106 protein-coding genes, 2 tRNA genes, 3 other RNA genes, 4 pseudogenes, 1 riboswitch and 1 other annotated feature (1 of these 117 running past the window's edge) are annotated in these 115,343 nt (G+C 49.9%); of the genes and pseudogenes, 53 read left to right on the forward strand and 62 right to left on the reverse strand.

Features of this window, described 5'->3' with window-relative positions:
* The first annotated feature begins 82 nt into the window (after positions 1–82).
* On the forward strand, positions 83–331 hold the full coding sequence (locus ACLJXE_RS10940; RefSeq protein ID WP_410750859.1) for a hypothetical protein: 249 nt from the start codon (positions 83–85) through the stop codon (positions 329–331).
* Between the two features lie 85 nt (positions 332–416).
* Here the strand turns inward: ACLJXE_RS10940 and ACLJXE_RS10945 are convergent, their stop codons facing one another.
* On the reverse strand, positions 417–2,258 hold the full coding sequence (locus ACLJXE_RS10945) for a TIGR04141 family sporadically distributed protein (RefSeq protein WP_410750860.1): 1,842 nt from the start codon (positions 2,256–2,258) through the stop codon (positions 417–419).
* Between the two features lie 267 nt (positions 2,259–2,525).
* Positions 2,526–2,858, reverse strand: a complete 333-nt coding sequence (locus tag ACLJXE_RS10950) for an NIPSNAP family protein (RefSeq protein WP_410750861.1) — start codon at positions 2,856–2,858, stop codon at positions 2,526–2,528.
* 1,167 nt (positions 2,859–4,025) lie between these two features.
* Here ACLJXE_RS10950 and ACLJXE_RS10955 point away from each other — a divergent pair.
* Positions 4,026–5,681, forward strand: a complete 1,656-nt coding sequence (locus tag ACLJXE_RS10955) for a P-loop NTPase fold protein (protein ID WP_410750862.1) — start codon at positions 4,026–4,028, stop codon at positions 5,679–5,681.
* A 328-nt stretch (positions 5,682–6,009) separates the two neighbouring features.
* Positions 6,010–6,203: pseudogene (locus ACLJXE_RS10960) on the forward strand (recombinase family protein); the annotation flags it as partial.
* An 11-nt stretch (positions 6,204–6,214) separates the two neighbouring features.
* Here ACLJXE_RS10960 and ACLJXE_RS10965 read toward each other — a convergent pair.
* The 3 genes and pseudogenes from ACLJXE_RS10965 to pth form a co-directional block, all read right to left on the reverse strand.
* Positions 6,215–6,583, reverse strand: a pseudogene (locus tag ACLJXE_RS10965) (Arm DNA-binding domain-containing protein); the annotation flags it as partial.
* Positions 6,584–6,797: 214 nt separating this feature from the next.
* Complete coding sequence (gene ychF, locus ACLJXE_RS10970; RefSeq protein ID WP_005122324.1) at positions 6,798–7,892, reverse strand: redox-regulated ATPase YchF; 1,095 nt, start codon at positions 7,890–7,892, stop codon at positions 6,798–6,800.
* A gap of 115 nt (positions 7,893–8,007) precedes the next feature.
* The gene (pth, locus tag ACLJXE_RS10975) at positions 8,008–8,592 is read right to left on the reverse strand and encodes an aminoacyl-tRNA hydrolase (RefSeq protein ID WP_003020814.1); all 585 of its coding nucleotides are present in this window, start codon (positions 8,590–8,592) and stop codon (positions 8,008–8,010) included.
* A 274-nt stretch (positions 8,593–8,866) separates the two neighbouring features.
* Between pth and ychH the strand changes: the two genes are divergently transcribed.
* Positions 8,867–9,145 carry a stress-induced protein YchH gene (ychH, locus tag ACLJXE_RS10980; protein ID WP_048211449.1) on the forward strand — a complete coding sequence of 93 codons (279 nt, stop codon included), beginning with the start codon at positions 8,867–8,869 and terminating at the stop codon, positions 9,143–9,145.
* Between the two features lie 46 nt (positions 9,146–9,191).
* Here the strand turns inward: ychH and ACLJXE_RS10985 are convergent, their stop codons facing one another.
* The 12 genes from ACLJXE_RS10985 to lolB form a co-directional block, all read right to left on the reverse strand.
* Positions 9,192–10,001 (reverse strand): cytochrome c1, encoded by an 810-nt coding sequence (locus tag ACLJXE_RS10985; protein ID WP_286630922.1) that lies wholly within the window; start codon positions 9,999–10,001, stop codon positions 9,192–9,194.
* A 4-nt stretch (positions 10,002–10,005) separates the two neighbouring features.
* The gene (locus ACLJXE_RS10990) at positions 10,006–11,178 is read right to left on the reverse strand and encodes a cytochrome b (RefSeq protein WP_410750863.1); all 1,173 of its coding nucleotides are present in this window, start codon (positions 11,176–11,178) and stop codon (positions 10,006–10,008) included.
* Position 11,179: 1 nt separating this feature from the next.
* The gene (petA, locus tag ACLJXE_RS10995; RefSeq protein ID WP_410750864.1) at positions 11,180–11,731 is read right to left on the reverse strand and encodes a ubiquinol-cytochrome c reductase iron-sulfur subunit; all 552 of its coding nucleotides are present in this window, start codon (positions 11,729–11,731) and stop codon (positions 11,180–11,182) included.
* Between the two features lie 24 nt (positions 11,732–11,755).
* Positions 11,756–12,196, reverse strand: a complete 441-nt coding sequence (locus tag ACLJXE_RS11000) for a pseudoazurin (protein ID WP_286630927.1) — start codon at positions 12,194–12,196, stop codon at positions 11,756–11,758.
* A gap of 18 nt (positions 12,197–12,214) precedes the next feature.
* A complete protein-coding gene (locus tag ACLJXE_RS11005) occupies positions 12,215–12,994 on the reverse strand; it encodes an ABC transporter ATP-binding protein (protein ID WP_410750865.1) in 780 nt (259 codons plus the stop codon).
* The gene (locus ACLJXE_RS11010) at positions 12,991–14,055 is read right to left on the reverse strand and encodes a FecCD family ABC transporter permease (RefSeq protein ID WP_410750866.1); all 1,065 of its coding nucleotides are present in this window, start codon (positions 14,053–14,055) and stop codon (positions 12,991–12,993) included. Before ACLJXE_RS11010 ends, ACLJXE_RS11005 begins: the two co-directional genes overlap by 4 nt.
* A gap of 65 nt (positions 14,056–14,120) precedes the next feature.
* A complete protein-coding gene (locus ACLJXE_RS11015) occupies positions 14,121–15,173 on the reverse strand; it encodes an ABC transporter substrate-binding protein (protein WP_410751031.1) in 1,053 nt (350 codons plus the stop codon).
* 210 nt (positions 15,174–15,383) lie between these two features.
* Positions 15,384–15,614, reverse strand: a riboswitch (cobalamin riboswitch).
* Positions 15,615–15,856: 242 nt separating this feature from the next.
* Positions 15,857–16,372 (reverse strand): GNAT family N-acetyltransferase, encoded by a 516-nt coding sequence (locus ACLJXE_RS11020; protein ID WP_410750867.1) that lies wholly within the window; start codon positions 16,370–16,372, stop codon positions 15,857–15,859.
* A gap of 108 nt (positions 16,373–16,480) precedes the next feature.
* Positions 16,481–18,160, reverse strand: coding sequence for a C4-dicarboxylic acid transporter DauA (dauA, locus tag ACLJXE_RS11025; protein ID WP_286630933.1), 1,680 nt, complete (start codon positions 18,158–18,160; stop codon positions 16,481–16,483).
* Positions 18,161–18,284: 124 nt separating this feature from the next.
* The gene (gene prs / locus ACLJXE_RS11030) at positions 18,285–19,232 is read right to left on the reverse strand and encodes a ribose-phosphate diphosphokinase (RefSeq protein ID WP_001518537.1); all 948 of its coding nucleotides are present in this window, start codon (positions 19,230–19,232) and stop codon (positions 18,285–18,287) included.
* Positions 19,233–19,498: 266 nt separating this feature from the next.
* Positions 19,499–20,350, reverse strand: coding sequence for a 4-(cytidine 5'-diphospho)-2-C-methyl-D-erythritol kinase (gene ispE, locus ACLJXE_RS11035; protein ID WP_410750868.1), 852 nt, complete (start codon positions 20,348–20,350; stop codon positions 19,499–19,501).
* Positions 20,347–20,970, reverse strand: a complete 624-nt coding sequence (gene lolB / locus ACLJXE_RS11040) for a lipoprotein insertase outer membrane protein LolB (protein ID WP_286630935.1) — start codon at positions 20,968–20,970, stop codon at positions 20,347–20,349. Before lolB ends, ispE begins: the two co-directional genes overlap by 4 nt.
* Positions 20,971–21,272: 302 nt before the next feature.
* Between lolB and hemA the strand changes: the two genes are divergently transcribed.
* Genes hemA through kdsA form a run of 6 tightly spaced genes read left to right on the forward strand, consistent with a single transcriptional unit; the run spans position 21,273 to position 26,578 of the window.
* The gene (gene hemA, locus ACLJXE_RS11045; RefSeq protein ID WP_040233235.1) at positions 21,273–22,529 is read left to right on the forward strand and encodes a glutamyl-tRNA reductase; all 1,257 of its coding nucleotides are present in this window, start codon (positions 21,273–21,275) and stop codon (positions 22,527–22,529) included.
* A gap of 41 nt (positions 22,530–22,570) precedes the next feature.
* Positions 22,571–23,653: a peptide chain release factor 1 gene (gene prfA / locus ACLJXE_RS11050; RefSeq protein ID WP_271440914.1), complete on the forward strand. Its 1,083-nt coding sequence runs from the start codon at positions 22,571–22,573 to the stop codon at positions 23,651–23,653.
* A complete protein-coding gene (gene prmC, locus ACLJXE_RS11055; RefSeq protein WP_410750869.1) occupies positions 23,653–24,486 on the forward strand; it encodes a peptide chain release factor N(5)-glutamine methyltransferase in 834 nt (277 codons plus the stop codon). The genes prfA and prmC overlap by 1 nt, the downstream gene beginning before the upstream one ends.
* A complete protein-coding gene (gene sirB2, locus ACLJXE_RS11060) occupies positions 24,483–24,875 on the forward strand; it encodes an invasion regulator SirB2 (RefSeq protein ID WP_410750870.1) in 393 nt (130 codons plus the stop codon). The genes prmC and sirB2 overlap by 4 nt, the downstream gene beginning before the upstream one ends.
* Before the next feature lie 3 nt (positions 24,876–24,878).
* Positions 24,879–25,688, forward strand: a complete 810-nt coding sequence (gene sirB1, locus ACLJXE_RS11065; protein ID WP_286630938.1) for an invasion regulator SirB1 — start codon at positions 24,879–24,881, stop codon at positions 25,686–25,688.
* A gap of 35 nt (positions 25,689–25,723) precedes the next feature.
* On the forward strand, positions 25,724–26,578 hold the full coding sequence (gene kdsA, locus ACLJXE_RS11070; protein WP_048211463.1) for a 3-deoxy-8-phosphooctulonate synthase: 855 nt from the start codon (positions 25,724–25,726) through the stop codon (positions 26,576–26,578).
* Between the two features lie 116 nt (positions 26,579–26,694).
* On the opposite strand, the gene chaA is transcribed toward kdsA, so the two are convergent.
* The gene (gene chaA, locus ACLJXE_RS11075; RefSeq protein ID WP_271454997.1) at positions 26,695–27,795 is read right to left on the reverse strand and encodes a sodium-potassium/proton antiporter ChaA; all 1,101 of its coding nucleotides are present in this window, start codon (positions 27,793–27,795) and stop codon (positions 26,695–26,697) included.
* A gap of 403 nt (positions 27,796–28,198) precedes the next feature.
* Here chaA and ACLJXE_RS11080 point away from each other — a divergent pair, with 403 nt between their 5' ends.
* Positions 28,199–28,894 carry a gamma-glutamylcyclotransferase gene (locus ACLJXE_RS11080; protein WP_410750871.1) on the forward strand — a complete coding sequence of 232 codons (696 nt, stop codon included), beginning with the start codon at positions 28,199–28,201 and terminating at the stop codon, positions 28,892–28,894.
* 60 nt (positions 28,895–28,954) lie between these two features.
* Here ACLJXE_RS11080 and ACLJXE_RS11085 read toward each other — a convergent pair whose 3' ends face one another.
* Both ACLJXE_RS11085 and ACLJXE_RS11090 read right to left on the reverse strand, forming a co-directional pair.
* A complete protein-coding gene (locus ACLJXE_RS11085) occupies positions 28,955–29,200 on the reverse strand; it encodes a DUF1883 domain-containing protein (RefSeq protein WP_042318612.1) in 246 nt (81 codons plus the stop codon).
* Between the two features lie 263 nt (positions 29,201–29,463).
* Positions 29,464–29,817 carry a DsrE/DsrF/TusD sulfur relay family protein gene (locus ACLJXE_RS11090; protein ID WP_286630942.1) on the reverse strand — a complete coding sequence of 118 codons (354 nt, stop codon included), beginning with the start codon at positions 29,815–29,817 and terminating at the stop codon, positions 29,464–29,466.
* A gap of 222 nt (positions 29,818–30,039) precedes the next feature.
* On the opposite strand from ACLJXE_RS11090, the gene ACLJXE_RS11095 reads away from it, so the two are divergent.
* A complete protein-coding gene (locus ACLJXE_RS11095) occupies positions 30,040–31,425 on the forward strand; it encodes a YchO/YchP family invasin (protein ID WP_410750872.1) in 1,386 nt (461 codons plus the stop codon).
* A gap of 11 nt (positions 31,426–31,436) precedes the next feature.
* Here the strand turns inward: ACLJXE_RS11095 and narL are convergent, their stop codons facing one another.
* Together narL and narX are read right to left on the reverse strand one after the other, a co-directional pair.
* Complete coding sequence (gene narL, locus ACLJXE_RS11100; RefSeq protein ID WP_061068018.1) at positions 31,437–32,087, reverse strand: two-component system response regulator NarL; 651 nt, start codon at positions 32,085–32,087, stop codon at positions 31,437–31,439.
* A complete protein-coding gene (narX, locus tag ACLJXE_RS11105) occupies positions 32,080–33,876 on the reverse strand; it encodes a nitrate/nitrite two-component system sensor histidine kinase NarX (RefSeq protein ID WP_410750873.1) in 1,797 nt (598 codons plus the stop codon). The genes narL and narX overlap by 8 nt, the downstream gene beginning before the upstream one ends.
* Positions 33,877–34,215: 339 nt before the next feature.
* Between narX and ACLJXE_RS11110 the strand changes: the two genes are divergently transcribed.
* The 5 genes from ACLJXE_RS11110 (at position 34,216) to narI (ending at position 42,785) form a co-directional block, all read left to right on the forward strand.
* A complete protein-coding gene (locus tag ACLJXE_RS11110; RefSeq protein ID WP_410750874.1) occupies positions 34,216–35,607 on the forward strand; it encodes a NarK family nitrate/nitrite MFS transporter in 1,392 nt (463 codons plus the stop codon).
* Between the two features lie 515 nt (positions 35,608–36,122).
* Positions 36,123–39,866 carry a nitrate reductase subunit alpha gene (locus ACLJXE_RS11115; protein WP_410750875.1) on the forward strand — a complete coding sequence of 1,248 codons (3,744 nt, stop codon included), beginning with the start codon at positions 36,123–36,125 and terminating at the stop codon, positions 39,864–39,866.
* Positions 39,863–41,401, forward strand: coding sequence for a nitrate reductase subunit beta (gene narH, locus ACLJXE_RS11120; RefSeq protein ID WP_410750876.1), 1,539 nt, complete (start codon positions 39,863–39,865; stop codon positions 41,399–41,401). The genes ACLJXE_RS11115 and narH overlap by 4 nt, the downstream gene beginning before the upstream one ends.
* Positions 41,398–42,108: a nitrate reductase molybdenum cofactor assembly chaperone gene (gene narJ / locus ACLJXE_RS11125; protein WP_410750877.1), complete on the forward strand. Its 711-nt coding sequence runs from the start codon at positions 41,398–41,400 to the stop codon at positions 42,106–42,108. Before narH ends, narJ begins: the two co-directional genes overlap by 4 nt.
* Positions 42,108–42,785: a respiratory nitrate reductase subunit gamma gene (gene narI / locus ACLJXE_RS11130; RefSeq protein WP_286630947.1), complete on the forward strand. Its 678-nt coding sequence runs from the start codon at positions 42,108–42,110 to the stop codon at positions 42,783–42,785. Before narJ ends, narI begins: the two co-directional genes overlap by 1 nt.
* A 107-nt stretch (positions 42,786–42,892) precedes the next feature.
* Here the strand turns inward: narI and ACLJXE_RS11135 are convergent.
* From ACLJXE_RS11135 to ACLJXE_RS11165, 7 genes are all read right to left on the reverse strand, one after another.
* Positions 42,893–43,023: non-coding RNA, RtT sRNA (locus tag ACLJXE_RS11135), on the reverse strand.
* A 44-nt stretch (positions 43,024–43,067) separates the two neighbouring features.
* Positions 43,068–43,198, reverse strand: a non-coding RNA gene (locus ACLJXE_RS11140) — RtT sRNA.
* Between the two features lie 44 nt (positions 43,199–43,242).
* A tRNA-Tyr gene (locus ACLJXE_RS11145) sits at positions 43,243–43,327 on the reverse strand.
* A gap of 36 nt (positions 43,328–43,363) precedes the next feature.
* Positions 43,364–43,495: non-coding RNA, RtT sRNA (locus ACLJXE_RS11150), on the reverse strand.
* A gap of 44 nt (positions 43,496–43,539) precedes the next feature.
* Positions 43,540–43,624: transfer RNA gene (locus tag ACLJXE_RS11155), tRNA-Tyr, on the reverse strand.
* Between the two features lie 155 nt (positions 43,625–43,779).
* Positions 43,780–44,622 carry a formyltetrahydrofolate deformylase gene (gene purU / locus ACLJXE_RS11160; RefSeq protein WP_005126391.1) on the reverse strand — a complete coding sequence of 281 codons (843 nt, stop codon included), beginning with the start codon at positions 44,620–44,622 and terminating at the stop codon, positions 43,780–43,782.
* Between the two features lie 55 nt (positions 44,623–44,677).
* Complete coding sequence (locus ACLJXE_RS11165; protein ID WP_410750878.1) at positions 44,678–45,133, reverse strand: YchJ family protein; 456 nt, start codon at positions 45,131–45,133, stop codon at positions 44,678–44,680.
* A 111-nt stretch (positions 45,134–45,244) separates the two neighbouring features.
* Between ACLJXE_RS11165 and rssA the strand changes: the two genes are divergently transcribed.
* The 3 genes from rssA (at position 45,245) to galU (ending at position 48,370) form a co-directional block, all read left to right on the forward strand.
* On the forward strand, positions 45,245–46,153 hold the full coding sequence (gene rssA, locus ACLJXE_RS11170) for a patatin-like phospholipase RssA (RefSeq protein WP_410750879.1): 909 nt from the start codon (positions 45,245–45,247) through the stop codon (positions 46,151–46,153).
* Between the two features lie 90 nt (positions 46,154–46,243).
* Complete coding sequence (gene rssB, locus ACLJXE_RS11175; protein ID WP_410750880.1) at positions 46,244–47,257, forward strand: two-component system response regulator RssB; 1,014 nt, start codon at positions 46,244–46,246, stop codon at positions 47,255–47,257.
* Between the two features lie 204 nt (positions 47,258–47,461).
* Positions 47,462–48,370 (forward strand): UTP--glucose-1-phosphate uridylyltransferase GalU, encoded by a 909-nt coding sequence (galU, locus tag ACLJXE_RS11180; protein WP_045443617.1) that lies wholly within the window; start codon positions 47,462–47,464, stop codon positions 48,368–48,370.
* Positions 48,371–48,508: 138 nt separating this feature from the next.
* Here galU and hns read toward each other — a convergent pair whose 3' ends face one another.
* The gene (hns, locus tag ACLJXE_RS11185; RefSeq protein ID WP_003020723.1) at positions 48,509–48,922 is read right to left on the reverse strand and encodes a histone-like nucleoid-structuring protein H-NS; all 414 of its coding nucleotides are present in this window, start codon (positions 48,920–48,922) and stop codon (positions 48,509–48,511) included.
* Between the two features lie 645 nt (positions 48,923–49,567).
* Between hns and tdk the strand changes: the two genes are divergently transcribed.
* The gene (tdk, locus tag ACLJXE_RS11190; protein ID WP_410750881.1) at positions 49,568–50,185 is read left to right on the forward strand and encodes a thymidine kinase; all 618 of its coding nucleotides are present in this window, start codon (positions 49,568–49,570) and stop codon (positions 50,183–50,185) included.
* Positions 50,186–50,415: 230 nt separating this feature from the next.
* Here the strand turns inward: tdk and adhE are convergent, their stop codons facing one another.
* Complete coding sequence (gene adhE, locus ACLJXE_RS11195; RefSeq protein WP_286630952.1) at positions 50,416–53,094, reverse strand: bifunctional acetaldehyde-CoA/alcohol dehydrogenase; 2,679 nt, start codon at positions 53,092–53,094, stop codon at positions 50,416–50,418.
* Positions 53,095–53,581: 487 nt separating this feature from the next.
* Here adhE and ychE point away from each other — a divergent pair, with 487 nt between their 5' ends.
* The 7 genes from ychE to ACLJXE_RS11230 all read left to right on the forward strand — a co-directional run bounded on the left by ychE (position 53,582) and on the right by ACLJXE_RS11230 (position 61,509).
* Positions 53,582–54,229 (forward strand): NAAT family transporter YchE, encoded by a 648-nt coding sequence (gene ychE / locus ACLJXE_RS11200; RefSeq protein ID WP_003020714.1) that lies wholly within the window; start codon positions 53,582–53,584, stop codon positions 54,227–54,229.
* Between the two features lie 773 nt (positions 54,230–55,002).
* Entirely contained in the window at positions 55,003–56,634 is a 1,632-nt protein-coding gene (gene oppA, locus ACLJXE_RS11205) for an oligopeptide ABC transporter substrate-binding protein OppA (RefSeq protein WP_286630953.1), read from the forward strand.
* 121 nt (positions 56,635–56,755) lie between these two features.
* On the forward strand, positions 56,756–57,676 hold the full coding sequence (oppB, locus tag ACLJXE_RS11210; protein ID WP_286630954.1) for an oligopeptide ABC transporter permease OppB: 921 nt from the start codon (positions 56,756–56,758) through the stop codon (positions 57,674–57,676).
* Between the two features lie 14 nt (positions 57,677–57,690).
* A complete protein-coding gene (gene oppC, locus ACLJXE_RS11215) occupies positions 57,691–58,599 on the forward strand; it encodes an oligopeptide ABC transporter permease OppC (protein WP_286630955.1) in 909 nt (302 codons plus the stop codon).
* Positions 58,600–58,610: 11 nt separating this feature from the next.
* The gene (oppD, locus tag ACLJXE_RS11220) at positions 58,611–59,624 is read left to right on the forward strand and encodes a murein tripeptide/oligopeptide ABC transporter ATP-binding protein OppD (protein ID WP_005126407.1); all 1,014 of its coding nucleotides are present in this window, start codon (positions 58,611–58,613) and stop codon (positions 59,622–59,624) included.
* Positions 59,621–60,625 (forward strand): murein tripeptide/oligopeptide ABC transporter ATP-binding protein OppF, encoded by a 1,005-nt coding sequence (oppF, locus tag ACLJXE_RS11225; RefSeq protein WP_048211482.1) that lies wholly within the window; start codon positions 59,621–59,623, stop codon positions 60,623–60,625. Before oppD ends, oppF begins: the two co-directional genes overlap by 4 nt.
* A gap of 47 nt (positions 60,626–60,672) precedes the next feature.
* Complete coding sequence (locus tag ACLJXE_RS11230) at positions 60,673–61,509, forward strand: ion transporter (RefSeq protein WP_410750882.1); 837 nt, start codon at positions 60,673–60,675, stop codon at positions 61,507–61,509.
* A gap of 37 nt (positions 61,510–61,546) precedes the next feature.
* On the opposite strand, the gene ACLJXE_RS11235 is transcribed toward ACLJXE_RS11230, so the two are convergent.
* The gene (locus tag ACLJXE_RS11235; RefSeq protein WP_213132587.1) at positions 61,547–61,876 is read right to left on the reverse strand and encodes an HI1450 family dsDNA-mimic protein; all 330 of its coding nucleotides are present in this window, start codon (positions 61,874–61,876) and stop codon (positions 61,547–61,549) included.
* A 34-nt stretch (positions 61,877–61,910) separates the two neighbouring features.
* Positions 61,911–63,371 (reverse strand): cardiolipin synthase, encoded by a 1,461-nt coding sequence (cls, locus tag ACLJXE_RS11240; RefSeq protein WP_048211484.1) that lies wholly within the window; start codon positions 63,369–63,371, stop codon positions 61,911–61,913.
* Between the two features lie 142 nt (positions 63,372–63,513).
* Between cls and ACLJXE_RS11245 the strand changes: the two genes are divergently transcribed.
* Positions 63,514–63,687, forward strand: coding sequence for a YciY family protein (locus tag ACLJXE_RS11245; protein WP_005126414.1), 174 nt, complete (start codon positions 63,514–63,516; stop codon positions 63,685–63,687).
* Between the two features lie 53 nt (positions 63,688–63,740).
* Here ACLJXE_RS11245 and ACLJXE_RS11250 read toward each other — a convergent pair whose 3' ends face one another.
* Entirely contained in the window at positions 63,741–64,037 is a 297-nt protein-coding gene (locus tag ACLJXE_RS11250) for a YciI family protein (protein WP_048211485.1), read from the reverse strand.
* A gap of 223 nt (positions 64,038–64,260) precedes the next feature.
* Here ACLJXE_RS11250 and tonB point away from each other — a divergent pair, with 223 nt between their 5' ends.
* Complete coding sequence (gene tonB / locus ACLJXE_RS11255) at positions 64,261–64,980, forward strand: TonB system transport protein TonB (protein ID WP_410751032.1); 720 nt, start codon at positions 64,261–64,263, stop codon at positions 64,978–64,980.
* A 68-nt stretch (positions 64,981–65,048) separates the two neighbouring features.
* On the opposite strand, the gene yciA is transcribed toward tonB, so the two are convergent.
* From yciA to ACLJXE_RS11275, 4 genes and pseudogenes are all read right to left on the reverse strand, one after another.
* Complete coding sequence (yciA, locus tag ACLJXE_RS11260; protein ID WP_286630957.1) at positions 65,049–65,450, reverse strand: acyl-CoA thioester hydrolase YciA; 402 nt, start codon at positions 65,448–65,450, stop codon at positions 65,049–65,051.
* A 165-nt stretch (positions 65,451–65,615) separates the two neighbouring features.
* Positions 65,616–66,155, reverse strand: a complete 540-nt coding sequence (locus ACLJXE_RS11265) for a septation protein A (protein WP_003020667.1) — start codon at positions 66,153–66,155, stop codon at positions 65,616–65,618.
* A gap of 56 nt (positions 66,156–66,211) precedes the next feature.
* Positions 66,212–66,955 (reverse strand): YciC family protein, encoded by a 744-nt coding sequence (locus tag ACLJXE_RS11270; RefSeq protein ID WP_040233207.1) that lies wholly within the window; start codon positions 66,953–66,955, stop codon positions 66,212–66,214.
* A 28-nt stretch (positions 66,956–66,983) separates the two neighbouring features.
* A pseudogene (locus ACLJXE_RS11275) lies at positions 66,984–67,070 on the reverse strand (YkgJ family cysteine cluster protein); the annotation flags it as partial.
* 281 nt (positions 67,071–67,351) lie between these two features.
* Between ACLJXE_RS11275 and ompW the strand changes: the two are divergent.
* The 3 genes from ompW to ACLJXE_RS11290 all read left to right on the forward strand — a co-directional run bounded on the left by ompW (position 67,352) and on the right by ACLJXE_RS11290 (position 70,060).
* A complete protein-coding gene (ompW, locus tag ACLJXE_RS11280; protein WP_286630958.1) occupies positions 67,352–67,990 on the forward strand; it encodes an outer membrane protein OmpW in 639 nt (212 codons plus the stop codon).
* Positions 67,991–68,120: 130 nt separating this feature from the next.
* A complete protein-coding gene (locus ACLJXE_RS11285) occupies positions 68,121–68,396 on the forward strand; it encodes a hypothetical protein (protein ID WP_410750883.1) in 276 nt (91 codons plus the stop codon).
* Positions 68,397–68,587: 191 nt separating this feature from the next.
* The gene (locus tag ACLJXE_RS11290; protein ID WP_410750884.1) at positions 68,588–70,060 is read left to right on the forward strand and encodes a GGDEF domain-containing protein; all 1,473 of its coding nucleotides are present in this window, start codon (positions 68,588–68,590) and stop codon (positions 70,058–70,060) included.
* Between the two features lie 32 nt (positions 70,061–70,092).
* Here ACLJXE_RS11290 and trpA read toward each other — a convergent pair whose 3' ends face one another.
* From trpA to trpL, 6 genes are all read right to left on the reverse strand, one after another.
* Entirely contained in the window at positions 70,093–70,899 is an 807-nt protein-coding gene (trpA, locus tag ACLJXE_RS11295; RefSeq protein WP_410750885.1) for a tryptophan synthase subunit alpha, read from the reverse strand.
* Positions 70,899–72,092: a tryptophan synthase subunit beta gene (trpB, locus tag ACLJXE_RS11300; protein ID WP_005126427.1), complete on the reverse strand. Its 1,194-nt coding sequence runs from the start codon at positions 72,090–72,092 to the stop codon at positions 70,899–70,901. The genes trpA and trpB overlap by 1 nt, the downstream gene beginning before the upstream one ends.
* A gap of 10 nt (positions 72,093–72,102) precedes the next feature.
* Positions 72,103–73,461 (reverse strand): bifunctional indole-3-glycerol-phosphate synthase TrpC/phosphoribosylanthranilate isomerase TrpF, encoded by a 1,359-nt coding sequence (trpCF, locus tag ACLJXE_RS11305; protein ID WP_410751033.1) that lies wholly within the window; start codon positions 73,459–73,461, stop codon positions 72,103–72,105.
* Positions 73,462–73,464: 3 nt separating this feature from the next.
* A complete protein-coding gene (gene trpD / locus ACLJXE_RS11310) occupies positions 73,465–75,060 on the reverse strand; it encodes a bifunctional anthranilate synthase glutamate amidotransferase component TrpG/anthranilate phosphoribosyltransferase TrpD (RefSeq protein ID WP_410750886.1) in 1,596 nt (531 codons plus the stop codon).
* Complete coding sequence (locus ACLJXE_RS11315) at positions 75,060–76,622, reverse strand: anthranilate synthase component 1 (protein ID WP_410750887.1); 1,563 nt, start codon at positions 76,620–76,622, stop codon at positions 75,060–75,062. Before ACLJXE_RS11315 ends, trpD begins: the two co-directional genes overlap by 1 nt.
* A gap of 23 nt (positions 76,623–76,645) precedes the next feature.
* Positions 76,646–76,740: a sequence feature (Trp leader region), on the reverse strand.
* Positions 76,717–76,761 carry a trp operon leader peptide gene (gene trpL / locus ACLJXE_RS11320; protein ID WP_212734703.1) on the reverse strand — a complete coding sequence of 15 codons (45 nt, stop codon included), beginning with the start codon at positions 76,759–76,761 and terminating at the stop codon, positions 76,717–76,719. (Overlaps the previous feature by 24 nt.)
* 135 nt (positions 76,762–76,896) lie before the next feature.
* On the opposite strand from trpL, the gene rnm reads away from it, so the two are divergent.
* From rnm to ACLJXE_RS11340, 4 genes and pseudogenes are all read left to right on the forward strand, one after another.
* Positions 76,897–77,775, forward strand: coding sequence for an RNase RNM (gene rnm / locus ACLJXE_RS11325; RefSeq protein WP_410750888.1), 879 nt, complete (start codon positions 76,897–76,899; stop codon positions 77,773–77,775).
* The gene (locus tag ACLJXE_RS11330; protein ID WP_096756817.1) at positions 77,772–78,392 is read left to right on the forward strand and encodes an L-threonylcarbamoyladenylate synthase; all 621 of its coding nucleotides are present in this window, start codon (positions 77,772–77,774) and stop codon (positions 78,390–78,392) included. The genes rnm and ACLJXE_RS11330 overlap by 4 nt, the downstream gene beginning before the upstream one ends.
* A 777-nt stretch (positions 78,393–79,169) precedes the next feature.
* A complete protein-coding gene (locus ACLJXE_RS11335) occupies positions 79,170–79,613 on the forward strand; it encodes a hypothetical protein (protein WP_410750889.1) in 444 nt (147 codons plus the stop codon).
* Positions 79,614–79,744: 131 nt separating this feature from the next.
* Positions 79,745–79,972 (forward strand): annotated as a pseudogene (locus tag ACLJXE_RS11340) (integrase); the annotation flags it as partial.
* A 59-nt stretch (positions 79,973–80,031) separates the two neighbouring features.
* Here the strand turns inward: ACLJXE_RS11340 and ACLJXE_RS11345 are convergent.
* From ACLJXE_RS11345 to ACLJXE_RS11355, 3 genes are all read right to left on the reverse strand, one after another.
* Positions 80,032–80,607, reverse strand: a complete 576-nt coding sequence (locus tag ACLJXE_RS11345; protein WP_410750890.1) for a recombinase family protein — start codon at positions 80,605–80,607, stop codon at positions 80,032–80,034.
* 215 nt (positions 80,608–80,822) lie between these two features.
* On the reverse strand, positions 80,823–81,137 hold the full coding sequence (locus ACLJXE_RS11350) for a hypothetical protein (RefSeq protein ID WP_063159757.1): 315 nt from the start codon (positions 81,135–81,137) through the stop codon (positions 80,823–80,825).
* A gap of 9 nt (positions 81,138–81,146) precedes the next feature.
* On the reverse strand, positions 81,147–81,494 hold the full coding sequence (locus tag ACLJXE_RS11355) for a hypothetical protein (RefSeq protein ID WP_088731940.1): 348 nt from the start codon (positions 81,492–81,494) through the stop codon (positions 81,147–81,149).
* Between the two features lie 189 nt (positions 81,495–81,683).
* Here ACLJXE_RS11355 and ACLJXE_RS11360 point away from each other — a divergent pair, with 189 nt between their 5' ends.
* Positions 81,684–81,890, forward strand: a complete 207-nt coding sequence (locus ACLJXE_RS11360) for a hypothetical protein (RefSeq protein WP_410751039.1) — start codon at positions 81,684–81,686, stop codon at positions 81,888–81,890.
* A gap of 1,375 nt (positions 81,891–83,265) precedes the next feature.
* On the forward strand, positions 83,266–84,183 hold the full coding sequence (locus ACLJXE_RS11365) for a hypothetical protein (RefSeq protein WP_410750891.1): 918 nt from the start codon (positions 83,266–83,268) through the stop codon (positions 84,181–84,183).
* Positions 84,184–84,388: 205 nt separating this feature from the next.
* On the opposite strand, the gene ACLJXE_RS11370 is transcribed toward ACLJXE_RS11365, so the two are convergent.
* Positions 84,389–86,062: a tyrosine-type recombinase/integrase gene (locus ACLJXE_RS11370; protein WP_410750892.1), complete on the reverse strand. Its 1,674-nt coding sequence runs from the start codon at positions 86,060–86,062 to the stop codon at positions 84,389–84,391.
* 113 nt (positions 86,063–86,175) lie between these two features.
* On the opposite strand from ACLJXE_RS11370, the gene rluB reads away from it, so the two are divergent.
* Positions 86,176–87,051 (forward strand): 23S rRNA pseudouridine(2605) synthase RluB, encoded by an 876-nt coding sequence (gene rluB / locus ACLJXE_RS11375; RefSeq protein WP_003020625.1) that lies wholly within the window; start codon positions 86,176–86,178, stop codon positions 87,049–87,051.
* 83 nt (positions 87,052–87,134) lie between these two features.
* On the opposite strand, the gene cobO is transcribed toward rluB, so the two are convergent.
* A complete protein-coding gene (gene cobO / locus ACLJXE_RS11380; protein WP_286630964.1) occupies positions 87,135–87,725 on the reverse strand; it encodes a cob(I)yrinic acid a,c-diamide adenosyltransferase in 591 nt (196 codons plus the stop codon).
* Entirely contained in the window at positions 87,722–88,483 is a 762-nt protein-coding gene (locus tag ACLJXE_RS11385; RefSeq protein WP_286630965.1) for a YciK family oxidoreductase, read from the reverse strand. The genes cobO and ACLJXE_RS11385 overlap by 4 nt, the downstream gene beginning before the upstream one ends.
* 221 nt (positions 88,484–88,704) lie before the next feature.
* On the opposite strand from ACLJXE_RS11385, the gene sohB reads away from it, so the two are divergent.
* On the forward strand, positions 88,705–89,751 hold the full coding sequence (sohB, locus tag ACLJXE_RS11390) for a protease SohB (protein WP_410750893.1): 1,047 nt from the start codon (positions 88,705–88,707) through the stop codon (positions 89,749–89,751).
* 51 nt (positions 89,752–89,802) lie between these two features.
* On the opposite strand, the gene ACLJXE_RS11395 is transcribed toward sohB, so the two are convergent.
* Entirely contained in the window at positions 89,803–90,054 is a 252-nt protein-coding gene (locus tag ACLJXE_RS11395; RefSeq protein WP_003020616.1) for a YciN family protein, read from the reverse strand.
* A 398-nt stretch (positions 90,055–90,452) separates the two neighbouring features.
* On the opposite strand from ACLJXE_RS11395, the gene topA reads away from it, so the two are divergent.
* The 5 genes from topA to acnA all read left to right on the forward strand — a co-directional run bounded on the left by topA (position 90,453) and on the right by acnA (position 97,836).
* Positions 90,453–93,050, forward strand: coding sequence for a type I DNA topoisomerase (gene topA, locus ACLJXE_RS11400; RefSeq protein ID WP_410750894.1), 2,598 nt, complete (start codon positions 90,453–90,455; stop codon positions 93,048–93,050).
* A 208-nt stretch (positions 93,051–93,258) separates the two neighbouring features.
* Positions 93,259–94,233 (forward strand): HTH-type transcriptional regulator CysB, encoded by a 975-nt coding sequence (gene cysB / locus ACLJXE_RS11405; RefSeq protein ID WP_005126442.1) that lies wholly within the window; start codon positions 93,259–93,261, stop codon positions 94,231–94,233.
* A gap of 311 nt (positions 94,234–94,544) precedes the next feature.
* Positions 94,545–94,685 (forward strand): YmiA family putative membrane protein, encoded by a 141-nt coding sequence (locus ACLJXE_RS11410; RefSeq protein WP_249357519.1) that lies wholly within the window; start codon positions 94,545–94,547, stop codon positions 94,683–94,685.
* Between the two features lie 3 nt (positions 94,686–94,688).
* Positions 94,689–94,859 (forward strand): hypothetical protein, encoded by a 171-nt coding sequence (locus tag ACLJXE_RS11415; RefSeq protein WP_410750895.1) that lies wholly within the window; start codon positions 94,689–94,691, stop codon positions 94,857–94,859.
* 301 nt (positions 94,860–95,160) lie between these two features.
* Positions 95,161–97,836: an aconitate hydratase AcnA gene (gene acnA, locus ACLJXE_RS11420; protein WP_410750896.1), complete on the forward strand. Its 2,676-nt coding sequence runs from the start codon at positions 95,161–95,163 to the stop codon at positions 97,834–97,836.
* Between the two features lie 54 nt (positions 97,837–97,890).
* Here the strand turns inward: acnA and ribA are convergent, their stop codons facing one another.
* Complete coding sequence (gene ribA, locus ACLJXE_RS11425) at positions 97,891–98,481, reverse strand: GTP cyclohydrolase II (RefSeq protein WP_005126450.1); 591 nt, start codon at positions 98,479–98,481, stop codon at positions 97,891–97,893.
* A gap of 196 nt (positions 98,482–98,677) precedes the next feature.
* On the opposite strand from ribA, the gene pgpB reads away from it, so the two are divergent.
* From pgpB to yciH, 5 genes are all read left to right on the forward strand, one after another.
* Positions 98,678–99,436: a phosphatidylglycerophosphatase B gene (gene pgpB, locus ACLJXE_RS11430; protein ID WP_410750897.1), complete on the forward strand. Its 759-nt coding sequence runs from the start codon at positions 98,678–98,680 to the stop codon at positions 99,434–99,436.
* Positions 99,437–99,591: 155 nt separating this feature from the next.
* On the forward strand, positions 99,592–99,900 hold the full coding sequence (locus ACLJXE_RS11435) for a LapA family protein (RefSeq protein ID WP_005126452.1): 309 nt from the start codon (positions 99,592–99,594) through the stop codon (positions 99,898–99,900).
* Positions 99,901–99,906: 6 nt separating this feature from the next.
* Entirely contained in the window at positions 99,907–101,076 is a 1,170-nt protein-coding gene (gene lapB / locus ACLJXE_RS11440) for a lipopolysaccharide assembly protein LapB (protein ID WP_005126454.1), read from the forward strand.
* 188 nt (positions 101,077–101,264) lie between these two features.
* Complete coding sequence (gene pyrF / locus ACLJXE_RS11445; protein WP_410750898.1) at positions 101,265–102,002, forward strand: orotidine-5'-phosphate decarboxylase; 738 nt, start codon at positions 101,265–101,267, stop codon at positions 102,000–102,002.
* Positions 102,003–102,329, forward strand: a complete 327-nt coding sequence (yciH, locus tag ACLJXE_RS11450; RefSeq protein ID WP_048211503.1) for a stress response translation initiation inhibitor YciH — start codon at positions 102,003–102,005, stop codon at positions 102,327–102,329. It begins immediately after the preceding gene.
* A 92-nt stretch (positions 102,330–102,421) separates the two neighbouring features.
* Here the strand turns inward: yciH and osmB are convergent, their stop codons facing one another.
* The 7 genes from osmB to fabI all read right to left on the reverse strand — a co-directional run bounded on the left by osmB (position 102,422) and on the right by fabI (position 110,560).
* On the reverse strand, positions 102,422–102,640 hold the full coding sequence (gene osmB / locus ACLJXE_RS11455) for an osmotically-inducible lipoprotein OsmB (RefSeq protein ID WP_003020583.1): 219 nt from the start codon (positions 102,638–102,640) through the stop codon (positions 102,422–102,424).
* Positions 102,641–102,906: 266 nt separating this feature from the next.
* Positions 102,907–103,659 carry a DNA-binding transcriptional regulator YciT gene (locus tag ACLJXE_RS11460; protein WP_286630972.1) on the reverse strand — a complete coding sequence of 251 codons (753 nt, stop codon included), beginning with the start codon at positions 103,657–103,659 and terminating at the stop codon, positions 102,907–102,909.
* A 96-nt stretch (positions 103,660–103,755) separates the two neighbouring features.
* On the reverse strand, positions 103,756–103,938 hold the full coding sequence (locus tag ACLJXE_RS11465) for a hypothetical protein (protein WP_202038524.1): 183 nt from the start codon (positions 103,936–103,938) through the stop codon (positions 103,756–103,758).
* A gap of 194 nt (positions 103,939–104,132) precedes the next feature.
* Positions 104,133–106,124 carry a cyclic di-GMP phosphodiesterase gene (pdeR, locus tag ACLJXE_RS11470; protein ID WP_410750899.1) on the reverse strand — a complete coding sequence of 664 codons (1,992 nt, stop codon included), beginning with the start codon at positions 106,122–106,124 and terminating at the stop codon, positions 104,133–104,135.
* Between the two features lie 261 nt (positions 106,125–106,385).
* Complete coding sequence (locus tag ACLJXE_RS11475; RefSeq protein WP_410750900.1) at positions 106,386–108,320, reverse strand: exoribonuclease II; 1,935 nt, start codon at positions 108,318–108,320, stop codon at positions 106,386–106,388.
* Positions 108,321–108,409: 89 nt separating this feature from the next.
* Positions 108,410–109,555 carry a CMD domain-containing protein gene (locus ACLJXE_RS11480; RefSeq protein WP_410750901.1) on the reverse strand — a complete coding sequence of 382 codons (1,146 nt, stop codon included), beginning with the start codon at positions 109,553–109,555 and terminating at the stop codon, positions 108,410–108,412.
* A 216-nt stretch (positions 109,556–109,771) separates the two neighbouring features.
* Positions 109,772–110,560, reverse strand: a complete 789-nt coding sequence (gene fabI, locus ACLJXE_RS11485; protein ID WP_005126472.1) for an enoyl-ACP reductase FabI — start codon at positions 110,558–110,560, stop codon at positions 109,772–109,774.
* Positions 110,561–111,071: 511 nt separating this feature from the next.
* On the opposite strand from fabI, the gene ACLJXE_RS11490 reads away from it, so the two are divergent.
* Complete coding sequence (locus tag ACLJXE_RS11490; protein WP_410750902.1) at positions 111,072–111,761, forward strand: EAL domain-containing protein; 690 nt, start codon at positions 111,072–111,074, stop codon at positions 111,759–111,761.
* Positions 111,762–111,805: 44 nt separating this feature from the next.
* Here the strand turns inward: ACLJXE_RS11490 and sapF are convergent, their stop codons facing one another.
* From sapF to sapC, 3 genes are read right to left on the reverse strand one after another with little or no spacing between them, the layout of a single operon-like run.
* Entirely contained in the window at positions 111,806–112,612 is an 807-nt protein-coding gene (gene sapF / locus ACLJXE_RS11495) for a peptide ABC transporter ATP-binding protein SapF (protein ID WP_005126478.1), read from the reverse strand.
* A gap of 1 nt (position 112,613) precedes the next feature.
* Positions 112,614–113,606 carry a peptide ABC transporter ATP-binding protein SapD gene (gene sapD, locus ACLJXE_RS11500; RefSeq protein WP_003020556.1) on the reverse strand — a complete coding sequence of 331 codons (993 nt, stop codon included), beginning with the start codon at positions 113,604–113,606 and terminating at the stop codon, positions 112,614–112,616.
* A complete protein-coding gene (gene sapC, locus ACLJXE_RS11505; protein WP_005126480.1) occupies positions 113,606–114,496 on the reverse strand; it encodes a peptide ABC transporter permease SapC in 891 nt (296 codons plus the stop codon). Before sapC ends, sapD begins: the two co-directional genes overlap by 1 nt.
* A 134-nt stretch (positions 114,497–114,630) precedes the next feature.
* Between sapC and ACLJXE_RS11510 the strand changes: the two genes are divergently transcribed.
* A protein-coding gene (locus tag ACLJXE_RS11510) for a tyrosine-type recombinase/integrase (protein WP_052463782.1) crosses the window boundary here: on the forward strand, positions 114,631–115,343 show its 5' portion. The gene runs 517 nt beyond the window's last position; only the first 713 of its 1,230 coding nucleotides appear in the window; its start codon is at positions 114,631–114,633; the stop codon falls past the right edge of the window.

Below are 115,343 nucleotides of genomic sequence, written 5' to 3' on the forward strand. Positions count from 1 at the left end.
AACTGATTTGGCGATATCAATACCAACAACTCTGATCGTGCTCATGTGATTTACTCCCGTAGCAAACGCAGACAGTAAAAGTATGGCACTGGCTGCTTCAGGAAAGGGCGTCCATCACATCACTACACAGTTTGTTGGACATATCCGTGGTTCTGGCGAGACAGAGAACCGATATAGCAAAGATCATCCACCAGCAGCTCTCTATGCTGTTCTTGAGAGCGTTACGCTAGGGCTACCGGAAGTCGCTCCTTTTGTTTGCGAAGATGGTGTAGATGCGGTAGCTGATGTTCTCAGAATAAAACGATTTAATAAGCAATGTAGACAAAAGTAACTCTTAATTATTAATTTTAAATACCAAAAAAGCCCCGAATAAATTACGGGACTATGATAGGTGATATTTATATAAATAAACTTATTTATAGACGTTCGCTTTCCCAGGCATGGCTTGTGCTGAGATCCCCGTTTTCACTGGCTTTGACATGAACAATATATCTTGTGCCGACAGGACTATTAGTAATCTCTTGAGAACACCTCGTGACTTTTTTTCCTTGAGGAAAAGGCTGATTGTGATCAACAAGGGCTTCATTTTTACCATTTGCACCAAGGGAAACAACAACTGTAATGCGTGGGTATTTACTATAACTTTCCTTAGAGGGACTAATGTCGTCTATAAAACTTACCGTACCTTCCGTGCGATGAAGAGCAAGAGTTCTTAAAGTTCGCATTAAACTTATTTTAGAAAAAAGAGGGAGGTTCTCAGACTTCAATCTCGCTGGTTTTTTTGTAATTATACCAAACTCAACTTTATAATTTCCATTATCTATTACACGGTTAAAACTATCCAGATCTTTATCTTGAATATTTTCTTCAATTAGTTCCTTGAGTTTTTGTTTGCTCCTGCTTTCCAAAATCAACAATTCTATTGAGTTGACCCCTTGATTGAAAAGATGACTTAGTTGAGATGATCTGGAAGATATTTTTATATGATGAAAGATACACTTATTATCATGATAACTAATTATGTCACACGGTTCTATTTGTGTGTGTCCATCAGGGCTGATATCTTTCTGATCTAAACATATATGGTTGAGTGAGTTGTTTGCAACATCTTCGTTATAGTTCTCTTCACTATAGTTTCTTATGTTGTCCCTAATGTTATCATGATTATATGGCGGAAGTAGAGTATCTTCGCACCTTGCATCTATATAATCCTTTAAACTCTGTAAGTAATCTTGGTCAACCTTATACCATTCACCTTCGCAGAGATGATAAACAATCTCCTCATTGTCAAAGTGAATATCATAGATAAAACTTCTGTAGATATTATATGCCTTGGTAATAACGCCTTCTTCATTGCAGAGATTAAGCGAGAAGCTTTTAACCTTGTCTATATCGAACGTGTTTAAGTCAATTTCTCCTAAATAGTCATAAAACTCATCAAGACTAATGTCAGTATATATAGGGGATATCCCTTTTCTTCCTTTAAAGGAGCAGTAAATGTTATCGCTGTAATCCACGATCTCAGGGATTGATAAAGATAAATCAGGATTTTTATTAATAAATGCGTCTAAAAGCGAATCATCTAGCCGCTCAATTTTTAGAGGGTCTTTCTCTGGCACTATTTTTTGTATGTTAGGGAAGGACTGCAAATATTCATCACTGGAGTATAAATCTAAAAGTTGCTCGCACAATGCTATTAACCCATCAGGTTCAATTTTCAATCCTACTTTTAAGCTTGTGGAGCCGGTCGCATTTTTAAATAGGTCGATATATTGTGCTTTAACTTTTCCTGTCAGGCTTTTTAAAACCTCGCTATTACTATCAAAATCTAAATAGGTTAAGTCAGACATAACCGGGACTTGCATTCTTTTCCTTCTTGATGCGCCGGGATCTACTATGTCAGCGCTTTTTAACTCTTTAGGTTCAAGGCTGTTTAATGTTACTTTAAGACCAAAGTCATACTCATAGGAAACATCGAGTAGATTATGATAAATGTGGCCAAAAGTTAGAGCGAAATATCGATCTCGTACTGGAAGAAAAATTAACGCTCCCTTACTTTCTTGTTCTAAATTCCCGTCAATAGAGAAGTAATTCACCCACCAAGGAGTTGTCTTAAATCTGTCTGAAATAAATAAACTTGCACCCTGTGGGAGATTTTGAGCCTGAAAGTCATCGAGAAGTTGATGATCTGGCTTAAGGGAGTTCTGTGCGTTGTAGCCTGCTTTTAGCAAAAAAATAGAAAAAGACCTTGTTTTCATATCATTTTAGCCCTTTAAGAGGTAAGCACTTATGAAATTACTTGAATTTGAGGAAAGTTTACATTTTTACTCATACTAATCGTGATATAGGTCAAACATACAGCCGACTGACGAATTCACTAACACACTGAGTCATAGAGGGGGTTACTAGACTGGAGTAATATTTCAAGCGCGCCAAGAGGCTTTCTGCGCCGTTTTTCTTTAAAAGTAGTGCATTTAGTGCGAAATTTGGGGGCGCTCAAAACGCGTCTGGTGAAGCCAGATAATCTAAGATTGCAACCGCAGCCCTTCCACGCTTTCCAATGGCAGGTTTATCACTGTTTTAATGCTGGTCTCGATGCTGCGAATAATGTCTTCGCGTGGGCCGCTGCGCCAGTCAGGGCTTGTATAGAAAGCATCGAGAACCGTAGCCATGCTTTCAGCACTGTCGAAGGAGCGAATCAGGTAGTAGCAATCCGGGTCATGCAGTGAGTTGCCAAATGAAGCAACATCGATTCCGTGGCGTTGGTGAAGGGGAACACTAATTTCCTGCATGATGGCGTGGAAAGCAGTTCCGGTGCCTTTGCGTAAGATGTATTGCAGTATCTCGATGGTTCTCAAGCGTTATCTCCCAATCGCTTCTGAGCGGCTCTTTGTTGATAGCAATAAAGTAAACCGGACTGACCCATGAAGCCACAACTAATCAAACGACCATCCATAAGCAAAGCTGCAATATGCGAGTCAAACACGTTTTACAGTCCTCTGCCGCGTTTTTTATAATAGGGTGTGAATTTCACTGTGCAAAAGTTGTGGCATTCTCTCAGCGTAGCTGGTTAAACAGGCTTAATCTTTTAACAAACCGCCACTTTCGGTATATGCGATATCTGGCGGAAAAATTATCAACCAGAGCAGCATGGACGTTTATGGCGACTTACCGACAAATTGCCGATGATGTTAAATCCCGAACGGGTAGAACAGTAAAGACATGCTGGATAGCGCATGTAAAGTCATTATATGGGCTAACCCGTGGCGTATCACCGAACCGGATCAGCACTGAAAGTCGGGTTTACCCTTGTCCTGGTAAATGGATTACGGAGATCGAGCAATCAATGAGAAATCTGGGCGAGCTTTAGCTTTACCGCGCCACTTAACTTTGGAGGTTGTTTGCCTCTATAAGGAGAAAACTACCGCCGTGGAAATTTTCGGACGCCATGCTTGAGAGGAACACTTCCAAACCTAAGACATCCAATTTCCTGCGAACACATTGCTAGCTAACAGTTAAGGTTTGCATATTGCGAAGGTGAGAGGACGGCAGGTTTACTTTTGACGGGAACGGTTTGATACAGCGAGAAAGAGAAAAGGAAAAGCGTAATTGTTAAAAATGTTAAAACATAAATTGTTCTTAAAGATGTAACCCTTCCTCGGGGTGAAGCCGGAAATGGTGGCGCTAGAGGTAAAGGCGGGATGGCGGAGGCAGTTCAGATAATACACCGGGTCGGGCAGGATGTCTGGGAGGGACTAATCCTGATGAGAACGGCAATTTTTATCTCGAAGGAACAAAAGAAGAATGCAACCCAGGTCCGTAGGGTGCAGCGAAAAACACCAGTTTTCGCTAAGGTATAAGGATCTGCAAGCGGTGATAGGGTAATTGTCTGTCGCCAAGTTATGTTATTTTTGTAATTTTGTAAAGCATGTCTTTCGCATGCTGCACACATCGATTATAACTAAACCTATCGATAATCAAATATTTGAGGTCATATGTCATTATACTCTACTCAGTCTCAGTTGATGCAGTTACTTGGTGAAGGCGATAATAAAGTCATCGCCCTATCGGGGAAATGGGGTACAGGCAAAAGTTTCATGTGGGAACAGGTAAAAAAGACTTCTTCTGACGAGGTTGTTAAAGCTGCGTTATATGTTTCATTGTTTGGTTTGTCGAATCTTGAACAAGTAAAAATGAAGTTAATTCAAAGCGCCGTGCCTTCGATTGAAACCTATCCTGGGATATGGGATGGCACAAAGAAAGCATTAGCTTCAGGAATAAAGGTATTGGAGGGATTTCATAAAGGATTTAGCGCCTTAAATGATATCGGAATTGTTTTTTCTCCTACTATATTAAGAAACAAGTTGATTGTTCTTGATGATATTGAGCGGAAACATGAAAAACTGAATATTGATGAAGTGCTCGGTTTTATCGATGAGTTTACGCAGCAACATGGCTGTCGCTTTATACTTATCCTTAACAGTGATCAGCTGGCTAAACGTGACATATGGGATTTATTCAGAGAGAAGGTTATTGATCAGGAAATTAAACTAATAACCTCTCCGTCTGAAGCTTTTGATATCGCGGTTAATCTAACCGCTTCACGCTTCGAGGAACAAATTCGAAAAGCGATAGTTGTTTGCGGATTAACTAATATAAGAATTATTAGAAAGGTAATTAAAGTAGTAAATAGTATTCTTGAAGGGAAGAATGACATGACTGAAGCGGTATTGTGGCGTGTGATCCCCTCTACCGTTTTACTCGCTTCTATTCACTATAAAGGCATAGATGATGGCCCTGATTTTGACTTTGTTCTCAATAGAGATGTTGGGTATATTTCAAGTTTAATTGATTCAGGTAACACCCCTTCAAAAGAAGAAAATAAGCATGCTTCTAAATGGAGGCAGCTAATTAAGGATTTAAGTATTCCGCAATGCGACGAATTCGAGCTGCTAGTTGTGGAGTATTTAGGGTCTGGTTTATTCGAAAGTTCGAAAGTGTCATCAATTATTGATCGGTATATTAATGAGGATGAAGCGACAAATTCATTGCAAGCGGTTTGGATTTTTTTTGAGAAATATACTTGGGATCACAATTTAACAGAATGTTTTTTATTATCTGAAGCTGCTGTTATATCAAAAAAAGCTGAATTTCTTGATGCGCAAACAGTAAGTTCTTTATATGAGGTTGTATCAAGTTTATCTGGTGGAGGACAACTTGCAGATAAATTGATTGATGACTGGATTAACACATTCAAATTTAAAAATCATGACGATCTTAATTTCTTTAATTTATCATATGGAAATTTCCATCCAAAAATTAAATCTGAATTCGACAAGATTAAAGCAACAAAACAAGCAAATTTATCTTTTTATGATGCATGCCGTTATGTCGTAGAAAATAGGGCGTGGGGATCTCGTCAAATTATTGCATTGAATTCAGCTACAGTTCAGGATATTGAGCTTTTCATTAGAAATGGTGACATTTCTTCTATGCGTTTTTTCATGACAGCTATGTTGGATTTTTGGTTGCACAAAGAAAACTATGAATCGAGCTTTAAAGCGGCAATGGATAATTTTGTTCAGGCTTGTAAAATTATTTCTTCAGACAAAAATAAACCACGCCTCTCTCAACTTATAAGAAACTTATTTTTGGAGGCTAAGCTTGATAGTTTTCTATAGTGTGTTTGAGAAATTTAAGTGAATGAACGTCTTACTAATCTCTATAATTACTGAGATTAGGGAAGATAAGTGAAGTAAAACGATCGTTTGTTATAAATGGCTTTGCATAATTAGCTTTATACTTTCGTTGGCCGTCTTTATCAGTTCTAGTCTTAAAGATAATGAGTGAAGCACTAATATGCGAAGTCATTTATATAATGCCAAAAAACGACCATTTCCGGCACCCTGCCGCGTGTCGCTTTTAACTGTTGAAAAATTAGCCTTGGCAATTATTGGCAGGCATCCTATTGTTGAACCGTTTTCTGACAGGCATACCGAGGTGTTGATAATGGCGAATTTTGGCTATGGGCGCGTTTCTACCGCGCAACAGGATACCGAAAACCAGCGGCTAGAGCTTGAGCAAGAAGGGGGACGTTTGACTATTGGTTTTCGGATGTCGTTAGCTGGAAAGCCCCTGCTATGCAGCGCAAAGCATTCTCAGCGTTGCTGGGCAAGATCAGGGATGATGAAACGCTGGTTGTGTAAGTATCCCGCATATCCAGTCGCCGCGTTTTGGTAATTTCGGCCCAGTCATTCATCTGCAACCACTCTTTAGCGATCAGCTCAAAGGTGTTGGATGCGTCGTTGACCTTGCGGATCTTATCTAACTGGCGAGCCTGTGTTGGGCTAACTCCATCTGCGACTTGCTTACGCGCTTGCTCGCATTTCTCGCGGGCTTCGGCAAGTTTGACCGTCGGGTAATCACCTAGCGCAAACATGCTGGATTTACCGTTGAGTTTAAACCGATAGCGCCAGGCCTTTTTGCCGTTGGGTTTCACTTCGAGGTAGAGACCGTTGAAATCATTTAGTCGATAGAGCTTTTCTTTCGGCTTGGCAGTGCGGCATTGCGTATCGTTGAGCATAACGGGGCCTTGTTTATTTATTATACCGTTATTGTACTCACTTAAAATGAAGATGAAAATTGATTGTACTTATGTCTGTACTCATTTTTGACAGCGTTGTTACGAGATGAGTTGAGACATTATGAAATGAAAAATCCACGCAATTGCGTGGATTTTATAGAGTTTTACCGTTGTTCTGAGATTTAGTGAAACCTCATGAGACGACAAATTTTATTTAGACGTTAAACAGGAAGTTCATCACATCACCATCTTTAACGATGTAATCTTTACCTTCTGCACGCATCTTGCCGGCTTCCTTCGCGCCTTGCTCACCTTTATAGGTGATAAAGTCTTCAAATGCGATGGTTTGTGCGCGGATAAAGCCTTTCTCGAAGTCGGTGTGGATCTTACCGGCTGCCTGCGGGGCGGTTGCGCCGACAGGGATGGTCCACGCACGGACTTCTTTAACGCCAGCGGTGAAGTAGGTCTGCAGGTTCAGCAGTTCGTAGCCTGCGCGGATAACGCGGTTCAGGCCTGGCTCTTCCAGACCCAGTTCAGCCATAAATTCGTCGCGGTCAGCATCGTCGAGTTCAGCAATGTCAGCTTCAACAGCGGCACAAACGGCAACCACGACGGAGCCTTCAGCGTCGGCGATTTCGCGAACTTTATCGAGGTACGGGTTGTTTTCAAAACCGTCTTCGTTCACGTTGGCGATATACATGGTTGGTTTCAGCGTCAGGAAGCTCAGGTATTTGATGGCTGCCTTGTCTTCGTCAGTCAGGTTTTTCAGTGCACGCAGCATACCGGCGTTTTCCAACTGCGGCAGGCATTTTTCCAGTGCAGCCAGTTCAGCTTTAGCGTCTTTATCGCCGCCTTTGGCTTTCTTCTGTACGCGGTGGATAGCACGCTCGCAGGTGTCGAGGTCGGACAGCGCCAGTTCGGTGTTGATAACGTCGATATCGTCAGCGGGATCCACTTTGTTGTTAACGTGGATAATGTTGTCGTTTTCGAAGCAGCGAACAACGTGACCGATAGCTTCGGTTTCACGGATGTTGGTCAGAAACTGGTTACCCAGGCCTTCACCTTTGGATGCGCCTTTTACCAGGCCCGCGATATCCACAAATTCCATTGTGGTTGGCAGGATACGCTGTGGTTTGACGATTTCGGCCAGTTGATCCAGACGAGGATCGGGCATCGGGACAACACCCGTGTTCGGCTCGATAGTACAGAACGGGAAGTTTGCCGCTTCAATACCCGCTTTTGTGAGCGCGTTGAACAGGGTGGATTTGCCTACGTTTGGCAAACCGACGATACCGCATTTGAATCCCATGTTTAAATCACCTTAATCTTTTGATATTCAACCTGTTATGGAAAACAGATTGTAGAAATGTAAATAACTCTGCCTATTATACACAGCACGCGAGAAAAATGCCGCACATCGCTGCTTATTGCGCTTTAAAGGTGTGTAACCGGCTCGTTGCTTTGGTGAGTCCATCTTTGAATAAAATCTCGGTACAACGTGCCGCTTCGTCAATGGCTTCATCAATTAACTTCTGTTCTGAAACAGGCGGTTTGCCTAAAACAAAACCGACAACTTTATTTTTATCGCCCGGATGACCGATTCCAACGCGTAAACGATGAAAGTTAGGGTTATTACCTAACTTGCTGATGATGTCTTTCAGGCCATTATGTCCGCCATGACCCCCGCCCAGCTTAAATTTGGCGACGCCAGGTGGCAGATCTAACTCATCGTGGGCGACCAGAATTTCATCAGGGTTAATGCGATAAAAGCTGGCCATCGCGCCAACGGCTTTGCCGCTCAGATTCATAAATGTGGTCGGTACCAGCAGGCGAACATCTTCACCTTCAAGCGTGACTCTGGAGGTGTAACCGAAGAACTTCGGCTCATCGCGCAGGGGGGCACGGAGTCTCTCTGCCAGTAAATCGACGTACCATGCGCCTGCATTATGTCGCGTTGCCGCATACTCTGCGCCGGGATTCGCCAGGCCGACAATCAATTTAATCGCCACGTAATTTGTCCTGAGTGTGTCTATAACCGGCGTGTAGTTTACTGTTTGCCGACGCGCTTGACAAAAAACGGCGTGCGCCGCCTCGAAAACTGAATAATTGCAGGAATGGACTATTGGAAATTGAGGGTGTTCAGTAGCTTATTTGTAAAGTTTTGTTGCATTGGTGTTTGTAATTGTGATCACAGGCGCACTTGCGAACGGCAGTGTTGTCTATACTTTACACATAAGGATTAGGGATATTCCCTGTAACAACCCAAAGTTCCGGAGGTGACACATGAAACGCAAAAACGCTTCGTTACTCGGTAACGTGCTCATGGCTTTAGGGTTGGTGGTGATGGTTGGTGGTGTTGGTTATTCTATTTTAAACCAGTTGCCGCAATTTAATCTGCCACAGTTTTTCGCACATGGTGCCGTGCTCAGTATTTTTGTTGGCGGTGTCCTTTGGCTGGCGGGTGCCCGCGTCGGGGGACATGAACAAATCAGCGACCGTTATTGGTGGGTTCGTCATTACGACAAACGCTGCCGTCGTAATGATAGCCAACGCCACAGCTAAGTGCTGACATAATCTGCAGACCAGCCAGCGTTTCGCTGACTGGTCGTTAGTTTTTCTCGTTGCTGCGCGAGCGGGATCGCATGCGCTGTAACAGTGCTAATAGCGTCAGCATAATCACCAGATATCCCATAACGACCGTTCCCTGATGTTTTCTGCTCTCAAGCTGCGGGTCAGCGGCCCACGCCAGAAACGCGGTGACATCTCGTGCGTACTGTTCTTCCGTTTGGGGAGCATGCGTTTGCATAGCCCAGGTGATGTCATTGTCAGCCAGCGGTTTGGGCATATTAATCATCCTGCCAGGGAAAAAACGGTTGGTTTTCATCTCCGGGTCATCGGTTGCATACCCGGTCAGCAGCGCATAAACGTAATCAGCGCCTTGCTCGGTGTAGGGGGTGAACGCATCCAGTAAAAATCGCGGAAACCCACGGTCGTAAGTTCGCGCTCGAACGATATAGCTCAGGTCAACCGGTAGCGCGCCATTATTCAGGTATTTTGCTTCCTGTTCATTCAGATAAGGTGACGCGAAAATATCGTTCAGATTGCCTTCCCGTTCGCCGGGTTGGCCGTCGTCTTCAATTGTCGCGAAGACGTAGCCGCTGGCCAGTGTTTTGGCTTCCGCCTCACTGAGTTGCGGCCCTCCTGCTTTAGTCAACGTTTTGAAAGTGAGATATTTCATACCGTGACAGGCCCGGCATTTCTCTTCATATACCTGCAGCCCGCGTCGCAGTTGTTCGCTATCGTGTTTACCGTTCACGCCGCTAAACGACCATGTCTGCGCGGTGGGGCGCTGTGCGTAAATCGCGTTGCTAAAGAAAAGAGCCAGAGTCAGAGTTACAGTGGTTAAAAATCGCGCCATGATGTCAGTCCTGTCGCTCCAGTAAACGTCGGCACGGCAGCACAAGCAGAAACCATGCAAAATAAATAAATGTTGAAAGCTGAGACGCCGCGCGTGTCCAGCCATCGTCATCGCTAAAACCATCAACTAAGTCCGGTCCGACCAATGCTTTTGAGCCCAACCAGCCCAGAAAGAGCGCATTGGCGACCCAAAGCCAAAAAATGGCTTTAACCAGCCGACTGTTATTGCGAAACCGTGCGTGTGACGTATCCAGCCAGGGAAGAAAATAGAAAATTAGTACCGCAGCGCACATCGCAGTGATGCCTGCCAGTTCATTGGGGAAGCAGCGCAGAATGGAGAAGAAAGGCAGGAAGTACCATTCAGGCGCGACAATTGCCGGTGTGAGTGTTGGGTCTGCCGGGATAAAGTTATCGGCGCTGCTGAGATAGTGCGGCGCGAAAAACAGAAACCAGGCAAACAGCATTAAAAAGAGGGTGAGTTTGATAGTATCGTTTTCGGTGATGCGAAAATCGAACAACAAACGCCGGGACTCTTTGGGCGAAAATGTTTTCTTCCGTGCGTGGGCAAAAGCCGACTGGACGGTACGGATGTGCCATATCGTGACCACGACAATGGCGAAGGGGATGATAAAGTGAAGGACATAAAAACGGCCTAATGTCGGCGTGCCGGGCATATAGCCACCGACCAAAAAGGTATATAGCGTATCGCCAATAAACGGTACTGCCCGGGCGAAACTGGTGATGACCGTAGCGGCCCAGTAGCTTTTTTGCCCCCAAATCAGGCTATAGCCGAGAAACGCGGTAATCATCAACAGCACATACAGCGTCACGCTGATTGCCCACATCTTCAGATAGGGTTTGCGGTAGACGTTGTAATACATTGCCCGGAAAATATGCAGATAACAGGCGAAGAAAAAAAGCGATGCGCCAATAGCATGCAGATTGCGCACCAACTCACCGTGTCTGACTGCACGCAGAATATGAACAATAGAGTCAAAAGCGGAGCCCGCTGTAGGCACATAGAACATAGCCAGCACAACACCGGAGAGCATTTGCACGCCCAGCATGACCAGCAATATGAGACCGACAGCAAAGATCCACACGCCAGCGACTGAGCGGGGGACTGGAAGACGAAACTGCAGGTGATACCAGGGGGGGGACGGATAAGCGGATTTCATCTCAGGCATCCTTCGTACCAATATGCAGACTCAGGCCGTCAGCCGACACGCTAAAGTCAGGGATGGCCAGATTCGCTGTGGCCGGGCCTCGCGTTACACGCCCGGAGGTATCAAACTCGGAACCATGACACGGGCAGACCCAGCCCTGTCCGTTGGGGTTGGCATAGGGGACACAACCAGCATGTGGGCAGTAACCTTGTACGACCAGCCACTGTGGATGTGCCGCTGCCACCCGCTCGCTATCCGCTTGTGGATCGGCCAGTAAACGCAGATCAGCTTGCCGCGCCGCGGCGATCTCCTCCGCCGTGCGGTGGCGAATCAGGATCAGTTTTCCCTGCCAGATACGTTTCACCGTCTGGCCTGCCGTTACGCCAGCGAGGGAGACATCAACAGGTTCATTTTCCGCCACAGTTTTATCATCCGGACCCAGCGCGGAAATAAGTGGCCAGACGGCGGCGGTCACGCCCGCTGCGCCGACAAATGTCGTCAGCTTGCACAGGCAATCGCGTCGCTGAGTTTGGATTGTTTCGCTAAGCGTTTTTTTATCCACCACCGTTATTCTCCCTTTATGACGGCGTTACTGTTTATCGATGCGGGTATAAATTTCCTGAAAACGCTTATCGGCAAGACCAGGGGCTTTGAACGCGCGGTAGCTGTCGGGTAAAACGGCGTCGCCGACTTTAATCAGCATGATCATGCCCTGCGCGTAGTGCGGTGAACATTTGATACCGTAGAAACCTGCATTGTCGTATTTCACTTCAATTTCTTCATCGATTTTGCCGATAAAACCGGGGTATCCGGCGGGAGAGAGTTCGGCAATTGATGCGGCATTGTGGCTCTTATGTTTGCGGATAAACTTCACGCTATCACCTGGCTGGATCGCCAGATAGTCCGGCTCATAAACCATCGGGCCGCCTGTACCGCGGTTTTTCATCAGCACTTCGTAGGTTTGTGCAAAAGCTGTCGAGGTGAAGGCTAACAGGCATAAGATTTGCAAAATTTGCTTAACACGTTTCATTGCGGTTCCTTTCGGTGTTTACGCGGGGCGTTGGTAACGGATAAAACAGTTCGCTTCGTCGGGGGCGTGTTCGACAATCGCGTCGATCCCAAACCAGCTATTAAGATTTTCACGGGTAAAAATGGCGGCAGGACGTCCCTGCATCGCCAGCTGTCCGGCCTTCATCACCATGATGCGATCGCAGAACATCGCCGCATGATTCAGGTCGTGTAGGGCGGCGATGACGGTGAGTTTTTCACGTTTAACCAGATTGAGCAGGCCAATCTGATGCTGGATATCAAGATGGTTTGTCGGCTCATCCATCAGCAGTACCTGCGGCTGTTGTGCCAGCGCTCTGGCGATGTGCAGACGTTGACGCTCTCCGCCGGAGAAGGTATGCCAGCAGCGATGCTGCATGTTTTGTAGGGAGACTTTCTCCAGCATCGTCTGCACAATGTCGTCGTCTTTCCTCGACCACGGCGACAGCAGGCTCAGCCATGGCGTGCGACCAAGCGAAACCGCCTGAATGGCGGTGAGACGCTCGCTGGTTTCAGCCTGTTGTTCAACCAGTGCCACCTTTTGCGCCAGATGGCGGCGTGAATAGCGACGAATATCCTGATGATTTAGCGTGACGTGCCCGGAAGAGGGTTTCAGTAAACCTGCCAGGAGCGAAATCAGCGACGTTTTCCCGGAACCATTGGGGCCGATAATGCCGACAAACTCGCCGCGCGATACCTGAAAAGAGACATCATTGACGATGGCTTTGCCTTTGACCTCCCAGTAGAGATGCTGGGCGTTTATCACAGGATTAGCGGTCATTTCCCCGGATTCCCTCGTATCAAAATGATGGCAAATGCCGGTGCGCCGACCAGTGCGGTAATCACGCCGATCGGCAGGACCTGTCCTGGAAGTAAGGTGCGTGAAATAACATCCGCGACGATAAGGAAAATGGCGCCAATAAGTGCGCTGACGGGCAGTAGGCGATGGTGCTGATTTCCCACCAGTAATCGCGCAGCATGGGGAATGACCAGTCCGACAAAGCCAATGGCGCCGACGATTGACACCATGATGGCCGTCATCCCTGTCACGGTGGCAATCAGTACGCCACGGGTGCGTTTAACGGGAATGCCCAGCGATGCCGCCGATTCCGCGCCAAACGAGAAAGCATCCAGATGGCGGGCGTAGCAAAAGCAAACGACAATGCCAATCAGCGCAGTAGGGATTGCCAGCACGACATCCGGCCAGCGTACCCCGCTGAGATTGCCCAGCAGCCAGAACATGATGCCCCGAGCCTGTTCGGCATTGGCTGAACGCGTAATGATGAGTGAGGTAATGGCATTGAACAACTGCGAACTGGCAATCCCGGCGAGAATGATTTGCGTGGTGGCCGAGCCGCTTTTGCCCCTTGCCGCCATCGCCAATAGCGCGACAAACAGAAATGCCGTCAGCGCGCCAATAAACGCGCCAAGCGACATGGAAATGATCCCTGCGCCAAGTCCGGTCAGGGCGATGAGCACCGCACCCGTTGAGGCTCCGGCAGAAATACCCAGCAGGTAAGGTTCGGCCAGCGCATTGCGCAGCAGCGACTGGAGAACCACGCCTGAAATCGCCAGACAGGCTCCGCAGCAGGCGGAAACCAGCGCACGGGTCAGGCGGTAGTTCCAGATAATCCCGGCATCAAGCGCATCTACCGCATACTGTGTATCAAACAAGCGGTTTGCCAGCGTATGGCTGACATGTTGCCACGGGATAACCGTCTCACCGATTGAAATGCCCGCCAGAAGGACGCCGCACATCACCATGCTGACCCACAGCGTGTGGAATAGCGTCCGGCTGGCAAGCTGGCTCATGGCATGACGCGTCCTGCGTAATTCGCTCATTGTTTACGACTTCCCGGAGTACGAAAAGGCGCTATGCCCGCATAAGGCATAACGCGCGACGAGAGTTAGTGAGTCGTCTGAGGGTGCGCCAGGCCATATTGCACCAGCGCATCGGCGAGTTTTTCCAGCCCGTCAATGGTTCTGATACCCGCGTTCATGGTCTGCACGTCGATTACCGGCAGGTGGTTTTCTTTCACTGCCGGGATCAGCCGGGTAACAGGATCGGACGTGAGGTATTCCATTTTGACTTTCCAGTCATCGGCCGGGAAGCGGCGACGGCCCATCTCGCCGAGGACGATGACCGATGGGTTGGCTTTGGCAATGGTTTCCCAACCTACTGTTGGCCACTCCTCGGCAGAATCAATGACATTTTTCACCCCAAGAGATTGCGCTATCCACGCCGCGGGGCCAAATTTCCCGGCGACATAGGGATCAAGCTGCAGGTCAGCGCTGGAGAACCAAAAGACGGCAGATACCGGGTTGTCCATACCGGCAATTTTAGCTTTCGCGGCGGCTTCACGTGCTTTCAGGCTGGCAATCAGTTCATCGCCTTTGTCCTGTACATCAAAAATTTTCGCCAGGTCAGCAATTTCCTGATAGACCATGGCAATATCAAACATGCTCTTACGCACGCCGTCACCGCCGTCTTCGTTGTCTTTGGCGCAATCGGCCGGGGCGGTATAAACCGGAACGTGTAATTCGCTAAATTGTTCGTAAGAGGCAACTGTGCCCGCAGGGCCAATCTGCCATTCAAACTGACTGGCCACCAGATCCGGTTTTTTCGCAATAATCCCTTCGAAACTCGGGATGTTTTGCGCAATGACCGCAATCTTGTCATTCGCCGCTTTGTACTGTTCAGATACCGGGCTAAACCACAGTGATGTCCCAACAACACGATCGGCCAGACCCAGGGAATAGAGAATTTCAGTACTGTTTTGTCCAACGGTAGTCACGCGTTTTGGCGCATGATTAAAGGTAATATCCCTGCCACAGTTTTTGATCGTTAGTGGATATTCTGTTTTAGCCGCAGAAGCCATATTGCTGGTCAGGAAGAGTGCTGCGCCAGTCAGTGCCAGAAGTGAAAGTTTGCAATAAGCAGAAGTTATTTTTGCGTGCATTAGCGTTGTCCCGTTCATGCCAGAATCTGAACGTCTGGTCATGGTTCATTTCGTTCCATAAATTCGGGACAGGCACATGACGATAGATGACATCTAATCGTGAACGGCGGGCAAGATAATATGAATATAAAACATATTGTTGCCAATTTGTTCAGAAATTATATTATTCATTCGTCAAATAAATCACCCCATGGACCATCCCGTCCACTCAATGTATACAACCTTGACAGCAGGTCTCCTGGCTCGCGGCAATCTGAATATCGGCCTTCCCATAAATGCGTTCTTTACAGTGACCTGTCGTGGATAATCCACGACACAGTGATATTCAGTTTCCGCTTACAGTTGCGGGGGCAGCTATGGCATAAGATTAAAATAATCCGCACCATATTCCGTTTCAAAATGATAAATAGATTCTGAAATACTGTCGGTGGGGACTCTATCGGTATCGAATAGCCCCGTCAACCGCTTGAATAAGTAGGGGTGATGCCACTTTCAGTTTTTAATTCAATGAAATCAATCTGTTGCTTTTGTACTTATGACATTAATTATGTGAAAAGCACAAATGTCGATAAACTAAATGAGAATTGTTTGATGTTGATCAATTAATGTTTTCTTTGCCGAACTGAGCACGATTAATAACGAATTTTATCGTGATATTTAATTATTTGCGCGATGTCACATTTTTATTGATATTTTTCCATGTGCACGATTTGCTGTTCGCCACCTTCATCAAAATAGACGGTAAAGTGATTTCGCAACCAAAATTGATAGCCACCAGGTAAAAAATGGTGGGTGTGCAGATAGCGTGTTTTATATTGTTGTCGGTCACAAAATTGTTCCGCCAGCAGGACAAGTTGGCTGCCTATGCCTTGCCGACGATATTCCTGTGCGACATAGCAGCGACAAATTTCTGCGGTTGAGGATAATTGATAGCGTCCACGCAGTGCCGGTATTCGGTCATCGTACTGGCAGACCGCCAGCGTAGCGATAAGTTGCTGTCGGTTATTCCATGCGCCGAGCAACAGATTTCGCGGCTGATGGAGGTAGTGTGAGCGCAGATTTAATACATCTGCATGCGGTTCAGGTTCCGGTCGGTTAGCGTTAAAATAGAGATTTAAATGGTGGATAATAAACGACTGAACGGCCGAAATATCAGCCTCAGTTATTTCACGGAATATAAATGCAGTATCAGCGTTCATCGTTGCAGATATCATCAGAACCAGGGAAACTGGATAATAGCAACTCAGACACGTTTACAGAAGAGAAGTGTTACCGGCAAGCCTTCGCAAGCCGGTAACATAGTATGATTAAATATCTGCCAGTGCGGCATCGCGGTTCGGGAAGAACGTCAGACGACCAGGGATGGGTTGGATACCCGCGCGCGCCATGGTGCGTAGCGGCTGGAACTCCAGGTTACTGATACGCAACTCACAACCTTCCGGCAGGCGTTTAACAAAACGCTGGAAGGCGTCCAGACCGCCTGCATCCAGTACCGGTACTGCGTCCCATTTCAGTACCACAATGCGTTTTCCTTCGAGGCGAGATTCGAGATCGGTAAAGAGTCCCTCTGCTGCGGCAAAGAAAAGTGGGCCAATAACGCGCAGTACCAGTACATCGTCTGGTACGTCTACGTTGACCGGTGCCAGACGCGTCATGCGCGCAATACGGCGCATAAACAGCAGGGAGGCAAGTACGATACCGACACTGATAGCGATAACCATATCGAACAGCACCGTCAAAGACATACACATCAGCATGACGATGATGTCGTCTTTCGGCGCGTGGCGCAGCAGATCCACAACTTTATGTGCTTCACTCATGTTCCACGCCACCATCAACAGCAGGGCAGCCATTGCCGAAAGGGGTAGCCAGGAGAGCAACGGGGCCAGCACCAGCAGTGCAAGGATCACCAGAATCGCGTGAATGACCGCAGAAATTGGCGACGTTGCGCCGGCACGAACGTTAGCCGCTGAACGGGCAATCGCGGCGGTGGCGGTAATACCACCAAAGAACGGGGCGACAATATTACCCAGGCCCTGACCAATCAGTTCACTATTGGCTTTATGCTTCGTCCCTGTCATTCCATCGAGCACGACGGCACACAGCAGGGATTCAATCGCCCCCAGCATCGCCATCGAGAAGGCGGCAGGTAGCAGCGCCTGTAATGAGCTCCAGCTTAGCGTAAAGTTTGATTCTGGCATATTCCACGGTAATACCAGTTGGGGTAGCAACTGCGGAATACCGTTACCTTGCGAACCATCGGCCAGTATGTAGTGAAACTGGGAACCGATAGTAGCGACATGCCCACCGCTCAGGTTAACAATACCCATTACCGCACAGCCTGCCAGCAGCGCCGGAAGGTGGCCAGGCAGACGGATCCCCAGCCGTGGCCAGAAAATCAGGATCCCCAGCGTGACTACGCCAATGGCGGCGTCGCCGAAGTTGATGGTTGGCAATGCCATAAACAGTGCACCGACCTTCTGCAGGTAGTGCTCCGGGACATGGGCCATCTGTAAACCAAGAAAATCTTTAATCTGCATGGTACCGATGGTAATACCAATACCCGATGTAAAGCCTAACGTGACTGACACGGGAATATATTCGATCAGGCGGCCAAAGCGAGCGAGGCCGAAAAGGATCAGGAATATCCCGGACATTAGCGTGGCGACCAGCAGGCCTGCCAGCCCAAACTGTTGCGATACCGGATACAAAATCACCACGAAGGCGGCGGTAGGGCCTGATACGCTAAAGCGTGAGCCCCCGGTGAGGGCGATAACAATCCCAGCCACGGCCGAGGTGTACAGGCCGTACTGTGGTGCAACGCCACTACCGATTGCCAGTGCCATTGCCAGCGGAATCGCAATGATCCCAACGGTTATCCCGGCGATCAGATCACGTGTAAAACGTGAGGCGGTATACTTTTCTTTCCAACAAGCGTCGATGAGGGCGCGGAAAGGCATCACATGTGAGGAAAATAATTTATTCACAATAATGTTTCATCCATGAGCGCATCATCTGTCAACTAAATGGCAGGTGAAGGAGGCATAAGTCATACAAATAAGTGTTACAGATAAAAAAACCCGCCGCAGCGGGTTTTTGAGCCGGGCTCGATTAATGCTCGAACATGGCAGAGATGGATTCTTCGTTGCTGATACGACGAATCGCTTCGGCCAGCATACCCGACAGGGTCAACGTACGCACGTTCGGCAGTGCTTTGATTTCGTCGGTCAGTGGAATGGTGTCACAGACAACGACTTCATCAATTACTGAGTTGCGCAGGTTGTTTGCCGCATTACCTGAGAAGATCGGGTGAGTTGCATAAGCAAATACGCGTTTGGCACCACGTTCTTTCAGCGCTTCAGCTGCTTTACACAGCGTACCGCCAGTATCGATCATGTCATCAACCAGCACGCAGTCACGACCTGCAACGTCACCAATGATGTGCATCACCTGAGAAACGTTCGCACGTGGGCGACGTTTATCGATGATAGCCATATCGGTATCGTTCAGCAGCTTAGCGATAGCGCGGGCACGCACGACGCCACCGATGTCCGGAGAAACCACAATCGGGTTGTCCAGATTCAGCTGCAGCATGTCTTCTAACAGAATCGGGCTACCGAATACGTTATCAACCGGCACATCAAAGAATCCCTGGATCTGTTCAGCATGCAGGTCAACGGTGAGGACGCGGTCAACGCCAACGCTGGACAGGAAGTCCGCGACGACTTTAGCGGTAATCGGTACACGAGCAGAACGTACGCGACGATCCTGACGTGCATAGCCGAAGTAAGGGATAACGGCGGTGATACGGCCTGCGGAAGCACGGCGCAGCGCATCAACCATAACGACCAATTCCATCAGGTTGTCGTTAGTAGGGGCACAAGTGGACTGGATGATGAAAATATCACCACCGCGTACATTTTCATTAATTTGTACGCTGACTTCGCCGTCGCTAAAGCGACCTACAGCGGCGTCGCCGAGTGAAGTGTACAGGCGGTTGGCAATACGTTGTGCTAGTTCCGGGGTGGCGTTACCAGCAAAAAGCTTCATATCAGGCACGAGAAGAACCTCAGGCATGCGTCCATTGGTGGAAAGAATCTGCCGAAAACTGTGCGGGCCAGGCAGTATCCTCTCCAGGCGGTGTATTAAAGAGCGCGATGCAACGTCTGGAACGGGGTGACGTTGTCACCGCAACTCAGCTTGCCCGGCTTACTCGTCATCATTCACGTTTCATGTGCGCTGGCATCAATTTCTCACACCAGTCACATACTTTTGTACGTGTCTGGCGATTCGTCATCTCGCCATCTTCCTGAAACCCAAATGATTTAGAGTAGCGCTCTGTGCAATGGGGAGAGGTTGACACCTTTCGCCACAAAGCCTTTGAGCCAATCCGGGGCTTGCTCAAGCACCTGGCGAGCACGGGACTCAGTGTCAAATTCAGCAAAGACACAAGCCCCTGTACCAGTCAGGCGCGACGGCGCGTATTCTAACAGCCAGGAAAGCGCCGCATCAACCTCGCGAAAACGTTTTCTTGCGATAACCTCGCAATCATTGCCGAATTCACATTTTAGTAACGTTTCTATTGACCTTTTTGGCGTGTTACGGGGGAGGTCAGGATCTTTAAAAATCACCGGCGTTGGAATGCTGACTCCTGGATGAGCGATCAGGTACCACTTTTCTGCTGGATTGACCGGCGTCAGGACTTCTCCTACGCCTTCAGCAAAGGCTGCGTGACCGCGTACGAATACCGGTACGTCGGCACCCAGCGTTAAGCCCATTACCGCCAGTTCATCTACAGACAACCCACACTGCCATAGATGATTCAGTGCCACTAAAACGGTGGCGGCATTCGATGAGCCACCGCCCAGACCACCGCCCATCGGCAGACGTTTGTGAATGCTGATGTCTGCGCCACTGCCGGTTGGCAGGCGACCGCGTTCCGCGGCGGTTTTCATGAGCAAGCGTGCGGCGCGCACAATCAGGTTGTCTTCATGCTCAACGCCATCCACTGGCGTTAACAGGCGAATTTGACCGTCGCTGCGTACGTTGATACTAATCTCATCGCCATAATCGAGAAACTGGAACAGTGTTTGTAGCGTGTGATAACCATCCGCACGTTGTCCGGTGATGTATAAAAACAGATTCAGTTTCGCCGGGGAGGGCCAGTGGGTCATCATTTCACAATCCAGTTATCCATTTTCAGCTTAATGCGCTGGTCGCCGTCGGACAGCTCCATATTTGCAGGCATCGCCGGCTGTGTTTTGCTGTCGTAGGCGCTGTACACGACTTTCCAGTTTTTACCGTCTTTACTGTAATTCACTTCGCTCAGGCGGTATTGATCGTCGAGTTTGTAATCTGTTGCATCGCCAGGCAAGCCAAGGATCCACTGGCGCAGGCTGTTCAGCGGGATGGGCATCCCGGTCAGTTTGCCGATCATTTCTTCAGCGTCGTCAGCGGTGTAGTGCTTCCCTTTGTTGTCGACGAGTTCCACGTTGCCCGGTTGCGCGTTCAGTTCCAGTTCAGTACTACCCAACGGATTGGTCAGCAGAAGACGGTAGCGATCCTGGCCAGTTTGCTGCCAGAAAAAGCGGGCATACACTTTTTGCTGGTCAGAAATATAGGCAAACGCACCGCGTGTCTGATATTGGTTCAGGGCGCGCACTTCCTGCTGGTGCTGGCGCCACTGTGGAGAGTCGGGGCTTTTGCCGGGGCCTTTCGGCGCGTTGAGCGCACAAGCGGTGAGAACCAGGCTTGCCAGTGGCAACAGACGGATCAGGCGAAAATCAGGCAGAGTCATAATGATGACAAATCCTTGTAATACGGTGCATTAATTGCCTGATGGCGCGGCGCTTATCAGGCCTACAAACTGAATCCGCAGGTCGGAAAAGACGCGTTTTGCCATCCGGCAAAATCATGCCAGCGGTTGCAGTTATAACCCTTAATGCTAGCGCCGACCGTGAATATCGTCTACGGTCACGTTATCTTAATTTAAACCGTAAGCTATTACTCCAAAAGGGGGCAGTCTCTTTTATTGGCCGCACGCATCCTGTATGATGCACGCAGTCTAACCTTATCAACGCTGGTACTATTCCCGCACACATGACCCTTTTAGCGCTTGGTATTAACCATAAAACGGCACCTGTATCGCTGCGAGAACGCGTAACGTTTTCGCCGGACACGCTCGATCAGGCGCTGGACAGCCTGCTTGCGCAGCCAATGGTGCAGGGCGGGGTAGTGCTGTCGACGTGTAACCGCACAGAGCTGTATCTCAGCGTAGAAGAGCAGGATAACCTGCAGGAAGCGCTGATTCGCTGGCTGTGTGAGTACCACAATCTGAACGAAGAAGACCTGCGCAGTAGCCTCTACTGGCATCAGGACAACGATGCTGTCAGCCATCTGATGCGCGTTGCCAGTGGTCTGGATTCACTGGTGCTCGGCGAGCCACAAATTTTGGGGCAGGTGAAAAAAGCGTTTGCGGACTCGCAAAAAGGCCACCTGAACGCCAGTGCGCTGGAACGTATGTTCCAGAAATCATTCTCCGTTGCGAAACGTGTACGCACAGAAACGGATATCGGCGCCAGCGCGGTGTCAGTTGCCTTTGCTGCCTGTACGCTGGCGCGTCAGATCTTTGAATCCCTTTCCACGGTAACCGTGTTGTTAGTGGGTGCCGGCGAGACCATCGAGCTGGTGGCGAGACATCTGCGTGAGCACAAAGTGAAGAAGATGATCATCGCTAACCGCACACGTGAGCGTGCGCAGGTGCTGGCCGATGAAGTCGGCGCCGAGGTGATTTCTCTGAGCGATATTGATGCCCGCTTACAGGATGCCGATATTATTATCAGTTCTACCGCCAGCCCGCTGCCGATAATCGGCAAGGGGATGGTTGAACGTGCGCTAAAAAATCGCCGTAATCAGCCTATGCTGTTGGTTGATATTGCGGTACCGCGCGACGTTGAACCGGAAGTGGGCAAACTGTCCAACGCCTATCTGTATAGTGTTGACGACCTGCAAAGCATCATTTCGCATAACCTGGCGCAGCGCAAAGCGGCCGCCGTGGAAGCGGAAACCATCGTTGCGCAGGAAACCAGCGAGTTTATGGCCTGGCTGCGAGCACAAAGCGCAAGCGAGACCATCCGCGATTATCGCAGTCAGTCTGAACAAATCCGTGATGAACTGACCGCCAAAGCGTTGGCTGCTCTGGAACAGGGCGGTGATGCGCAAGCCATTATGCAGGACCTGGCGTGGAAGCTGACTAACCGCCTGATCCACGCACCAACTAAATCACTTCAACAGGCCGCCCGTGACGGGGACAGTGAACGCCTGAATATTCTGCGCGACAGCCTCGGGCTGGAGTAGCAGTACACCAATCTCATTTTTTACAGGGTGCATTTACGCCTATGAAGCCTTCTATCGTTGCCAAACTGGAAGCCCTGCATGAACGCCATGAAGAAGTTCAGGCGCTGCTCGGTGATGCGGGAACCATCGCAGACCAGGAACGTTTTCGTGCATTGTCGCGCGAATATGCGCAATTAAGTGATGTTTCCCGTTGTTTTACGGACTGGCAACAGGTTCAGGAAGATATCGAAACGGCACAGATGATGCTCGACGATCCTGAAATGCGTGAAATGGCGCAGGATGAACTGCGCGAAGCAAAAGAAAAATGTGAACAACTGGAACAGCATCTGCAGGTTCTGCTGCTGCCAACCGATCCTGATGATGAACGTAACGCCTTCCTTGAAGTGCGTGCGGGAACCGGTGGTGATGAAGCGGCACTGTTTGCGGGTGATTTGTTCCGCATGTACAGCCGTTATGCTGAATCGCGTCGCTGGCGGGTAGAGATCATGAGCGCCAACGAAGGCGAACATGGTGGCTACAAAGAAATTATTGCTAAAGTCAGCGGTGATGGTGTCTATGGTCGACTGAAATTTGAGTCCGGTGGTCACCGCGTACAGCGCGTTCCGGCGACCGAATCTCAGGGGCGTATCCATACTTCTGCCTGTACGGTAGCGGTGATGCCGGAACTGCCGGACGCAGAATTGCCGGATATCAACCCAGCCGATCTGCGTATTGATACTTTCCGGTCATCGGGGGCGGGTGGTCAGCACGTTAACACCACCGACTCAGCAATCCGTATTACCCACTTGCCAACCGGTATCGTGGTGGAGTGTCAGGACGAACGTTCGCAGCATAAAAACAAAGCGAAAGCGATGTCGGTGTTGGGGGCGCGTATTCGTGCCGCTGAAGTGGCCAGACGTCAACAGGCGGAAGCCTCTGAGCGTCGCAACCTGTTGGGCAGCGGCGATCGTAGCGATCGCAATCGTACCTATAACTTCCCGCAGGGACGTGTGACCGATCACCGCATCAACCTGACGCTTTACCGTCTGGATGAAGCGATGGAAGGTAAACTGGATATGCTTATTGAGCCGATTGTCCAGGAATACCAGGCCGATCAGCTGGCGGCGTTGTCCGAGCAAGATTAATGGACTATCAGCAATGGCTGCGTGAGGCAATCAGCCAGTTACAGACCAGTGAAAGTCCGCGCCGTGATGCCGAGATCATACTTGAGTTCGTCACCGGCAAGGCGCGTACCTTTATTTTGGCGTTTGGTGAAACGGAATTAACCGCAGCGCAGCATGAACAGCTGAACGCGCTGGTGGCGCGCCGTCAGCGGGGGGAGCCCGTCGCACACTTAACCGGGGTTCGCGAGTTCTGGTCACTGCCGCTGTTTGTGTCACCGGCAACGCTTATCCCACGCCCGGACACCGAATGTCTGGTCGAGCAGGCGCTGGCGCGTCTGCCAGCCTCACCGTGCCGTATTGTCGATCTGGGGACTGGCACGGGCGCTATTGCGCTGGCGCTGGCCTCCGAGCGCCCGGATTGCGAAGTCATTGCGGTTGACCGGATGCCGGATGCTGTGGCCCTGGCGACCCGCAATACTGAGCATCTTGGCATCAAGAATGTGCGCGTGTTGCAAAGCAACTGGTTCAGCGCTTTGCAGGGGCAGCAGTTTGACATGATCGTCAGTAACCCGCCGTACATTGATGAACAGGACCCGCATCTGGCGCAGGGCGATGTGCGCTTTGAGCCACTGTCGGCGCTGGTCGCAGGCGCAAGTGGTCTGGCGGATATCGTGCATATCATCGACCAGTCTCAGCACGTATTAACCCCCGGTGGCTATCTGCTGCTGGAACATGGCTGGCAGCAGGGCGAGGCGGTACGCGACGCGTTTACCCGCGCGGGTTACCAGGCGATTGAAACCTGCCGTGACTATGGCGGCAACGAGCGGATTACGCTCGGGCGCATCCCATCATGAATACGTTCAGCACGCTACTCACTATTCATCTCGTTAGCATCGTGCTTTCTGTCGGGTTACTCACGTTGCGTTTTTGGTGGCGTTCTGCCAATACACGCCTTGCAACAGCGCGCTGGACGCGTATTCTGCCACCGATCATTGATACTGTTTTACTTCTCAGCGGCGTGGCGTTGATCGCTAAAACGCACATACTGCCATTCACCGAACAGGGGACATGGCTGACTGAAAAGCTGTTTGGGGTTATCATTTACATCGTTTTGGGTTTTATTGCGCTTGATTACCGTCGGGCGCGCAGCCAGCAGGCGCGATTAATCGCATTTCCGCTGGCGCTGGTGGTGCTGTACATCATCATTAAACTCGCCACCACAAAAATACCGTTACTGGGGTAAGTCATGAGGTCGTTAGCTGATTTCGAATTTAATAAAGCGCCGTTGTGTGATGGGATGATCCTGGCGTCGGAGTCAATCCGTCTGGATTTTCCAACACAAACTGTCTACGACGAACTGGAACGTCTGGTTAGTCAGGCGCAAGAAGAAATTAGCCAGCTCCTGTCTCAGGATGAGCAACTGGATAAACTGCTGGCACTTTTTTATGGCGAATGGGGGTTTACGGACACCCACGGCGTCTACCGTCTTTCTGATGCACTATGGCTCGACCAGGTCCTGAAAAATCGTCAGGGCAGTGCGGTTTCACTCGGTGCCATCTTATTGTGGATTGCTAACCGACTGGATCTGCCGTTGGTTCCGGTGATCTTCCCGACGCAGCTGATCCTGCGTATTGAATCGCTGGAAGGTGAAATGTGGTTGATCAACCCGTTCAATGGCGAAACGTTAAATGAGCACACGTTAGAAGTGTGGCTGAAGGGTAACATTAGCCCGGTTGCCGAACTGTTCAACGAGGATCTTGATGAAGCGGATAACGCGGAAGTGATCCGTAAGCTGCTCGACACGCTGAAATCTTCGCTAATGGAAGAGCGGCAAATGGAACTGGCGCTGCGAGCCAGCGAAGCATTACTGCAGTTTAATCCTGAGGATCCGTATGAAATACGCGATCGCGGATTGATTTACGCGCAACTGGAATGTGAACATGTTGCGCTGACAGATTTAAGTTATTTCGTTGAGCAGTGTCCGGAAGACCCCATCAGCGAAATGATCCGTGCGCAGATTAATACTATTTCGCACAAACAAATTGTATTGCATTGATTAATAACACTTTACCTACCGTTTAAGGCGATCCTATGAAACAAAAAGTGGTTAGCATTGGCGACATCAACGTGGCAAATGACCTGCCGTTCGTGCTGTTTGGCGGCATGAACGTGCTGGAATCCCGCGATCTGGCGATGCGCATTTGTGAGCACTACGTAACCGTTACTCAAAAACTGGGTATCCCTTACGTGTTCAAAGCCTCCTTTGATAAAGCCAACCGTTCTTCCATCCACTCTTACCGTGGGCCAGGCCTTGAAGAAGGGATGAAAATCTTCCAGGAACTGAAGCAGACGTTTGGCGTTAAAGTGATCACCGACGTTCATGAAGCCAGCCAGGCACAGCCTGTTGCCGATGTGGTGGATGTGATTCAGCTTCCGGCATTCCTTGCTCGTCAGACCGATCTGGTAGAAGCGATGGCGAAAACGGGCGCTGTTATTAACGTGAAAAAACCGCAATTCGTGAGCCCGGGTCAGATGGGCAATATCGTGGATAAATTCCATGAAGGCGGTAACGACAAGGTTATCCTGTGCGACCGTGGTGCGAACTTTGGTTATGACAACCTGGTTGTAGATATGCTGGGCTTTAGCGTGATGAAGAAAGTTTCCGGTAACTCTCCGGTGATTTTTGACGTCACCCACGCGCTGCAGTGCCGCGATCCGTTTGGCGCTGCAAGCGGCGGCCGTCGTGCACAGGTTACCGAGCTGGCTCGCGCCGGTATGGCGGTAGGCCTGGCGGGTCTGTTCATTGAAGCGCACCCGGATCCAGCCCATGCCAAATGTGACGGTCCGTCCGCGCTGCCGTTAGCGAAACTGGAACAGTTTCTCACTCAGATTAAAGCAATCGATGATCTGGTGAAAAGCTTCGATGAGCTGGACACTGAGAACTAAGTCTGGCTGGACCGCCCGGTAGCACCAACGCTTATCGGGCTGACAAAACCGCAAGATGTGAAGTGAAATATACTCAAGGCCGGATAAGACGTATTGCGTCGTATCCGGCTTTTTTTTCAGGCGAATATCGTCATCAGGTAGGCGATAAACAGTGCCAGATGCGCTGCACCGTTGAGCACATTGGTGCGTCCGGTGGAAAAGGAGATATGGCACAGCACCAGCGAAGAAACCATGACAATCATCTCTGGGGCGCCCAGCGCGAACACCAGGTCATTCCCCGTTGCCCAGGCGATCAGTGTGACGACGGGTACGGTCAGTGAGATGGTGGCAAGTACAGAGCCGAAGAATAAATTCATCGCTCGCTGCACCTGGTTGTTCAGCACCGCTTTCAGCGCACCTAAACCCTCAGGGGAGAGAATAAGCAACGCCACCAGGAAACCGGTAAATGCCACTGGTGCATTCAGCTCAGTGAGTAATGTTTCCAGCGGATTGGCATTCATTTTGGTAACGGCAATGACGGCAATCAAATGGATGACCAGCCAGGCGGCGTGCCATAGATTGCTGTGCGCTGAAGGTTTACCGTGATGCGGGTCGTCGTCGTCGCCCTCATCTTCATGCTCGTAAATAAACAGGCTCTGGTGTGTTTTGGTCTGGATCAACAAAAATACGCCGTACATTGCTGCTGAAATTAACGCCACCAGCAGTGCCTGTGCAGTGGTGAAATTCGCTCCCGGTAATGCCATCGGGAATACCAGCACGATAATGGCCAGCGGGAATAAAGCGATTAAATACTGCTTAATACCGAACAGGTTCATATACTGGGTAGCAAATTTGCGGCCGCCCAACAGTAATGAAAACCCGACCAGCCCACCGGTTACGATCATAATGATTGAATAGAGCGTATCGCGCATTAGCGTGGGGGCGGCATCTCCGGTTGCCATTAATGCGGAAATTAAACTGACTTCGAGAATAACAACCGAAAGGCTGAGAATCAGCGAGCCATAGGGCTCACCAAGTCGGTGAGCTAATACGTCTGCATGACGGACAACGCTGAATGCGCTACTTAATATACCAATAAGGGCTAGCGCGTTAATGCCGATGACCACTGGTAGTGACTGACTGCTCCCCCAAAAGAACAGCACCACCAGCGCCAAAATCGGAAAGGCGAGCGAGGTCTCCTTGTGGCGGGTTTTTACCGCCTCATGTGCATGTGTCATGTAATTAATTCTCCATCTCTGCAGGTGCTTATAATTATAAATGTATTAAAGAATGTAAAAAATAACAGATTTTTCGGTATTTTCGATCTGATTTTACGTAATTTTACGGCATGGACCATTTTTTGCATCAAAGCGAGCAAAATGCTGTGTCTTGTTTATAGAGTATTTAAATAACAAGATGTTAGGTTCGTGAATCAATCAAAATATCGCACGATGATATGCGAACGGTCGCGCCAGACCGGGACATATAAAGAGGATATAAAGTGCCGTTGAGCCTTTGTTGCCTTGCATGCAGTCGGTGAATTGCCTATTGTCCTGGTATTGGTTTCAAAATGAGCAGTAAAAAAGCCTGGAAGGCGTCAAAAAAGTTGTCGCAGGGAAGTCGCAGTGGCGGAGGTGTAAGGTGTTAACGCGTGATTTTTTATTGAATGCTGACTGTAAGACGGCATTTGGTGCTATTGAAGAATCACTACTCTGGTCAGCGGAACAACGGGCAGCCTCACTGGCCGCCACGCTTGCCTGCCGTCCAGATGATGGACCGGTGTGGATCTTTGGTTATGGATCGTTGATGTGGAATCCGGCGTTAGAGTTTGAAGAGTCCTGTACAGGGACGTTAGTCGGTTGGCATCGCGCATTTTGTTTGCGCCTGACGGCAGGGCGGGGAACGGCATGTCAGCCGGGACGGATGTTGGCCCTGAAAGAGGGAGGGCGCACTACGGGTGTGGCTTACCGTTTACCGGATGCCTCGCTGGAGCAAGAGCTGTCTCTGCTGTGGAAGCGTGAAATGATCACCGGATGTTACCTTCCAACCTGGTGTCAGCTCACGCTGGATGATGGCCGAACGGTGAGCGCGCTGGTCTTTATTATGGATCCGCGGCATCCATTGTTTGAGTCCGATACCCGTGCTCAGGTCATCGCACCGCTTATTGCTTCTGCCAGTGGACCATTGGGAACCAACGCGCAATATCTGTTCTCGCTGGAACAGGAATTGGTGAAGTTGGGGATGCAGGATGACTGTCTTAACGATCTGGTGGTTACGGTCAAGAGATTGTTGGGAGATAACTTGCCGGAAGGCGTCATGCGGCCCGGATTTGCCTAGGTGTTGCCGGGTTATCTGTTGTGTGCCCGATAAGCGTAGAGGCTTTCGGGCATTACATCATCAGGCTGCAATATAACTGATTGAATGCTCCAGAGACTGGCTGTGGCTGTCGATCAGCACGTTCCAGACGCCGGTATACGGTACGGTCAGCCATGCGTTATCACGATTCTGCACGCTTAAAATGTCGGTCTGCGTGTCTTTGACGTGATTTTTCTCGCTCATCAGGTGGATGTGACAACGCTCTGAACAGCGTACAACCACCGTATCTCCACCAAATAATTTCAAACTTGCCTTCACTAATGCCATTTTTCACCCCGTTCTTGAAAACAACGTACTTTCTGTCGAAAGTGCTGCGTGATGTTGTTCACATTTCACTCATTGCATAACACCAAAGGGGAGGGCGCGGGATGCTGATTTTGATCAAAAAATGGCATAACGGTTAAACAAAAATGACAAAATTCCTTAAAAGGGTTGAAAGGGCGAGCTTACGTTTAACGAAACCGCGCCCATCTGAGATTAAATCGGGAAATTTCCGGCACGTTCAGTACGCTTGCCTGAACGTGTTGCCATCAGAAGGTCAAAACCTTATCTGCTGCCAGCGTCCACTGAGCCAGTTCCACCAGCGTACCGACTTCGACGCCATCAATTAACGGCAGTGCGGTGATCCCGCGGCCATCGGTACAGGTTTTACAGAGTTTTACCGGAACGTTTTGTGCTGTCAGGATTTCCAGCATTTGCTGAATATTATAACCCTCCGTGGGTTTCTGCCCGCGTAACCCTGCAGTGACGGCATCCGACATTAAAAACAGACGCAGGTCGAGGTTGCCCTCCTGCTCGCGCAGAGCAATGGCCAGACGCAGACTGTTGAATAACGACTCGCTTCCATAGGCTGCACCGTTTGCGATGATCACTATCTTTTGCATTTTGACTCCTGTTGTCGAATGGGAGGGATAATTACCAGCGGCTATGTTACTCCGTGTTGTCTGCTGTGGAAAATGACGAAGGGGCAAATCAGTAAGAGCCCCTTTTTTCCGGGTCAGAAAAGCCTGAAAACGGGGATAAGAGCTGTAAATCATGGCTGAAGGCGTTATGGTTTAGGTTAAGTACTACGCCATAATTTATTGATGTAAGAAACAACTGACGATTTGAGCCGTTATTATCACGCTTTTTGTGCTGTATTCACACTCTTGCTGCTGACAGGAGGTACTACCAGTGCACACTCTTCCTTCATGCAGCGCGCTGAAAATCCTTTCGATAACAACAATGATGGCTTGCCAGACCTCGGTATGACACCAGAGTCCCGCGCGGGCGAAAAACATTTTGCTGAAGTAGTCAAAGCTTTTGGTGAAGCCAGCATGATAGATAACGGGCTTGATACTGGCGAACAAGCAAAACAGTTTGCATTTGGTCAGGTTCGCGACACGGTCAGTGAGCAGGTAAATCAACAAGTTAAATCCTGGCTTTCTCCGTGGGGTAATGCCAACGTTGGGCTGCAGGTGGATAATGAAGGCAACTTTACCGGCAGTCGGGGAAGCTGGTTTATTCCGTGGCAGGATAATCAACGCTTTCTGACCTGGAGTCAGTTGGGGCTTACGCAACGTGACGAAGGGCTGGTGAGTAATGCGGGGATTGGACAACGCTGGGTACGCGACGGGTGGTTGCTGGGCTATAACACCTTTTACGATAACCTGCTGGATGAGAATCTGCCGCGCGGTGGGTTCGGTGCTGAGGCGTGGGGAGAGTACCTGCGGCTATCTGCCAACTACTACCAGCCGTTTTCCTCGTGGCAGAATCGTTCTTCAACACAGGAACAAAGGATGGCGCGGGGTTACGACCTTACTGCATTGATGCGGCTACCCTTTTATGAGCATCTCAATACCAGCGTCAGCGTTGAGCAATATTTTGGCGATCGGGTTGACCTTTTCCACTCCGGAACGGGCTATCACAACCCGGTGGCGGTAAATCTGGGTCTGAGTTATACGCCAGTGCCGTTGATTACGGTGACCGCGCAGCATAAACAGGGTGAAAGCGGGATAAGCCAAAATAATCTGGGATTGACCCTCAATTATCGTTTTGGCGTTCCGCTAAAAAAACAGTTAATGGTAAGTGAAGTCGCAAGCAGCCGATCGCTGCGCGGGAGTCGTTATGACGATCCTCAGCGTGACAACGTGCCCACGCTGGAGTATCGCCAGCGAAAAACCTTATCTGTATTTTTGACAACCCCGCCGTGGGATCTGAAACCTGGCGAGACGGTAGCGCTGAAATTACAGGTGCGTAGTCGGTATGGCATCCGCCATCTGACATGGCAGGGAGAGACGCAAGCATTGAGTTTAACGGCCGGAAGTCATCCTCGCAGTGCGCAAGGCTGGACGATTATTATGCCGAAGTGGGATAGCAGTGAAGGAGCAACTAACCGCTGGCGACTGTCCGTTGTCGTGGAAGATGAGCAGGGCCAGCGTGTCTCTTCCAATGAGATCACGCTATCACTGACCGAACCGTTTAATACCGTTTCGGGAAATGATCCTCGTTAATACTCGCGTTATCAGAAGATGCGTTCCTGATGCACCCATACTGCTGCTTCAACGCGTGATTTAAGCTTCATTTTCTTCAGCATATGCTTCACATGCACTTTTACCGTGCTTTCGGTGATGTCGAGGCGGCGAGCAATCATCTTGTTAGGCAGACCCTGGGCGATTAACTTCAGAATATCGCGTTCACGCGGCGTCAACTGAGTCACGTCACGATCGGAGGTCGCACGGTTAGCGCGCAGGCTGGCGGCCAGAACCGGGGTTAAGGCTTCACTCAGTACCATTTCGCCGGCGGCAGCCTGTTGCAACGCCTTCAGTAGATCTTCTGGCTCCATGTCTTTCAACAGATAACCGTCAGCACCGCGTTTCAGGGCGGTCACTACGTCTTCTTCATGGTTGGAAACACTGAAAACGACAATGCGTCCGGAGAGAGATTTCTCTCGTAGCTTATCAAGCGTTTCCAGACCGTTCATGCCGGGCATGTTGAGATCTAACAGGATCAGATCGGGATCAAGGGATTCAGCCAGCTCGATACCCTGCTCGCCATTACTGGCTTCGCCGACTACGGTGATATCGGACGCCATGCTGACAAGCTGTTTTACACCAGTGCGCAGCATCGGGTGATCGTCGATCAACAGGATGGTTGCCGGTTCCAGATTACTCATGGGTATCTCCTTGGACTTCTGTGAAGTTTGTTTCGGGAATAAAAGTGACAGCAACTTCAGTACCGCCTGTCTCTCGACGGCGTACACGGCAATCGCCGCGCAAGCTCTGCGCACGGTCGCGCATTATAATCATGCCGTAGTGGTTACTGCGTTCGGCGTTTTCCGGTACGCCGCAGCCGTTATCTTGAACTGTCAGTTTGACCTGTTTGCCATTTTGCACCACCGTCACGATGACTTCATCGGCCTGAGAGTGTTTAAGTGCATTACTCAGGCCCTCACGGGCAATCTGCAGCAGGTGGATCGCCTGATGGGATGGAACCAGGCGCGGCGGTAGCTGATAATCCAGCTTCACCGTAAAACCAAAGCGAGCGCTGTATTCCTGGCAGCTGGCTTCCAGCGCAGGCCGCAAGCCAGGCTCAGTCAACTGCAAACGGAAGGTGGTCAACAATTCACGTAGCTGTGCCCAGGAGGCGTTCAGCTCGTTACGAATCTGACTTAGCAACTCACGGCTGTTTTCCGGGAGCGCGTCGCCCTGCATCTGTAAACAGCTGACCTGCATTTTCATACAGGAGAGCGATTGTGCAATAGAATCATGGAGTTCACGAGCAATGGTGGCACGCTCTTCCATGACGATCAACTGCTGCTGACGTTCCTGATGTCTGTCCAGCGCCAGCGTTGCGGTGAGTTGTTCAACCAGAGTGTCGACCAGTTGCTGCTGATCGTGACTGAGATGACGCCCGTACGGCAAGGTGGCGAGCAGAATACCGTACTGGGAATGTGCATCGGTCAGCCGCCATTTCAGCGTAGCGCCACCTTCAATGGCGGGTAGTGTGCCTCGGGGACACAGATGACAACCTTTTTCATCGCAACTGGCACTCGACTGGCAGGTAAATTCCTGATGATTATCTTCATCTTCCAGGTCATATACCCGCAACTCAATATCGTGCAGCAGCGTTAAATTTTGCAACCCGTTGAGTACCGGTGAAAGCCGCTCACACAACGGTATCTGTGAGTGCAGACGGCGGTTGGCTTGCCACAGGAAAGAGAGGATCTGGTTTTTATGTTCCAGACCTGCGGTTTTTTCCTGCACCCGCTGTTCCAGTACGGCATAACTTTCGGCCAGTTCTTCTGACATGTTGTTCAGTGCCGAACCCAGTGCCGCCATCTCATTACGCCCGCTGATATGCGCACGTTGCGTAAAATCACGCTGGCTGACGGCGCGCGCCATCGCCAACAGTTGTTTCCACGGCTGCAACAGGCGTACGCGCAGCCAGATAATCGTAAAGACCAGTAGCAGAGCCATAAACACCGCCATCAGGCGATGCAGCATAACGACGCGTTCAATACGCAACTCCGTGGTATGGTCAAAGGCGGTAACCAGCCGATCCAGCCCGGTCACGAAGCGTGAAACGTCGTCGGCGACCGCATCACCTGTTTGGGCATGTTTAAGCCCAGGTGCCAGTTCGGTGTGCCAGTAATCCTGCAATGCCTTTAACTGGGCCTGCTGGCCGTCGCGCTGTGCGGCACGAGTCAGTTCAGGGCTAAACGCGGTTTGTTCCATTTCATCCAGTAGCGGTTGATCGTTGGCCTCCAGCGGTACGGCAGCCAGCAAACGGTAGCTCTGCATACGTAGCGAGCCGGCTTTATTGATTGCGTGAGCGCTACCCTGAATGCCTTGTATCAGCCAACCGGAGACAGCCATACCCGCCACGCCAAGCGCGGTAGACAGTAAAACAATCAGCGCCACCTGGTTAACCAGCGTAAGCGGGGAAAGACAACGTTTAAACATGTGACTTCTTCCTTCGGGTTTTCCGTGAGCAGAAAACCTTATTGAATGACGATTCTGCTGCAGGCAGTGCCGCTATTCTCAGCGATACACTGGAGTATACCCATACCTCAAACGGGCTACCCCTTAATTGCCGACGGAGGGAGAGATCCCGGACGTCGGGGAGTAGGGCGCGACAGAAGCGTGAAAAACCACATCTTTTTTACCGAAGTTATGTACTCATTTAGGGTAATGATAAATTTCAGGCGTTAATAACGACACCTTTTCCTTTGATTTATATCAACTTACCCCCGGCTGTAAACCCTAATGTTGCAGGCATCGAAACAAGTATCAGAGGTGTCTATGAGTCACTCATCTGCCCCGGAAAGGGCATCTGGAGCTGTAATCACAGAATGGCGGCCGGAAGATCCCGCCTTCTGGGAACAGCGTGGTCAACGAGTTGCCAGCCGTAACCTGTGGATTTCAGTCCCTTGCCTGCTGCTGGCGTTTTGCGTATGGATGTTATTTAGCGCAGTGGCGGTAAACTTACCGAAAGTGGGATTCGATTTCACCACTGAGCAGCTGTTTATGCTGACGGCATTGCCTTCAGTTTCCGGCGCGCTGCTGCGCGTACCGTACTCCTTTATGGTTCCTCTGTTCGGTGGTCGTCGCTGGACTGCATTCAGCACAGGGATCCTGATCATCCCCTGTGTGTGGTTAGGTTTTGCTGTGCAGGATACCACCACGCCGTTCAGTACCTTTATTATTATCTCCCTGCTGTGCGGCTTTGCCGGTGCAAACTTTGCTTCCAGCATGGCAAACATCAGCTTCTTCTTTCCAAAACAGAAGCAGGGTGGTGCGTTGGGGCTGAACGGCGGTCTGGGCAACATGGGCGTCAGTGTGATGCAACTGGTTGCGCCGCTGGTGGTCTCACTGTCCATCTTCGCCGCTTTTGGCAGCCACGGCGTTGAACAGCCGGACGGCACACAATTGTATCTGGCCAACGCCGCCTGGATTTGGGTACCGTTCCTCGCGATTTTCACGCTGGCGGCCTGGTTTGGCATGAACGAACTGGCAACGTCAAAAGCGTCGTTAAAAGAGCAATTGCCGGTGCTGAAACGCGGGCATCTGTGGATTATGAGCCTGCTGTATCTGGCAACCTTCGGCTCTTTCATCGGCTTCTCCGCAGGTTTCGCGATGTTGTCAAAAACGCAGTTCCCGGAAGTACAGATCCTGCATTACGCCTTCTTCGGCCCGCTGATTGGTGCACTGGCGCGTTCTGCCGGGGGAGCAATCTCCGACCGTCTGGGCGGGACACGTGTGACATTGGTTAACTTCGTGTTGATGGCCGTCTTCAGTGCCTTACTGTTCCTGACACTGCCAACCGATGGGGTAGGTGGTAACTTTATTGCCTTCTTCGCGGTTTTCCTGGCGCTGTTCCTGACGGCTGGTCTGGGTAGTGGTTCAACCTTCCAGATGATCTCTGTCATCTTCCGTAAGCTGACAATGGACAGGGTGAAAGCGGAAGGCGGCTCTGAAGAGAAAGCGATGCGTGAGGCAGCGACTGACACAGCAGCGGCGTTAGGCTTTATCTCAGCCATTGGCGCGATTGGCGGTTTCTTTATCCCGAAAGCCTTTGGTACGTCTTTGGCATTAACGGGTTCGCCGGTTGATGCCATGAAAGTGTTTCTGATTTTCTATGTCGCCTGCGTGGTCATCACCTGGGCGGTATACGGACGTCATTCTAAAAAGTAAAAAAGTTGTATACACAAAATCAATTGAAGTGCATCAAGGCGGCAAGTGAGAAATCCCCAGGATCTTACTGAAGTAAGTGGCTGGGGAGGACGAGCACAGCCAACGCAGAAGCAGTTTGAAAGATGAAGTGTAGGTTGATTATCCATTGCGCGGTGTTAGACCGCGCTTTTTTTTGCCTTTAATTAGTTACAACATACTCTAATCCTTTTCAATACCAACAGGCTGTCAGAACGGTACGCGTAATATGCCAGGCAGGGAGGATACCCCTTAATACCCACTTGTAAAGAATTTAACATTTGCACGAGAAGTTGCTTTTGGAATCCACTTATAAATCAATTAATTATCTTTAATATCAATATCCTACTTAAGGGGTACATGAAAATTAACCACCTATTTTCATCCCTGTCTGCATTGATCGTTATCAATTATCACGCCCTTTCAGAGCGTTACCTTCACTCCCAATCAAGCAATGTCGATTTATCAGAGAGCCGTCAGGCTCCTACAGGAGAAAACCGATGAGTAAATTCCTGGACCGGTTTCGTTACTTCAAGCAGAAGGGCGAAACCTTTGCCGATGGGCACGGCCAGCTTCTCAACACCAACAGGGACTGGGAGGATGGATACCGCCAGCGTTGGCAGCATGACAAAGTCGTGCGTTCAACCCACGGCGTAAACTGCACCGGCTCATGCAGCTGGAAAATCTACGTGAAAAATGGTCTGGTAACCTGGGAAACCCAGCAAACTGACTACCCGCGTACTCGTCCTGATCTGCCAAACCACGAACCTCGCGGCTGCCCGCGTGGTGCGAGCTATTCCTGGTATCTCTACAGCGCTAACCGCCTCAAATATCCGCTGATGCGCAAACGTCTGATGAAGATGTGGCGTGAAGCGAAAAGACTGCACAGCGATCCCGTTGACGCCTGGGCCTCCATCATCGAAGACGCCGATAAAGCAAAAAGCTTCAAACAAGCGCGTGGTCGTGGCGGGTTTGTCCGTTCTTCCTGGCAGGAAGTAAACGAACTGATTGCGGCATCTAACGTCTATACCGTGAAAACCTATGGTCCTGACCGCGTGGCGGGCTTCTCGCCGATCCCGGCGATGTCGATGGTTTCTTATGCTTCCGGCGCTCGTTACTTGTCACTGATTGGCGGTACCTGCCTGAGCTTCTACGATTGGTACTGCGACCTGCCGCCTGCCTCTCCGCAGACCTGGGGCGAGCAGACTGACGTGCCGGAATCTGCTGACTGGTACAACTCCAGCTATATCATCGCCTGGGGTTCTAACGTACCGCAGACCCGTACCCCGGATGCGCACTTCTTCACAGAAGTTCGCTACAAAGGTACCAAAACTGTCGCGATCACGCCGGACTACGCTGAAATTGCCAAGCTTTGCGACCTGTGGCTGGCACCGAAGCAGGGGACTGATGCCGCAATGGCGCTGGCAATGGGCCACGTTATGCTGCGTGAGTTCCATCTCGACAACCCAAGCCAGTATTTCACCGATTATGTGCGCCGTTATACCGACATGCCAATGTTGGTGATGCTTGAAGAGCGTGACGGTTACTATGCGGCGGGTCGTATGCTGCGTGCGGCGGATTTGGTCGATTCTCTGGGCCAGGAAAACAACCCGGAATGGAAAACGGTCGCGATTAACAGCAACGGTGAGATGGTTGCGCCGAACGGCTCAATCGGTTTCCGCTGGGGCGAAAAAGGTAAATGGAACCTGGAGCAGCGCGACGGCACGTCCGGTGCCGAAACCGAACTGCAACTCAGTCTGCTGGGTAGCCAGGATGATATCGCTGAAGTCGGTTTCCCGTACTTTGGCGGCGAAGGAACTGAACACTTCAGTAAAGTCGAACTGGAAAACGTTCTGCTGCATAAACTACCGGTGAAACGCCTGCAGTTGGCCGATGGTTCTACGGCGCTGGTGACCACCGTTTACGATCTGACCATGGCTAACTACGGTCTTGAGCGTGGTCTGAATGATGAAAACTGCGCAACCAGTTACGATGATATCAAAGCGTATACCCCTGCGTGGGCAGAAAAAATCACCGGTGTTTCCCGCTCACAGATCGTCCGTATCGCCCGTGAATTCGCGGATAACGCAGATAAAACGCACGGTCGTTCGATGATTATCGTCGGTGCGGGTCTGAACCACTGGTATCACCTCGATATGAACTATCGCGGTCTGATCAACATGCTGGTGTTCTGCGGCTGTGTCGGTCAGAGCGGTGGCGGTTGGGCACACTATGTGGGCCAGGAAAAACTGCGTCCACAGACTGGCTGGCAGCCACTGGCGTTTGCTCTTGACTGGCAGCGTCCCGCGCGTCACATGAACAGTACGTCCTACTTCTATAACCACTCCAGCCAGTGGCGCTATGAGACGGTGACTGCGCAGGAATTGTTGTCACCGATGGCTGACAAATCCCGCTATAGCGGTCATCTGATCGACTTTAACGTGCGCGCTGAACGTATGGGCTGGTTACCGTCCGCGCCACAGTTGGGTACTAACCCGCTCTATATCGCTCGTGAGGCGGAAAAAGCCGGGATGACGCCGGTGGATTACACCGTAAAATCCCTGAAAGACGGCTCAATTCGCTTTGCGGCAGAACAACCTGAAAACGGTAAAAACCATCCGCGTAACCTGTTCATCTGGCGTTCTAACCTGCTGGGATCCTCCGGTAAAGGTCATGAATACATGCTGAAGTATCTGCTGGGTACTGAGCACGGTATTCAGGGGCTGGACCTGGGTAAACAGGGCGGCGTGAAACCGGAAGAGGTGGAATGGCAGGACAATGGTCTTGATGGCAAACTGGATCTGGTGGTCACGCTGGACTTCCGCCTGTCGAGCACCTGCCTGTATTCCGACATCGTGCTGCCAACCGCAACCTGGTATGAAAAAGACGACATGAATACCTCGGATATGCATCCGTTTATTCATCCATTGTCTGCCGCCGTTGATCCGGCCTGGGAATCGAAGAGCGACTGGGAAATCTACAAAGCCATCGCCAGGAAATTCTCTGAAGTTTGTGTCGGCCATCTCGGTAAAGAAACCGACGTGGTGACGCTGCCTATCCAGCACGACTCCGCTGCCGAACTGGCGCAGCCGCTGGATGTGAAAGACTGGAAAAAAGGGGAATGTGACCTGATCCCAGGCGTTACCGCACCGCACATCATGACCGTTGAGCGTGATTATCCGGCTACCTACGAGCGCTTCACTTCCATTGGCCCGCTGATGGATAAAATCGGTAATGGCGGTAAAGGGATTGCCTGGAACACCCAGAGTGAAATGGACCTGCTGCGCAAGCTTAACTACACCAAGGCAGAAGGCCCGGCGAAAGGTCAGCCGATGCTGAATACGGCCATTGATGCTGCAGAGATGATCCTCACCCTGGCGCCGGAAACGAACGGACAGGTGGCGGTAAAAGCCTGGGCTGCGCTGAGTGAATTTACTGGCCGTGACCATACGCATCTGGCGCTGAATAAAGAAGATGAAAAAATTCGCTTCCGTGATATTCAGGCGCAGCCGCGCAAAATCATCTCCAGCCCGACCTGGTCTGGCCTGGAAGATGAACATGTTTCTTACAACGCCGGTTACACCAACGTTCACGAACTGATCCCATGGCGTACGCTGACCGGTCGTCAGCAGTTGTATCAGGATCATCAGTGGATGCGCGACTTCGGTGAAAGCCTGCTGGTCTATCGTCCGCCAATCGATACCCGTTCGGTGCAAGAAGTGATGGGCGAGAAATCCAACGGTAACCCGGAAAAAGCGCTCAACTTCCTGACGCCACACCAGAAATGGGGCATTCACTCCACCTACAGCGACAATCTGCTGATGCTGACCTTAGGTCGCGGTGGTCCAGTGGTGTGGATGAGCGAAGAAGACGCCAAAGAGATCGGTATTGAAGACAACGACTGGATCGAAGTCTTTAACAGCAACGGTGCCTTAACTGCCCGTGCCGTTGTCAGCCAGCGTGTACCGGCCGGGATGACCATGATGTACCACGCACAGGAACGTATTGTGAACCTGCCAGGTTCAGAAATTACCCAGCAGCGTGGCGGGATCCATAACTCGGTAACGCGTATTACGCCGAAACCGACCCACATGATCGGCGGTTATGCACATCTGGCCTACGGCTTTAACTACTACGGCACCGTAGGGTCAAACCGTGATGAGTTCGTGGTGGTACGTAAGATGAAGAACATTGACTGGTTGGATGGTGAAGGCAATGACCAGGTACAGGAGAGCGTAAAATGAAAATTCGTTCACAAGTCGGCATGGTGCTGAATCTCGATAAGTGCATCGGTTGCCACACCTGTTCAGTAACCTGTAAAAACGTCTGGACCAGCCGTGAAGGTGCCGAATATGCCTGGTTCAACAACGTTGAAACCAAGCCGGGTACCGGTTTCCCGACCGACTGGGAAAACCAGGAAAAATGGAAGGGCGGTTGGATCCGTAAGATCAACGGCAAGCTGGTGCCGCGCATGGGTAACAAAGCGCTGCTGCTGGGTAAAATCTTCGCGAACCCGCATCTGCCGGGCATTGATGACTACTACGAGCCGTTTGATTTTGATTACCAGGCGCTGCACAACGCACCGGCTGACAGCAAAGCGCAGCCGATTGCCCGTCCACGTTCGCTGATCACCGGTGAGCGTATGGCTAAGATCACCAAGGGTCCGAACTGGGAAGATGATCTGGGCGGCGAGTTCGAGAAGCTGGCGAAAGACAAAAACTTCGAGAACATGCAGAAGGCGATGTATGGGCAGTTCGAAAACACCTTCATGATGTATCTGCCCCGTCTGTGCGAGCACTGTCTGAACCCGGCGTGTGTGGCGACTTGCCCAAGTGGTGCCATCTACAAACGTGAAGAAGATGGCATCGTGCTGATTGACCAGGACAAGTGCCGCGGCTGGCGTATGTGCATCACCGGTTGCCCGTACAAGAAAATCTACTTCAACTGGAAGAGCGGTAAATCTGAGAAGTGCATTTTCTGCTATCCGCGTATTGAGGCCGGCCAACCGACGGTATGCTCTGAAACCTGTGTGGGGCGTATTCGTTACCTCGGCGTGTTGTTGTATGACGCCGATGCTATCGAAAGCGCAGCAAGCACCGAGAACGAGAAGGATCTGTATCAGAGTCAGTTGGACGTATTCCTCGATCCAAACGATCCGGCGGTGATTGAACAGGCACTGAAAGATGGCATTCCGCTGAGTGTAATCGACGCGGCCCAGCAGTCGCCGGTATACAAAATGGCGATGGACTGGAAGCTGGCGCTGCCGCTGCATCCGGAATACCGCACGTTGCCGATGGTCTGGTATGTGCCACCATTGTCTCCGATCCAGTCCGCTGCTGATGCGGGTGAACTGGGGAGCAACGGTATTCTGCCGGACGTGGACAGCCTGCGTATCCCGGTTCAGTATCTGGCTAACCTGCTGACTGCGGGTGATACCCAGCCGGTACTGCGGGCGCTGAAACGTATGCTGGCGATGCGTCACTACAAACGCGCAGAAACCGTAGACGGTAAAGTTGATACCCGCGCGCTGGAAGAGGTCGGTCTGACTGAAGCCCAGGCACAAGAGATGTATCGTTACCTGGCGATTGCTAACTACGAAGATCGTTTTGTGATCCCGAGCAGCCATCGCGAACTGGCGCGTGACGCGTTCCCGGAGAAAAGCGGTTGTGGTTTCACCTTCGGTGATGGTTGCCACGGTTCTGACACGAAATTCAATCTGTTCAACAGTCGCCGCATCGATGCTGTCGATGTGACCAGCAAAACGGAGCCGCACCAATGATTGAGCTCGTCATTGTTTCGCGTCTGCTCGAGTACCCGGATGCTGCCTTGTGGCAGCATCAGCAGGAACTTTTCGATGCACTCGCGACATCTGAAAACCTGGACCAGGAGGATGCCCAGACGCTGGGCGTTTTCCTGCGCGATTTAACCGCGCAGGACATGCTGGATGCGCAGGCAAGCTATAGTGAACTGTTCGACCGTGGTCGTGCGACGTCGCTATTGCTGTTTGAACATGTGCATGGCGAATCTCGCGATCGCGGGCAGGCGATGGTTGACCTGCTGGCCCAGTATGAGCAGCACGGATTACAACTCGACAGTCGCGAATTACCGGACCATCTGCCGCTGTATCTGGAGTATTTAGCGCAGTTGCCGAAGGATGAAGCGCTGGGTGGTTTGCAGGATATTGCACCGATTCTGGCCTTGCTCAGCGCGCGTTTGCAGCAGCGTGAAAGCCGCTACGCGGTGCTGTTCGATCTGCTGTTAAAACTGGCGAATACCGCTATCGACAGCGACAAAGTGGCCGAAAAAATTGCGGATGAAGTTCGTGACGACACGCCGCAGGCACTGGATGCTGTTTGGGAAGAAGAGCAGGTGAAATTCTTTGCCGACCAGGGATGTGGCGAGTCTGAAATTTCTGCTCATCAACGTCGTTTTGCCGGGGCCGTTGCGCCGCAGTACCTGAACATCACCACCGGAGGACAGAACTAATGCACTTCCTGAATACGTTCTTCTTTGACATCTATCCGTATATTGCGGGTTCTGTCTTTCTGATCGGCAGCTGGCTGCGTTATGACTACGGACAGTACACCTGGCGTGCGGCGTCCAGCCAGATGCTGGATCGCAAAGGGATGAACCTTGCGTCAAACCTGTTTCACCTTGGGATCCTCGGTATCTTCGCGGGTCATTTCCTGGGGATGCTGACGCCACACTGGATGTACGAGGCGTGGTTACCGCTTGAAGTGAAACAAAAGATGGCGATGTTTGCCGGTGGGGCCAGTGGTGTGATGTGCCTGGTGGGGGGCGTACTGCTGCTGAAACGTCGTCTGTTCAGTCCACGCGTGCGTGCAACGACCACGGGTGCCGACATTCTGGTGTTGTCTGTTCTGGTTATCCAGTGTGCGCTGGGTCTGCTGACTATTCCGTTCTCTGCCCAGCATATGGACGGAAGTGAGATGATGAAGCTGGTGAACTGGGCGCAATCAGTGGTGACCTTCCACGGCGGGGCGTCTCAATATCTGGACGGCGTGGCGTTTATCTTCCGTATGCACCTGGTATTAGGTATGACGCTGTTCCTGTTGTTCCCGTTCTCGCGTCTGGTGCACATCTGGAGCGTGCCAGTCGAGTATTTGACCCGCAAATACCAGATTGTGCGTGCGCGTCACTAATCGGTTATCTGCGTAAGACAAAACCCTGCTTCGGCGGGGTTTTTTTATAACTGTTTGCAGGATGGTGGCATTACAGATAGATGTGGTGTTAGTGCTATATAAAGTGATGGTGGTGGGGGAAGGATGACTCAGCGCTGCGCGCTTCGCCCTTCGGGTCGTTGCCTGCGGCAACGCTTTCTCGCTATGCTCGAATCGAACCTTAGTCGAAGCTTCTCATCCTTCCCGCATGGGCAGAATATAGGGCATTACAGATGGATGTGTTATTGGTGCTATATGAAGTGATGGTGGTGGGGGAAGGATGACTCAGCGCTGCGCGCTTCGCCCTTCGGGTCGTTGCCTGCGGCAACGCTTTCTCGCAACGCTCGAATCGAACCTTAGTCGAAGCTTCTCATCCTTCCCGCATGGGCAGAATATAGAGCATTACAGATAGATGTGGTGTTGGTGCTATATGAAGTGATGGTGGTGGGGGAAGGATTCGAACCTTCGAAGTCGATGACGGCAGATTTACAGTCTGCTCCCTTTGGCCGCTCGGGAACCCCACCAGGGGTAATTCACATTGTAGAGATAAAGCTTGGAGATGGTGGTGGGGGAAGGAGTATTCGTCGCTTCGCTCCTCACCCTTCGGGCCGTTGCCGTTGGCAACGTTCTCTCGCTTTCGCTCGAGTCGAACCTTAATCGAAGGTTCTCACCCTTCCCCGACAAGTGCAAACTTCTGCATTGCTCACCGGGATAACTACATCGCTGTAGTGAATAATGGTGGTGGGGGAAGGATTCGAACCTTCGAAGTCGATGACGGCAGATTTACAGTCTGCTCCCTTTGGCCGCTCGGGAACCCCACCACGGGGTAATGCTTTTACTGGCCTGCTTCCTCAGGAAGCGGGGCGCATCATATCAAATGACGCGCCGCTGTAAAGCATTCCTTTGCTTAACATGAACCGATTGCGTACTTTTCAGCCGTAACGCAGCAAAGCTAATCAATTCATATTATTAGTGATTACAGAATAATCGTTCGATTACCGTAAACAAAGACACGCTGGGCCAGAACCTGATACAGCGCCCGGCTTAACACGTTTTTCTCAACGTCACGACCGGCACGCATCATATCCTCTGCGGTATAGGTATGGTCCACATGAATCACGTCCTGCATGATGATCGGACCTTCGTCGAGATTGTCATTCACATAGTGGGCTGTCGCGCCGATGATCTTCACGCCGCGTTCATACGCCTGATGGTACGGGCGCGCGCCAATAAAGGCGGGCAGGAATGAGTGGTGAATATTGATAATCTTATTTGGGAAGCGAGAAACAAATGTTGGCGTCAGAACACGCATATATTTTGCCAGCACGACATAATCCGGTTGATGGGCGTCGATAGCGTCTGCCATTTTTTGGTCATGCTCGTCACGCGTTAATCCTTCGTGGCTGACCAGCTCAAAAGGAATATCAAAACGCTCAACCAGGGAGCGTAACGTGTCGTGGTTGCCGATCACCGCAGCGATTTCAACATCCAGCCCGCCATAATTGGCCTTCATTAGTAGATCGCCCAGACAGTGGGCTTCTTTGGTGACTAAAATGACAATGCGACGGCGTCCTGCTGGCGTAAGTTCACGAATGGAACCTTCTGGTAGCGCGCTGTCCAGATCGGTCAGCAGCGTGACATCGTTAAAAATGCCTTCCAGTTCGGTACGCATGAAAAAGCGCCCGGTACGGTGATCCACAAACTCATTATTCTGCACGATGTTCAGTTCGTGCTTGTAACAGATGTTAGTAATGCGCGCGATCAGACCTTTTTGGTCCGGGCAAATAGTGCGCAGCACTTTTCGTTGTAATGAATGCATTTGCAGCGGAGATCCTGTTGAGAATGTTTGCATAATTGATACTGTCGGGCGTTGATTAGCCGCAGCACTTTTTAAATTTTTTACCGGAGCCACAAGGGCAGGTATCGTTTCGTCCAATTTGCGGGCGTGTACCATCGATATAGTACCACCGACCGTTTTCTTTTAAAAAACGAGAGCGTTCGATAATTGCGCCTGTTTTTCCCTGTTCAGAAAACCGGGCGACAAAACTGACATAGCCGATATTGTCGGTTTCTGCCGTCTGCTGTTCAAAAACGGTCAGTCCCAGCCATTCGGTATGGGAAAATCCTGCAATAATGTCATCCCGGAAATCGGCGGCATGGCAATCTGGATGCCAGGTTTTGATGAGATAATCTGCGTCTTTCATCACAAAAGCACAGTAACGAGAACGCATGAGATGTGACGGCGTAGGTGCTGCTTGTGCACCGGACACATAACGGTAGCAACATAGGCTATACTCGACAGCGCTACCACAGGGACAAAGCTGAGACACAAAGTACTCTCTGGAATAAAAAAACGGCGTAAAAACGCCAGGGTGGCACTATGTTAACTGAGCCGTGGCGATGTTGCTACGTCTGTAAGCCAGGGGAAGTCTGTAGGTATAATGAGAAAAATAAAAATTGGGCTGGCGCTAGGTTCCGGCGCAGCACGCGGCTGGTCGCATATTGGTGTGATCAAAGCCCTGAAACACATGGGCATTGATATTGATATTGTGGCAGGGTGTTCCATTGGTTCACTGGTCGGCGCCGCCTACGCATGTAACAAACTCCCTGCTCTTGAACAGTGGGTTTGCTCCTTCAGTTACTGGGATGTTTTACGCCTGATGGACCTCTCGTGGCGCAGGGGGGGATTATTGCGCGGCGAACGGGTATTCAACCAGTATCGTAGTGTCATGCCGGTAGAATCGATCGAGCAATGCTCACGCCGTTTTGCCACTGTCGCAACCAATCTAAGTACGGGCCGTGAACTCTGGTTTACTGAAGGTGATTTGCACCTTGCCGTTCGGGCCTCCTGCAGCATCCCTGGCCTAATGTCACCTGTGGCGCATAATGGTTATTGGCTGGTTGATGGTGCGGTGGTGAACCCTGTACCTGTCTCTCTGACGCGTGCGTTGGGGGCCGATATTGTTATTGCGGTCGACCTGCAACATGATGCGCACCTGATGCAACAGGACCTGCTCTCCTTCAACGTCAATAGTGAAAACGAATCGAACGATGATGATGAACTGTCATGGCATGCCCGCCTGAAAGAGCGCCTGAGCAACATTACGGCCCGGCGTGTAGTCACGGCACCTACGGCGATGGAGATCATGACGACCTCGATTCAGGTTCTGGAAAACCGTCTCAAGCGCAACCGTATGGCTGGAGACCCACCTGATATTCTGATTCAGCCGTTTTGTCCGCAAATATCCACGCTGGATTTCCATCGCGCCGGTGCTGCAATTGCTGCCGGGCAGTTAGCGGTCGAGAAGAAAATGGATGAGCTTCTGCCCCTGGTAAAAACCAACGTTTAACGCATTTTTTATCAACACTTAAGCAAATTCTGACAGGCGTGAGTTGCAATAGCATGCCACTATTTACTAAAGCCAGTCAGGGGGGAGAATATGACGCAGCCATTGGTCGGAAAACAGATTCTTATCGTTGAAGATGAGCCAGTATTTCGCTCGCTTCTGGATTCATGGTTTTCCTCTTTGGGAGCGACAACAGCAGTAGCGGGAGACGGGCTTGATGCGCTGGAGTTACTGGGACGCTTCACCCCCGACCTGATGATTTGCGATCTCGCTATGCCGAGAATGAACGGCCTTAAACTGGTCGAGTATCTGCGTAATCGTGGCGATCAGACGCCTGTTCTGGTGATCTCCGCAACGGAAAATATGGCCGATATTGCCAAAGCATTACGACTCGGTGTGGATGATGTTCTTTTAAAGCCCGTGAAGGACCTTAACCGCCTGCGAGAAACCGTTTTTGCGTGTCTTTATCCCAATATGTTTAATTCTCGTGTGGAAGAGGAAGAACGCCTGTTTCGTGACTGGGATGCGATGGTGGGCGATCCCGCAGCGGCTGCAAAACTGTTGCAAGAATTGCAGCCCCCAGTGTCGCAGGTCATCTCACATTGTCGGGTTAACTACCGCCAGTTGGTCGCTGCTGATCAACCTGGACTGGTACTGGATATTGCCCCATTGTCGGACCACGATCTCGCCTTCTATTGTCTGGATGTTACTCGAGCAGGGGATAATGGTGTTCTGGCTGCATTATTACTGCGTGCGCTGTTTAATGGTTTGCTGCAAGAACAACTCACCCATCAGAATCAACGTTTGCCTGAGCTCGGTGCGCTATTGAAACAGGTGAATCATTTACTGCGTCAGGCTAATTTACCTGGGCAGTTTCCATTGCTGGTGGGGTATTACCACAGCGAATTAAAAAATCTGATTCTGGTATCGGCTGGGCTGAATGCGACATTAAATACCGGTTCACATCACGTACAAATCAGTAATGGTGTTCCGCTGGGCACGTTAGGTAATACGTATTTGAATCAGCTAAGTCATCGCTGTGAATCCTGGCAGTGCCAAATCTGGGGGGCCGGCGGTCGCCTGCGCCTGATGTTGTCTGCGGAATGAACAACCGAGAGGGGAGTGAATGAAATTGATTTACCTCCCTTACGCTGTGAGTGCTACTATCAGCGCCAGATTTATTCGTATTTATCTTAATTATACCGACGCGCGTCCTTTTCAGACCTGAAGCTTACTGCGGTACTGATATACTCAGATGCGAAACAGATTGATGAACACGTTCAATACATGAACAGTCCAGGAGAGTTTTAAATGGCTGCCCTTAATTCAAAAGTCAAAAAGGCCGTTATCCCGGTTGCGGGATTAGGAACCAGGATGTTACCGGCTACGAAGGCAATCCCGAAAGAGATGCTACCGTTGGTTGATAAGCCATTAATTCAGTACGTCGTAAACGAATGTATTGCTGCGGGCATCACTGAAATTGTACTCGTGACTCACTCGTCTAAAAATTCAATTGAAAACCACTTTGATACCAGCTTTGAACTTGAAGCGATGCTGGAAAAACGTGTAAAACGTCAGCTTCTGGAAGAAGTGCAATCTATTTGCCCTCCGCATGTCACTATTATGCAGGTGCGTCAGGGGCTGGCAAAAGGTCTGGGGCATGCGGTATTGTGTGCCCATCCGGTTGTGGGCGATGAACCCGTTGCGGTCATCCTGCCGGACGTTATTCTTGACGAATACGAATCTGATTTATCCCGTGACAACCTTGCTGAAATGATCCACCGTTTTGATGAAACAGGCAGTAGCCAGATTATGGTGGAGCCTGTAGCAGACGTAACGGCTTATGGTGTTGTTGATTGCAAGGGGGTTGAATTAACACCTGGTGAAAGCGTACCGATGGTTGGCGTAGTAGAAAAACCAAAGGCAGACGTTGCGCCATCTAATCTGGCCGTTGTGGGGCGCTATGTTCTCAGTGCGGATATCTGGCCTCTGCTGGCAAAAACACCTCCGGGAGCCGGTGATGAAATTCAGCTGACCGACGCTATCGATATGCTGATCGAAAAAGAAACGGTAGAAGCCTATCACATGAAGGGTAAAAGCCATGACTGTGGTAATAAGCTGGGCTATATGCAGGCGTTTGTTGAATATGGTATTCGCCATAATACGCTTGGCGCTGAATTTAAAGCATGGCTTGAAGATGAGATGGGTATTAAGAAGTAACCTCGCGGTATTATAAGGACAGAACGGTGCTGCTAATCCAGCGCCGTTTTTTTATACCTAATTTGGGTAGGGTGATGTGCGAAGTACAGGTAAAAAAAATCCCGCCAGTGGCGGGATTTTAAGCAAACTGTTTCTGAATTATTCCTTGATCAGGAAATCGTCCAGTTGTTTACCTTGTTCTTCCATCGCTTTTTTGATCACAGCCGGTGTACGACCCTGGCCAGTCCAGGTTTTAGTTTCACCGTTTTCGTCAACGTAGCTATATTTAGCCGGACGCGCTGCGCGTTTAGCTTTGGTACCGGACTTAACTGCAGCCATACTATTCAGCAGTTCGTTCGGATCAATACCATCAGCAATCAGCATTTCACGATATTGTTGCAGTTTACGAGTACGCTCTTCAACTTCAGCAGCGGCAGCGCTTTCTTCTTCGCGACGCTCGCTAACTACAACTTCTAATTTTTCCAGCATTTCTTCAAGCGTTTCCAGAGTACATTCTCTCGCCTGCGCACGAAGAGTACGGATGTTGTTCAGAATTTTAAGTGCTTCGCTCATTGTAGTAATCTCAAACTTATATTGGGGGTGGTTTGTTGAGCTAATAATAGAGCGATAAATTCAGTTGTGCAATAGCCAGGAATGTAAGGAATTCAAAATTGCTCTTTATTTAGTGTCTGTATTAATTGTTCTGTCTTAATTTTATGATGCTGTCGGGCATAAAAAAGGCTTATTGGTATGCGGGCTTCCCGGCAGCAGAGAGTAAAAATTCAAGATTCAGGTCACATTTCATGGTGTACAAATAGTATCTCTTTGCAGTGATTTCAACCTTTTGTATTAGTTTTGCTTACGGGAATCCTCTATTACAAGGTGGCTATCGTTAGATGTAATAACAATAAGGGCAGGGTTTCTTTATTGCACGGTGATGATAAGTGACGTTGATGAATTTCAGGAGCACAATTTGTGAAAGAATGTGTATATACACATCATACTTCAGGCTGTTTGTGCTTTGGCAGTGTACTTTCACTCTATTGCACACTTCAGAAAGTACCCAAGGGCACTTCTGTGTTGCGGGGTATTTAGACGAAACAGGGCGGTGTTCGCACGTTCTTTTATACATTCCGAATGTCGCGCTGCACCGACATGTTTGTGAAATATGATACAATCCTGCCCATATTTATTCTCCCCGGTGAGGGCCGACACACAATGGCACAGCTTTATTTTTACTATTCTGCAATGAATGCAGGCAAGTCGACGGCATTGCTGCAATCTTCATACAATTATCAGGAACGTGGGATGCGTGCCGTTGTATATACAGCGGAAATTGATGACCGTTTTGGCGCGGGAAAAGTAAGTTCACGTATAGGCCTGTCGTCACCTGCAAAATTGTTTAACCAAAATTCATCTTTGTTCGAGGAGATTCGTGAGGAGAACGCGCAACAACGAATTCACTGTGTGCTGGTCGATGAGTCTCAGTTTCTGACGCGACAGCAGGTTTATGAATTATCAGAGGTTGTTGATCAGCTGGATATTCCAGTTTTGTGTTATGGCTTACGCACTGATTTCCGTGGTGAATTATTTGGTGGCAGCGAATATCTGCTTGCCTGGTCTGATAAGTTGGTTGAATTAAAGACCATTTGCTTCTGTGGCCGTAAGGCCAGCATGGTATTACGTCTTGATCAGGCTGGAAGACCTTATAACGAAGGTGAGCAGGTCGTTATAGGAGGAAATGAACGCTATGTATCGGTGTGCCGCAAGCATTATAAGGAAGCACAGTCTGAAGGCTCTCTGACGGCCATCCAGGAACGTCACAGCCACGATTAACCCTCTTGCTCTCCTGCTGAGTTAAAATCGCAGGGTAGGCCTCTGCTTTAGCCAGAAGCGTCACCCTGCGGTATTGCCTTCTGGCTCACACATCTCTTCTTTGCGCCTCTTTCTCTTACGCCTTTTCACCTCGATGGTGGCGTCTGCCGGGCCTGATTTTGGCTGAGTACGGCAAAAAAAAACGGCCCCAAAGGGCCGTTTATGAAGATACTAAAACTTATGTGAGTGCATTAAGCGGATTTTTTCGCTTTTTTCTCAGCTTTAGGCGCTGCTGCAGGCTCAGATTTAGCAGCAGTTTCACCTTCGCTATACTCACGACCGTAGTATGTATCCAGCAGGATCTGTTTCAGTTCAGAAATCAGCGGGTAACGCGGGTTAGCACCGGTGCACTGGTCGTCAAACGCATCTTCGGACAGTTTGTCGACGTGTGCCAGGAAGTCAGCTTCCTGAACGCCAGCTTCACGGATAGATTTAGGAATACCCAGTTCAGCTTTGATTTCTTCCAGCCATGCCAGCAGTTTCTGGATTTTAGCCGCAGTACGGTCGCCCGGTGCGCTTAAACCCAGATGGTCTGCGATTTCGGCGTAGCGACGACGAGCCTGCGGACGATCGTACTGGCTGAATGCAGTCTGTTTAGTCGGGTTGTCGTTCGCGTTATAACGAATGACGTTGCTGATCAGCAGGGCGTTCGCCAGACCGTGAGGAATGTGGAACTGAGAACCCAGCTTGTGCGCCATTGAGTGACATACACCCAGGAAGGCGTTAGCAAACGCGATACCCGCGATGGTTGCTGCACTGTGAACACGCTCACGCGCTACCGGGTTCTTAGAACCTTCATGGTAGGACGCAGGCAGGTTTTCTTTCAGCAGTTTCAGCGCTTGCAGAGCCTGACCGTCAGAGAATTCAGAAGCCAGTACGGAAACGTAAGCTTCCAGGGCGTGAGTCACAGCGTCCAGACCACCGAATGCACACAGTGATTTCGGCATATCCATCACCAGGTTGGCATCGACAATTGCCATATCTGGGGTCAGCGCGTAGTCAGCCAGTGGATATTTCTGACCCGTTGCATCGTCGGTAACAACCGCAAACGGCGTTACTTCAGAACCGGTACCGGAAGTGGTGGTGACGGCGATCATTTTCGCTTTCACGCCCATTTTCGGGAACTTATAGATACGTTTACGGATGTCCATAAAGCGCAGTGCCAGTTCTTCGAAATGGGTTTCCGGATGCTCGTACATCACCCACATGATTTTCGCGGCGTCCATCGGGGAACCACCGCCCAGTGCGATGATAACGTCAGGTTTGAAGGAGTTAGCCAGCTCAGCACCTTTACGAACAACGCTAAGAGTCGGGTCAGCTTCAACTTCAAAGAACACTTCGGTTTCAACGCCGGCTGCTTTCAGAACGGAGGTGATCTGGTCTGCATAACCGTTGTTGAACAGGAAGCGGTCGGTCACGATCAGAGCACGTTTGTGACCATCGGTAATCACTTCATCCAGCGCGATTGGCAGTGAGCCACGACGGAAGTAGATAGATTTCGGAAGTTTGTGCCACAACATGTTTTCAGCTCGCTTAGCAACGGTTTTCTTGTTGATCAGGTGCTTAGGACCAACGTTTTCAGAGATGGAGTTACCACCCCAGGAACCACAACCCAGAGTCAGGGAAGGTGCGAGTTTAAAGTTGTACAGGTCGCCGATACCACCCTGCGAAGCCGGGGTGTTAATCAGGATACGCGCGGTTTTCATCATCTGACCGAAGTAAGCAACGCGTTCTGGTTGGTTGTCCTGGTCAGTGTACAGGCAAGAAGTGTGGCCGATACCACCCATCGCAACCAGTTTCTCTGCTTTGTCTACCGCATCTTCGAAATCTTTCGCACGGTACATCGCCAGCGTCGGAGACAGTTTTTCGTGAGCAAACGGCTCGCTTTCATCAACAACTTTCACTTCACCGATCAGGATCTTAGTTGTTTCCGGAACCGAGAAGCCTGCCAGTTCAGCAATTTTATATGCCGGCTGACCAACGATAGCGGCGTTCAGTGCGCCATTTTTCAGGATAACGTCCTGAACAGCTTTCAGCTCTTTGCCCTGCAGCATGTAGCCGCCGTGGCTAGCGAAACGTTCACGAACGGCATCGTATACAGAGTCAACAACAACAACGGACTGTTCAGAAGCACAGATTACGCCGTTATCGAAGGTTTTAGACATCAGAACAGAAGCGACCGCGCGCTTAATATCCGCAGTTTCGTCAATAACAACAGGGGTGTTACCTGCACCTACACCGATTGCTGGTTTACCGGAGCTATATGCTGCTTTAACCATGCCTGGACCGCCGGTCGCAAGGATCAGGTTGATGTCCGGGTGGTGCATCAGAGCATTAGACAGTTCAACGGAAGGTTGATCGATCCAGCCGATCAGATCTTTCGGTGCACCAGCAGCGATAGCAGCCTGCAGAACGATGTCAGCCGCTTTGTTAGTGGCATCTTTAGCACGCGGATGTGGAGAGAAGATGATTGCGTTACGCGTCTTCAGGCTGATCAGCGATTTGAAGATAGCAGTAGATGTCGGGTTAGTGGTCGGAACGATACCGCAGATGATACCAATCGGTTCAGCGATGGTGATAGTACCGAACGTGTCGTCTTCAGACAGAACACCACAGGTCTTTTCATCTTTATAAGCGTTGTAAATGTATTCGGAAGCAAAGTGGTTTTTGATCACTTTGTCTTCGACGATGCCCATGCCGGATTCGGCAACGGCCATTTTCGCGAGAGGGATTCGAGCGTCTGCGGCTGCCAGAGCGGCGGCGCGGAAGATTTTGTCAACCTGTTCTTGAGTGAAACTGGCATATTCACGCTGGGCTTTTTTTACGCGCTCTACAAGTGCGTTAAGTTCAGCGACATTAGTAACAGCCATAATGCTCTCCTGATAATGTTAAACTTTTTTAGTAAATCATCTGCTCGATACGAGAGTATAGACAGACCGACGAAAAATTGTATAACGTTTTGAAAATCAAACGGTTAATTAACGTCCACTTTACTTTGATTTACTAAAAGAGCTTATGCGTTAGCGTCATTTAACTCTAACGCGTTACCTCCAGGTGGCGTAAGCAAGATTACTCACTTCTGAGTAGTAATTGCGTGATCTGGATCAAATTTCCGCAAAGCTGACACCTTTCAGCAGGCCCTTTTAGCGTTTCCCGGTAAGTGTTAAAAAAATGATGTGATGAATGAGGTTAACATTAGCATATTTAATACATATTAATAACACCGAGTAATGGTAGCGTATTTACGCAGATATACGCAGATAGCAGGTGAAGTATGCTGACAAAAGGCGTATCTTCAGCGCGGATTTCATCAATTTTTATGACTCATTTTATCCGGCTAACGCTTCGGAGCTAACCGTGATCCAAACGCTATTCGATTTTCCTGTCTATTTTAAATTTTTCATTGGGTTATTTGCATTGGTCAACCCGGTAGGGATTATCCCTGTCTTTATCAGCATGACCAGCTACCAGACCGCTGCCGCACGCAATAAAACCAATCTTACGGCAAACCTGTCGGTTGCTATCATTCTGTGGACCTCTCTGTTTCTGGGGGATGGAATTCTGCAATTGTTTGGTATCTCAATTGATTCGTTCAGGATTGCCGGTGGTATCCTGGTCGTGACTATCGCGATGTCGATGATCAGCGGAAAACTTGGGGAAGATAAGCAAAACAAGCAGGAAAAGTCGGAGACGGCAATACGCGAGAGCATTGGCGTTGTCCCGTTAGCGCTGCCGTTAATGGCGGGGCCAGGGGCAATAAGCTCAACGATCGTCTGGGGCACGCGTTATCATAGTGCCATTAATCTGTTCGGTTTTTTCGTGGCAATTGCGCTGTTTGCTCTGTGCTGTTGGGGATTGTTTCGAATGGCGCCATGGCTGGTTCGCCTGTTGGGACAAACCGGCATCAACGTCATCACGCGTATTATGGGGCTGTTACTCATGGCGTTGGGCATTGAGTTCATTGTGACCGGTATCAAGTCCATTTTCCCGGGTTTACTTGCCTGAATACACCCATTCAATATAAACGGAGCTGCTTTCAGGCTCCGTTTCCCTCCATTGTCAGTAAAACTTCTCACGAAAGTTGAAAAGCGGCATAGCAATAATAAAAGATGATGATAGCCAGCTGCATTTTTATGTATTGATTTTAAACACAATTATCTTTTCAGCAGAACAGATGAACCAGGACAGCATTGTTATTTTATTAACATCATACACTGGGGCTTGCTGAAGGATTATTGAAATGTTATTAGTTATTTCTGCATCTAATTTAGATGAATGTGCTAATTAATAACCATTTGTTAAATTTATGTGCATTTTGACGTCTGTTCGATGCCGGACAGGGCGGTGAACCAGGTGTCTTACGCAAACGATTGAAAATGTTGATTTTATTGTTAAAAAATTGCTTTTTTTAATCTTTTGCTGTGCAGTTTTTTTTCGATAAAAGAGAATTGGTTAACAAATCTGTAAAATGTATTGGCGGTGAAGAAACGCATTTGATACTTTCCGGCCAGGTATTTAGCAGAAGATTTCACGTTGATGAGAATCATTTTCAGTTAGTTTCTCTCAACAGGATAATAGCGGGCTTCCGGCAGGGGAGGCACGTAGATAATCGACGCAAGGTGATCAAACGAATCGCCAGAATAAATAAAGTCGGTGATAGCGAGCAGTAAACAAAAAAACACCTGACGGTAGAAAATCTCCGGTGCCGTACAGGGATCCTGACAGGATTAACAGTCTGGTTATAAAACCAGCCATAATAATGAGGGAGTACAAACACAATGACTAACATCACTAAAAAAAGTTTAGTAGCTGCGGGGATCCTAACTGCGCTAATCGCTGGAAATGTTGCTACAGCAGCAGTGGTACCAGCAGGCGTACAGTTGGCTGAGAAGCAGACTCTGGTACGTAATAATGGTTCGGAAGTTCAGTCACTCGATCCGCATAAAATCGAAGGTGTACCGGAATCCAACATTAGCCGTGATTTATTTGAAGGTTTATTAATCAGTGACGTTGATGGCAAACCATCGCCGGGCGTGGCTGATAAATGGGAAAATAAAGATTTTAAAGTCTGGACATTCCATTTGCGTAAAGACGCTAAATGGTCTGATGGAACGCCCGTTACCGCACAAGATTTCGTTTATAGCTGGCAACGCCTGGCGAATCCGAATACCGCTTCACCGTACGCCAGCTATTTGCAGTACGGCCACATAGTTAATATTGACGACATCATCGCGGGTAAAAAACCTGTTACCGATCTCGGTGTAAAAGCGATTGACGACCATACCTTTGAAGTCACTCTGAGCGAACCTGTTCCTTATTTCTACAAACTACTTGTGCACTCCTCTCTTTCCCCTGTGCCTAAAGCTGTGGTGGAAAAATTCGGTGAAAAATGGACCCAGCCCGCTAACATCGTTTCTAACGGCTCTTATAAACTGAAAGACTGGGTTGTCAACGAGCGTATTGTACTTGAGCGTAATACCAACTACTGGGACAACGCGAAAACCATTATTAACCAGGTCACATACCTGCCAATTTCTTCTGAAGTGACTGACGTGAACCGTTATCGCAGCGGTGAAATCGACATGACCTATAACAACATGCCGATTGAGTTATTCCAGAAACTGAAAAAAGAGATCCCGAACGAAGTTCACGTTGATCCTTATCTGTGCACCTATTATTACGAAATTAACAACCAAAAAGCACCGTTCAACGATGTTCGTGTTCGTACCGCCCTGAAGCTGGCGCTGGATCGTGACATTATCGTCAACAAAGTGAAAAACCAGGGCGATCTGCCTGCCTATAGCTTTACCCCGCCATATACTGATGGCGCTAAACTGGTTGAGCCAGAGTGGTTCAAGTGGTCACAGGAAAAACGTAACGAAGAAGCGAAAAAACTGCTGGCCGAAGCAGGTTTTACCGCGGATAAACCGTTGACCTTTGATCTGCTGTATAACACCTCCGATCTGCACAAGAAGCTGGCTATCGCTGCGGCATCTATCTGGAAGAAAAATCTGGGTGCGAATGTGAAGCTGGAAAATCAGGAGTGGAAGACGTTCCTCGATACACGTCATCAGGGCAACTATGATGTTTCACGTGCAGGCTGGTGTGCGGATTATAACGAACCGACTTCTTTCCTGAATATGGTGCTGTCTGACAGCTCCAACAACACCGTCCACTATAAGAGCCCTGCATTTGACAAGTTGATTGCTGATACCCTGAAAGCAACTAATGACGCTCAGCGCAGCGAACTGTATTCGCAGGCAGAACAGCTGCTGGATAAAGACTCTGCAATTGTACCGGTGTTCTACTATGTTAACGCCCGCCTGGTGAAACCTTGGGTAGGCGGATACTCCGGTAAAGACCCGATGGATAATATCCACGTTAAAGACTTGTATATTATCAAGCATTAATGGCAAGACGTGGGGCAATCATTTTTGCCCCACAGTGTCTTTTTCATTGAACTATTAACACCTCTTCGTCAGCACGTCTGGATGAAAGAGGTGTAAAGGCACACGCCAGAAGGTACGGGCAATGTTGAAATTTATATTACGCCGCTGTCTGGAAGCGATTCCGACGCTATTTATTCTTATTACGATTTCATTCTTTATGATGCGTCTCGCGCCGGGGAGTCCTTTCACCGGAGAGCGAGCGTTACCGCCAGAAGTTCTGGCGAATATTGAAGCGAAATACCATCTCAATGATCCAATCTCAACGCAGTACTTTAGCTATCTGAAACAGCTGGCGCACGGTGATTTTGGGCCATCCTTTAAATATAAAGACTACACCGTTAATGATCTGGTTGCGTCCAGCTTTCCGGTTTCTGCGAAGCTGGGTGCTGCGGCTTTTATTCTGGCAGTTGTGATTGGCGTCAGTGCTGGCGTAATCGCCGCGTTGAAGCAAAACACGCGTTGGGATTACACGGTCATGGGGGTGGCGATGACCGGGGTGGTGATCCCCAGCTTTGTCGTTGCTCCCTTATTAGTCATGATATTTGCAATCACACTGAAATGGCTACCCGGTGGCGGCTGGAACGGTGGGGCGCTGAAATTTATGATCCTGCCCATGGTGGCGCTATCCCTGGCCTATATTGCCAGTATTGCGCGTATTACCCGCGGCTCAATGATTGAAGTGCTGCACTCTAACTTTATTCGGACCGCGCGCGCTAAAGGGTTGCCGATGCGACGGATCATTTTCCGCCATGCGTTAAAACCTGCGCTGTTGCCGGTGTTGTCCTATATGGGACCCGCGTTTGTCGGCATTATTACCGGTTCGATGGTTATTGAAACTATCTATGGTTTACCTGGCATAGGGCAGTTGTTCGTGAATGGTGCATTAAACCGCGATTACTCGCTGGTACTGAGCCTGACTATTCTGGTCGGCACGCTGACCATCGTGTTTAACGCGATTGTCGATGTGCTGTATGCCGTAATCGACCCGAAAATCCGTTACTGATACTGGAGCTCGCTATGATGTTAAGTAAGAAAAACAGCGAAGCGCTGGAGAATTTCAGTGAGAAGCTGGAGGTCGAAGGTCGCAGCCTGTGGCAGGACGCTCGTCGACGCTTTATGCATAACCGTGCGGCAGTCGCCAGCCTCATGGTACTGGTGGTTATTGCGCTGTTTGTGACGTTAGCACCCATGTTATCGCAGTTTACCTACTTCGATACTGACTGGGGCATGATGTCCAGTGCGCCTGATACGGAGTCCGGGCACTATTTTGGCACTGACTCATCCGGTCGTGACCTGCTGGTGCGGGTGGCGATTGGTGGACGGATCTCGTTGATGGTGGGGATTGCGGCTGCGCTGGTGGCGGTGATTGTGGGCACACTGTACGGTTCACTGTCGGGATACCTGGGCGGCAAAATCGACTCCGTGATGATGCGTCTGCTGGAAATCCTTAACTCCTTCCCGTTCATGTTCTTCGTTATTCTGTTGGTCACCTTCTTTGGGCAAAACATTCTGCTGATCTTTGTGGCGATTGGGATGGTGTCCTGGCTTGATATGGCGCGTATCGTTCGTGGCCAGACGCTGAGCCTGAAGCGCAAAGAGTTTATTGAAGCAGCCCAGGTCGGTGGAGTGTCTACCGTGCGTATTGTTGTGCGCCACATTGTGCCAAACGTACTGGGTGTAGTGGTGGTCTACGCCTCGTTGTTGGTTCCGAGCATGATCCTGTTTGAATCGTTCCTGAGCTTCCTGGGACTGGGTACACAAGAGCCGCTAAGTAGCTGGGGCGCACTGCTCAGTGATGGTGCCAACTCGATGGAAGTATCGCCATGGTTACTGCTGTTTCCGGCAGGGTTCCTGGTGGTGACGCTATTCTGTTTTAACTTTATTGGCGATGGCCTGCGTGATGCCCTCGACCCGAAAGACCGTTAAGGAGTGCCGCCATGAGCGTAATTGAGACCTCAACCGCGCCGCTCGCGCAACAACAGGCTAACGCACTGCTGAACGTTACCGATCTGCGAGTGACGTTTGCCACCCCTGATGGGGATGTCACTGCAGTAAACGATTTAAACTTTTCACTACGCGCCGGGGAAACACTGGGTATTGTTGGTGAGTCTGGCTCGGGGAAATCGCAAACGGCGTTTGCCCTGATGGGATTGCTGGCGGCCAATGGTCGTATCGGCGGCTCCGCGACGTTTAACGGACGTGAAATCCTGAATTTACCGGAACGCGAACTGAACAAACTGCGCGCCGAGCAAATCTCGATGATCTTCCAGGACCCTATGACCTCTCTGAATCCGTATATGCGGGTCGGCGAACAGTTAATGGAAGTTCTGATGCTACACAAAGGTATGAGCAAAGCAGAAGCCTTTGAGGAGTCAGTCAGAATGCTGGATGCGGTAAAAATGCCGGAAGCGCGTAAGCGTATGAAAATGTACCCGCATGAATTCTCCGGCGGTATGCGTCAACGTGTGATGATCGCCATGGCGTTACTGTGCAGGCCAAAGTTACTGATTGCCGATGAACCTACTACTGCGCTGGATGTCACGGTTCAGGCGCAAATCATGACGCTGCTGAATGAGCTGAAAAGTGAATTCAATACCGCAATTATCATGATTACCCACGACCTCGGTGTTGTTGCCGGTATTTGCGACAAGGTGCTGGTAATGTATGCCGGACGCACGATGGAATATGGTAGTGCGCGCGATGTCTTTTATAAGCCGGTTCATCCGTATTCGATTGGCCTGCTTAATGCCGTCCCGCGTCTGGATGCTGAAGGGGAAGAAATGCTGACTATCCCGGGTAATCCGCCGAACCTGTTGCGTTTACCGAAAGGCTGCCCGTTCCAGCCCCGTTGCCCGCATGCCATGGAAATCTGTAACAGTGCCCCGCCACTGGAAGAGTTTAGTCCGGGCCGTCTGCGCGCCTGCTTTAAACCGGTGGAGGAACTGGTATGAATGCGGTAACCGAACAACGAAAAGTACTCCTCGAAATTGCCGATCTGAAAGTCCATTTCGACATCAAAGATGGTAAACAGTGGTTCTGGCAACCGTCGAAAACGCTGAAAGCCGTTGATGGCGTGACCCTACGTCTGTATGAGGGCGAAACATTAGGTGTGGTGGGGGAATCCGGTTGCGGGAAATCGACGTTCGCGCGTGCGATTATCGGTCTGGTAAAAGCGACTGATGGTAAAGTCGCCTGGCTCGGTAAAGATTTGCTTGGCATGAAACCCGATGAGTGGCGGGCGGTGCGCAGTGACATCCAGATGATTTTCCAGGATCCGCTGGCATCGTTAAACCCGCGTATGACCATCGGTGAAATTATCGCTGAACCGCTGCGGACTTATCACCCGAATCTGCCTGGGCAGGAGGTCCGTGACCGCGTAAAGGCGATGATGATGAAAGTGGGGTTACTGCCTAACCTGATTAACCGCTACCCGCACGAGTTTTCCGGTGGGCAGTGCCAGCGTATTGGCATTGCTCGCGCGTTGATCCTTGAGCCGAAGCTGATAATTTGTGATGAGCCCGTATCCGCGCTGGATGTGTCGATTCAGGCGCAGGTTGTTAACCTGTTGCAGCAATTACAGCGTGAGATGGGTTTATCATTAATCTTCATTGCCCATGACCTGGCAGTGGTTAAGCATATTTCCGATCGCGTGCTGGTGATGTATCTCGGACATGCGGTGGAGTTAGGGACCTATGACGAGGTGTACCATAATCCACTGCATCCCTATACCAAAGCGCTAATGTCAGCGGTGCCAATTCCCGATCCTGATATGGAGAGGAACAAGGTTATCCAACTGCTGGAAGGTGAGTTACCATCCCCGATAAATCCGCCTTCGGGGTGTGTGTTCCGCACGCGTTGTCCGATCGCCGGACCAGAATGCGCGAAAACGCGTCCTGTACTTGAAGGGAGTTTTCGACACGCGGTTTCCTGCTTAAAAGTAGACCCGCTATAATCGAGAGGGCTGACACACTGTCAGCCCTTCTTTTTGGTGAGGTAAATGTGTCAGGCTTAGTCTCTTCTGTTCGCCGTACTCTCTACCGTACATTATTTGATTTAGATACACGCTCGGGGCGCCGTTTTGAAGGCATGTGTGCCCTGTTCGCGTTGCTGAGCGTGGTTGTTATCTTCATTGAGTCTGGGGTTGGGACGCAATACCATTTAACCTATGATGAATGGCATATTTTTGTCTGGCTGGAAGTCTTTATTACGCTGGTCTTTACCATCGAATATCTGCTCAGATTGTGCTGCTGGGCCAATCCTGCAAAATATGTGTTTAGCTTTTGGGGAATTATCGATCTCGCGACGATTCTGCCACTGTATGTGATGTGGCTATGGCCGGAAATTAGTCTGAGTTATGTTTTCGCCTGGCGAGCGATGCGCGTGCTGCGTGTATTGCGAATACTCAAACTGTTGCGATTTATGCCGTCGCTGCGTGTGTTCTGGAGCGCAATTAAAAGTGCCCGTCATCAGTTGATGCTGTTTTACTCATTTATTGCCATTCTGATGATTGTATTTGGTGCACTGATGTACCTGATTGAAGGCCCGAAATATGGTTTTACCACGCTGAATGCGTCGGTATATTGGGCAATCGTTACGGTTACGACTGTTGGTTATGGTGATATTACCCCGCATACACCGCTTGGCCGCATGGTTGCGTCAGTACTGATCCTGATTGGTTATTCGGTTATTGCAATCCCGACAGGATTGATAACAACACACATGAGCAGTGCGTTTCAGCATCGGCAAAATCAGCGCAAATGTCCACAGTGTCAACAAAGCCAGCATGAGCACAGCGCGCAATTTTGTAATCGCTGCGGAAATAAATTGCCTGACTAGAAATAAAAAAAGCTGCGAGAGCAGCTTTTTGTTTTCATTATTCGCGCCAGAGAATGTGGCAGAGTTTGTGATCTTTTTCGCGACATAACAGAACACGCGCAAAAATATCGTTAATCTCGCCATCTTCTGAGTCTGCCAGACCAATTACTACTTCGGCGAAGAAGTCAGGATTCAGGTCAAAATCGACGTGCTCCTGCCAGTCTTCCGCAGGGTCAAATAACTCTGCACCGCCACGTTCTTCAAACTGCAAATTGAACAGAAGGATGTCGGCCGGATCGAGATTGTCCGCCGCCAGTTCGAGAAAAATGTCATAAGCCTGCTCAAGCGTTTCGTCTTCGGTCAGGCGGTTGTTCAAATCCATATCCATAATGACTACCTGTTTACTGTCTGATGGGCACGTTTTACAGCAACGGGCTAAAGAAGTAAAACAGTCGCTCAGCGATACGCTGCCAAAGTGGTCGTTTTACCCACAAACGTGCATCTAGCAGACGGGAACGCGAAATATAATCATCCTGTACCGCGGCGAGGTCACCGCCGAATCCGGCATCGTCAATCACCAGTGTGATCTCAAAATTCAGCCACAGGCTGCGCATATCCAGGTTTACGGTACCGACAAGACTCAGTTCGCCATCGACCAGCACGCTCTTGGTATGTAACAACCCGCCTTCGAACTGGTAGATTTTCACACCTGCCGCCAGTAACTCGGTGAAAAAAGCCCGGCTTGCCCAGCCAACCAGCATTGAGTCATTCTTGCGTGGAAGAATGATGCTGACATCTACACCGCGCTGCGCCGCTGTACAGATGGCGTGCAGCAGATCGTCACTGGGGACAAAGTAGGGGGTGGTCATGATTAAATATTCACGAGCAGAATATGCGGCGGTCAATAAAGCCTGGTGGATCAAGTCTTCAGGGAAACCTGGACCGGAGGCAATAGTGTGAATGGTGTGTCCGCTGGCCTGCTCAAACGGCATGATGTTGACATCGGGAGGCGGCGGTAAAATGCGTTTACCGGTCTCAATTTCCCAGTCGCAGGAGTAGACGATCCCCATGGCAGTGGCCACCGGACCTTCCATTCTCGCCATCAGATCAACCCATTGTCCGACACCTGCATCCTGTTTAAAGAAACGCGGATCGACCATATTCATGCTACCGGTGTAGGCGATATAGTTGTCGATCATGATCATTTTACGATGCTGGCGCAGGTCCATACGGCGTAAAAATACACGCATCAGGTTAACCTTTAGCGCTTCGACCACCTCGATTCCCGCATTGCGCATCATCGCCGCCCACGGACTACGGAAGAATGCCACGCTGCCGGCGGAGTCCAGCATCAAACGACAGTGAATCCCTCGTCTGGCGGCGGCCATTAATGATTCCGCGACCTGATCGGCCATACCGCCAGGTTGCCAGATGTAGAACACCATCTCAATGTTGTGACGCGCCAGCTGAATATCGCGGATTAACGCCTGCATCACGTCATCAGAACTGGTGAGAAGCTGTAGTTGATTACCCTTAACGCCAGCAATGCCCTGACGACGCTCGCATAACTTAAATAATGATGAGGCAACGCTGCTGTTTTCTTGCGCGAAAATATGTTTGCAGGCTTTGAGATCGTTCAGCCATTTAGCTGTTGAAGGCCACATCGCTCTGGCACGCTCGGCGCGGCGTTTGCCCAGGTGGAGTTCACCAAAGGACAGATAAGCAATGATCCCTACCAATGGCAGTATATAGATGATCAAAAGCCAGGCCATTGCGGAGGGTACTGCGCGTCGCTTCATCAGAATGCGTAACGTTACGCCAGCAATGAGTACCCAGTAACCCAGAATGACCAGCCAACTCACCACGGTGTAGAAGGTTGTCATAAATTTAAAAATCCTTTTGAAAGCGTATTGTTAAGAGTTTACGCATCAGGATTCATCTGGCAAATAAAAACAAGGGAAAACCACTGGCCTGCATTCGGTCTGGGGGTATAATGCCCGCTCTGTGACTGGAAGAGTAGTTAACATGAAGCGTAGTAGAACGGAAGTGGGACGCTGGCGGATGCTGCGTCAGGCTAGCCGCCGTAAAGCACGTTGGCTTGAAGGGCAATCGCGTCGTAACATGCGTATCCACTCCATCAGAAAATGCATTCTCAATCATCAACGAAATTCGTTGTTGTTTGCGATCTACAGCATTTGATCCAAAAAGGGCACCGCTGGCGGTGCCCAATGAATTCCTGTCCGTTCTGTTTCTTAAAATACTTTTTTGTACGGTTTGACCGAAACCTGCGCATAAACTCCTGCAGCCACATACGGGTCGGCATCTGCCCACGCCTGCGCTGCCTCTAAAGATTCAAATTCCGCAATCACCGTCGAGCCGGTGAATCCCGCTGCACCCGGATCGTTACTGTCGACCGCGGGCATGGGGCCTGCCGTCAGTAGACGACCTTCATCATGGAGGAGTTGCAGACGGGCGAGGTGAGCAGGGCGCACGGAAAGACGTTTTTCGAGAGAATCTGCGATATCTTGAGCATAAATAACATACAGCACGGGTAGAGCTCCTTGATCGGTAAAAGTCGCGTTTACGTTATTGGAAAGCCCTGGTAACTGCAACGTAAAGATAATAGCTTTGTTAAGGCCATATTAAGATAATGGTTTTTTTACATGAAATTGCGTTTTAAATGCGGCTTACTGTCATGGGCTTATTGAATATGATTGCTATTTGCATTTAAAATCGGGGCCTGGTTTTATAACTGAAACGATTATGACTGCAATGACCCTTGATTTACCTCGTCGCTTTCCCTGGCCGACGTTGCTTTCCGTCGGCATTCACGGCGCTGTAGTGGCGGGTCTGCTGTATACCTCGGTACATCAGGTTATTGAACTGCCTGCACCCGCGCAGCCGATCTCTATCACGATGGTCGCACCTGCCGATCTTGAGCCACCTCAGGCAGTTCAACCACCGCCTGAGCCTGTCGTTGAGCCTGAACCGGAACCTGAACCTATACCGGAACCGCCAAAAGAGGCACCGGTGGTGATTGAGAAACCGAAGCCGAAGCCAAAACCGAAGCCGAAACCGGTGAAAAAGGTTGAAGAGCAGCCAAAACGTGATGTGAAACCGGCGGAGTCGCGCCCGGCGTCGCCGTTTGAGAACACGGCACCTGCTCGTCCGGCAACGACAAGTACCGCGCCGGCAACCAGTAAACCTGTGGTTAGCGCACCGGCGGGGCCACGCGCCTTAAGCCGTAATCAGCCACAGTATCCGGCGCGTGCGCAGGCTCTGCGCATTGAAGGCCGGGTGAAAGTCAAGTTTGATGTCACATCCGATGGTCGCGTGGAGAATGTTGAAGTGCTTTCCGCACAGCCTGCCAATATGTTTGAGCGTGAAGTGAAAAATGCGATGCGCAGATGGCGTTACGAGGCTGGCAAACCTGGTTCAGGCCTGGTGGTGAATATCGTTTTCCGTCTGAACGGTACGACACAGATTGAGTAACTGGCGTGCCGGAGTTGGCGTCAGGCTTTCTCCGGCAAGCAGGTCTGATAACGGTTCAACGCCGGTTATCAGGCCTGTGTTGGTATCGGACGGGGTTTACCGTCTTTATCTACAGCGACGTAGATAAACAGGGCTTCAGTGGCTTTGTAACGCTGGCCAATAGGTTCCGAAGCGACTTTCTTCACCCAGACTTCAATATTAATGCTGATTGACGTTGTCCCGCGTTTTACGCAGCGAGCGTAGCAACAGACCACATCACCTACGGCAACCGGGCGCAAAAAGCTCATACCTTCAACTCGCACCGTCACCACGCGGCCGTGTGCGATCTCTTTGGCCTGAATAGCGCCACCAATATCCATCTGTGACATCAGCCAGCCGCCAAAAATATCACCGTTAGCATTGGTATCGGCAGGCATGGCCAGAGTGCGTAAAACCAGTTCACCCTGGGGGGTGTTATTCGTTGTTGTCATTGTAGAACCGACTGTAGAGAAAGATTACAGGCGCGATGCTACTAGAATTTACGGGCGGAGAACAGAGGGGATGCGGCGCGCGGAGGGGATGTAAGCTGGCTTGTCTGTCACGAAGAACGCAAGCGGATAAAAATTCGCCAGATCCGGGGATCTGGCGAACACGTATTACGATTTATCTTCCTGCGGCAGATGGCGGTAGATATAGACTCCGCTCAGCAATGTGAAGAATAAGGTCAGGGCGGTTAATCCGAACACTTTGAAGTTGACCCAAATGTTCTGCGGCAGCCAAAACGCAATGTAGATATTGGCCAGTCCACACAGGATGAAGAAAACGGCCCAGGCCAGATTCAGCTTCGACCATACCGGCTGCGGCAGCGTCAGTTCTTTTCCTAACATGCGCTGAATCAGTGGCTTTTTCATCACCCACTGGCTCACCAGCAGCGCACCGGCAAACAGGCCGTATATCACCGTAACCTTCCACTTAATGAACTCATCGTTGTGAAAGAAAATCGTCAGGCCACCGAAGACGGCAACCAGCACAAAGGTGATTAGCGCCATCTTCTCGACCTTGCGATAGCGAACCCAACTGTAAATCAACACCACAGCTGTTGCGACAATAAGCGCGGAGGTTGCCGCGTAGATGTCATAAAGCTTATAAAAAGCAAAAAAGACAACCAGCGGTAAAAAATCAAGAAACTGCTTCATTCTTCGAGTCCGTAATCAAAAAGCATCGGGTAACACGCCCGGGATGCGTTCAGGGTTTATTGACGAATCAGCATATACAGGCGGAACAAATAGATCAGCAGCACAGCAGAGATCATATTGCTCAGCGTATTCGCCAATACCGCGCCTACGTTCGGCGTTAACACTGCAAAACTTGGCGCAAAAAGCAACAGCAGCGTTTTTGCCAGTAACCAGCCGATCACAGCCGGCGCTACCAGTCGCATATTAGACCACGCCAGACGCATACTGTTGCGCATAGCGGCAAAGACGCCCATTTTATCCTGCACAACCATCACCGGTGCGAGGGCCAGCAAGATAGCCAGCAGAATACCGGGCACGACAACCAGCATAATACCGACCTGTACCAGCAGGGTAGTCAGAAAAATCAGAATAAACAATTTAGGTAATACCGGCGCGCTGGCGCCGATGGCGCGTAATGCGCTAACCCGATGACCCGCCGAAATCAGTTGAATCATCAGGATGATGCCTCCTGCAAGGATGGCATTACCAATCAGCCCTGAAAACGTCGATGCTGCAGAAGCGCGTAGCAAAATTTGCTGCTGCTCCGGCGTCATATTCTGTACCAGATCGAACAGGCCCACACTGCTGGTTAGCTGATCCCCTTCGCTCAGTTGCGCGATTTGCGCGTCGCTGGGAGAAAAGGCATGCCCTAGCACCACTGTGATAAACGCGCACAATAACGATACCAGCAAGATGGTAATGAATTGATTACGGAAAAAGTTTCCCGTGTCACGGTAAACGGATTTCGCCGTGATAGACATGCACTCTCCTTGAGTTTTGCAGGTGTTCATTTGCGCGCAATTGTACCCTGGATAACTCTACAGTGGCAGCATCGTGCGATGTATGGAAAGGCATATCTTTGTAAAGCTCCGGTAATTTTTGGCCAGGACTTCAGCATCTTGCAACATCGTTGTTTGTTCTCTGTACATCACGTTCAAATAACCATCGCTTTCTGTTGGCGTTAAAGGTATTTGCATAGTGAAAATATATCAAAATTGATCTGAATTAATTTAACCAGGATTTTGAATGCAAGTTCTAACTTAATCTGGATCAATAAATGTTAAATTATCAAACCCAATGTGATCCCGGTTAGATCACTTATTACTCCATTGTGGGTATATTTGTTCCGCTTTTATAACCATAACGATGGAGCGGACATGAAAAAATTAACAGTTGCAGCATTGGCTTTAACAACTCTTCTCTCTGGGAACGCATTTGCGCATGAGGCCGGAGAGTTCTTTATTCGTGCAGGTTCGGCTACCGTCAGACCGACGGAAGGCGCGGGTGGTACGCTGGGAAGCCTGGGTGGCTTTGATGTCAGCAACAATACGCAGCTGGGCCTGACATTCACCTATATGGCAACCGACAATATTGGCGTTGAGTTACTGGCAGCCACGCCGTTCCGCCATAAGATCGGCACCGGTCCAACCGGTGATATTGCCACCGTTCATCATTTACCGCCGACGTTAATGGCGCAGTGGTACTTTGGCGACTCCAGCAGCAAACTGCGTCCTTACGTTGGCGTGGGTGTGAACTACACGACTTTCTTCGATGAAGGTTTTAACAACAACGGGAAAGAAGCGGGTTTATCCGATCTGAGCCTGAAAGACTCCTGGGGTGCAGCGGGACAAGTCGGTATGGACTATCTGATCAACCGCGACTGGCTGATTAACATGTCAGTCTGGTACATGGATATCGACACCACCGCGAGCTATAAAATGGGTGGCGTCCAGCAGCGCGACAGCGTGCGCCTTGATCCGTGGGTGTTCATGTTCTCTGCGGGGTATCGTTTTTAAGTCAGCGATTCCAGTCCGAAAGGCTGGTCGTTTTGCGGCCAGCTTTTTCTCCTCTCTTTTCCCCTTCCCGACTTTCTCCCCTTTGATGTAATGCTACTCTTTAAGCAAACTGGCTTTGAGGGTATTGACGATGACATTGACCCGTCAGTTGCTACAACAAAAAATTTCCCTTATGGAAGCATCCATAGACGATGATACGACAGAGTTTGCCGTGTATGCTGCGCGCGAATTATTGAATTACATGAGCAGGGTGGAAGCTCTGGAAAAGGTCATCTCCACACAAATCACACTACCTTATTGCAGCGCCAGTCCGGTTTGTGAAATCGAAGCTGGGTATGCCGCAGGCGTGAGCGACTGTCGGGAAGCGATTCGGCGTGCCGGCTATCCGATTGCCGGGGATGACTAGTTTGCATTTTTGTTAACAAAAATGTTCTTTTGTTGTATAAATCTGTGACTCAGATATACGGGAGAGACGTTATTTTCATCCATTATCAGGGCCACAGGACGATCTATATTTTTTTTAATACTCAGCGCTGTTATGCAACAACATAAACGGGTAACCGGTTTGGCATCACCGTTAACTATCAGGGTGGACTCGTGAAGATTGTGCAAGATAAGCTCAGGAACAGGCAGGCACTGCTGGTATCGGGGCTGATTACGCTGATATTTACCTCGTTGTTTCTGTTTATCATCTACGAACAGCGTATGGCCACGGCCAGCGAAGGGATTAACCGCCTGCAAGCCCGTATGCTGGATATCTTTAACGATAATGAACTCATCGCCGATGCGATTGGTGAGCGCTACCATCACATTAAAAATGACGATCAATGTGATAATGCGGCGCAGTTTGTTCCGCGTAATGCGGGGGAATGGGGAATTAATGCCGACCCAAAGCGGGTGCATTCGGCGACAGGGACGATTATCGCCCGACAAGCCAACCTTAAAGCTCTATGTATGTATACGGCAGCGGAGTTTATTCGTGGCAGGGTTAATGAGTTGAATCCTGGCAGTTTTGATGCGCATCGTTACATCATTGCCAGGAATGCGGATTATTTTTACTGGTTTATGCCTTCTGATTCGCGCAATTTTACGTTCTCTGATTCTGAAATGGCGCAGGACATTACCGGATTTTTCTATCCGCCAGTCGATTTTTATACCCGTCTGCTGCAAAAAAACATCAAGAACAAAGCGCTCAGCTCAACGAATTTTTATACCGATAAAATTACCGGTGGAAAAGCCTACAGCGTGGTGAGCTATATCTATGACCTTTCCGGGAAAGAGATATCGGATCAAATCGTCGCCTATCTGGTCTATGACCATTCAAAGCCTGAGTTGCAGGAGGCGCTGGCAAATGCTTTTGACTATCAAATGCCACCGGGCCTGAATGTGGCTCTGGTGAATTTATCCAATAATGAGCGCCTCTGTTTATCTGGCAAATGTACGGATAAAACGCGCATTATGGTGCGGAAGTTGTCGGAAAAATATGCGCTGTACTATTCGATAGCATTAGGCCGGTTTATGGTGCGCGATACGCACGCCGGAATTGTGATACTGCTGGCACCGTTCTTCTTTATTATGATCAGTTTCTCGCTGAAATCGTGGCTGAATCAAAGCGACCTCAAGGTCTATATTGATTCGCTGACTGGCTGCTTTAATCGGCGAATTCTCGACATTATTAAGCGTCGGGACTTATCACATTGTTCTGTGGTGCTGCTGGATTGCAATAAGTTCAAGGCTGTCAACGACACCTGGGGGCATGCAGCAGGTGATCGTGCATTGCAAACTATTGCCAACAGAATGTTGTCAAACACCCGTACAAGCCACGACCTCGTGATTCGTACTGGTGGGGATGAATTTATGATCCTGCTGTTTCGCTCCCAGACAAGTGATGCTATCGCGATTGCACAGCGTATCAGTGGCCAGGTCAACGATCACGTCTTTGTAGTGGATGGTCACACCGTACCGCTGTCGGTGTCATGGGGCGTTGCCGAGGTGAGGGGCGAACTGGATGTGGCAATCCAGAATGCGGATAACGCCATGTACAAAATGAAGCAGGCGAAAGACGGGTAAAACCGCCAGAAGTCTCTGGCGGTTATTTCAGCTTACTGATGGGTCGCGGCTTTCATTGCACTGACAAAGGCTTTCAGCTCAACCAGCATGTGCTCTGGTGCGGCAACATTCTTCTCAATGATTTTGACAATCGCCGATCCAGAAATAGCCCCCGCAGCACCTGCTTCTATTGCGCCTGTCACCTGTTCCGGTGCAGAGATACCAAAGCCCTGTAAAGAAGGCGGGGCATTGAATTCTTTCAGCTTTTCGACCAGATGATGCAACGGTAACGCTGCACGATTTTCGGCACCGGTAACACCTGCGCGTGACAATAAATAGGTATAACCGCGGCCATAAGAGGCAATCTGGCGTAGCAGTTCTTCGTCAGCGTTAGGCGGGCAAATGAAAATTGGCGCTACATTATGGCGTAATGCCGCCGTTCTGAATGGCGCGGATTCTTCAACCGGCACATCGGCGACTAATACCGAATCTACGCCAACCTTCTCGCATTGTGCGTAAAATTCGTCAATACCCTTGCTGAACACCAGGTTGGCATACATCAGTAAACCAATCGGAATGGTTGGGTGTTTTTGCCGAATCAGTGCCAACATTTCAAAGCATTGTGACGGTGTGACGCCTGCCGCGAATGCACGTAATGTCGCTTCCTGAATGGTTGGGCCGTCGGCCAGCGGGTCGGAGAACGGAATACCCAGCTCAAGCGCATCGGCACCCGCTTCGATCAGCGTATCAATGATTTTCAGTGACTGTTCAACAGAGGGATCGCCCAGGGTCACGAAGGGGACAAAGGCGCCTTCTTTGCGGTCCTTCAGTTGTGCAAACAGGTTTTCATAACGTTCCATCAGATTTCCCCTCGCGCTTTCAGAATATCGTGTACGGTGAAAATGTCTTTGTCGCCGCGACCAGAGAGGTTGACCACCAGTAATTGTTCTTTCTCCGGGTTTTCACGCATCATTTTCAACGCATGTGCCAGGGCGTGGGAAGACTCCAGCGCCGGGATAATCCCCTCATGCAGACACAGTGTTTTGAAGGCTTCCAGCGCTTCATCATCAGTAATCGAAACATAGTCAGCGCGTCCGATACTGTTCAGATAAGCGTGCTGTGGCCCGACTGACGGGAAGTCCAGTCCCGCAGAAATGGAGTAGGACTCTTCGATTTGCCCTTCAGAGGTCTGCATCATTGGCGACTTCATGCCGAAGTAAATCCCAACACGACCATGTTTCAGCGGTGCGCCGTGCTCGCCGGATTCGATCCCGTGACCACCTGGCTCAACGCCAATCAGACCAACGCTGGTTTCATTTATAAAATCGGCGAACATGCCGATCGCGTTTGAGCCGCCACCTACACAGGCGATCACAGCATCCGGCAGACGGCCTTCTTTTTCCAGAATCTGTGCTTTTGTTTCTTCACCAATCATGCGCTGGAACTCGCGTACGATAGTCGGGAAAGGATGCGGACCTGCCGCCGTACCAAGCATATAGTGCGCGGTATCGTAACTGCCAGACCAGTCGCGCAATGCCTCGTTACAGGCATCTTTCAATGTGGCAGAGCCGCTGTGTACCGGAATAACCTCAGCACCCATCAGACGCATACGGAAAACGTTCGGAGACTGACGCTCGACGTCTTTCGCACCCATATAAATACGGCACTTTAAACCCAGCAAGGCGCTGGCAAGGGCAGACGCCACACCGTGCTGACCCGCGCCAGTTTCTGCGATGATTTCTGTTTTCCCCATGCGTTTCGCCAGTAACGCTTGTCCCAGCACCTGGTTAGTTTTGTGCGCGCCGCCGTGCAGCAGATCTTCACGCTTGAGATACAGCGTTGTCCTGGTACCGTTAGTGATGTTCTGGCATTTGGTGAGTGCAGTAGGGCGACCAGCGTAGTTTTTCAACAGGTCAGTAAACTGTGCCTGAAATTCAGGGTCTTTTTGTGCACTGACGAACGCTTCTTCCAGTTGGCGCAGTGCAGGCATCAGAATCTGTGGCACATACATACCGCCAAATTCGCCAAAATACGGATTGAGTAATGTTGTCATGTCCTTTTCCTTAATATGCGCGCAGCGTCTGAAAGACTGAAGCCAGAAGACGTGCATCTTTGATGCCCGGCTGTGACTCTACGCCAGAATTGAAATCGAGCCCGGCACAGCCGGTTTTAGCCGCGTCGACGCAGTTATCTGCACCGAGTCCGCCAGCCAGTAAAACGTTATCCAGCGATTGTCCGCCTAACAGCGACCAGTCAAAGCGCTTACCGCTGCCACCCTGGCCGTTATCAAAAACGTATTTATCAATATGTTGATAGCGACGAGCGGGCAGTGATTCGCCAACACTCAGTGCCTTCCAGATTTGCACCTGCGCGGGCAACACATTGCGCAGAGCATCGACATAGGCCTGATCTTCGCTGCCGTGTAGTTGTACGGCGGCCAGCGACAGTGCGGTGACTTTTTCGTGGACGTCGGCGATGTCGGTGTTACGGAACACGCCGACATACTGTAACGGCGCACCCGTCATAACGTCTCGCGCCTGCTCAACGCTGACAGCGCGCGGTGAGGTCGGGACAAAAATGACTCCACCATAAATGGCCCCGGATTCGTACGCTGCTTTTGCATCCTGTGCTCGGGTCAGTCCGCAGACTTTATTTTCGCCAAGCAAAACGCGACGCACGGCGGTATGCAGGTCATCATGGGACATCAGCGCAGAGCCGATCAGAAAACCGTTGGCGAAATGACTGAGTTCGCGAACCTGGCCATAGGTGTTGATCCCGGATTCACTGATGACGGTGACGCCATGGCCCAGACGAGGTGCAAGCTGGCGAGTACGATTGAGGTCAATCGACAGGTCACGTAAATCACGGTTGTTAATACCGACGACTTTTGCACCCAGCGCGATGGCGCGCTCCAACTCTTCTTCATTGCTGACTTCAGTCAGCACGCCCATTTTCAAACTGTGGGCAACGGCAGCGAGCTGACGATACTGTTCATCATCTAAAACCGACAACATCAGCAGGCAGGCGTCCGCCTGGTAGAAACGTGCCAGGTAAATCTGGTAAGGATCGATAATAAAGTCCTTACACAGGATCGGCTGTGGTGCGATGCGACTGACGATGGGCAGGAAATCAAAGCTACCCTGAAAATATTTCTCGTCCGTCAGCACGGAAATTGCTGACGCATAATGTTTGTATACTCCCGCAATCTGTGCCGGGTCGAAGTCATCCCGGATCACGCCTTTTGACGGAGAGGCTTTTTTGCACTCCAGAATAAAAGCGGTTCGTGTCCCTTGCAGCGCATTGTAAAAATCACGTGTGCTGGGTTGAACATCATTTTGAAAGCTGGCCAGTGGTTGTTGCTGTTTGCGGGCTTCTACCCAAATCGCCTTGTCAGCGACAATTTTCGCTAAAACGGTTTGCATCATTTACCCTCTTGCTGCCAGTGCAGTGACACGGTCGTAAGCCGCACCGCTGCGCAGCACATTAATCACGGTTTGCGCGTTGGCTTTTAAGTCTTCTTTACCGTGCAGGCGCATTAACATGGCGACATTCGCGGCAACAGCAGCCTCATGAGCGGCCTCACCTTTACCTTGTAACAAGCGACTCAGAATGTCACGGTTTTCTTCCGGCGTGCCGCCGGCCAACTGTTCCTGATGATATGGCGTCAGGCCAAAGTCTTCCGCCGTTAGCTGGTAGCTCTTGATTTCACCATCGTGCAGTTCTGCCACTATGGTCGGCGCATGCAGCGAAACTTCATCCATTCCGCCGCTGTGTACCACGGCTGCCCGTTGATATCCCAGCACACGCAGTGTTTCGGCAATCGGCAACACCAGTTCCGGGCTGTAAACGCCGATCAGCGCCAGCGGCGGATGCGCCGGATTAATCAATGGCCCAAGTACATTAAACAACGTCCGGGTTTTCAACTGCTGGCGTACCGGCATCGCATGGCGAAAACCGGTGTGGTATTTCGGCGCAAACAGGAAACACACGCCCAGGTCGTCAAGCGCCTGGCGGGATTTATCGGCGTTCATATCCAGATTGATACCAAATGCCGCCAGCAGATCTGAGGATCCTGATTTACTGGAGACGCTGCGGTTACCGTGTTTGGCGACTTTTAATCCACAGGCCGCCGCGACAAACGCACTGGCGGTGGAAATATTGATACTGTTACTGCCGTCACCGCCGGTTCCGACAATGTCGGCAAACAGATAATCCGGGCGCGGGAATGGGGCGGCATTTTCCAGCAGGGCGGTCGCCGCACCGGCAATCTCATTCGGATGCTCGCCACGCACTTTCATGCTGACCAGTGCGGCTGCCAGCTGTTCCGGCTTCAGTTCACCGCGAACGACAGCAGAGAACAGCTGGTGGCTTTCCTGCTGAGATAACGTTTGGGCCTGGTACAGTTTTTCCAGAATAGGTTGCAGCGTATTGGTTTGTTCGAGCTTCTGTTGTGCCCAGGCCAGCGTTTGCTCCAGCAGACGCGCACCCTGAGTGGTCAGAATCGATTCCGGATGGAACTGGAAGCCGCACACGCGGTCGGTGTCGTGGCGAACTGCCATCACCATGCCGTTGAAGTGGGCGTTAATGGTCAATCCGGCCGGTACGTTGCTGCCGACCAGTGAATGGTAGCGCGCTACCGGCAGTGGATTTGCCAGACCGGCGAACATCTCCTGGCCGTCGTGTTCAATGCTGGACGCTTTACCGTGCAGAATTTCACCTGCCTGACCCACATACCCGCCATAGGCTTCAACAATCGCCTGATGCCCCAGACAAATACCGATGATGGGCAGTTTGCCGCGCAGGCGGGTTAACAGCTCTGGCATGCAGCCCGCTTCACTTGGTGCGCCAGGCCCAGGAGAAAGCATCAGTACAGGATTTTTCATCGTCGCTAAACGGTCAATTAATGTCTGAGCCGGGATATGGTTACGGTAAATCACCACGTTGTGACCGTTAGTGCGCAGCTGATCTGCCAGGTTGTAGGTAAATGAGTCGATGTTATCGAGCAGCAGAATGTCAGCCATTAGAAAGTCTCCTGTGCATGGTGCGCGGTGGCGATAGCACGCAAAACGGCACGCGCTTTATTACGGGTTTCATCGGCTTCAGACTGCGGAACAGAATCAAGAACAATCCCGGCACCGGCCTGCACGGTGGCGATACCGTCTTCTACCAGGGCCGAACGGATCACAATGCAGGTATCCAGATCGCCATGGGCGGTAAAGTAGCCGACCGCACCACCATAGCTGCCCCGACGACGACCTTCGGCCTCGGCAATCAATTGCATCGCGCGGACTTTTGGCGCGCCGCTCAGCGTGCCCATGTTCATACAGGCGCGGTAAGCATGAAGCACATCCAGATCGCTACGCAGTTCGCCCACCACACGAGATACCAGGTGCATCACGAAAGAGTAACGGTCGACTTTGGTCAGGTCGGCAACATAGCGGCTACCTGGGGTACAGATACGTGCGAGATCGTTACGCGCCAGGTCAACTAACATCAGGTGCTCGGAAAGTTCTTTATGGTCGGTACGCATTTCCAGCTCGATACGACTGTCGAGATCGCGGTCCAGCGAGCCATCCGCACGACGACCACGCGGGCGGGTCCCGGCAATCGGGTAAATTTCAATCTGGCGGCTGGTGGCATCGTATTTCAACGAGCTTTCCGGCGACGCGCCGAACAGTGTGAACTCGTTATCCTGCATGAAGAACATGTACGGGCTCGGATTGCTCTTTTTCAGCACATAGTAGGCAGCCAGCGGTGACGGGCAGGGCAGCGAAAAGCGGCGGGAAGGCACCACCTGGAAAATCTCACCGGCACGAATCGCTTTCTGCATTCCGCGCACAACGGCACCAAACTCTTCATCACTCTGGTTGCATTCACAACGCATTTGCGGCACGTCGGTAACGGGCAGCGGCGGTGCGGGTTCTGTGAGCTGTTGGCTCAACTGTGCCAGACGGGTGTTAATTCGCTGTTTTTCCTCGTCATTTGGCATAAAGATGCTGGCCTGAATGCGGGTGCTTTTTTTCTGGTGGTCGATAACCATCAGCGTTTCTGCCAGATAGAAGCAGTAGTCCGGGCAACGGTTACCCGCCTCAAGCTGGGGTAAATCTTCAAATCCGGCAACCAGGTCGTAGGAAAACAGACCGCCAAAGAACATGGCTTCACGCTCTTGCGGCGGCACATTGACCAGCTCCTGCAATAAACGGAACGCGTCAAATACAGAAAGTGAGCATAAACGGGCATCCTCATCCAGCAGCGGGCTTACGCTGGGGAATGTCAACTGACGAACGTTCGGCTGTTTATCGTTTTCAACGCCCGCGGGCAAGGCTGCGTCCAGCAGAGGAAGCAGCGACGCGCCATTCGCCGACAATGCCTGAATAGTGACAGTGTCACCTAAGGCGGTAATACGCAACGCGCTGTCGACCAGCAGCAGACTCTTGAGATCATCCTTGCTGTCAATATCGGCGGATTCCAGCAACAACGTTGCCGGTCGTGCGCCACACACCTGATGAAACAGCGCGGTCGGGTTCTCACGGTAGGCGGCTTCACAGGCCAGCAGTTCGAGTGTCGGTTTTTGTGTTTGCATCGTTATTCTCATTAATTTTGTTCAAAAAAAAGCCCGCTCAGTTGGCGGGCCGGGTATCTGGTTGCATATTGCAGACGTGAGACACTGCCCGAAATCAGGAAGTGCGCCACCAACCGTGCAGAACAAAGCGTGCTTTCATCTCAGATACCTTCTTCATGTGAACTTGCGTACTAGTTAACTAGTTCGATGGAGTAAAGTCAACACCTGATTTCAGTTAATTTGTCGAAACCGCTATGATGATCGCGATACGACATTTATTGAAACGGGAGCCGCCTTGAGCGACACGAATTACGCAGTGATTTACGACCTGCACAGTCATACAACGGCGTCCGACGGACGGTTGACGCCTGAAGCGTTGGTACACCGTGCGGTAGAGATGCGAGTCGGGACACTGGCGATTACCGATCATGACACCACGGCAGCAATTCCGGCGGCAAGAGAAGAAATTTCACGTTCAGGTTTAGCGTTGAATTTGATAGCCGGCGTTGAAATTTCCACGGTCTGGGAAAACCACGAGATCCATATTGTCGGTTTGAATATTGATATCGCTCATCCCATGATGCGTGAATTCCTGGTGGAGCAAACGGCGCGCCGTCAGCAGCGCGCACAGCTCATTGCTGAGCGACTGGACAAAGCGCATATTCCGGGGGCGTGGGAAGGGGCGTTGCGTCTGGCTGACGGCGGGGCCGTCACGCGGGGCCATTTTGCTCGTTATCTGGTTGAGTGCGGAAAAGCCAGCACTATGGCGGATGTCTTTAAAAAATATCTTGCCCGTGGGAAAACCGGTTATGTTCCGCCACAGTGGTGTACAATAGAACAAGCTATTGATGTCATTCATCATTCTGGCGGTAAGGCAGTTCTGGCTCATCCTGGGCGGTACGATCTTAGCGCTAAGTGGCTGAAAAGACTGGTTGCACATTTTGCTGAACATCACGGTGACGCGATGGAAGTGGCACAGTGCCAGCAGTCTCCCAATGAACGCACCCATCTGGCGACGCTTGCGCGCCAGCATCAGTTGTGGGCATCGCAAGGGTCTGATTTTCATCAGCCGTGTCCGTGGATTGAATTGGGTCGTAAGCTCTGGTTGCCCGCAGGCGTTGAAGGCGTCTGGCAGCTTTGGGAACAGCCCGAGATCACAGAGAGGAAAGTATGAGTCAGTTTTTTTATATCCATCCTGATAACCCACAGCAACGTCTGATCAATCAGGCCGTTGAAATTGTGCGTAAAGGTGGGGTGATCGTTTATCCCACCGATTCCGGCTATGCGTTGGGCTGCAAAATCGAAGATAAAGGCGCGATGGAGCGTATTTGTCGTATCCGTCATCTGCCGGATGGCCACAACTTTACGCTGATGTGCCGCGATTTGTCAGAGCTGTCGACCTATTCATTCGTGGACAACGTTGCCTTTCGTTTAATTAAAAACAATACGCCAGGCAACTACACCTTCATCCTGAAAGGGACGAAAGAAGTGCCGCGCCGACTGCTGCAGGAAAAACGTAAAACCATTGGTCTTCGCGTACCATCCAATCCGATTGCGCTGGCATTGCTGGAAGCGCTTGGCGAACCTATGCTCTCCACCTCGCTGATGCTGCCGGGCAGTGAGTTTACCGAGTCCGATCCCGAAGAGATCAAAGATCGTCTGGAAAAGCAGGTTGATTTGATCATCCACGGTGGGTATCTCGGTCAGCAGCCGACCACGGTGATTGATTTAACCGATGATTCCCCGGTGGTGTTGCGTGAAGGTGTTGGCGACGTTAAACCTTTCTTATAAGGGCGCGAACCGCTATACTACGCGGCCTTAAAATGGCGCTGACTGGCGCCGTTGATTCTCCTGTTCGACGCCTGTGAAGGCGCACAAGATAAATATTAAATCATTTACAATCAATGAATTAATGTATTTCGGATAATGGTTGTTACCAGCTTGTGTGACAGCCATTAGACACATCTAGACTCTCATTATGTATGCACACTTTAACCCTGCTTTTTATTACTTATGCTTCACATAACTCTGTTAAGGTTACTACGTTTCGTATGTTTCCTTAAAGCTATTGGGGCTTATTGACTTCTATTGTCTAAAATCTGTTAGTTGCACATTTTCAGTACACTGGATAATCTGAAATACAGTGCTTACACCGAATCTTAACTATCAGAGAGCAGAAGCAATGCACATTACAGTTACATCACAGAATGTGGACATGCATAAGAAAAATATCCGGCGTGATGATCTCAAGGGGCTAACTTGCTTTATGCAAATGTCAAATAGTGTACGCGTTACTGCATCCCAAGATCATCAAGCCATAGTGCAGGGCGTTTTAGGGACGCCTGATAGCGACAACCATCATCAGTTATCATCCTATTGGGTCTGGAATGATGTGGACGCTGTAAAGCTGGTAGACGTGTTGTACGCAGTCGCTAACGCATAGAGCAGATAGATATGTGCCAGAGTTGCTCTATTGCCAGCTCCAGCATATCCTCTCAAAGCCTTTAGCCACATCATAAGCAAATGAAGCTGGTTTCCTGTCATGGCTGGCAATACAAGGGAAATGTGATGAAAATATTAGCCCTACTTGTTTGTTTTATAAGTTCTTTGGCATTTGCCGATGTGACAGGAGATACTCAAAAAACGAAGATTGTTATCCCACCTGATTTCTTGAAACAGTTCTTCACCATAACCAGCGTGAAAATTTCAACACTAGATGGTTATGTCCCGATAGTGGAAACAGGAAATAAGGTCGTTAAACTTCCTGCGCAACGTATAGATTCTCTCAACTATACAGTGAGAGTTGATTCAACTGATGCAGATTTTATCAATGATGTGGCTGGCAGTGACCACGGCATAAAAGGGATATTGGTTTGTAATAACCCTTCAATAAGATCACTGATTATGAGTAAAAATGCCGTTGTTTTAGTATCCGTTGAGAATAAAGAGGGGAAACCTATGTCTGTGACGCTATATGACAGCAAAAGTTGCAAGAAAAAATCGAATGCTTAGGGGTACTGTTGGTTCTTGGTTCATCGAACGGATATGCTGAATCCTAAATACATGCTCATTATAAGGATACTCAGCACAGCAATATGTGAACATCTACTCCATCGTGGCAAGAAGGGGAGCTTTACGTTTTCTATTTCCTGATTGCTGAAGGAGGTCAGGGGAAAACGGAAAATGCTACAAGACAGGTAGCCATCCATATGAAGTTAATCGAATGGGGGTTCATGGAGTACGTTGATCGCCAGTGGAAGGAATGGATATTCTCAGAAGTGGCTGGTACGAACATGACTAAGATAGGTAAAGTGTTTGCGGCACTGCGTGATCAGCTTGGTATTCCGTATTTTGATCATTATGATCTACGCGTTTACTTAGACTGCTCAGCACTTTTTTCCTAGCCACCCAATTTCAAACTACACAATTTTCAAATATCAGAGAGATGATCTGATGTCTTTAATCGATAGAAGGTGGCTTTGCTGATCGATAATCGTTCCTGCACTGCTGCTGGTGGTAGACCTTGCCCTAACAACTCTCGTACCTGTTCAACTGTCGCTTTTATAGGTCTGCCGCAATGCTTGCCCTCCGATTGAGCACGTTTGATTCCTGCTGTTCTACGCTCTGCGATCAGATCTTTTTCCAGGCTGGCAAGTCCTGCCATCATAGTGAGCATCGCTTTACCAACTGGCGTTGACAGGTCGAACCCTTCACGCAAGCTGACAACTTTCACGCCTTTCGCCTGCAACTTTTCCACAGTGGAAAGAACATCAATCGTGTTACGTCCCAGGCGGTCGATAGCAATCACGATCAACGTATCGCCTTCTCGCACATAACTGAGTAGTTCACCAAACCCTGGACGTTCTCCTGCCTTCACTGCACCACTCACTGCTTCATCGCTGAACCAACGAGTAACGCTATAACCAGCATCGGTAATCTGCTGCTTCTGATTTTCAACGTTCTGGTCGCTGGTGGAAACTCGCACGTATCCGATCACAGTAGTCATGATGTTCTCTGAGTCTCAAAAGTTTGTATCAAAATGATAGCTGTCTCAAAACTAAATATCAACCTTTTGAAACAAAGCGAAGCAGCATTCTGCCGTTGCGTCGGTGTTGTCTTATAAGGAGATGGTTTTGAGACTTGAAACGAGGAGTTGAATTCGTTTTGACGAGCGAAGATGAAAATGGCGTGATCACTCACGCCAGTCGTTGCATGAGATGATTATTCTTTGAAGAACTGTGTGACTGCCCATCCACCATGACCGCCTGGGGTAATGAAGAAAACAAACCCCTTATCGTCTACGTTTTGAATCTCAACTGCCATCGATTCTTTTAGGAGACGGCATTTACCGGAAGTGATGAGGCCCATCATACCCTGTTGGTCTTTGTCCTGGATGTAACTGATCATCTCGTAAAAGTCGGTCAGCTTTTTACAGTTAAATGTACCTTCCTTTAGGGTTGCGGTATCCCCATGACTCAATGCATAAGCGTTCGGTATCACTGACAAAAATATGGCGGCTGCGAATAGTTTTTTCATTACCGCCCCTTATAGCTCGGAGCATTCGCTGAGGTTGTAAGTGCCTTTTCTACCGTCATCATTAACCAGATGCAGAACAAAAATGAGCGGGTTGCCGTCAATGAAAGACACGGCGACATTGCCGTTGTCGGTGCTATAGAGCTTGGCAATTTGCTTCTCCCCGATGTACGAGAGATCCCAGCTTGCGTTATTTAAACTGAAGTGCATCTGAGAACCATCAATTTCAATGCTGGATTGTGCTGTGACTGTCTTCCCATTGCTACCCAGTTGCCCTTGCTGAAGAGCTTCACATTGATAGGAGCTTGCATAAGTTGACAGAGGCAGCAGTAAGAGTGCAGCAAGAGTTATCCCCTTCATAACGTTCCTTTATTCGATTGGTGTTAGACATTCATCGGGAATCAGTATAAAACCATCAATTGATAAAAACGATCGGTTTATCATTTATCAATCGATAAAATTGATCAATGTTGAAACTATAATGTCTTGCACAGTTCTTCGCTATGGATGAGTCTTGATAGACGAAAGAGCATGCACAGGAGAAATGCAGTGAGAAGAGCACTGATAGTGATATTTGGGTTACTGGTTTCACAGATGGCAGCAGCAGGACAGATCACAATGACCGATCCCCAGCAGGATACGACCGAGAATGGTAAGATGCTTTGCACCTACGAAAACAGCATCTATCTGTTCACCTACGTTACCAAAGGAAAATGCCCATATGCGAAGACATTTGATACTGCGGACTCAGAGTGAAGGGGACTTAAAATCGAAAGTGTTGTTTAATATCACGTAAAGACAGGTGTGCTTAACACCAGCCTCCAACGGCTCGATTGTTATTTCTGCTGATAACGGCACGGCGCAAGGCTTTACGCAAAGTTATTGATAGTTTCAGTCGTTACTATTTAGTTGGTTTAGCAACTTCATCCCGAATCAACGGTGCTTATTTACCTGCGAATTACCGCCGGGTTAGATGTCTTTTTGATAGGAAATACTTAGGGTTGTTGCATGGACGATTCGGAGTGAGCAGGGCGACGTTCTACCGTAGGGTCAAGAGTTTATCGGTAATCGACGCGAAGCGCCGGAACCATACTATTATGCGCTGGCCTTGGTGACAGGCTCACGCCGCGCATGAAAGATAGCCATTACAGGAGAGATCATTTTTGACAAGTTACCTTCATCAAAGGTGCTCCTCCTGTGCAGGTGCTTGTTATGCTCGCTACGCTCCCAAACATAAACCTATTAAACCCAACTAACTTAAGGTTAGCTAATTGGTTTTCTCTCTCTTGGGCTACTACCGCCCAAACTTTGCTTAATGCCATCCAGCGACTACGCCGCCATTAACAACACTCTGCAATGATCCAATGGCATTCCTGCCTAATGTCATCCACCGATCTTGATTAACCACCAACCAAACAACCACCCTAAATCCTTTAGGCTGTCTGTTTATCTGGTGCAAGGTAGCTATGACATTACCATACGTGCAAACATCCCAATCCAATCATCACTGATTGTCTCGTGCTGATGCACTTCAGTGCAGAGAGAGAATCTCTCTACTATTATAGCGAATTTGGTAGGTGTCTGTATTTAAATGAAAAAATAGTGTGAAAATCGCCATTTTTCACTTTTTTTCTCAAGAAATGGCGAGATGGTGTTCGTGAATGGAAGGCAGGGCTGTCTTCTCTGGTGGCAACTCCTACCACAGATTTTGATTTACAGCAATCATCCATTCCTGGTATAAAGAGCACTAATCGCAAAGCAAAAATGCAACACGTTGAAAATAATCAAAAACATTTTACGAAATCACCGTTTGGGTATTGACAAACGTTAGTGAAATAGTGTACTATGGTAAGTATGAAGGGGAGAAAACCTTCTGAAACTTTTCAGCCCTGGGCGGGGTAACTGCCTGGGGCTTTTTGCATCCAAAATCCGAAGGAGGCCATTATTGAAGTATTACAGCAGTGACCAGGTGTTTAATGACCTGGTGAACGGCGAAGTGAAACGCCACGTTATTTACGCATCAATGCAAGCAGCAAAATCGAGAGGGTATACAGACCGAATGGAAATGTTTCAATCTGCACTTATCCGTTATGACCAATACCGAAAGGAGAACACCAACTAAGGAGGAACATTGATTCAAGCATACGAAGACGGTTATTTTTTCAGAGATGCCCCGCAACACGATCACCCGCTTTCAGCATTTTCCAGACCTACCCAACAACTCGTTTCTTTAGATAATGTTCTGTACGTTGTCGAAGTGGAAAGTGGTGAAATTCTTCACTACGATTCGACAGAGTATTTGCTTGATGGTGGTATTGTTCAGGGTCTGCATTTGAGCTACTCGATAGCAGATACCGCTAAATCAAAACAGGCACACCGTGAATACGCTAATAAGTTGGGCGACCTTCCAGGGAATGCATCCTATAACGGGATCAAGGAATACGCAGACGTATTAACCAAGCCAGATTTCACGAAAGTATTTGCATTGTGTAACGAAGTTGACAGGCGAAACTTAGCATTTATTAAACATGCAGATCTGTGCGTAATACTGAACACCACGCCGGATCATCTCAATCGTGTTTTATCTGGTCTTGAGCGTAAACACTACATCAAAGTTGATAAAGCTGAACACCAGAAAGGCACTTTGAAAGTGTGGGTTAATCCTTCGTTTGTCTGGAAAGGCGATTTAGCAAACCGCTACTTATCTGGACACATGCAGGGCTTTCCGATTCTGGAGCGAAAACGCCCCATAAAACGCTCTGACGTGCTCGATACGCTTACGGCGGCTGCTATGGTTGCTTATGATGCCTGGCACATTGAACACGGACACAAGGTCAATCAGCCTCATTCTAATGAATGGTACGCAGAGATCACGCTGTACGACAACGCCTACGGCGAAGGTGTACGCCTTGCATCAGAAAATCAGACATTAAACAGGTTATTGAACCCGGCAACATCTGAGGATGACTACATCCGTGAGTTATTCACTACGACCCAATACCGGGAATACTTGCAAATATTAGCAAAACTAACAAGGAGAACATATTGATCGAATATTTAATAAGATACGACGCTGACTGTACTCAGAATAATGATGCTCAAGTATGATTATCGCACTCTACTGGTATCTGCTATTCCTGTTTATCTGGGATGTAATCCGCACCTTTGAACGACGTAGAAAAACAGAACGCAAAACTGAATCTCAGGATGTTTTAGGTAGTGGCTGATACTGAAAAGGGGCGTAAGCCCCTTTTTCATTTCTGGAAGTCAACCACACAAAGCAGGTCTTTTAGTGATGGGCGGTGCGTGTAAATGGACGTTACTCCTAAACTCTGTGTCCTTGAATGACCGACAACAAACTGCATCAAAGGTAAAGATACGCTTCCAGATGCAAGGCAATGGCTCACGAAAGTGTGACGAAGGCTATGTATGCGCCTTTTTAGTCCAAACTCATCATAATCAGGAACACCAGTTTCATTCATCAACTTAGCCCATTCTTCAGTAGCGGTAGTGTAGTTAGGTAAGTCAAAGAAAATTAGATCGCTATCATTAAGAGTTTCGGCAAGATTGAGCAAACCTGACTCTAAAATCCTATGGAGTGGTATCTGGCGTTGGGCTTGTTCGGTTTTCCCATCTTCTATAAAAATGTACCAGCGTGAAGTTTCTTCATCTAAACGAATGTTCCGCTTTCTGATAGAGGCAATCTCACCACGTCGAGCACCAGTATAAATGAGGGTAAGGAAGTACCATTTGCGCCAATCGTTATTTTCCAGTGAGAACAGCTTGGTCTTAAGTTTACTCAACTCAGCGTTACTGAAATGGCCTCTACGGTTTGGCTTCACCTCAAATGAGATTCCGTCGGTAGGGGATTTCTCTAACAGGTCTTTGGTGTCAACGAGGTAAGTTTTAAAAAGCGAGCGCCAGATCTTGAGATGTTTTACAACATGCTGGCTACTGATCAGGTCTTCCTCTGGAACGTCATAATCAATGCATTCAGGCAAAGATAGATGCTTATATGGCAGCTTAATACGAGTAGGTAAGTTTTCGGTCACTTTCAGCGCTTCACGAATATCTTGCTTTGTAACCCGATCAATCGGTTTATCACCAACAACGTAAATCAGTACATCAAAGAAACGCTGGTTCTCGTTAGCAATGCTTGCACGCCATTTTTGACCTTTTTCTTCAACATACCGAGTCCATGCTTCGGATAGTTTGATTTCCTGGCTTGCTGTGTCTTTAAATTCCGTTGATAAAGACTGGTTTGCTTGAACAATACTTTGCGGTGAGGATTTCAGTTTCTGCTCTTCTAACTGAGCTTGCAGTGTGGCAATGAGTTGGCGATATCGCAGCAGATCATTCGAAAAGAATGCTTCATAGGCTTGCGCGACGGTCGCGCGGCTCATATCAATAGCAGCGCCCACTTGATTAGCAAGGGGCAAATCATCCTTGGAAAGTTCAAGTTTCTTCATGTGAAGACTTGCAAGCACTTCGTTTGCCATTTGATCGCTACCATTCATCATGCGTTGGAAGTGTGCTTCTGAGTAACCTTGAGCTGCCTCAATCGTATCAGAAGCTGTTAAAGGATGGTCAGGATTCATGTTTCTGTGCCATCGTCCTAACTCTGGCAGACGCTTCACTTCGGCAACATCCCTTTCGAGTGCATGTAGAAGATAGTTGTCAAAGTCCTGCTTAGTAGCGGCTCGGTAGCCCTGTATTTTGCGTTTGAACTCATCGAGGCTCATCGTTCCATTCTGCACAAGGGCAATGAAAGGACGGATTTGGTTCATGATCACTTCTGCTTGCTTACGGCTATCAGTACCGAGACTTAAGCGCACAAAACTTGTTGAATCATTTAGTCTAAAGTTAGTGTAATATGTGCGCCCACGAATCATTGTGTGTGACAGCTTGTGTGACACGTTGTTTGCCATGCTGTGTACCATGAAAGAGTTACAGATCAGTGAGTTAAGTTGATGTTTTAGTTAACTCGTTGTTTTTGAAAGTATACCAGACGCCTGTGAAGGCGACACCTAAAGGAAGCTCTATGAGCGAAAAGTTACAAAAAGTGCTGGCGCGTGCTGGCCACGGTTCTCGCCGTGAAATTGAATCCATTATTGCAGCAGGTCGTGTGAGCGTTGATGGCAAAATTGCCACGCTTGGCGATCGCGTTGAAGTGACGCCGGGTCTGAAAATCCGTATCGACGGCCATCTGATCTCGGTAAAAGAATCTGCAGAACAAATCTGCCGCGTTCTGGCCTATTACAAGCCGGAAGGTGAACTGTGTACCCGTAACGACCCGGAAGGTCGTCCAACCGTTTTTGACCGCTTGCCAAAGCTGCGTGACGCGCGCTGGATTGCCGTAGGTCGTCTGGACGTCAATACCTGTGGTCTGTTGCTGTTTACTACTGATGGTGAACTGGCGAACCGTCTGATGCACCCGAGCCGTGAAGTTGAACGCGAGTACGCGGTGCGTGTGTTCGGTCAGGTTGACGATGCTAAACTGCGTGATCTGAGCCGTGGCGTACAGCTGGAAGATGGTCCGGCTGCGTTTAAAACCATCAAGTTCAGTGGTGGTGAAGGGATTAACCAGTGGTATAACGTCACGCTGACTGAAGGCCGCAACCGCGAGGTTCGTCGTCTGTGGGAAGCAGTAGGCGTGCAGGTAAGTCGTCTTATCCGTGTACGCTATGGTGATATTCCATTGCCGAAAGGCCTGCCGCGTGGTGGCTGGACAGAGCTTGATCTTGCACAGACCAACTATTTGCGTGAACTGGTGGAGTTGAAACCGGAAACCACGTCTAAAGTCGCTGTCGAGAAAGATCGTCGTCGTATGAAAGCGAATCAGATCCGCCGTGCGGTGAAACGTCACTCTCAGGTTGGCAGCAGCCGTCGCCCGGGTGGACGCAGCAACAACGGTTAATCATGAGCAGGCCTGATGAGCAAAGCGCCATCAGGCGTTAGCGTGGAGCCGGATGCGGCGCAAGCGCCTTATCCGGCCTGCTGTTAGTAATCAATCCCCATTTGGGCTTTAATGCCCGCTTCAAAAGCATGCTTGACCGGACGCAACTCGCTGACCGTATCGGCTAACTCCAGAATATCGCGATGGCATCCACGACCCGTAATAATGACCGTCTGCTGGGCCGGGCGCGCGTTTAAGGCGTTGATCACCTCTTCAAGCGGTAGGTAGTCGTAGGCCACCATATACGTCAGTTCATCCAGCACAACCATATCCAGCTCAGGATCGGCCAGCATTCGCTTACCGTGTTCCCATACGGCCAGACAGGCGGCAGTGTCAGCTTCACGATTTTGTGTTTCCCAGGTAAACCCGGTAGCCATCACCTGAAACTCTACACCATGAGGTTCGAGCAGATTTCTTTCGCCGTTTGGCCATGTACCTTTAATGAACTGCACTACACCGACTTTTTTACCGTGGCCCACTGCGCGAGTTGCTGTACCAAACGCAGCGGTAGTTTTACCTTTACCATTACCGGTAAACACGATGATAATTCCGCGCTCGTCCCTGGCGGCCGCAACACGCGCGTCAACCCGGTCTTTTACGCGCTGTTGGCGCTGCTGATAGCGTTCTTCACTCATTGGGCAATTCCTGGTTTACGGCCCGGCTGGGCATCAAAAGTCATACCGGTTTTACGGCGGCTGTCATCGCCCATCAGCCACAGGTAAAGCGGCATAATGTCGGCGGGGGTTTTGAGTTTTTGCGGATCTTCCGTCGGGAATGCGCTGGCACGCATGCCGGTACGGGTGCCGCCTGGATTAATGCAATTTACGCGCAGATGGCGATTCTGGTATTCGTCTGCCAGTACCTGCATCATCCCTTCGGTGGCAAACTTGGAGGTGGCATAAGCTCCCCAGTTAGCCCGTCCCTGACGACCGACGCTTGAGGAGGTAAAGACCAGCGATCCTGAATCTGATTTGAGTAACAGCGGCAGCAATGCCTGAGTCAACATAAACGTCGCGTTGACATTGACCTGCATGACATCCTGCCATACCTGCGGATTTTGTTCGCTCATCGGGCAGATATCGCCCAGCAGTCCGGCGTTATGCAGCACTCCATCCAGACGTGGATAATGTGCGGCGAGGCGTTGCGCCAACTGGTGACACTCTTCAGAGGTACAGGTCAGCAGATCCAGTGTAAACCATTGTGGCTGTGTTCCGTTTTCATCGGCGACGGTGCGGGCAACCTGACGCAATTTTTCTTCATTACGTCCAAGCAGGATAACGGTCGCACCGTAGCGTGCATAGGTAAGCGCGGCTTCACGCCCGATACCATCACTGGCACCGGTGACCAGAATAATGCGATCCTGTAACAGGTCTTGTTTAGGTTGGTAATGCACGGCTACTCCTCGGCGACGCTTTGGCCATCTCGTTCGCGATAACTTTTCGGCTTTATGCCTTAAACACTGGTGTTTTTCAATCAGCCAAAGGTAATAACACCGCAAAATGAACACTTTGTCATGCTTTTTGCCGATTCAGCATCGGATGGATGAAGCAAGACGGGTTTACACGCCTGTTGTACACTGAGCGAAAGTAGCGTTGTTTAACCAAGGTGGGTCTCGTGGAATTGTTGTCTGAATATGGGCTGTTTTTGGCAAAAATTGTCACTGTTGTGGTGGCTATTGCGGTGATTGTCATGCTGATTGTAAATGCGACACAACGTAAGCGTCAGCGTGGTGAACTACGCGTTATTAATCTTAGCGATCAATATAAAGAGATGAAGGAAGATCTGTCGATGGCATTGTTGGATAGCCATCAGCAGAAGTTATGGCATAAAGCGCAGAAAAAGAAGCACAAGCTAGAGGCCAAAACCGCCAAAGCCAAAGCAAAACTGGGGGACAGTTCGTCATCAGACAAACCTCGCGTCTGGGTGCTCGATTTTAAGGGCAGTATGGATGCCCACGAGGTCAGCGCATTACGGGAAGAGATCACGGCGGTACTGGCGGTGATAAAACCGCAGGATCAGGTGGTTGTGCGTCTGGAAAGCCCCGGTGGTGTGGTACATGGTTATGGACTGGCGGCCTCGCAGTTGCAGCGCCTGCGTGATAAGGCGATTCCCTTGACGGTAACGGTGGATAAAGTCGCTGCGAGCGGCGGATATATGATGGCCTGTGTCGCGGATAAAATTGTCTCAGCGCCGTTTGCCATTGTGGGCTCGATTGGCGTGGTGGCGCAGATCCCGAACTTCAACCGTTTTCTGAAAGGCAAGGATATTGATATCGAGCTGCACACGGCTGGGCAGTATAAACGTACGCTGACACTGCTTGGTGAAAATACGGAAGAGGGGCGACAGAAATTCCGTGAAGATTTGAATGAAACCCATCATCTGTTTAAAGATTTTGTGCAACGTATGCGTCCAGCTCTGGACATCGAACAGGTTGCTACAGGTGAACACTGGTTCGGGCAACAGGCGCTGGCAAATGGGTTGGTCGATGAGATCAATACCAGTGACGAAGTGATTCTGGGGTTGATGGATGGCCGTGAAGTGCTGAATGTCCGCTATATGCAGCGCAAAAAACTGATGGACCGTTTCACTGGCAGCGCGGCAGAAAGTGCAGACCGCTTACTTATGCGCTGGTGGCAGCGGGGACAGAAGCCCCTGATGTAAAATTGCAATTGCCGGATGGCGGCGCCGCCATCCGACAAATCATTTCTCGCGTTAATCGATCAAGTGGTACTTTTCAGAAAGCACATGCGCCAGGTGTTTAAACATATTAAACACCGCAGTGCTTTTGGGCGTTGGTAGCCCTTGCTCGTCTAAAAAGTAATCTCCGCTGAAAACCAGCACGCCATTTCGCTGCGTTACGCCGGTGGCGACAATCCCCGCCAGCGTGTCCTCATGCTCACGAATGATTTTGTTGGCTTCAATCAGCAGTGTTTCGCGATCGATGGGTTGAGTGTCTTTATGCATTATTTACTCCTTAAACAAGGACATTAGTTTACGCCGAGCCCGGCTTATGGGCAAATATTCCCTGACACAAACGAAGGTTATACGACAGGGGGCTGACTGGCGAGATTTGTTTTTGCATGCTAATAAAGTTGCGTAACGCATTTTATCAGGTACAGTGTGACGCTTTCGTCAATCTGGCAACAGATTTGCTTGACATTCGACCAATACTCCGTCGCGCTATAGCGGTTGCGTGCGAAAAAGCCTGTTAACTCAGTTACATGAGAGTTACATTACAAGCGCGAATCAGTTTAAGGGGTTGATATCTGCCGACACAGAGACCATATCGATGTCTCGTCGCCAGTGGAAGGTGAATCAACGTGCGACGTATTCTGGAAGAATCAAATTAGGTAAAGGTGAATATGGGTAAAGCTCTTGTCATCGTTGAGTCCCCGGCAAAAGCCAAAACGATCAACAAGTATCTGGGTAATGACTACGTGGTGAAATCCAGCGTCGGTCATATCCGTGATTTGCCGACCAGTGGCTCAGCAACTAAAAAGAGCGCCGACTCAACCTCCACCAAAACGGCTAAAAAGCCCAAAAAGGATGAACGTGGCGCTCTCGTCAACCGCATGGGCGTTGACCCGTGGCACAACTGGGATGCGCGCTATGAAGTGCTGCCTGGTAAAGAGAAAGTTGTCTCTGAACTGAAACAACTGGCTGAAAAAGCCGACCACATCTATCTCGCAACCGACCTTGACCGCGAAGGGGAAGCCATTGCCTGGCACCTGCGGGAAGTTATCGGTGGCGACGACACCCGCTACAGCCGCGTGGTGTTTAACGAAATTACTAAAAACGCTATTCGTCAGGCGTTTGAAAAACCGGGCGAGCTGAACATCGACCGCGTTAATGCACAACAGGCTCGTCGCTTTATGGACCGCGTTGTCGGCTATATGGTGTCGCCGCTGCTGTGGAAAAAAATTGCCCGTGGCCTGTCTGCCGGTCGAGTACAGTCAGTAGCTGTGCGTCTGGTTGTTGAGCGTGAGCGTGAAATTAAAGCATTCGTACCCGAAGAGTTCTGGGAGATCGATGCCAATACCACGACACCTGCCGGTGAAGCATTGCCGCTGGAAGTCACTCACCAGAACGATAAACCGTTCCGTCCGGTTAATCGCGAGCAAACACTCGCGGCAGTAAGCCTGCTGGAAAAAGCACGTTATAGCGTTCTGGAACGCGAAGATAAGCCAACCAGCAGCAAGCCGGGTGCCCCCTTTATCACTTCCACGTTACAGCAGGCTGCCAGCACGCGTCTGGGCTTTGGCGTGAAGAAAACCATGATGATGGCACAGCGCTTGTATGAAGCGGGTTATATCACCTATATGCGTACTGATTCCACCAACCTGAGTCAGGATGCTGTGACGATGGTCCGTGATTACATTAGCGATAATTTTGGCAAGAAGTACCTGCCAGAAAGCGCAAACCAGTATGCCAGCAAAGAGAATTCGCAGGAAGCGCACGAAGCTATCCGTCCTTCTGATGTCGCTGTTCAGGCGGAATCGCTGAAAGATATGGAAGCCGATGCCCAAAAACTGTATCAACTGATTTGGCGCCAGTTTGTTGCCTGTCAGATGACGCCAGCGAAATACGACTCCACTACGTTAACCGTGGGCGCGGGTGATTTTCGCCTGAAAGCACGTGGTCGTATTCTGCGTTTCGATGGCTGGACAAAAGTGATGCCTGCACTGCGTAAAGGTGATGAAGATCGCATCTTACCGGCCGTGGATAAAGGTGATCTACTGACGCTTGTCGAGCTGACACCCGCTCAACACTTTACCAAGCCACCTGCGCGCTTCAGTGAAGCCTCGTTGGTTAAAGAACTTGAGAAACGGGGGATTGGTCGTCCATCAACGTATGCCTCGATCATCTCTACAATTCAGGATCGCGGCTACGTTCGCGTTGAGAACCGTCGCTTCTACGCTGAAAAAATGGGTGAAATTGTCACCGATCGTCTGGAAGAAAACTTCCGCGAATTGATGAACTACGATTTCACCGCGCAGATGGAAGACAGCCTTGACCAGGTAGCGAACCACGAAGCCGAGTGGAAAGGTGTGCTCGACAACTTCTTCAGTGATTTTACTCAGCAGTTGGATAAAGCCGAGAAAGATCCCGAAGAAGGCGGCATGCGCCCGAACCAGATGGTACTGACCAGCATTGATTGTCCGACATGTGGGCGCAAGATGGGTATCCGTACCGCCAGCACCGGTGTATTCCTTGGGTGTTCCGGCTATGCGCTTTCACCGAAAGAGCGTTGCAAAACCACGATTAACCTGGTGCCGGAGAATGAAGTCCTGAACGTACTGGAAGGGGATGACGCTGAAACTAACGCCTTGCGCGCGAAGCGTCGCTGCCAGAAGTGTGGTACGGCGATGGACAGCTATCTCATCGATCCAAAACGTAAGCTGCATGTCTGTGGTAACAACCCGACCTGCGATGGATACGAGATCGAAGAGGGCGAGTTCCGCATTAAGGGTTATGACGGTCCTATCGTTGAGTGCGAGAAATGTGGTTCTGAAATGCACCTGAAAATGGGGCGTTTCGGTAAATACATGGCATGTACTAACGACGAGTGTAAAAACACCCGTAAGATCCTGCGTAACGGCGAAGTGGCTCCGCCGAAAGAAGATCCTGTTCCGTTGCCGGAACTGCCGTGTGAAAAATCAGACGCGTATTTCGTGTTGCGTGACGGTGCAGCAGGTATTTTCCTTGCCGCTAACACCTTCCCGAAATCACGTGAGACCCGTGCGCCATTAGTGGAAGAGTTGTATCGCTTCCGCGATCGTCTGCCGGAAAAACTGCGTTACCTGGCCGATGCGCCGCAGACGGACCCCGAGGGTAATAAGTCGATGGTTCGTTTTAGCCGTAAAACTAAGCAGCAATATGTCGCTGCGGAAAAAGACGGTAAAGCAACCGGGTGGTCTGCATTTTTTGTTGACGGTAAATGGGTAGAAGGTAAGAAATAACAGCGTTCTGGCTGAATTTCTCCTCAAAGGGTCGCGTAAGCGGCCCTTTTTGTTTGCGACGTATTATTTTTTGTCATACCTATACAGCGCACATATAAATGATATAGTGGTTATAGTTGACAGGCTTTTTATTATTAAATCGTATTAGCAGCGCGTGTGAGTCTGCTTTTAAACGATGTTCTGATGGCACAATTCTGGATGGCTTAACATGAAATTACAGCAGCTTCGCTATATCGTTGAGGTGGTAAACCACAACCTTAATGTCTCCTCAACGGCCGAAGGACTCTATACCTCCCAGCCAGGGATCAGTAAGCAAGTTCGTATGCTGGAAGATGAGCTTGGCATCCAGATTTTTGCCCGTAGCGGCAAGCACTTGACGCAGGTGACGCCAGCAGGGCAGGAAGTGATTCGTATTGCCCGCGAAGTCTTGTCTAAAGTGGATGCCATTAAGTCGGTTGCTGGTGAACATACCTGGCCCGACAAAGGTTCGTTGTATATTGCTACCACGCACACACAGGCGCGTTACGCGCTGCCTAACGTGATTAAAGGTTTTATTGAGCGTTATCCTCGCGTTTCGTTGCATATGCATCAGGGATCGCCGACGCAAATTGCCGAGGCTGTTTCGAAAGGGAATGCTGATTTTGCCATCGCGACGGAAGCACTGCATCTGTACGATGATCTGGTGATGCTGCCATGCTATCACTGGAACCGTTCGATTGTTGTTACACCAGACCATCCGTTGGCGGGTAAAGCATCCGTATCCATTGAAGAGCTGGCGCAATATCCGTTGGTGACTTACACCTTTGGTTTTACGGGTCGCTCAGAACTGGATACCGCGTTTAATCGTGCGGGTCTTGAGCCGCGTATTGTTTTTACGGCAACCGATGCTGATGTGATAAAAACCTATGTCCGACTGGGGCTGGGTGTCGGCGTGATTGCCAGCATGGCAGTGGATCCTATTTCTGATCCGGATCTGGTGCGTGTTGATGCTCATGATATTTTCAGTCACAGCACCACTAAAATTGGTTTTCGTCGCAGCACGTTTTTACGCAGCTACATGTATGATTTTATTCAGCGTTTCGCACCGCATCTGACACGCGATGTGGTGGATACGGCGGTGGCGTTGCGTTCCAACGATGACATTGAAGCTATGTTCAAAGATATTAAATTGCCAGAGAAATAATAACGCAAGTTGCCTCGTTGGTATCCTGGTTCTCCAGCCATACCAGCGGGGCGATTGAATGTATTCATGATTTATTATTTGTCTATTATCCTTATATTGTTTATGGAAAATATTCTCCAAAGTCGTTGCAAATGAGTAAGTCTGCCAAAATCCCTTTCAAATATTTATAACCGATCAAACAATTAAGTTATTTATAAAGCTGGGTTCGAAAATTATCTGGCTTTTTCAGGATGTTTTTATTAGGATTCCTCTTATCTGATGATTAATTGTACCGATTGTTTGGTGCCTAAATGATAAGTGATTTCGATAGTTTGAGGTTAGCAATGCCTTCTGGAAACCAGCCTGCGCGCAGAGATCCCGCGATGAAACGTAAAGCATGGTTCACCGTGTTTCTGGGCTCCGCCGTGTTCTGGATCGTGGTTGCTCTGGTGGTCTGGAAAGTGTGGGGGTAATTGATGTCCACACAGGAACAACAGTCCACTGTTACACCTGCTCATCATGATAATGAGCAAGCGAATGAAAACGTTGTAGAAAATAAGCAGGATATTCCCGCTTCGTGGGATCTTTCACCTGAACAACGGGCATTTATTGATCTGTTTATTGAAGATGATAAGCAAGAACAATAAGCAATACGTTTTTTATAATAATAAGTATTAACGTGCTTATGTAATTCAGTATGAATAATCACATCGCAATCGTGGTAAGCCATCTAAACAGTGTATTGTCGGTTGCATCGATGTATTGGGTCTGTTCATTTACCGTACTTCAATCTTATTCCCCGCCACTTGCATCGTTCGTTACCTTTTTGTCGTACTCCTCTTTTATCAATTTGAGTTGTTATCAAAGCGTTACATTTTGTTTGTGTTATCTTTAATACTAACCCTGAGGAGAGTCAGGGGATCCAACCCTGTCATTTAAGGAGGAGCTATGTCGTCTACCCTACGAGAAGCCAGTAAGGACACATTGCAGGTTAAAGATAAAACCTACCGCTACTACAGTTTGCCCCTGGCTGCCAAATCACTGGGTGATATCACCCGCTTGCCTAAATCACTAAAAGTATTGCTGGAAAACCTGCTTCGCTGGCAGGACGGTGATTCTGTTACCGAAGAAGATATTCATGCTCTGGCGCAATGGCTGAATACAGCTCATGCCGATCGCGAAATTGCCTACCGACCCGCTCGCGTTCTCATGCAGGACTTTACCGGCGTTCCGGCGGTGGTCGACCTGGCTGCCATGCGCGAAGCGGTTAAACGCCTTGGTGGGGATACAGCAAAAGTAAACCCGCTTTCACCTGTTGATCTGGTTATTGATCACTCCGTTACGGTCGATCGTTTTGGTGACGATGATGCTTTTGAAGAAAACGTTCGACTGGAAATGGAGCGCAACCATGAGCGCTATGTGTTCCTTAAATGGGGGCAGCAGGCTTTTAGCCGATTCAGTGTCGTTCCACCGGGAACAGGAATTTGCCACCAGGTAAACCTCGAATACCTGGGCAAAGCGGTGTGGAGTGAGTTGCAAAACGGCGAGTGGGTAGCTTACCCCGACACGCTGGTCGGTACCGATTCCCATACCACGATGATTAATGGTCTCGGTGTGCTGGGCTGGGGTGTGGGAGGGATTGAAGCAGAGGCCGCCATGCTGGGGCAACCGGTTTCAATGCTGATTCCGGATGTCGTAGGCTTCAAACTCGTTGGTAAACTTCGTGAAGGGATCACCGCTACCGATCTGGTACTGACCGTCACTCAGATGCTGCGTAAACACGGTGTGGTCGGTAAGTTTGTTGAGTTCTATGGTGATGGGCTGGACAGCCTGCCGCTCGCTGACCGGGCGACCATTGCTAATATGTCGCCGGAATACGGCGCAACCTGCGGTTTTTTCCCGATTGACGGGGTAACGCTTGAGTACATGCGTCTGAGCGGGCGTAGTGAAGAGCAGGTTGAATTAGTCGGTGCTTATGCTAAGGCACAGGGGATGTGGCGTAACCCAGGTGATGAGCCTGTGTTTACCAGTTCACTGGAGCTGGACATGGGCACTGTGGAAGCCAGCCTGGCCGGGCCGAAGCGCCCACAGGATCGTGTTGCATTGGGTGATGTACCGAAAGCATTCGCGGCGAGTAATGAACTTGAAGTGAATAGCTCGCAAAAAGATCGTCAGCCGGTCGGCTATGTAATGAGCGGTCATCAATATCAGCTACCGGATGGTGCCGTAGTGATTGCAGCGATCACGTCATGTACCAACACGTCGAATCCCAGCGTTCTGATGGCGGCTGGATTGCTGGCGAAAAAAGCGGTCACGCTTGGTCTGAAGCGCCAGCCGTGGGTGAAAGCGTCGCTGGCACCTGGGTCAAAAGTCGTTTCTGATTACCTGGCGCAGGCAAAACTGACCCCGTACCTTGATGAGCTGGGTTTTAACCTTGTTGGTTATGGCTGTACGACCTGTATCGGCAACTCTGGCCCGTTACCTGATCCTATTGAAACGGCGATTAAAAAAGGGGATCTGACGGTAGGGGCGGTGCTTTCTGGCAATCGTAACTTTGAAGGGCGTATCCACCCGCTGGTGAAAACAAACTGGCTGGCTTCTCCGCCGCTGGTGGTGGCGTATGCGCTGGCCGGGAATATGAACATTGATCTGACGAGAGAGCCGCTGGGTCATGACAGAAAAGGCGATCCTGTCTATCTGAAAGATATCTGGCCGAGTGCGCAGGAAATCGCCCGTGCTGTGGAACAGGTCTCTACTGAGATGTTCCATAAAGAGTATGCCGAGGTGTTCGAAGGCACGCCGGAATGGAAGTTGATTAATGTTGATCGTGCAGATACCTATGGCTGGCAGTCGGACTCAACCTACATCCGTTTATCACCGTTCTTTGATGGTATGCAGGCGAAGCCGGACCCGGTGCAGGATATCCATGGTGCACGTATCCTGGCGATGCTGGGCGATTCCGTCACCACCGATCATATTTCTCCTGCGGGGAGTATCAAGCCAGATAGCCCGGCCGGGCGTTATTTGCAAAACCACGGTGTCGAGCGTAAAGATTTTAACTCCTACGGTTCTCGCCGCGGAAACCACGAAGTAATGATGCGTGGTACGTTTGCCAATATCCGTATCCGTAACGAAATGGTACCGGGTGTGGAAGGGGGGATGACGCGTCATTTGCCAGGTACAGAAGTGATGGCTATCTATGACGCCGCCATGCAATACCAGCAAGAGAAGACCCCGCTGGCGATTGTTGCCGGTAAGGAGTATGGGTCGGGTTCCAGTCGGGACTGGGCTGCGAAAGGCCCGCGTTTGTTGGGTATTCGCGTAGTGATCGCCGAGTCCTTTGAGCGAATTCACCGTTCTAACCTCATTGGCATGGGGATCCTGCCTCTGGAGTTTCCGCAGGGGGTTACACGTAAAACCTTGGGCTTAACCGGAGAGGAACTCATTGATATTACGGACTTACAAAATATTAAACCCGGAGCGACCATTCCGGTGAATATGGTCCGTGCGGATGGTCGCAAAGAGGTGATTTCGTGTCGCTGCCGTATTGATACCGCGACAGAGCTGACCTATTACCAAAACGATGGTATTTTGCACTATGTTATTCGTAATATGTTGAATTAAATTATAAAAAAGCCTGCGCAAGCAGGCTTTTTGCATCGTCAGCAAGCGGGAATGTCACTCGCTTAGCAGATGCCCCATTTTAGCGGCTTTGGTATCCAGATAGTGTTCATTCTTCGGGTTACGGCCAACAATGAGTGGCACACGCTCCACAATATTGATCCCAGCTTCTGTCAGAATTTCCACTTTCTTCGGGTTATTGGTCAGCAGACGGACTTCATCCACGCCCAATAATTTGAACATATCAGCACACAAGGTGAAATCACGCTCGTCCGCCGCAAAGCCTAACTGATGGTTGGCTTCGACGGTGTCATAACCCTGATCCTGCAACGCATAGGCGCGGATCTTATTCAGCAGGCCGATGTTACGTCCTTCCTGACGATGGTAGAGCAGAATACCGCGCCCTTCTTCAGCGATATGCGTGAGCGCCGCTTCCAGCTGGAAGCCACAATCGCAACGCAGGCTGAACAGCGCATCGCCGGTCAGACATTCGGAATGAACACGTGCCAGAACAGGCGTCTGACCTGAAATATCGCCAAAAACCAGTGCGACATGATCGTGTCCGGTTGCCAGTTCTTCAAATCCCACCATCAGGAAATCACCCCAGGGGGTTGGCAGTTTGGCTTCTGCCACACGTTTAAGCTGCATGTAATTCTCCAGATTATGCTGGCACTGTGCGTGCCGTCGCCTGTTGGCTTCTGTATGGAACTATTTTGCCATAAGGCAAGGGTGTTCACCTAATTGCAGCAACGCATTCATTTTCGAATGGCACAAAATTGTCAATTTTCCCGGTGTGTGGATTTTTCAGTTATGATTGTGGGACTTATCGACGAAAGGAGAAGCAATGCTGTCTATTGCCAAGCGAACCACTGTAGGCGCAGTACTGTTACTGATTATGCCGGTTTCTGTATGGATATCCGGCTGGAGCTGGCAGCCTGGGCAGAATGTCTGGTGGTTAAAATCCTTATACTGGGTAACTGAAACGGTGACGCAACCCTGGGGAATTATCACCCATGTTGTTCTCTGTGCGTGGTTTTTGTGGTGCCTGCGATTTCGTCTGAAGGCCGCGGTTATGCTATTTGCGATCCTGGCGGCGGCTATCTTAATTGGCCAGGGGGTGAAATCCTGGGTTAAAGAGAGGGTGCAGGAGCCCCGACCATTTGTTCTGTGGCTGGAAAAAACGCACCATGTTCCGGTAGATGAGTTCTACACTTTAAAACGTAAAGACCGCGGGCACTTAGTAAAAGATCAGTTGTCCGGGCAGCAGGATATTCCATCTTTTTTACGTAAGCACTGGCAAAAAGAGACCGGTTTTGCTTTTCCTTCAGGGCATACCCTGTTTGCTGCCAGTTGGGCGTTACTGGGGGTCGGGTTGTTATGGCCACGCAGGCGCACGCTGACGATTGTTTTCTTACTCGTCTGGGCTACTGGCGTCATGGGGAGTCGTTTGCTTCTGGGCATGCACTGGCCGCGCGATTTGGTTGTTGCGACGCTGATTTCGTGGCTGCTGGTTACGCTGGCAACATGGCTTGCACAGCGAGTATGTGGACCTCTAACACCTCCCGTCCAGGAGATAAAGGAAATAGCGCAGCGTGAGCAATGACGCAGACCGTGATTGATTTTTCAAATTTAGCCCTCAAATCATACCGCGTAGGGCGCTTTTCCGTTTCGCACTCGTCGTGAAAATGGTAATTTAAAGGGCTTAACGCGGTAAGTTGTACACGATTTATTCGCTCAAACCACATAACGGGAAGTAATGTGAAATATTTACTCATTTTCTTACTGGTGTTGGCGATTTTTGTTATTTCGGTGACATTGGGTGCGCAAAACGATCAACAGGTTACGTTTAATTACCTGCTAGCTCAGGGTGAGTATCGTATCTCTACGCTGCTTGCTGTATTGTTTGCTGCAGGTTTTGCGATTGGTTGGTTAATTTGCGGCCTCTTCTGGCTGAAGGTCCGTGTGTCTCTTGCGCGTGCCGAACGTAAAATTAAACGCCTGGAAAACCAGCTTGCGCCTGCGACCGACGTTGCGGTAACTGCCGACTCGTCGGTTGTGAAGGAATAATTATTTATGTTGGAGTTGTTGTTTCTGCTTTTACCTGTAGCCGCTGCCTATGGGTGGTATATGGGTCGCAGAAGTGCGCAACAAACAAAGCAGGATGAAGCTAACCGTCTTTCGCGCGACTATGTCGCCGGGGTTAACTTCCTCCTGAGCAACCAACAAGATAAAGCGGTAGATCTGTTCCTCGATATGTTGAAAGAGGATACCGGCACCGTTGAGGCTCATCTCACCCTCGGAAACCTGTTCCGCTCACGCGGTGAAGTTGACCGCGCTATCCGTATCCACCAAACCCTCATGGAAAGTGCTTCGCTGACTTACGAGCAACGTTTGTTGGCTGTACAGCAGTTAGGACGTGATTACATGGCTGCCGGGCTGTACGACCGTGCGGAAGACATGTTCAATCAGCTGACTGATGAAACGGATTTCCGTGTGGGGGCATTGCAACAACTGTTGCAAATCTATCAGGCAACCAGCGAATGGCAAAAAGCCATTGATGTTGCAGAACGTCTGGTGAAACTCGGCAAAGATAATCAGCGTATTGAAATCGCGCATTTTTACTGTGAACTGGCCTTGCAGCAAATGGGCAGCGACGATATGGATCGCGCCATGGCATTGCTGAAAAAAGGCGCCGCCGCAGACAAAAACAGTGCTCGTGTCTCGATTATGATGGGGCGCGTTTACATGCTGAAGGGCGATTACGCGAAGGCCGTTGAATGCCTGCAACGTGTGATCTCCCAGGATAAAGAGCTGGTCAGTGAAACGCTGGAAATGCTTCAGAGCTGCTATCAACAGCTGGGCAAAAACGATGAATGGGCGGAGTTTTTACGCCGTGCGGTCGAAGAAAACACCGGTGCTGCCGCTGAGTTGATGCTGGCTGATATTCTTGAGGCGCGTGAGGGCACTGATACTGCGCAGGTTTATATTACCCGTCAGTTGCAACGTCACCCGACGATGCGCGTGTTCCATAAGCTGATGGATTACCACCTTAATGAAGCGGAAGAAGGGCGCGCAAAAGAGAGTCTGATGGTTCTGCGCGATATGGTTGGTGAGCAAGTGCGTAGCAAGCCGCGCTATCGTTGCCAGAAGTGCGGGTTTACTGCTTATTCGCTGTACTGGCACTGCCCATCGTGCCGCTCCTGGTCAACCATTAAGCCCATTCGTGGACTGGACGGGCTCTAATTTTTAAAAAAACCTTTTTTAGTTACAACATACTTGTTTATTTTTTTTCATCCAACGCCCAGGCGCCTGCGCGACATCGCTTCGCAGAAATGTAAACGCGCCTGTTAATTTTCTATTACCACAGGTAGAATGCACGCCGTTTACCCATTTTGCGCCGTTCGTGCGCCCATCATCAAGAAGGTCTGGTCATGACGTTTACTGCTTCATCTTCTTCCCGTGCTGCTACTGATTCTCCCGTTGTTGTCGCGTTGGATTACTCAAATCGTGATAAGGCGTTAGCTTTTGTCGACAGAATTGATCCCCGTGATTGCCGTTTGAAAGTGGGCAAAGAGATGTTCACACTTTTTGGACCTCAGTTGGTTCGGGATCTGCAACAGCGTGGTTTCGACGTCTTTCTGGATTTGAAATTTCATGATATTCCCAACACCACGGCACATGCCGTCGCGGCAGCAGCCGACCTTGGCGTCTGGATGGTAAACGTGCATGCTTCCGGTGGGGCACGAATGATGACCGCCGCCCGCGAAGCCTTACTGCCTTTTGGTAAAGATGCGCCACTGTTAATTGCAGTGACGGTCCTGACCAGTATGGAAGCCAGTGACCTTGCCGATCTTGGTGTGACGTTGTCACCTGCGGAGCATGCAGAAAAGTTGGCTTGTTTGACGCAAAATTGTGGGTTGGACGGGGTAGTATGCTCGGCACAAGAAGCGGTGAGGTTCAGGCAGGCGTTCGGTCAGGCATTTAAGCTGGTGACGCCAGGCATTCGTCCTGAAGGTAGTGAAGCGGGTGACCAGCGCCGTATTATGACGCCACAGCAGGCGCTGGCCGCTGGTGTGGATTACATGGTGATTGGTCGTCCAGTCACGCAGTCGGTAGATCCGGCGCAAACGCTGAAGATGATCAACGCCTCTCTGAATCGAGGTGCATAAATGAGCGACTCAAACTCTCGACTGGTTTATTCAACTGAGTCCGGGCGAATTGATGAACCCAGAGTGGTAGCAGAGCGTCCGAAGGGCGATGGCATTGTTCGCATCCAGCGTCAGACCAGCGGTCGTAAAGGTAAGGGCGTTTGCCTGATTACCGGTATTGATCAAGATGACGCAGCGCTGGTTAAATTAGCCGCAGAGCTGAAGAAAAAATGTGGTTGTGGCGGTGCAGTGAAGGACGGCGTCATTGAAATTCAGGGTGATAAACGCGACCTGATAAAATCGCTGCTGGAAGCTAAAGGAATGAAAGTTAAGCTGGCAGGCGGCTAATAAAAAAAGCCACGGATATTCTCCGTGGCTTTTCTAATAATACAAACCTGAAAAAGTAAACGTATTATTATATCGAGCCGTTCAACCGTAAATTATTTACCCACCTGGTGGCCGATAATACCACCCACTGCAGCACCACCCAGCGTACCCAGCGTGCTGCCGTCAGTCAGGACTGCACCGCCTATCGCACCTGCACCTGCACCGATTGCAGTGTTACGGTCACGTTTGGACCAGTTAGAGCAGGCACTCAAAGACATTGCTAGTGTAATCGCCAGAATGGCAGCGGTCATTTTTTTGCTCGTTACTAACATAATACTTTCTCCTGAATTATTGAATCACGGAATCCAGTTCACTTTAATGATAGCGCCAAAATAGGACGGCTAAAGATATTTCCGCGAAACCGTTTAGCGCAGGGCATTACAATCAAATCCTGAGGTGACTGTTCGCTCCTGTTATATCGCTAACATTAATTCTACGACTTTATCCTGTTAACGACAGGTAAAAAGTCTTAATTGGACTGTCGGATAAGTCTCAGAGAGAAGATGATCTGCCCGCAGACAAATCATCTGATGAAGTATTATGCGTGGGCATCAATGATATTGACGGTTAAACCCGAGTGTTCAAGTTGCATTTGCACACTGGCGCTGAGTCTGGAGTCTGTGACTACGCGACTGAATCTGTCCAACGGGCCCAGCGTGTAGGGATGAATGGCCTCAAATTTAGAACTATCGGTGAGTACAATCACCTCAGCGCCTTTTTCCAGAACCGCATTAACCACATCAGAGCGCATCATATCACGCCCGGTGAAGCCGGTGTCGGCCTGCCAGCCATCAATACCAATAAAGGCTTTACTGAAATGTACCTGCTGAATAAATTGGCGAGTCAATGGTCCGACCATGCTTTCGCTTTTTTTCTGATAGATCCCACCGAGGAGAATGACTTCACACGGCGTTTCTTTGAGCAGGTGCGCGATGTAGCTACTGACCGTGATGATGGTGACATCTTTTTGTTCCGCCAGCGTTCTGGCCAGCAGTGCATTGCTGCTGCCATTTTCAATAAAGACGGATTCTCCTGGATTGACCAGCGACGCCGCAAATTCGGCCAGTTCACGTTTAAGGGTGAAATTGGTCATCATACGCGTTTCGACATCATCACTGTTCAGTGAAACCGCAAAACCGTGCGCACGGCGCAAGTAACTCTGTTTTTCCAGTGTGTTCAGATCCTGTCGAATCGTCACTTCGGATACACCGGTGATTTTAGCCAGATCGGCCACGCTCATCTGACCTTTATCAGTCACCATCTGCAAAATAGATTGTTGTCGGGAATTCATAGTATTAATTTTTATAGCGATATCGTATCGGGAATTAAACGGTAGCTGTGTTATCTGAAATCTGATGGCTACAGCGACATAACGTGAGTAAGGTCATCAGATCTCCCACGGGGCCTTCGGTTTTTTTGACACAGACGCGGCATCCTCTTTGACCGTATCTAACAGTTCAGCCTTGAGAATTTCGAGGTTATGGATAGCTGAGTGGTAATCGCCTGCAACGAGAATATCCAGCACGGTATCAATGCGCTCGGCCAGACGTTGTGCGTCGATATCAGACATGGTCATCATCCTAATGTCAAAAAGGTTTGAATTTCATGATGCATAAATTCATGCCAAAAGAGAAGGGAAAAATAGTATTAACATGAATGATTGGAGAATATTATATATTCTGTGATTACATACAGATATGATCATCACGCAGTGTCCATTTTTGGCTATTTTTCACGTTTATCCCTTCCACTTTTCTTGTTGTGTTATCGCAATTTTTTATTCAGATGACGTTTATACCAACGTTCAAAAGCAGCGGCTGGCATTGGCTTGGCGAACAAAAAACCCTGACGTTCATTGACGCCATTTTTGGTCAAAAAGGCATCCTCTTTCGTACTTTCAACGCCTTCAGCTATCACCTGTAGGTTAAGCGCCTGCGCTACCGCTACAATGGCGCGCACCAGCGACTGTGAAATGGGTTGTTTATGAATATCCCTGACGAACGCCTGGTCCAGTTTAATGGCATCAAGTGGGAAGCGGGCCAGTTGAGACAACGATGAATAACCCGTCCCAAAATCATCTAAATGGATCTGTGCCCCAAGCTGGCTAAATTGCTGAATAACGGACAGTGCCAGTTGTTCGTTTTCAATTAAACTGCTCTCGGTCAATTCGACATCGATAGGGCAATATTCAAAATTGAGGTCGTGAAGCACCTGTTTCAGGTCGGTAAACAGCGTCTGATCGGCAAGCTGGCGAGCAGAAACGTTCACTGCCACTCGCAGATTAATCCCTTTATCGCGCCACTTTGCGACCTGACGAACAACGTCGAGAATAACCCAGCGCCCCAGCGGCACAATCAAACCTGATTCTTCAGCGTAGGAGATAAACTCCAGCGGGGGAATGAGACCACGTTCAGGGGACTGCCAGCGCACCAGCGCCTCCAGACTACGTACTTCACCACGCCATGTTATTTTCGGCTGGTAATGAATCAACAGTTGATCGTTTTCCAGCGCCTTACGCAAGTTGGTATCAAGCCAAAGATACTCAAATACTCGCTGGTTCATTTCCGGAGAGAAAACGCAGAATTGCCCACGTCCGCCTTCCTTTGCGGTATACATGGCGGTATCGGCATTGCGAATAACGCTCTCGCAGTCGTGTCCATGCTGTGGTGCAAGGGAAATTCCAATCGAACAACCGGTATAAACCTCAATCAGGCCAATTCGGAAGGGCTGGCGCAAACGGGTCAAAATACGTGACGCCGTAGCTTCCAGCGCCACTTGAGATGTTTGAGTCGCAAGGACAATAAACTCATCGCCACCAAAACGGGCCAGTAACTGGTTATCATCAAGACAGCTGAGAATCGCCAGCGATACGCTTTGCAACAGTTGATCGCCGAACATATGCCCGTAGGCATCATTTACTTTTTTGAAGTTATCCAGATCGAGGTACACAATACCAACCTGGGTATCTCCTGCATTATCAATTGCTTCAGTAATCAGTTCATGAATCGCATTCCGATTAGGTAATCCGGTAATGGAGTCGGTATTTGCCAGAACTCTCAGGCGTTCCTGAGCACGCCGTTCTTCGGTGATATCGGTACCTGAGCAGATCAGAAATATTTCGTTCTTACCGCTGCCGTTGTGCACAAATTTATTGCGAAACAGAAACAGTCGCTGACCTTTACAGGTCTTCACCCAACGTTCGACTTCATATGAGTTGCCTTCGCGAAAGAAAACATCGATGTTGCGTCTGGAGGCTGCGGCTTCACGTCGACTCATAAACAGCGTGAAGACACTTTGACCAATCACTTCGCGTTCTTTGAGTCCGGTATATTCCTCACACAGGCGATTAAAACGCTGAATGTTGCCCATGCGATCAAGGATGACAATAACGGAGTTGGCTTCAGATACCACCTGTTCGGCAAAAGAAAGGCCTTGTGCCAAATCACGGGCGACCGAAGGGGTATCATCCCAGGCGGATGCACTTCCGGCCCATTCGCGTTTATTGATTTTCCGCCCAACCAGGTGAACAGGGATATCGTCGTCTTCAATCGACAGTGTCATTAACAGGCTTGACGTGATGACCGTCATCTCCCGAATGCGGTCGGCTTGCTCAGATGATAATTCGATGTTCTGGTTCGTTTCTGCCGCTTCGTCAATAGAGAAATGCAGGATGTTGCAATCCTCTGACAAACGCCAGTAGGGGTTATGGGTGCCCACATAGCTATACAACGTAACCAGCTCCCGGACGTCTTTCATGATGTGTACTATCCCGTTTAAAGCGCATAGAGCCTCAAAAGTAAGGGTAGCCATGATTCAAAGGGTAATGATGGCTGAACGTATTGTTTTATTTATATATTTATGTGTAATCCAGATTCAGGAAAAAGCAAAGCTGGCGAACTGAAAATAGTCAAAAATAAATCTGACTGGATGAAAGAAGTGTAGTGCGTGGCAGACAATTGGGCGGGAAAAAAGAAAACGACCTTTCACAAAAGAGAAAGGTCGTTGAGCTAATGCGTATTATACGGCAGGGCGCGCGATGACGCTGCGGGTTTCCATCCGCACTTCGGCGATGGTGACGTCAATGACATCGGTAACTTTGTAAACCACTTCACCTTTGATTTGTACCGTCCCACTTTCCTGGCTACACACCAGTTCATCACGAACTGCGTGCAGGAAGGGGGCTGGAATAAAGGCTACCGCGCCGTTATCAATTAAACGTACACGCATACCACCACGGCTGACATCAATAATCTCGGCCGCAAAGCGGGTGTCGGTACCGGCTTTGTCATTCAGAAAACGTGCATACAGCCAGTCACCCACATCACGTTCAGCCATGCGGTTCAGGCGGCGACGTTCAGCCATCTGCAAAGTCGTATCATCCTGCGGGCGGGCAATTGTCTCACCTTTGATGACGGCCTTAAGCAGGCGATGGTTAATCATGTCGCCATACTTACGGATAGGAGAGGTCCAGGTGGCATAAGCTTCCAGGCCCAGACCAAAATGCGGACCTGGCTCGGTGCTGATCTCAGCGTAGGACTGGAATCGACGAATGCGGCTGTCAAGAAAACCGGATGGCTGTGCATCCAGTTCACGACGCAGTTTACAGAAGCCTTCCAGTGTCAGGACCTCTTCAGCATCAACGTGCATACCATGGGTTTTCAGTAGGGCAGCCAGTGCTTCTGCGTTAGCCGGATCGAATCCCATATGCACGTTATAAATACCAAAGCCCAGTTTGTCGCGCAGTACGCGTGCCGCGCAAATGTTTGCTGCAATCATGGACTCTTCCACAATGCGGTTCGCGATGCGGCGTGGTTCCGCCACGATATCCAGTACTTCACCTTTTTCACCGAGAACGAAACGGTAATCAGGGCGGTCTTTGAATACCAGAGCATGATTATGGCGCCATTCGCCACGACGTAGACAGATACGATGCAGCAGGCGGATCTGCTCTGCAATTGCGTCATTCTCCGGCTGCCAGTCACCTGAGCCTTCAAGCCAGTCAGAAACGTTGTCATAGACCAGCTTCGCTTTAGATTCGATTGTTGCCGCGAAGAAGGTGATATTGTCTTCGATCGTGCCGTCAGCAGTGATGCTCATGCGGCAGGCCAGAACCGGGCGAATTTCGTTAGCGCGCAGAGAACACAGATCGTCAGAAAGTTCGCGCGGCAACATTGGGATGTTGAACCCCGGCAGGTAGTTGGTAAATGCACGAATTTTTGCAATGTTATCCAGCTTACTGCCTTCAGCAATCCAGGCGGTAGGATCGGCAATCGCGACGGTTAACTGTAATTTACCATCCGTTTGTTCTTCAGCGTAAAGCGCGTCATCCATGTCCTGCGTACTGGCGCTGTCGATGGTGACGAAGTTCAGTGCGGTTAAGTCCTCACGCACCAGGCCCTCATCCAGCATCTCAGTGGCGACGCCATCTGGTGCTTCTTTTTCCAGATTATGGCGAGCCAGTGTGACCCACCACGGAACGAAGTGATCGTCAGCGAAGGTAATAAATTGAGTTAACTCGGCGTAGAAGGTGCGGTCGCCTTTTAGCGGGTGGCGGCGCATTTCTGCTACAGCCCAGTCACCTTCTTTAAATTCATGTTCAACGCCACGAGCGGCGCGGCAGGGAATGGCATCTTTCAGGAGCGGATGATCCGGCACAATGGACAGGCGGTCATTCTTACCCTGAACTTTGCCCACGAAGCGCGTCAGGAACGGCTCGATCAGTTCTTCCGGTTCGGCAGATTCGCGATCTTTTTCCGTATGGATAACCGCCACAATGCGGTCTCCATGCATCACTTTTTTCATCTGCGGCGGTGGAATGAAATAGCTTTTTTGTGCATCGACTTCCAGGAAGCCAAAGCCTTTTTCCGTGGCTTTTACCACCCCTTCAGCACGTGGCGTCTGGGAATGTAGTTGCTGTTTAAGCTGCGCTAGCAGCGGGTTGTCCTGAAGCATAATTGTCTATTTTCGTGGCTGAAAGAGCGGCTGACAGTTTTACGCGAATCTGCCAGTCGCAGCAAGCGCTCTTTCAGCAAGTGGATCGGTTAATAAGTCTCGCCCAACGCGATCTTCAAACGATTTAACCATCCGCACAATCCGCTCCAGGCCAGTACGTTGATTGCCTGTTCTGAAGATATACCCTGATCGAGCAACGGGGTAAGCAGTGCGGCGCTAAAGCGATCGGGCGCCCGGGTTAGCCATTGTACCGCCTGCAGGGTGACGCGCTCAACCGGATGTCGTTGCTCCCAGCGCTGTATTTGGCGCTCATCCTGGCGAAGTACGGTAATAAGCTCAGTGAGCTCAGTGGCGGAGAGGGCGTACTCATTGAAGCAGGACACGCTACCGTTAATCCGCGATGTGAGCAGTGTGGCCAGAGAAAATGCCCGTGATTGCACATCGCTATGTAATGTGCTGGTAAAAAGCACTTCAAATAACGCCAGTTCTTCAGGTGAGTGTTGCAGTAATGGCCTCAGCGTTTGCAATACAATGGGAGTATGGCTGACATGTATTTCTGCGCTGGCAAGATGTTTTTCAATCGGCATGTCGGCGATGTGCCACTTTGCTTCTTCTGCACTAAAGGGGGATGCCTCGGCAAATTGCTGAATATCGAGGCCAGGAATGCGGCGTACAGGATGGCCAAACCACGCCTGAAACATCGCAACGACGCGGGCCTGAAAGCCGACAAAGCCAATGATTTGATTCATCAGCATACTGTCGCTGGTCGTGAGGCCAACCGCCTCCAGATGCTGGCGATCGCGTGAGCCTATGACGGCCGGAGAGCTGGCGAGCTGGCGAGCATATTGGGTGATTTGCGCCAGTCGGTGGTTGCTTTCCCTGGATGAATTAGGGCCAGGAAGGGGAGTCAGACGTGCAGCATAATGATTACATAAACGCTGCACGCCACAAACCTGTGCGACGGTTAAGGCGGTACTCATACGCTCATAGGCGCTAAACGTGTGCATGGAGTCCAGAGCAACATGCACAGGGAAGAGAAGGTGAGCAAGTTTACGGGCAGGTTCTAACCAGGACTGAAAGGGTAAAAGCGCAACGGCAGGTATCGTCAGATCCAGCAAAAATCGGTCCTCGACGTGTGCGGCTTCTGGCACCAACGGTAGAACATCTTGCGGATATGTACTGGACTGTGTCTCATGATACCAGTGGCTTTTGCCTTCAATTCGGCGTTGTTCCATGGGCGTTCCTTGGTCTAAAAAGTGGCGACCCGGATACGTCGTCATACCTGTACGCCGGATCGTTTGCGCTGCGATATCCTGACGTAAGCGAATGAGGTGATGAAAGATTGTTAAGTGATAATAAATATCAGAAAAGCATATATCGCGACGGGCGAGGGAAAAGGGAGAGGAAAATAATGGGCGACGGAGCGTCGCCCATAGAGGAAGTCTGAAGGATTATTTCAGTTCCAGTTCGTTCATTGCGGCGATGCTGAAGCCGCCGTCAACGTGAACGACTTCACCGGAGATACCGGCGGACAGGTCTGAGCACAGGAATGCCGCAGAGTTGCCCACATCTTCAATGGTAACGGTACGACGAATCGGCGTAACCGCTTCGCAATGTGCCAGCATTTTACGGAAATCTTTGATACCGGAAGCCGCCAGAGTACGGATTGGACCGGCGGAGATTGCGTTCACACGTACGCCTTCAGGACCCATCGCGTTAGCCATATAACGAACGTTGGCTTCCAGAGAGGCTTTCGCCAGACCCATTACGTTGTAGTTCGGAATTGCGCGCTCTGCACCCAGGTAGGACAGCGTCAACAGAGCAGAACCCGGGTTCAGCATGGAACGGCATGCTTTTGCCATTGCAACAAAGCTGTACGCGCTGATGTCATGAGCAATTTTAAAGCCTTCGCGGGTGACCGCATTCACGTAGTCGCCATCCAGCTGGTCAGCAGGAGCGAAACCGATGGAGTGTACGAAACCGTCGAATTTCGGCCAGACTTTGCCCAGTTCAGCGAACATGGTGTCGATGCTGGCGTCTTCAGCCACATCACACTGCAGTACGATGTTGGAACCCAGTTGAGCGGCAAATTCTTCCACGCGGCCTTTCAGTTTGTCGTTCTGGTAGGTGAACGCCAGTTCAGCGCCTTCGCGGTGCATCGCCTGAGCGATACCGTAGGCGATGGACAGTTTACTGGCAAGACCGGTCACCAGAATGCGCTTACCGGAAAGAAAACCCATAGCTTTAATCCTTATAGTCATTACTTATTTTTTTAGCAATCAATGAGTTATGATTGCAATTTCAAGGTCACTCGAAATTGGTGTGAAATTATATCCCACTCTTTGCCCCTTGTGTCACGATCTTTCTCTGCTATTCACCCGTCGGGGAGCAGCAGTAAACGGCGTTTCAGTGGGCAGGGAAGGGTTGTCAGCACCTGGTGGCCTGTCACTATTCATTGCACGTGAGGAGTATATCACTCCCCCCAGGTTCTGCCTCATCCAACCAGAGAAGAGCTGGGGGATAAGTTGAAAATACAAGGCGTCAGAGGGTTAAAATGGTATGATCTGACCTCTAGTCGATGTTTTAACACATATCAATGTAAGAACATTCTTAAAACAAAAAATATGACCATATTCATTTAGTTATGATATATTGTTTTTATCGATCAATATCGATTCATTGATCGATATTATTGATTGATTATGATTAGAAGTGCATTATCAGTACGTTATGATCAATTGGAGTGGTCTTATGTACTATCATTTCATCGCGGAACCGATGAGAGACACAACAGATAAGTTGCTGGGTGTTGAGATGCTCGCCCGCTTCGCTTCTGAGACGGTTCATCCGTTACATGCAGATTCCATTATTTCGGCATGGAGTAGCGAACAAAAACGTAATTTCATGCTTGAGCAAATTCGGTTAATTGCAGAAAAGCGTGATTGGTTCGAGAACAATAATCTGCTCTGTACGCTAAGCCTTGTTGATGAAATGGCGCTATTAGCCATCGGTGATCCTGTCATTAAGTCGGCTTTACATTCCATGCCCTTTATTGCGCTGGAACTTTCAGAACGCTTTCTGTCGAATACAGTTTGCCTGAACAATCTGCTCATTAATTCGCTGAGTGATGGCCCAAACGCGTTGTGGCTGGGCGATCTCGGCTCTGGCAGTATTGGCGCGAGTCCGCTGGTGTGCGGCCGTTTTGACGTTGTGAAAATGGATCGCGACTTCTTTCTGTCACAGATAGAAAAAACAATATTCCCGGTGTTGATTAAAAATATCAGGGGGTATTGCGACCGTGTTGTGGTTGAGGGGGTAGATACGACCCATCTTATCGAGGCGGTCTGCACCGCCGGCGTTTGGGCAATGCAGGGGGAAATTTTCCCGTCAGTCACGTTCTCTGAGGTTGACGCGCTACTCTTGCCCCGGCTTTGTCACTGATGACTGAACGGATAGCCCTCCCGTCCCGGTGGGCTATTATCTCATTAACGGTCTTTCCGCCAGGCATCGGCAGTAAGCGCCTCGCCAAAATGCCCTGCGATAAGACGACGAGTCAGCTCATGTAGCGGAGAGGCCAGCACATCCGCCGTACTGCCGCGCTCGACAACTTCGCCCTGATGCATGACTAATACCTGGTCGCTGATGTGTTTCATCATCCCAATGTGTTGGGTCACATAGATATACGAAATCCCCTGTTTTTCCTGTAATTCCAGCATCAGGTTGATGAGCTGCGACCGCATCGACATATCCAGAGAGGCTAGCGCTTCGTCGGCGATAATCACTTTGGGGCGCAAAATCAGCGCACGGGCAAGTCCCAGGCGTTGTTTTTGCCCTGGTGCAAGCATATGCGGATAGTAGCTAACATGATCGGGTAGCAGACCCACCATACGCATGGTTTCCACAATCTGTTTACGGCGCTGTTCAGGCTCCAGATCGGTATTCAGGCGTAACGGAAAATCGAGGATTTGCGAAATACGTTGGCGCGGGTTAAGCGACGTGGACGGATCCTGGAAAATCATGCGAATACGCTGACTACGAAATGAATAATCGCCATATTTTAGCGGATGATCGTCAATCAGTAGTTCGCCGCTGCTCGGCTCAACCATCCCAGCCAGCATTTTTGCCAGCGTGGACTTGCCTGAGCCGTTCTCGCCAATAATGGCGAGCGTTTGACGCTCACGCAGCGTAAAGCTCAGCGGTTTAACGGCTTCGACGGTCTGGCGGCGAAATAATCCCGTCCGGTAGCGAAAGGTTTTACTCAAATTGCGAACTTCGAGCAGGGTTTCTACCATCTCACTCTCTCTCCATGTTCAGGGGGAAATGACAGGCGTAGAGATGATTCTTTGCTCCGGTCAGTCTTGGGGTTTCAATGCATTCGCGCTGCGCATAAGGGCAACGCGGCCCCAGACGACAGCCGATGGGCAATTGTTCTAACAACGGAATTGCTCCGGGCATGGTATTCAGGCGGCTTTTATGCGGCATTGCGCTACCAAAATCAGGAATGGCGCGAATCAGCGCTTGCGTATAAGGGTGATGGGGTATCGTCACCAAATCTTTACTGGGCGCGGTTTCCACCGTTTGTCCGCAGTACATTACGTTGATTTTGTCTGCCCATTGGCTGAGCATTTGCAGGTCATGGCTGATCAACAAAATGGTGGTATTGCTGTTTTGATTCAGTCGGGTCAGTAGACGAAAAATTTGCGCCTGTGTTGTGGGTTCCATTGCATTGGTGGGTTCATCTGCAATCAGCAGACGAGGTTGGTTTGCCAGTGCGATGGCGATCATTACCTTCTGGCACTCACCGTCGGTCAGCTCATAAGGGAAACTGCGCATTGCATCTTTATGATCTTTTATCCCGACGCGGTGCAGCAGTTCAATCGCGCGGCGTTTGCGCCAGCCAATACGTTGCCACCAGCGCCCCTTGTATGTCCAGGCGGGAATGTTTTGCATCAGTTGACGTCCAATACGTTCGGACGGATCCAGACAAGACTGTGGCTCCTGGAAGATCATGGACACGTTATGGCCGACCAGCTTACGTCGCTCGCGGGCGGAAAGGCGCAACAGGTCGATATCATCAAAACGCATGCGGTCCGCGGTAACGCGCCAGTTATCTTTGGCGACGCCGCAGATGGCCTTAGCAATCAAACTTTTACCTGAACCCGATTCGCCGACCAGTCCGCGGATCTCACCTTCGTTTAGCGTCATGCTGACGCGATCAACCGCTTTCACCCAGTCGTCACCGGTCCTGAACTCGATAGTCAGGTTGCGGATATCCAGTAATGGCATTATTCCACCCCCGCAATAATCGCGCGGCGCACGCCGTCACCTAACAGGTTTACCAGCAGCACACTTATCATAATTGCCGCTCCGGGCAGCATGACTGTCCATGGCGCAACATAGATCAACTCCAGCGCATCGCCGAGCATGGCTCCCCATTCTGGGGATGGCAGTTGCGCGCCGAGATCAAGGAAGCCCAGGGCGGCGATATCCAGAATTGCCATTGACAGTGCTCGGGTGATTTCAGTGATAAGACCGGCAGTGATATTCGGCAGAATCGCAAACCACAGGATATTGAGCGTGCTCGCGCCATCCAGACGAGCGGCAATGACATACTCTTTTTCCAGCTCGTCATGCACCATGCTGTAGACAGAGCGCACCATACGCGGCAGTAAAGCCAGCCAGACGGCGAACATCGCATGCGTCAGATGTGGCCCGGCAAAAGCCACCACAATAATGGCCAGCAGTAGCGATGGAATTGACAGCAGGGTATCCAGAATATGGTTCAGTACCGCTGAGCGTAGTCCGTGTGTTGCCCCGGCAACCACGCCCAGCAACAGACCGCAGAGTGTGGCGGCGAGGGTAACGACAAACGCACCACCTACAGTAGGGGCCGCGCCGCTGAGCAGACGGCTTAATACGTCGCGACCGAGATCGTCGGTTCCGAGGAAGAATGACACTTCGCCATAGCGCGACCAGGACGGGGGCAACAGTTGGTAGCCAAGAAATTGCTGATCGATGCCGTAAGGGGCAAACCAGCCACCAAACACACACAGAATGACCAGTCCCGCACAACCGTACAGACCCACCATCGCGGAAGCATCGCCATAAAAATTACGCCATGCGGTGCGTAGCGTACCGGGCGGGCGCTTTTCGCTATATACGCTATCGTAGGGCATATGTACTCGATTTAATTTTGTTGAACATGCTTTATGTCTTTTTAAATTTTCCAGTGCTGGTGTGCCTTCACTGCCTACTAGCGCTTTAAATTGGTTTATTTCGTTTTAATTCGAAGGTTATCAATTTACGTAAAATGTGTACACTGGTGTGTATATCCTCTCCCGGAGTGTACACATTGCTTACCGATACAAAATTAAGAAAAGCTCTTGGCAAGAAAAGAGACAAGATCGAAGTTATCTCAGATGCTCACGGGCTTAATATCCGGTTGTCCACTTCCGGCAGTATAACATTTTTTTACCGCTACAGATGGAACGGGAAGGCCGTTCAGCTGACGATCGGCGATTATCCGTCCATATCTTTATCTCAGGCAAGAGAGCGAAGGCAGCAATTCAGGGCATGGCTGACTGAGGGGTTCGATCCGAGGCGCCAGGCGGTGCTTGAAAAACAGAAAAAGATTGATGCAATAACCGTCAGGGATGCCTTCGATTACTGGGAGAAGTATTACTGTATCCCTGAAGGCCTGGTAAAAATAAAAGTTAATCGACGTGATTTCGAGAACCACATCAATCCGGTTCTCGGGAACATGATTGTTGATCAGACAACCAAGGCGCACTGGCTTAGCCTTTTTGATGGTATGGGAAGGCGAGTTGTTACTGGGCAAATGCTGGGTTTGATGCAACGTACCTTTCGTTTTTGTTCTAACCGTGGGGTGATTAGCGTTAACCCCATCGAAAGCCTGAGACGGTCTGACGTCGGTTTAGCCGCCGCGGTAAGGGACAGAAAATTAAGTGATGATGAAATCAAAACCGTCTGGAATACGCTGCCAGAACTAAAAGAAAGGCAACA

The sequence above is a fragment of the Citrobacter sp. U14242 genome, from assembly GCF_046555775.1.
Lineage (GTDB): Bacteria > Pseudomonadota > Gammaproteobacteria > Enterobacterales > Enterobacteriaceae > Citrobacter.

What these genes read in the sequence shown, in the direction of transcription:
- ACLJXE_RS10940 (WP_410750859.1), top strand. Translation starts at nt 83, where the DNA reads ATGGCACTGGCTGCTTCAGGAAAGGGCGTCCATCACATCACTACACAG.
- ACLJXE_RS10945 (WP_410750860.1), bottom strand. Translation starts at nt 2,258, where the DNA reads ATGAAAACAAGGTCTTTTTCTATTTTTTTGCTAAAAGCAGGCTACAAC.
- ACLJXE_RS10955 (WP_410750862.1), top strand. Translation starts at nt 4,026, where the DNA reads ATGCAGTTACTTGGTGAAGGCGATAATAAAGTCATCGCCCTATCGGGG.
- ychF (WP_005122324.1), bottom strand. Translation starts at nt 7,892, where the DNA reads ATGGGATTCAAATGCGGTATCGTCGGTTTGCCAAACGTAGGCAAATCC.
- ychH (WP_048211449.1), top strand. Translation starts at nt 8,867, where the DNA reads ATGAAACGCAAAAACGCTTCGTTACTCGGTAACGTGCTCATGGCTTTA.
- ACLJXE_RS10985 (WP_286630922.1), bottom strand. Translation starts at nt 10,001, where the DNA reads ATGGCGCGATTTTTAACCACTGTAACTCTGACTCTGGCTCTTTTCTTT.
- ACLJXE_RS10990 (WP_410750863.1), bottom strand. Translation starts at nt 11,178, where the DNA reads ATGAAATCCGCTTATCCGTCCCCCCCCTGGTATCACCTGCAGTTTCGT.
- ACLJXE_RS11000 (WP_286630927.1), bottom strand. Translation starts at nt 12,196, where the DNA reads ATGAAACGTGTTAAGCAAATTTTGCAAATCTTATGCCTGTTAGCCTTC.
- ACLJXE_RS11005 (WP_410750865.1), bottom strand. Translation starts at nt 12,994, where the DNA reads ATGACCGCTAATCCTGTGATAAACGCCCAGCATCTCTACTGGGAGGTC.
- ACLJXE_RS11010 (WP_410750866.1), bottom strand. Translation starts at nt 14,055, where the DNA reads ATGAGCGAATTACGCAGGACGCGTCATGCCATGAGCCAGCTTGCCAGC.
- ACLJXE_RS11015 (WP_410751031.1), bottom strand. Translation starts at nt 15,173, where the DNA reads ATGCACGCAAAAATAACTTCTGCTTATTGCAAACTTTCACTTCTGGCA.
- ACLJXE_RS11020 (WP_410750867.1), bottom strand. Translation starts at nt 16,372, where the DNA reads ATGAACGCTGATACTGCATTTATATTCCGTGAAATAACTGAGGCTGAT.
- ispE (WP_410750868.1), bottom strand. Translation starts at nt 20,350, where the DNA reads ATGATGACCCACTGGCCCTCCCCGGCGAAACTGAATCTGTTTTTATAC.
- lolB (WP_286630935.1), bottom strand. Translation starts at nt 20,970, where the DNA reads ATGACTCTGCCTGATTTTCGCCTGATCCGTCTGTTGCCACTGGCAAGC.
- hemA (WP_040233235.1), top strand. Translation starts at nt 21,273, where the DNA reads ATGACCCTTTTAGCGCTTGGTATTAACCATAAAACGGCACCTGTATCG.
- prfA (WP_271440914.1), top strand. Translation starts at nt 22,571, where the DNA reads ATGAAGCCTTCTATCGTTGCCAAACTGGAAGCCCTGCATGAACGCCAT.
- prmC (WP_410750869.1), top strand. Translation starts at nt 23,653, where the DNA reads ATGGACTATCAGCAATGGCTGCGTGAGGCAATCAGCCAGTTACAGACC.
- sirB2 (WP_410750870.1), top strand. Translation starts at nt 24,483, where the DNA reads ATGAATACGTTCAGCACGCTACTCACTATTCATCTCGTTAGCATCGTG.
- sirB1 (WP_286630938.1), top strand. Translation starts at nt 24,879, where the DNA reads ATGAGGTCGTTAGCTGATTTCGAATTTAATAAAGCGCCGTTGTGTGAT.
- kdsA (WP_048211463.1), top strand. Translation starts at nt 25,724, where the DNA reads ATGAAACAAAAAGTGGTTAGCATTGGCGACATCAACGTGGCAAATGAC.
- chaA (WP_271454997.1), bottom strand. Translation starts at nt 27,795, where the DNA reads ATGACACATGCACATGAGGCGGTAAAAACCCGCCACAAGGAGACCTCG.
- ACLJXE_RS11085 (WP_042318612.1), bottom strand. Translation starts at nt 29,200, where the DNA reads ATGGCATTAGTGAAGGCAAGTTTGAAATTATTTGGTGGAGATACGGTG.
- ACLJXE_RS11090 (WP_286630942.1), bottom strand. Translation starts at nt 29,817, where the DNA reads ATGCAAAAGATAGTGATCATCGCAAACGGTGCAGCCTATGGAAGCGAG.
- narL (WP_061068018.1), bottom strand. Translation starts at nt 32,087, where the DNA reads ATGAGTAATCTGGAACCGGCAACCATCCTGTTGATCGACGATCACCCG.
- narX (WP_410750873.1), bottom strand. Translation starts at nt 33,876, where the DNA reads ATGTTTAAACGTTGTCTTTCCCCGCTTACGCTGGTTAACCAGGTGGCG.
- ACLJXE_RS11110 (WP_410750874.1), top strand. Translation starts at nt 34,216, where the DNA reads ATGAGTCACTCATCTGCCCCGGAAAGGGCATCTGGAGCTGTAATCACA.
- ACLJXE_RS11115 (WP_410750875.1), top strand. Translation starts at nt 36,123, where the DNA reads ATGAGTAAATTCCTGGACCGGTTTCGTTACTTCAAGCAGAAGGGCGAA.
- narH (WP_410750876.1), top strand. Translation starts at nt 39,863, where the DNA reads ATGAAAATTCGTTCACAAGTCGGCATGGTGCTGAATCTCGATAAGTGC.
- narJ (WP_410750877.1), top strand. Translation starts at nt 41,398, where the DNA reads ATGATTGAGCTCGTCATTGTTTCGCGTCTGCTCGAGTACCCGGATGCT.
- narI (WP_286630947.1), top strand. Translation starts at nt 42,108, where the DNA reads ATGCACTTCCTGAATACGTTCTTCTTTGACATCTATCCGTATATTGCG.
- purU (WP_005126391.1), bottom strand. Translation starts at nt 44,622, where the DNA reads ATGCATTCATTACAACGAAAAGTGCTGCGCACTATTTGCCCGGACCAA.
- rssA (WP_410750879.1), top strand. Translation starts at nt 45,245, where the DNA reads ATGAGAAAAATAAAAATTGGGCTGGCGCTAGGTTCCGGCGCAGCACGC.
- rssB (WP_410750880.1), top strand. Translation starts at nt 46,244, where the DNA reads ATGACGCAGCCATTGGTCGGAAAACAGATTCTTATCGTTGAAGATGAG.
- galU (WP_045443617.1), top strand. Translation starts at nt 47,462, where the DNA reads ATGGCTGCCCTTAATTCAAAAGTCAAAAAGGCCGTTATCCCGGTTGCG.
- hns (WP_003020723.1), bottom strand. Translation starts at nt 48,922, where the DNA reads ATGAGCGAAGCACTTAAAATTCTGAACAACATCCGTACTCTTCGTGCG.
- tdk (WP_410750881.1), top strand. Translation starts at nt 49,568, where the DNA reads ATGGCACAGCTTTATTTTTACTATTCTGCAATGAATGCAGGCAAGTCG.
- adhE (WP_286630952.1), bottom strand. Translation starts at nt 53,094, where the DNA reads ATGGCTGTTACTAATGTCGCTGAACTTAACGCACTTGTAGAGCGCGTA.
- oppA (WP_286630953.1), top strand. Translation starts at nt 55,003, where the DNA reads ATGACTAACATCACTAAAAAAAGTTTAGTAGCTGCGGGGATCCTAACT.
- oppB (WP_286630954.1), top strand. Translation starts at nt 56,756, where the DNA reads ATGTTGAAATTTATATTACGCCGCTGTCTGGAAGCGATTCCGACGCTA.
- oppC (WP_286630955.1), top strand. Translation starts at nt 57,691, where the DNA reads ATGATGTTAAGTAAGAAAAACAGCGAAGCGCTGGAGAATTTCAGTGAG.
- oppD (WP_005126407.1), top strand. Translation starts at nt 58,611, where the DNA reads ATGAGCGTAATTGAGACCTCAACCGCGCCGCTCGCGCAACAACAGGCT.
- oppF (WP_048211482.1), top strand. Translation starts at nt 59,621, where the DNA reads ATGAATGCGGTAACCGAACAACGAAAAGTACTCCTCGAAATTGCCGAT.
- ACLJXE_RS11235 (WP_213132587.1), bottom strand. Translation starts at nt 61,876, where the DNA reads ATGGATATGGATTTGAACAACCGCCTGACCGAAGACGAAACGCTTGAG.
- cls (WP_048211484.1), bottom strand. Translation starts at nt 63,371, where the DNA reads ATGACAACCTTCTACACCGTGGTGAGTTGGCTGGTCATTCTGGGTTAC.
- ACLJXE_RS11245 (WP_005126414.1), top strand. Translation starts at nt 63,514, where the DNA reads ATGAAGCGTAGTAGAACGGAAGTGGGACGCTGGCGGATGCTGCGTCAG.
- tonB (WP_410751032.1), top strand. Translation starts at nt 64,261, where the DNA reads ATGACCCTTGATTTACCTCGTCGCTTTCCCTGGCCGACGTTGCTTTCC.
- yciA (WP_286630957.1), bottom strand. Translation starts at nt 65,450, where the DNA reads ATGACAACAACGAATAACACCCCCCAGGGTGAACTGGTTTTACGCACT.
- ACLJXE_RS11265 (WP_003020667.1), bottom strand. Translation starts at nt 66,155, where the DNA reads ATGAAGCAGTTTCTTGATTTTTTACCGCTGGTTGTCTTTTTTGCTTTT.
- ACLJXE_RS11270 (WP_040233207.1), bottom strand. Translation starts at nt 66,955, where the DNA reads ATGTCTATCACGGCGAAATCCGTTTACCGTGACACGGGAAACTTTTTC.
- ompW (WP_286630958.1), top strand. Translation starts at nt 67,352, where the DNA reads ATGAAAAAATTAACAGTTGCAGCATTGGCTTTAACAACTCTTCTCTCT.
- ACLJXE_RS11285 (WP_410750883.1), top strand. Translation starts at nt 68,121, where the DNA reads ATGACATTGACCCGTCAGTTGCTACAACAAAAAATTTCCCTTATGGAA.
- trpA (WP_410750885.1), bottom strand. Translation starts at nt 70,899, where the DNA reads ATGGAACGTTATGAAAACCTGTTTGCACAACTGAAGGACCGCAAAGAA.
- trpB (WP_005126427.1), bottom strand. Translation starts at nt 72,092, where the DNA reads ATGACAACATTACTCAATCCGTATTTTGGCGAATTTGGCGGTATGTAT.
- trpCF (WP_410751033.1), bottom strand. Translation starts at nt 73,461, where the DNA reads ATGCAAACCGTTTTAGCGAAAATTGTCGCTGACAAGGCGATTTGGGTA.
- trpD (WP_410750886.1), bottom strand. Translation starts at nt 75,060, where the DNA reads ATGGCTGACATTCTGCTGCTCGATAACATCGACTCATTTACCTACAAC.
- ACLJXE_RS11315 (WP_410750887.1), bottom strand. Translation starts at nt 76,622, where the DNA reads ATGCAAACACAAAAACCGACACTCGAACTGCTGGCCTGTGAAGCCGCC.
- ACLJXE_RS11330 (WP_096756817.1), top strand. Translation starts at nt 77,772, where the DNA reads ATGAGTCAGTTTTTTTATATCCATCCTGATAACCCACAGCAACGTCTG.
- ACLJXE_RS11335 (WP_410750889.1), top strand. Translation starts at nt 79,170, where the DNA reads ATGAAAATATTAGCCCTACTTGTTTGTTTTATAAGTTCTTTGGCATTT.
- ACLJXE_RS11345 (WP_410750890.1), bottom strand. Translation starts at nt 80,607, where the DNA reads ATGACTACTGTGATCGGATACGTGCGAGTTTCCACCAGCGACCAGAAC.
- ACLJXE_RS11350 (WP_063159757.1), bottom strand. Translation starts at nt 81,137, where the DNA reads ATGAAAAAACTATTCGCAGCCGCCATATTTTTGTCAGTGATACCGAAC.
- ACLJXE_RS11355 (WP_088731940.1), bottom strand. Translation starts at nt 81,494, where the DNA reads ATGAAGGGGATAACTCTTGCTGCACTCTTACTGCTGCCTCTGTCAACT.
- ACLJXE_RS11370 (WP_410750892.1), bottom strand. Translation starts at nt 86,062, where the DNA reads ATGGCAAACAACGTGTCACACAAGCTGTCACACACAATGATTCGTGGG.
- rluB (WP_003020625.1), top strand. Translation starts at nt 86,176, where the DNA reads ATGAGCGAAAAGTTACAAAAAGTGCTGGCGCGTGCTGGCCACGGTTCT.
- cobO (WP_286630964.1), bottom strand. Translation starts at nt 87,725, where the DNA reads ATGAGTGAAGAACGCTATCAGCAGCGCCAACAGCGCGTAAAAGACCGG.
- ACLJXE_RS11395 (WP_003020616.1), bottom strand. Translation starts at nt 90,054, where the DNA reads ATGCATAAAGACACTCAACCCATCGATCGCGAAACACTGCTGATTGAA.
- topA (WP_410750894.1), top strand. Translation starts at nt 90,453, where the DNA reads ATGGGTAAAGCTCTTGTCATCGTTGAGTCCCCGGCAAAAGCCAAAACG.
- cysB (WP_005126442.1), top strand. Translation starts at nt 93,259, where the DNA reads ATGAAATTACAGCAGCTTCGCTATATCGTTGAGGTGGTAAACCACAAC.
- ACLJXE_RS11415 (WP_410750895.1), top strand. Translation starts at nt 94,689, where the DNA reads ATGTCCACACAGGAACAACAGTCCACTGTTACACCTGCTCATCATGAT.
- acnA (WP_410750896.1), top strand. Translation starts at nt 95,161, where the DNA reads ATGTCGTCTACCCTACGAGAAGCCAGTAAGGACACATTGCAGGTTAAA.
- ribA (WP_005126450.1), bottom strand. Translation starts at nt 98,481, where the DNA reads ATGCAGCTTAAACGTGTGGCAGAAGCCAAACTGCCAACCCCCTGGGGT.
- pgpB (WP_410750897.1), top strand. Translation starts at nt 98,678, where the DNA reads ATGCTGTCTATTGCCAAGCGAACCACTGTAGGCGCAGTACTGTTACTG.
- lapB (WP_005126454.1), top strand. Translation starts at nt 99,907, where the DNA reads ATGTTGGAGTTGTTGTTTCTGCTTTTACCTGTAGCCGCTGCCTATGGG.
- pyrF (WP_410750898.1), top strand. Translation starts at nt 101,265, where the DNA reads ATGACGTTTACTGCTTCATCTTCTTCCCGTGCTGCTACTGATTCTCCC.
- yciH (WP_048211503.1), top strand. Translation starts at nt 102,003, where the DNA reads ATGAGCGACTCAAACTCTCGACTGGTTTATTCAACTGAGTCCGGGCGA.
- osmB (WP_003020583.1), bottom strand. Translation starts at nt 102,640, where the DNA reads ATGTTAGTAACGAGCAAAAAAATGACCGCTGCCATTCTGGCGATTACA.
- ACLJXE_RS11460 (WP_286630972.1), bottom strand. Translation starts at nt 103,659, where the DNA reads ATGAATTCCCGACAACAATCTATTTTGCAGATGGTGACTGATAAAGGT.
- ACLJXE_RS11465 (WP_202038524.1), bottom strand. Translation starts at nt 103,938, where the DNA reads ATGTCTGATATCGACGCACAACGTCTGGCCGAGCGCATTGATACCGTG.
- pdeR (WP_410750899.1), bottom strand. Translation starts at nt 106,124, where the DNA reads ATGAAAGACGTCCGGGAGCTGGTTACGTTGTATAGCTATGTGGGCACC.
- ACLJXE_RS11475 (WP_410750900.1), bottom strand. Translation starts at nt 108,320, where the DNA reads ATGCTTCAGGACAACCCGCTGCTAGCGCAGCTTAAACAGCAACTACAT.
- ACLJXE_RS11480 (WP_410750901.1), bottom strand. Translation starts at nt 109,555, where the DNA reads ATGGAACAACGCCGAATTGAAGGCAAAAGCCACTGGTATCATGAGACA.
- fabI (WP_005126472.1), bottom strand. Translation starts at nt 110,560, where the DNA reads ATGGGTTTTCTTTCCGGTAAGCGCATTCTGGTGACCGGTCTTGCCAGT.
- ACLJXE_RS11490 (WP_410750902.1), top strand. Translation starts at nt 111,072, where the DNA reads ATGTACTATCATTTCATCGCGGAACCGATGAGAGACACAACAGATAAG.
- sapF (WP_005126478.1), bottom strand. Translation starts at nt 112,612, where the DNA reads ATGGTAGAAACCCTGCTCGAAGTTCGCAATTTGAGTAAAACCTTTCGC.
- sapD (WP_003020556.1), bottom strand. Translation starts at nt 113,606, where the DNA reads ATGCCATTACTGGATATCCGCAACCTGACTATCGAGTTCAGGACCGGT.
- sapC (WP_005126480.1), bottom strand. Translation starts at nt 114,496, where the DNA reads ATGCCCTACGATAGCGTATATAGCGAAAAGCGCCCGCCCGGTACGCTA.